This window comes from Sphingomonas sp. CFBP 13728 (genome assembly GCF_014841895.1).
Classification (GTDB): Bacteria; Pseudomonadota; Alphaproteobacteria; order Sphingomonadales; family Sphingomonadaceae; genus Sphingomonas.
The window spans coordinates 57672-173014 of the sequence record NZ_JACYUS010000001.1 but is presented as its reverse complement, the minus strand read 5'-3'; the positions used below and the strand labels follow the sequence as shown (position 1 = coordinate 173014).

Here is a 115343-nt window from a genome sequence, read left to right as displayed (position 1 = left end):
GGGGGCGTAGGACCAGAGCAGGCGGTCGAGCGTGACGCGTTGTTCTTCGGGTTCGGCGACGATGAGGAGGCGGCCGCCGGTTTGGACGACGCGCTCGGCTATGCGTGGGAGGACGCGGTCTAGGGGGCTGGTTAGGTGGTAGAAATCGACCTGCATTCTTACTCCCCTTTCGCTTGCGGGAGCGGTCGGGGGAGGGCTTTGCCTCGCTCGATACCGCTCGCGGTTGGCCCCTCCCCTAACCCCTCCCGCAAGCGGGAGGGGAATTCTTGCGTTCAGCCCTCAAAATTGTCCGCTACGAACTGGTCGAGCAGGCGTACGCCATAACCCGTAGCGCCCTTGTCGTGATTGGTGCCGGGCTTGTCGGACCAGACCATGCCGGCGATGTCGAGATGCGCCCACTTCACGCCTTCGTCGACGAAGCGCTTGATGAACTGCGCGGCAGTGATCGAGCCGGCACCGCGGGGGCCGACGTTCTTCATGTCGGCGATCGGCGAGTCGATCAGCTTGTCGTAGGCGGGCGACAGCGGGAAGCGCCACAGCGTGTCGCCGGTGGTCTTGCCCGCCGCGATCAGCTGGTCCGCGAGCGCATCGTCGTTCGCGAAGATGCCGCCATTCTCGGTACCGAGCGCGACGATCATCGCACCCGTGAGCGTCGCGAGATCGACGATTGTGGTCGGCTTGTGCGCCTGCTGCACCCAGGTCACGCAATCGCAGAGCACGAGGCGACCCTCGGCGTCGGTATTGAGCACTTCGATCGTCTGACCCGACATTGAGGTGATGACGTCGCTCGGACGCAGCGCGGCGCCGTCGGGCATGTTCTCGACCAGGCCCATCACGCCGACGACGTTCGCCTTGGCTTTGCGGCTGGCGAGCGCCTTCATCGCGCCGGCGACGGCACCTGCGCCGCCCATGTCCCACTTCATGTCTTCCATGCCCGCGCCGGGCTTGATCGAGATGCCGCCCGAATCGAACGTCACGCCCTTGCCGACGAACGCGAGCGTCGGCGCGTCGGCTCCTGCCCCGTTCCACTTGAGCGCTAGGATACGCGCTTCACGACGCGAACCCTGGCTGACGCCGAGCAAAGAACCCATGCCGAGTTCGGTCATCTGCGCCTCGTCGAGCACGGTGATCTCGAGCCCGAGACCCTCGACGTCCTTCGTCACCTTCTCGACGAAGCTCTCGGGATAGACGACGTTGGGCGGCGACGTGACGAGCCAGCGCGTCAGGTCGAGACCGCCGGTAACCGCGGCAGCCTCGTTCCAGGCTGCATCGGTGCCGTCCGGTGCGCCGGCAATGGTGATCTCGGTCAGCGTCGGCTTCGACTTCTCGGCGAGCTTGGTGCGGTACGTGTCGTAGCGCCATGCGCGCTGGGCGGCGGCAGCGGCGAAGTGTGCGGCGGCCTTGGCGGTCGGAATGGTACCAGCCGAGAGGTCGGCTACGACCGACGTTGCGCCCGAGGTCAGCAGGCGTGCGGTGATCGCACCGCCGGCCTTCTCCCAATCGGCGGTCTCGCCAGCGCCGACTCCGACGAGCAGGACCTGGCGAACCGCGCCGTCGACCGGCACGAACAGCTCGACCACCGATCCTGCTTCACCCGCAAAGCGGGCCGCTGCCGCTGCGCTGGTCGCCACCGCCTCGCCATCACCGCCGATCGCGCTCCACTTGATCTTGGCCACGCCGTCCTTCGCGACGGGCACGGCGAGGATCGGGGCGTTGGCGGGAACGGTCGGGCCGAAGACGATCTGCATGAAGAAACCTCGGGAAGCTTTGAACGGTAGGATGGGCGTGGCCCTAAGTTGATGCCGCGGGCTTGGCAAAGCAAGGTGGCGGCCGGTCATCTCACGGCGATTGCAGCGGAGCGCCGGTGGTGCGATAGGCGGGCCATATGGCGGCAAACGGCTGCCCAGTGCCAAAGGGGTTGGTTCGGATCGTGTTGCGTATCGACCTTTTGACGGGTTGCGCCCTTTCGCTCGCGCTGGCGACCGGACTCGCGGCTGCTCCTGCGCAGGCCCAGGATTTCCAGGACCGCCCGGTGGCGCCACCAGTGCCCGAAGCTCCGGTCGCCAACGCGTCGCCGACGACGCCGGCCGAAGACCAGGTGCAGTTCAGCTCCACTGCGCTGGAATACAACACCAACACCGATATCGTCACCGCGACCGGTGAAGTCCGGATGTTCCGCCAGGGCAGCCGGCTGCGCGCCGACAAGGTCGTGTGGAACCGCAAGACTGGCAAGGTCGTCGCGACCGGCAACATCGCGGTCACGAATCCCGAAGGCGACATCGCGTACGGCGACGAGATCAACCTGACCGATTCGCTGAAGGACGGCGTGGTCGACAACATGCTCGTCGTGCTCGAACAGGGCGGACGCCTGGCGGCCGAGCAGGGTACGCGCGAAACCGATGGTACGGTCAATCTGAAGACGGCGGCCTACACGCCGTGCAGCGTTACCAACACCGCCGGTTGCCCTAAGGAGCCGACGTGGAAGATCACCGCGGTCCGCGTCACCTATCGGCCCGAGCGCAAGCGCATCTTCTACAAGGGCGCGCGGCTTCACCTGTTCGGCCTGCCGAGCCTGCCGCTGCCCGAATTCTCGAACCCGGTCGGTGGCGGCAGCGATAGCGGCCTGCTCTCGCCGAACGGAGGCTATAGCCGCGTCAACGGCGTCGAAGTCAGCGTCCCCTATTACTGGAAGCTCGCCCCGAACCAGGGGCTGGTCATCACGCCGCATATCTACAGCAGCGTGCTGCCGATGGCGCAGGTCGATTATTCCGCGCTCAACTCCAAGGGCGCGTTCAAGATACGTGCCTATGCGACCGAAAGCCGCCGCAGCGACGATCTGACGACCGCCAACCCGACCGACACGAGCATGGCGTTCCGCGGCTATATCGACGGCATGGCGCGCTATCAGTTGACGCCGAACTGGACCGCGAGCGGGTCGCTCCGCCTGACGACCGACCGGACGTTCCTGCGCCGCTACGACATTTCGCGCGACGACCGACTGCGCACCACGGCGAGCCTGGAGCGGATCGACGACAGCAGCTATTTCTCACTGAGCGGCTGGTACGCGCAGACGTTGCGCGTCAACGACAAGCAGGGGGACCAGCCGATCGCGCTGCCCGAGATCGATTATCGCAAGCGGTTCGACGATGGCATCGTCGGCGGCCGGTTCCAGCTCCAGCTGAACACGCTGGCGTTGACCCGCACCGACGGTCAGGACACGCAACGCGCGTTCGCGAGCCTGCAATGGGACCTGCGCCGCTTCACGAACTGGGGCCAGGAGGTCACGTTCACGGCGTTCGCACGCGGCGATCTATATAACAGCAACGAGATCAATAAGACGCTCATCCCGACCTATCAGGGGTTCGGCGGCTTCCGCCAGCGCGCGATCGGTGCGGCTGCGGTCGATGTGAAATGGCCTTTCATCGGTACGTTCCTGGGCGGTACCCAGCGCTTTACGCCACGGGTGCAGTTCGTTGCAGCACCGAAGGTCGCCAACCTATCGCTGCCGAACGAGGATTCGCGTGCCGTCGATCTCGACGACACCAACCTGTTCTCGCTTAACCGCTTCGCCGGCTATGATCGGTTCGAGGATTCGTCTCGCGTCACCTATGGTGGCGAATGGGCGCTCGATTTGCCGGGCATCACCTTCACCACCAACGTCGGCCAGAGCTATCGGGTGGACAAGCGGCCGACGATCCTGCCCGACGGCACCGGGCTCAGCGACCGGTTCTCCGACATCGTCGGGCGCAGCGAGCTTCGGTTCCGCGACTTCGTGTCGATCGTCCATCGCTACCGGCTCGACAAGGACGGCTTCGCGATCCGCCGCAACGAGGTCGACGCGACGATCGGCTCGCGCGCGACCTATGTGCTGGTCGGGTATCTCAAGCTCAATCGCAACATCGATCCTACGATCGAGGATCTGCGCGACCGCGAGGAAGTCCGCGTTGCGGGGCGCGTGCAGTTCGCACGGTTCTGGTCGGCGTTCGGCTCTGGCGTGGTCGATCTGACCAACGCATCGGAGGATCCGCTGTCCCGCAGCGACGGCTTCACGCCGATCCGCCACCGTCTTGGCGTGCAGTATGAGGACGATTGCCTGCGTCTCGGCGCGACATGGCGGCGGACGTACAACGACACCGGCGACGCGCGTAAGGGCAACAGCTTCCTGTTGACGCTGGCCTTCACCAACCTCGGCCGCTAAGCCCGCGTTCAGCTACTATGGGGCAAACCGCGCCGGATATGTGCCGTCATGGCAATGACGGTGCGGATTACGGCTTGCGATGATGGGATACCGACACTTGAAGCATGATGTTCGACTGGCGGCGCGTGGCGGCCGTGTGATCGGTTCGGTGGTTCTGGCCGCACTGACGGCGAGCGCGATCGCGCAGGCCGTGCCACCCAAGGGCGCGCAGGGCAAACGTGGTGCACGACCTGCTCCAACCCAGCCGGCCCAGGCTCAGCCCACACCGACTCAATCCGCCCCGGCTCCCTCGGCTCCGGGCCAGACGGTTCAGGATCAGAGCGTGCCGGACAATACCGGGCTCGACATTCCGACCAACCTGCAGATCTTCGGCAAGGTCGATCCCAACGTCCGCAAGCCGACCGCGATCGTCAACGATACGGTCATCACCGGCACCGACGTCGACCAGCGCGTCGCCTTGGTTGCGATGGCGAACGAGGCGAAGCTCTCGCCGGAGGATCGCGAGCGGCTCAAGCTGCAGGTGCTCCGCCAGCTGATCGACGAGACGCTGCAAATCCAGGAAGCCAAGACCGCCGACATCACGATCACCCCCGCCGAGCTCACGCAGAGCTATGACGGCGTATCGAAGCGCTTCAATCGTACGCCGGTCGCGATGCGCGCCTATCTGCGCGAATCCGGATCGTCCGAGCGGTCGCTGAAGCGCCAGATCGAGGGCGAGCTCGCCTGGCAGCGCTATCTGCGTCGCCGCGTCGAGCCGTTCGTCAACGTCGGCGACGAGGAGGTGAAGTCGATCATCGACCGTCTCCAGGCGGCCAAGGGCACCGACGAGTTCAACCTCAAGGAAATCTATCTCGCGGCGACGCCGGCCAACAGCCAGCAGGTCTTTGCGAACGCCAAGCAGATCCTGCAGGAAATCCAGAAGGGCGCGCAGCCGTTCGAATATTTTGCACGCCAGTTCTCGGAAGCCTCGACGCGTGCGGTCGGCGGCGATCTCGGCTGGATTCGCGCGGCCACGCTGCCGGCGCAGCTGGCCGAAGCCGCGACGACGATGCAGGTCGGCCAGGTCGCGGGACCGATCGAAGTCTCCGGCGGCTATTCGATCCTGTATCTCACCGACAAGCGGCAGGTGCTGACCGCCGATCCGCGTGATGCGAAACTCAGCCTGAAGCAGCTGACGTTGCGTTTCCCGCCGAACACCAACCAGGCGCAGGCGGCGGCGCGGGCGCAGGCTTTCGCCAAGGCGACGCAGGAATTGCGCGGCTGCGGTACGGTCGAGAAGGTTGCGGCCGGGATCGGCGCGGACGTGGTCGACAACGACACGGTGCGTATCCGCGATTTGCCGCCGCAGCTTCAGGAAGTGATGCTGAAGCTTCAGGTCGGCGAGTCGAGCCCGCCGTTCGGGTCCGCGGAACAGGGCGTTCGCGCGCTGGTGCTGTGTGGTCGCGACGAGGCGGCTGGCGGTTCGGTGCCGAACTCCGAGCAGATCCAGGGGCAGCTTGAACAGCAGCGCGTCAATTTGCGCGCCCAGCAGAAGCTGCGCGATCTGCGGCGCGATGCCGTGGTCGAATATCGGTGATCGCGGCATGGTAATCCGGGCGTGAGCCGAATCCCGCCACTGGCCGTATCGATGGGCGATCCAGCCGGGATCGGGCCGGAGATCATCGCCAAGGCCTGGGCGGCGCGCGAGACGTCCGGCCTGCCGCCGTTCGTGGCAGTCGGGGATGCGCGCGCGATCGAGCGGGTCTGGGCTGGCCCGATCGCGCAGATCACGGATTTTAGCGCGGCGGCTGGGGTTTTCGGCGAAGCGTTGCCGGTGCTGACGGTGGGCGATGCGGGCGCGATCGTACCGGGTGAGCCCGATGCGGACGGCGCGCGCTGTGCACTGCATTCGCTGGAGCTGGCGGTCGGTCTCGTTCGGACGGGCGCGGCGCGTGCGCTGGTGACCGGTCCCGTATCGAAGTCGCAGTTGTACGCGATCGGCTTCAGCCATCCGGGGCAGACCGAGTTCGTCGCAGAGCGCTACGGGGTCGCGGGCGACAATGCGGTGATGATGCTCGCCGGGCCGTCGCTGAAGGTGGTGCCGATCACCACGCATGTGCCGTTGAAGGATGTATCGGCCTTGCTGACGGTCGACCTGATCGTCGCCAAGGCTCGCGCGACCGCCCGTGGCCTGTTGCGGAACTTCGGTATCGAGAACCCGCGGCTCGCCTTTGCCGGGTTCAATCCGCATGCTGGCGAGCAGGGCGCACTGGGACGCGAGGAGATCGACGTCCTCGCGCCGGCGATCGCGATCCTTCGCGATGAGGGTATCGATGCGACTGGGCCGTTCGCGGCGGACACGATGTTCCATCCAAGGGCGCGGGCGACCTATGACGTCGTGATGTGCTGCTACCACGATCAGGCGCTGGTGCCCTTGAAGACGATCCATTTCGATGAGGGCGTGAACATGACGCTGGGCCTGCCGATCGTGCGGACCTCGCCCGATCACGGCACGGCGTTTGCAATTGCCGGCAAGAACCTTGCCGAGCCAGGGGCGATGATCGCGGCGATCGTGATGGCGGGTGAAGCGGCGGACCGGCGCGCTCAGACCGCTGCCCAGTCGTGAGCGAGACTGCATTGACGGAGCTTCCCCCGCTGCGCGAGGTGATCGCGCGTTATGGGCTGAACGCGAGCAAGGCGCTTGGGCAGAACTTCCTGTTTGACGGGCAGTTGCTGAAGCGGATCGCGGCGGTGCCGGGTGACCTTCAGGATGCCGAGGTGCTCGAAGTGGGTCCCGGTCCCGGTGGCCTGACGCGCGCGCTGCTCGCGGCGGGTGCGCGGGTGACGGCGATCGAGCGTGACCGGCGGTGTATTCCAGCGCTGGCAGAGCTCGGCGAGGCGTATCCGGGGCGGCTGCGGGTCATCGAGGGCGATGCGATGGAGGTCGACGCGCCGGCGCTGTTCGAGGGCAAGCCGCATATCGTGTCGAACCTCCCTTATAATATCGGCACGGCGTTGCTGGTCGGGTGGCTGTCGACGTCGTGGCTGCCGTGGTGGCAATCGTGCACGCTGATGTTCCAGAAGGAAGTCGCCGAGCGCATCGTCGCGAAGACCAATGACGATCATTATGGGCGGCTCGCGGTGCTGGCGCAGTGGCGCTCGACCGCGCGGATCGCGATGCCGGTGCACCGATCTGCGTTCACGCCGCCGCCGAAGGTGATGTCCGCGGTGGTGCATCTCGTTCCGGTCGAGGCGCCGGAGGGGGTGAACTTCGCGGTTTTGGAGCGGCTGACGGGCGCGGCGTTCGGGCAGCGGCGGAAGATGCTGCGGCAGAGTTTGAAGGGCGTGCCGGGGGCGCTCGATGCGCTTGAGCGGATCGGGGTGGAGGCGACGCGTCGGGCGGAGACGCTTTCGGTGGCCGACTTCGTGGCGTTGGCGAAAGCCGTCGGCTCACCGGTACGCACCTGAGCGGACTGCTTTCGACGTAGGGCCATGGTGCACCACCCCGTCGTAGGCCGGGGCCCAATTGGAGAGGTGGCAGTAACCTCGCGCCGTCCACACTTAGCACCATTCCCCAATTGGACCCCGGCCTTCGCCGGGGTGGTGAAATCGGGATGGATCCGCTGGTATTTCAGTCCTTGGCGGCGATTGGTGTCTTCTCGACCTGCGCCGTCGCGATCGGCGGCCCCTTGGCGATCACCGCCGCAAGCTGCGTCGCCTCCGGGCACACCCCCTTGCAGAGCGTGCGGATCTTCACGAGGTTGTCCTTCGCGCGGACCACGGCGCCCTTGGCGACCAGTGCCTCGCCCTGCCCCTTCAACGCCGCGACGTCGTTCGGCTCCAGCAGCAGCGCCTCGCGGTACAGGCGGATCGCCTTGCCTGGCAGGTCACGCGTTTCCGCGACGCGTGCCAGCAGGAGGAACGCCGCACGATTGCGCGGATCGACCGCGACAGACGTTTCGAGCACATCCGTCGCGCCGTCGAGGTTGCCGGCCGTCATCAGCGAGCGGCCCTGCGCCAACAACTGCATCGAGCGGGCGTCGATCTGGGCGTCGGGGCGTTGCCCACTGAGCGACGTCGAGACACATACGACGGTCAGCGCGGCGGCAAGGGCAACGGACGAAAAACGCATCATCGTCTCCAGGCGGGATACAGGTTTGGCCGTGAGTTGAGCCATAGGTCGGCTGGCTAGCACGCAGCCCGGAGGCGCGCGACAAAAAAGCCGTCGGTGCCGTCGCGGCCGGGTTCGAGGCGGACGCCGTGGCCGTGCTTCGCGCCGGCGGGGAGCGAGAGGGCCTCAGTGGTCCAGCCGGGGTGCGCGTTCAGGAACCAGGTGACCTGGTCGGTGCCCTCGGCGTCGAGCAGCGAGCAGACGATGTAGACCAGCGCGCCGCCGGGCTTGACCAGCGTGGCGGCGACGGAGAGCACCTGCTGCTGTGTCGATTGCAGCCGCGACACACGGTCAGGGGTAAGCCGCCAGCGTGCCTCGGGGTTACGCCGCCAGGTGCCGGTGCCCGAGCAGGGGGCGTCGACCAGCACGCCATCGGCGCGACCGGCCCATTCGCTGAGCGCCTCGATCTCGCGCGTCGGGTTGAGCAGGCGGCTCTCGACGATCGTCGCGCCGGCGCGGGTCGCGCGGGGGGCGAGCCGCGAGAGGCGGTTGCGGTCGGTGTCGCAGGCGAGGATGACGCCTTCGTTCTTCATCGTCGCGGCCAACGCGAGCGTCTTGCCGCCGGCGCCTGCGCAGAGATCGACGATGCGTTCGCCGGGTTTGGCCTGCATCGCGAGGCCGACGAGCTGGCTGCCTTCGTCCTGCACCTCGAGCGCGCCTTCGTTGAAGAGCGGGAGCGCCTCGACGTTGGTGCCTGTTGGGAGGCGGATGCCGTCGGGGGCGTGCGGCGTGGCTTCGGCGTCGGGAAGCGCGGCGAGAACGGTCGCGCGGTCAGCGATCAGCGTGTTGACGCGGAGATCGAGCGTGGCGCGGCCGGCTAGGTCGGTGAGTGCGGCGCCGTCGAGACCTGAAGCGCGGAGGGCCTTGCTCAGCCACTGCGGCGCGACGCCGGCGCGAGCGCGCGGTTCGTCCTTGGCGATCGGCGCCGGCGCGTGGGTGGAGCCGTCGAAGGTTGCCGCCACTTCCGGATCGGCGTCGGCGACGAGCAGCATCGCGGTGCGGCCGTTCTCGGGACGGTCTCCGGCCTTGCGGATCGCGGCGTAGACAAGTTCGCGGACGGCGCGGCGGTCCTTCGAGCCGGCGTAGCGGCGGGTCGCGAAATAGCGGGCGATCAGTGTGTCGGCGGCGGCGCCGGACTCGCGGGCGGCGGCGATGATCTGGTTGAGGAGCTCGATCGCGGCCTGGGTGCGTGCGGGGGGAGTCATTTCTGGGCTCCCGACTTCGCGTGGGTTCGGGGGGAGGCTTGGTAGAGAGTGTTCGTCATCATCCCCTCCCCTAGCCCCTCCCGCTCGCGGGAGGGGAATAATTTCGGGGCTTGGGGTAGGTCGTGTGGTTAGCACCCTCCCCCTCCGTCATCCCGGCGGACGCCGGGACCCATGGTTGCGGTTTGGGTTGTGGTGGCGCGCTGTCGCTGGGTCCGCCGTGTCCATGGGTCCCGGCGTTCGCCGGGATGGCGTACGGGTGTGACCATTGCCGCATCGTTCTAGCTTTGGACTTAAACACCATCGCCATCCCCGCGCAGGCGGGGATCCAGATCCTCGAAGGTTTGCGATCACATCGTGAGGCCAGCCAGTATGGGTTCCCGCCTTCGCGGGAATGACGATGGTGAGTAGGTATTGTTCTCAGTCGCTTAACAGTAAGCGGGCGGAACTGACCCACCCCCGGCCCCTCTCTTTCCAGGGAAGGTGAAGTACCCTTACCGCGTCGGGTAGTTCGGCGCTTCCCGCGTGATGGTCACGTCGTGGACATGGCTCTCCATCAAGCCCGCGCCGGTGATCTGAACGAACTCCGCGCGCGCCTGAAGGTCAGGGATCGTCGCGGAGCCGGTATAGCCCATTGCCGCCTTGATCCCACCGACGAGCTGATGAACGACATCCCGCGCCGGGCCCTTGTACGCGACCTGCCCCTCGATCCCCTCGGGGACGAGCTTCAGCTGGTCCTTGATGTCGCCCTGGAAATAGCGATCCGCCGACCCGCGGCCCATTGCGCCGACGGAGCCCATGCCGCGGTACGACTTGTACGCCCGGCCCTGATACAGGAACGTCTCGCCGGGCGCCTCGTCGGTGCCCGCTAGCAGCGAGCCGATCATGACGGTCGAGGCGCCCGCCGCGAGTGCCTTTGCCATGTCGCCTGAGGTGCGGATCCCGCCGTCGGCGATCACGGGGACGCCAGCCTTGTGGCCTGCCTCAGCGCAATCCATCACCGCGGTCAGCTGTGGGACACCGACGCCTGCAACGACGCGGGTGGTGCAGATCGAGCCGGGGCCGATTCCGACCTTGATCCCGTCCGCGCCTGCGCCGATCAGCGCGCGCGTCGCTTCGCCGGTCGCGACGTTGCCCGCCACCACCTGTACCGAGTTGGACAGCTTCTTCACCCGCTCGACCGCGCGGCCGACGTCGCGGTTGTGGCCGTGGGCGGTGTCGATCACGATCAGGTCGCAGCCGGCATCGACCAGCTGTTCGGTCCGGTCGAAGCCCTTGTCGCCGACCGTCGTCGCCGCCGCGACGCGCAGGCGGCCCGCCTCGTCCTTGGTGGCATCGGGGAACATCACCGCCTTCTCGATGTCCTTGACGGTGATCAGACCGACGCAGCGATACTGCGCATCGACCACCAGCAGCTTCTCGATGCGGCGGGCGTGGAGCAGGCGGCGGGCCTCTTCCTTGCCGACTTCGGTCGAGACGGTGGCGAGGTTCTCGTGCGTCATCAGCTCGCTAACGGGCTGTTTTGGATCGCCCGCGAAACGCACGTCGCGGTTGGTGAGGATGCCGACGAGCTTGCCGTCCGCCTCGACGACCGGGATGCCGCTGATCCGGTGGCCCGACATGAGGGCCTGCGCCTCGCCGAGGGTCGCGGTCGGCTTGATCGTGATCGGGTTGACCACCATGCCCGACTCGAACCGCTTGACCTGACGGACCGCGATGACCTGTTCCTCGACGGTCAGGTTGCGGTGGAGCACGCCGATGCCGCCGAGCTGTGCCATTACAATGGCCATGTCGGCTTCGGTGACGGTGTCCATTGCAGAGGACAGGATCGGGATGTTGAGCGCGATGCCGCGCGTCAGCTGAGTTCGGGTATCGGCCTGGCTTGGCAGCACGTCCGATTCCCCCGGATACAGGAGGACGTCGTCGAAAGTGAGGCCGAGGCGGATATCCATGAGAGCTGCCGTTCCTGGGTGTGAGGTGGCGCGCCATGTAACCAAACGCGCGGCGTACGGCTAGGCCTGTCCTTCGCGCACGTGCTATAGCGGTGCGATACACGGATGGGGGATTGTTCGATGGGCCTGATCGTTGCCGCGCTCCTGCTGGCGCTGGTGCTGCTATACCTCTTCACCAGCATCAAGATCGTCCACCAGGGCTATCAATACACGATCGAGCATTTCGGCCGCTTCACCACGGTCGCGCGGCCCGGCTTCAATTTCTATCCCGCGTTCTTTTATCGCGTGGGGCGGAAGGTGAACATGATGGAGCAGGTGATCGACATCCCCGGCCAGGAGATCATCACCAAGGACAATGCGATGATCTCGACCGACGGGGTCGTGTTCTTCCAGGTGCTCGATTCGGCGAAGGCGGCGTACGAGGTGTCGGACCTGTACCAGGCGCTGTTGCAGCTTACGACGACCAACCTGCGCACGGTGATGGGGTCGATGGACCTCGACGAAACGCTATCGAAGCGTGACGAGATCAACGCGCGGCTGCTGAACGTGGTCGATCATGCGACGACGCCGTGGGGGGTTAAGATCACGCGCGTCGAAATCAAGGACATTCGCCCGCCGGCGGATATCGTCAACGCGATGGGCCGGCAGATGAAGGCGGAGCGCGAGAAGCGGGCGAACATTCTGGATGCGGAGGGTTCGCGGGCTTCGGAGATTCTCCGCGCCGAGGGGCAGAAGCAGGCGCGAATTCTCGAGTCCGAGGGGCGCAAGGAATCGGCGTTCCGCGATGCCGAGGCGCGCGAGCGGGCGGCTGTGGCTGAGGCTTCGGCGACGCGCGCGGTGTCGCAGGCGATCGAGGAGGGTGGCGCGCAGGCGATCAACTACTTCATCGCGCAGAAATACGTCGAGGCGATCGGCAAGTTCGCGACCTCGCCTAATGCCAAGACGATCCTGTTTCCGGTCGAGGCTACGCAGTTGATGGGGACGCTTGGGGGGATTGGCGAGCTGGCTAAGGATGCGCTGCGCGATGCGACCGCATCACCGCCGGCCAAGCCCGAGCCGCGGAAGGGTCCGTTCGAGTTGTCGAAGTCGACCGAGGTTCCGAAAAGCTGATGGACGCGATCGGGGCGGCTGGTGCTTGGTTGATCGCGGCGCTCGTGCTGGGGATCGCCGAACTGGCGGTGCCGGGCGTGTTCCTGGTGTTTCTCGCCATCGCTGCGGCGGTGACGGGGGTGGCGGTGTACGTGTTGCCGGACTTGCCGGTTGCGGCGCAACTGGCGGCGTTCGGGGTCTGGAGCGCGGTTGCGGTGCTGATCGGGAAGCGCTGGTACCGGGATTACCCGGTCGAGGGTGGGGATCCGATGTTGAACGATCGGTCTGCGCGGCTTGTGGGGCAGGTTGTCGTCGTAGAGACCGCTATCGTTGGCGGGCGTGGCCGGGTGCTGGTGGGCGACGGGAGTTGGCCAGCGCGAGGAGAAGATGCTGCAGTTGGCGCACGGGTCCGGGTTGCGGCGGTGGTCGACGGCGAAGTCGTGGTGGAGCCTCTCTAAACCCTCTCCCCTTGGGGGAGAGGGAAAGCCGCACAGCGGCGAGGGTGAGGGCATGCCAAGCAGGACCGTGCCCTCACCTTCCCCCCCCCCCCCCGACTTCGTCGTGCGGGCCCCTTCCTCTCCCTAAGGGGAGAGGAGTTTTACGCCGTCTCTTTCACCTTTGGCGCCGCCTGACGGACGCCTTCATCGACATGCTCGGCGAACTGGGCGAAGTTTTCCACGAACAGGTCGACCAGCTTGGCCGCGGTGGCGTCGTAGGCCTCTTTGTCCGCCCAGGTCGTGCGCGGGTCGAGGATCGCGCTGTCGACGCCCGGTACGCTCACCGGCACCTGGAACCCGAAGTTCGGATCCGTCCGGAACTTCGCATCATTGAGGCTCCCGTCGAGCGCCGCGTTCAGCAACGCCCGCGTCGCCTTGATCGGCATGCGGTTGCCGACGCCGTATTTGCCGCCGGTCCAGCCGGTGTTGACCAGCCAGCAATCGACGCCGCCCTTCGCGATCCGCTCCTTCAGCAGATTGCCGTAGACCGACGGATGCCGCGGCATGAACGGGGCGCCGAAGCAGGTCGAGAAGGTCGCGTCCGGCTCAGTCACGCCGATCTCGGTCCCGGCGACGCGCGCGGTATACCCGGATAGGAAGTGGTACATCGCCTGGTCGGGCGTGAGCTTGGCGATCGGCGGCAGCACGCCGTACGCGTCCGCGGTGAGCATCACGATGTTGCGCGGGACCGGCCCCATGTTCTCGGCCGACGCATTCGGGATGAAGTCGATCGGGTACGCGCCGCGGCTGTTCTCGGCGAGCGTATGATCGTCGAGATCGAGCAGCCGCGTCGCCGGGTCCATCACGACGTTCTCCAGCACCGTGCCAAAGCGCTTGGTGGTCGCGAAGATCTCCGGCTCGGCGTCGGCGGAGAGGCGGATCATCTTGGCGTAGCACCCGCCCTCGAAATTGAAGACGGCGGTGTCGGACCAGCCATGCTCATCGTCGCCGATCAGCGTGCGGCTCGCGTCGGCCGAGAGCGTGGTCTTGCCGGTGCCCGACAGGCCGAAGAACACCGCGGTGTCGCCGTTAGCGCCCATGTTCGCCGAGCAATGCATCGGCATCACGCCCGTCGGTGGCAGCAGGTAGTTGAGCAGGCCGAACACCGACTTCTTCATCTCGCCGGCGTATTTCGTGCCGCCGATCAGGATCAGCTTGTCGGTGAAGTTGACCGCGATCACCGTCTCGCTGCGGCAGCCGTGACGCGCGGGATCGGCGCGGAAGCTCGGCAGGTCGACGATCGTGTACTCGGCGACGAAGTATTTCAGCGCAGCCTGCTCGGGGCGGACAAGCATCGTCCGGATGAAGAGGTTATGCCAGGCCAGTTCGGTGACGACGCGGACGTTCACCCGGTGATCGGGCTGCGAACCGCCGTACAGGTCCTGCACGAACAGCTCGTCCTTGGCGGCGAGTGCGGCGAAGAAATCCTCCTTCAGTGCGGCGAAATGCGCAGGCTCCATCGCCTTGTTGCTCTTGCCCCACCAGACCGTCGTATCCGTCTCGGCATCGCGGACGATGAACTTGTCTTGCGCCGAGCGTCCGGTATGCGCGCCGGTCTCGACGACCAGCGGACCATCGGCGGACAACGTCCCCTCGCCGCGCGCCAGCGCCGCTTCGACAAGTTGGGCTGTGACCATGTTCCAGTGCAGGGTGGCGCGGGTGTCTATCCCCTGCACGGCTAGGCCGCCGGCCGGAATACGTTCGTTGGACAAGGCATCTCTCCAGATGGTTTCGCATACGTATGTATGTCGTTGCGCCGGGATGTAGGCGGCGGCCCCGCACCGGTCAAATGAGCTGCCCTGATGCAGTTCCGATACGGCTCCAGTTGAGTGCCACAGCGGATTGGCCTACGCCGACAAGCCAACGACCGAGGCAGACGACCCAGAAATGACGGCAACGATCGCGCTGGTCGACGACGACCGCAACATCCTGACCTCCGTGTCGATCGCTCTGCAGACCGAGGGCTTCGTCACGCGCGTCTATTCGGACGGCGAGACGGCACTGAAGGCGCTGACCGACAACCCTCCGGACCTCGCGGTGTTCGACATCAAAATGCCGCGGATGGACGGGCTCGAACTGCTCCGTCGGTTGCGCGAGAAGAGCCAGATCCCGGTGATCTTCCTGACCAGCAAGGACGACGAGCTCGACGAGGCGCTCGGCCTCGCGATGGGCGCGGACGACTATATCGCCAAGCCGTTCTCGCAGCGGCTGCTGATCGCACGCATCCGTGCGATCTTGCGGCGGACCGAACTGACGCAGTCGCCGGGCACCGAGACCGAGGCCGAAGCGGCAGGGCCCCTCGATCGCGGGCGGCTCAGCATGGACCCGGCGCGACATCGGACGCTGTGGGGCGGCGAACCAGTCACGCTGACGGTGACCGAGTTCATGATCCTCGAGACGCTCGCGCAGCGACCCGGCATCGTCAAGACGCGCAACCAGTTGATGGATGCGGCGTACCAGGACGATATCTATGTCGACGACCGGACCATCGACAGCCACATAAAGCGACTCCGCCGCAAGTTCCGGCAGGTCGACCCAGCCTTCGACGCGATCGAGACATTATATGGTGCCGGGTATCGATTTTCTGAGGAATGAGCTCGGCGTCGACGGCCGCGATCTCACGCTGCGGTGGTCGGGACAGATCTCGCTCACACGGCGTATCCTGGCGGTCAACATCTTCGCGCTGCTGCTGCTGGCGGGCGGGTTCTTTTACCTCGATTCGTATCGTAGCCGCGTCGTCGACAACCGCGTTGCGCAGACGGCGCGCGAAGCACGGCTGATCGGCGAGGCGATCGCCGCGGTCGACCCGACGTTGCGCGATCCGCTGGTGCTGAGGCTCGCGCGTGATACGGGCGCGCGGATCCGGTTGTTCGACGCGGCGGGGCGGACGATCGTCGACAGCCGCGCGCTGGGCCTGCGCAACTTCGTGCTGATGGACCCCGACAAGGAAGACTGGGACCAGACGATCGCCCGCTTCCTCGACGCGGTGATCGACGTCGTCGTGATGGCCCCCCGCCCACCTCTTTACCGGGAGCGCAGCGGCGCACAGCAATGGCCCGACGTCGCCGCGATCCGCGGACGCAGCACGGTGTCTACGACGGTCTGGCGTGCGCCGGATCGCACCCCCGTATTGACCGCCGCCGCCCCGCTTCGCGCTGGCGAGGTCGTGATGACGACGGTCAACGCGCGCGACATCACGAAGACCGTGCGGATCGAGCGGTTCCGGCTCAGCATGGTCCTGCTGGTCGTATTGATTGTCTCGATTTTGTTGTCGCTGTTTCTCGCGCGGACGATCGTGCGGCCGCTCCGTCGCCTTGCCCGGGCTGCGGTCCGTGTCCGCCTGGGCCGAGCACGCGAAGTCGTGGTGCCGCGTCTCCCCTCGCGTCGTGACGAACTCGGCATGCTCGCTCGCGCGCTGTCGGACATGAGCCTCGCGCTGAGGGCGCGCATCGACGCGACCGAGGCGTTCGCCGCGGACGTCACGCACGAGATGAAGAACCCCCTCGCCTCGCTCCGGTCCGCGGTCGAGGGACTGTCGCGCGTCAAGGATCCGGCGTTGCAGGCGCAGTTGCTCGCGATCGTCCGTGACGACGTGCACCGGCTCGATCGGCTCCTCTCGGACATTTCCGAAGCGTCGCGACTCGATGCGCAGCTCAGCCGCGCCAAGTTCGAACCGGTCGACATCGCCGCGATGATCGTCGGACTGGTCGCGCAGCGCGACGCACGCGGCGTGGAGCGCGGGATCCGCCTGCGCTTCGATCGCAATCCCGATGACCAGACGATCATAGTCGGCGAAGGCGCGAGGCTCGAACGCGTCTTCGAGAACCTGATCGACAACGCGCTGTCCTTCTCTCCGGACGGCGGCCTCATCGCGATCTCGGCAGTCCGACAGGACGACGAACTTGTCATCCGCGTCGAGGACGAAGGCCCTGGCGTTCCCGAAGAGGCGCGCGAAGACGTGTTCAAGCGCTTCCACTCGGTCCGCCCCGACAGCGAGACGTTCGGCCAGCATTCCGGGCTTGGCCTCGCGATCGCGCGGACCATCGTCGACGGCCATCAGGGCTCGATCGTCGTCGAATCGCGCGAGGACCGGCTCGGCGGCGCGCGCTTCGTGGTGCGGCTACCGCTCGCCGATATACCGTTGTAAGGAACGCACGTGGTCGAGATCTCCTCCGACAGGCTTCACGCCACGACGGTTTCGATCGATGGGATCGCAGTGATGATCGAGGGCGCGTCCGGATCGGGCAAGTCCGACCTCGCACTACGCCTGATCGACCGCGGTGCCACGCTCGTCAGCGACGACCAGACGCTCGTGGTCCGTTCGGGCAGGGTCTTGCTGGCGCGGGCACCCACCACGATCGCCGGACGGATCGAGGTCCGCGGCATCGGTATTCTCGCCTTGCCGCACGTCGAGGACGTAGCTGTCGGGCTGCTCGTTCGTGTCGATGGCGCGATCGAGCGGATGCCCGAGCGCCGTGTGCGAAAGATCGCGGGGATCGCCGTGCGCCAGTTCGCGGTCGCCCCCTTCGAAGCCTCCGCCCCGATCAAGGTCGAACTCGCATTGCGCAATCCGGAGCTCCTAGAATGACGCGATCAGCATGACACGGCCAAAGGACATATTGCTCGTCACCGGCATGTCGGGGGCGGGCAAGTCCACCGTCCTGAAGACGCTCGAGGATCTCGGCTGGGAGGTCGTCGACAACCTGCCGCTGCTGCTTCTCGACCGGCTGCTCGACGCACCGCTCCCCGAAGGATCGCCCAACGATTCGCAGCCGCTCGCGATCGGTATCGGTGCGCGGACGCGCGACTTCGATCCCGAACGGATCGTCAGCCGCATTCGGGACCTGCGCGACAGGCACGGGCTCGAGATCGGGATGTTGTTTCTCGATTGCTCGGGCGCCGAACTCGAACGCCGCTATTCCGAGACCCGCCGCCGCCATCCGCTCGCGCTCGATCGTCCGGCGAACGACGGTATCGGCCGCGAACGCGAGTTGCTTGCACCGCTTCGCGACTGGGCGAACCGCCTGATCGACACCACCGACATGGCCGCCAACGAACTCGCACAGCAGATTCGCATAAGTTTTGCGGGGGGAGATCTCGGAGAGCCGACGCTGTCGATTCGCTCGTTCGGCTTTGCCCGCGGCCTGCCTCGCAACGCCGACCTTGTTTTCGACATGCGCTTCCTGCGTAATCCGCATTGGGATCACGACCTGCGTCCCGGTACCGGCCTCGACGCCGACGTGTCCGCCTACATCATCGACGACCCCGCCTACGAGGCGGCGGTAAGCCGGATCGAGGAGCTGCTGGTGCTGTTGCTCCCGCGCTACCGGGCGGAAGGCAAGTCCTATGTCACGGTCGCGTTCGGGTGTACCGGAGGGAGACACCGGTCGGTCCACGTCGCCGACCGGGTGGCGCGACGGTTGCGCGACGCGGGATTTTCGCCCAGTATCGCACACCGCGACCTCGGGGCCGCACCGCAGGATGCGCTCGAAGGATCACCGGTCGTCTTATGAGTATGAAACGCTGACATGATCGGCCTTGTTCTGGTAACGCACGGTCGATTGGCCGAAGAATTCGTTCGCGCGATGATCCACGTCGTCGGCCCGCAGGAACGCGTAGCGACGATTGCGATCGGTCCCGACGACGACATGGAGAGCCGCCGAGCCGACATCGCCGCGGCCATTCAGGACGTCGATACGGGGCGCGGCGTGATCGTGCTGACCGACCTGTTCGGCGGCACCCCCTCCAATCTCGCCATTTCGCTGATGGAGCGTGGGCGGATCGAAGTGATCGCGGGGATGAACCTGCCGATGCTGATCCGGCTGGGCTCGGCGCGCAAGTCGATGACCGTCGTTGCGGCGGTTGCGGCGGCTCGTGAGGCTGGCCGCAAATACATTTCGGTAGCCTCCGAGGTTCTCGGCGAGGCCGCCGCGTGAGCCAGGTTTCACGCACCGTCCAGATCACCAATCGTCGTGGGCTGCATGCGCGCGCGAGTGCGAAGTTCGTGACTCTGGCGTCGTCGCATCCGGTCGAGGTCAGCGTGACCAAGGACGGATCGGATCACGTCACCGGCACGTCGATCATGGGGCTCATGATGCTCGGCGCGGCGATGGGCGACGCGATTACGATCAGCGCGAGCGGCGATGGCGCTGAGCATACGGTGGCGGCGCTTGCCGAACTGGTCGAAGCGAAGTTCGGCGAGGATTGACGTGACTGCTCCCCTCCCGCAGGCGGGAGGGGTTGGGGGTGGGCACGCGCTCACCATAATCGAATCATTTGCTGAGGCCGGGAGCCCACCCCCGGCCCCTCCCGCATACGGGAGGGGAGGACAAGAATGCCCCGCGAGATAACCGCCTTTTCGAACCCGCTGATCAAGTACGTCCGCGACCTGCGCGACAAACGGCATCGGCGCGCGGCCAAGCAGTTTCTCGCCGAGGGACTGCGCATCCTTACCGAGGCGCGCGAGACGGGACGCCTGCCCCGCACGCTGTTCTACGCGGCGGCCAGCGCGAACCATCCGCTCGTCCACGCGCTGTCGATGGACGTCGAGGATGCGGGCGGCGATTCGATCCAAACCACGCCCGACATTCTCTCGAAGCTGTCCGGCAAGGATAACCCGCAAGCGGTCGTCGGTGTGTTCGACGAGTTCGACGCGACGCTCGAAGACCTCGATCGCACCACGTCGGGCATCTGGCTGGTCGCCGAGCGGCTGCGCGATCCGGGCAATCTCGGCACGATCCTGCGCACCGGCGATGCGGTCGGCGCGGGCGGGCTGATTTTGATCGGCGAGTCGGTCGATCCCTTTTCAGTCGAAGCGGTGCGCGCCAGCATGGGCGCGCTGTTCACGATACCCGTCGTGAAGACCGAGTGGGAGCCGTTCCACACCTGGCTGCGCACCGGGCCCGGCCAGCTCGTCGGCCTGAGCCTCGACACCGACACCGATTACCGGGCAGCGACCTATACCGGCCCGACCTTCCTGCTCACGGGCAACGAGGCGCAGGGCATGCCGCCCGAGATGGCCGAGGCATGCGACGTACTCGTGAAGATCCCGATGCTCGGCAAGGCGGACAGCCTCAACGCCGCCGTCGCGACCGCGGTAATGGCCTATGAAGTGCTGGCCCGGCAGGAAAAATCCGCTCCTCTGGCCTGAACTGTTAATTTTGCCCGATTGGCGATGCTTAGCGAGTCCGGTTCAGCTAAGGGAGAGCTACGTCGTGCGAAAGCGTCGACGGAGTACGGTTAGACAGGACGAATATGGCCCGCGGTTTCAATGATGGACGAGTGACGAACGGCGCAATCCGGTCGGTGATGGCGATTGCCGCCACGCCGATGCTGATGGCGACCCCGCTGTTCGCGCAACAGGTTACGCCACCTCCGGTCGTACCGACGATGCCTTCTGCCATCCCGGCCACGACGTTGGCGCCGCCCGTCATCACCGTGCCGCCGCTGAGCGACACGCAGGCCGCGCTGCTCGACAGGTTGCTCAATGGCGACATCGTCGCGCAGGGCCTGAAGTCCGCCGCCACGGCGTCGACCAACGCGCCGAGCAAGGAAGAACTCGTCCGTGCCGCGCTAGATCATGCGCGCGCGGTCCATGCTGGCCGTCTCAGCGGTGCCGATTTCCAGAAGGATTGGGGCCTGCGCCCGCCCGCCTATGATCCGACCCCAGCGTTCGCCGACGCGGTTCGGCTCGATCGGATCGCGGCGTGGTTCGCGTCGCTGCCGCCGCCCTATGCCGGCTATGACGGCCTGCGTAAGGGCCTTCAGAATTATCGCTCGATCGCCGCCGCGGGTGGCTGGTCGCCGCTCACGTCCGGCCCGGATTTCACGATCGGTGCCAGCGGCCCACGCGTGATCGCGCTTCGCAAGCGGCTCGCGGTCGAGGACAAGGATGTCTCGACCAGCGGCGACAAGTTCGACTCCGCGCTGGTCGACGCGGTCCGTCGCGCGCAACGGCGCTATGGGCTGAACCCGAGCGGCATCGTCTCGACGCAGACGCTCGCTGCGCTCAACGTGTCGGCGACCGACCGCGTGCGTCAGATCATGGCGAACATGGAGCGCTGGCGCTGGCTGCCGCAGGACCTGCCGCGTGATCGGATCCAGGTGAACATCGCTGCTGCCGTGCTCACGGTGTTCGACGGCGACACCCCCGTGCAGTCGATGCGCGCGGTGACGGGACGCCCCGGCGACGAGACGCCGATGCTGTCGTCGACGATCCACAGCATCGTCATCAATCCGCCGTGGAACGTGCCGACGTCGATCGCGACCAAGGAACTGTGGCCGAAGGAAAAGGCCAACCCCGGCTATTTCAAGCGCAACGGCATCAAGGTGATCGACGGCACGCGGCTTCAGCAGCAGGCCGGTGACCAGAGCGCGCTGGGGCGATTCAAGTTCGATTTTGCCAATGATTATTCGGTGTACCTTCACGACACGCCCAGCCGTGCGAAGTTTGCGAGCTTCAGCCGGCTTGCGAGCCATGGCTGCGTACGCCTTGAAAAGCCTGCGGAACTTGCCGACCTGCTGCTCAAGGGTGATCCCAGCTGGACGCCCGAGATGGTCGACGCTGCCGTTGCCAAGGGCGACACGGTCCGTGCTCGCCTGATCAAGCCCGTGTCGGTATACCTGCTCTACTGGACCGCGTTTGCCAGCGGCAACGGCCAGATGAACTTCCGCGCCGATCCCTATGACTGGGACGGCATCCTCGCCTCCAAGATCGAGGCACGTACCGCGCGCCAGACGATCGCCGCTCGTTGAGAGGACAAGACATGACGATCTCCACCCGTACCCGAACCGCCATTGCCGGCGGTCTGCTCGCCGCCATGGCGCTGGCCGGCTGCTCGCGCTCCGAACCGGAGCAGCCGCCGACGGACACCAACATGGTCGAGGACACCGGCGTGACCGAGTCCGAGGCAGCGGCGCCGGCTCCGGTCGAAGCCGCTCCCGTCGAGGCTGCACCGCCTGCCCCGGCCGTGGTCGAGCCGCCGCGTGAAAAGCCGGTCGCGCCGGACGAGCAGATGCTCGACGACGCGGATGCCACCGGCATGACGTCACGCGTGACGCGCGACGAAGCGCCGACCGAGAACGAGGACGCGCCTCAGCAGTGAGGGGATCGGATCCGGTCGGCGGTCATCCCCCGATCTGATCCGCTACGCTAGGCGCGTGACGATCGACGAGCATCTCGCTCGCGCGGTTGAGCCCGATGACTTCGACGATCCTGCCGTTGCGGCGCAGCTTGGCGACCACGTCCTCCAGCGCGCCGACCGCCGTCACATCCCACAGATGCGCACCGGTCAGGTCGATCCGGATGACGCGCGCCGTATCGCGCAGGTCGAAGTGCTCGGTGAACATGTCGGCACTGGCGAAGAAGATCTGCCCACGAACCCGGTAGATACACGTGTCGCTTGCGACGTCGTGTTCGGTAGCGACATCCATCAGGCGCCCGACCTTCCACGCGAAGAACACGCCGCTGAGCAATACGCCTACGCCGACGCCCAGCGACAGGTCATGCGTCGCGACGGTGACGACGACCGTCGCGACCATCACCACGCTCGACACCTTGGGATGACGCACCACGTCGCGAAGCGAGCCCCAGGAGAAGGTGCTGATCGACACCATGATCATGATCGCGACCAGCGCCGCGACCGGCACCTGCGCAACCCATGGCCTGAGCGGCACCATGACGACCAGCAGGAACACGCCGGCGACGAACGTCGACAGCCGCCCTCTCCCGCCGTAGCGCACGTTGCCGACGGTCTGCCCGATCATGCCGCAACCGGCGATGCCCCCGAACGCGCCCGCGGCGATGTTGGCGAGGCCGAGCCCGGTGCACTCGCGCGCCTTCGAACTGGTCGTCTCGGTCAATTCGTCGACCACGCTCGCGGTCATCATCGATTCGAGCAACCCGACCGCGGCCATCGCCAGCGCATAGGGGGCGACGATCCGCAGCGTGTCCCAGGTGAAGGGCACGTCCGGCAGGCCAAACGACGGCAAGGTCGACGGCAACCGCCCGAGATCGCCGACCGTCTTCAGGGGCATCGGCACCCACATCGCGATCGCAGTGAGCACGACGATGCAGATCAGCGGCGACGGGATGGCGTTCGAGATGCGCGGCATGAGGTAGATGATCGCGAGACCGCCGGCGATCATCGCATAGGCCTGCCAACTGATGCCGACCATCTGCGGCACCTGCGCAGAGAAGATCAGGATCGCGAGCGCGTTGACGAACCCGGTGCGGACCGACTTCGAGACGAACCGCATCAGCACGTCGAGCTTGGCGAGCCCGAACGCAATCTGGAGCGCGCCTGCGAGCATCGTCGCGACCAGCAGGTATTGCAGGCCGTGGGCATGGACCAGCGCAGCCGCGACCAGCGCGACGGAACCGGCCGCGCCGGAGATCATCGCGGGGCGTCCGCCCGCAAAGGCGATGACGATTCCGATCACGAACGACGCGAACAGGCCGACTTCGGGGTCTATGCCCGCGACGAACGAGAAGGCGATGACCTCGGGGATCAGCGCGAAGGTGCCGACCATCCCGGCGAGGATGTCGCGGCGCGCGGCGGTTGCGCCGCTGAACCATTCGGCTCGGTAACGAGAAAAAGATAAGGATGTCATGGATGTATCCGCATAGGACGCACGAACCGCGGCGCTGTCTTGGCAGGCGGTTCACTTCAGAGGCGTCGTTGCGTTGTCCGGCGGATCGGCGGCCGGAATAGCCACCCGGAATTGCACCGGGTCCAGGGCGAATGGGTGCTGGTTAGCGGCGCGGGAGGCTCAATGCAACTTTCGGCTCAGTAGCCCTGCCCATCATCCTGACGAAAGTCAGGATGACGGAGCGTTTGCAGCGAGTTTGACCTCTCTTAAGTGAACAGATCCACCACTTCGGCCCCCTCGCCTACCGCCTGCAGCAGCAAGGTGCGGTGGCAATGGCACGGGTCCCGTTCGTAACAGAGCAGCGCGCTCGGCTTCTCGGCCGCTAGCCCGAGCATGATCGCTGCCGCCGCTTGAGCCTCGGGAAGCTCAAGCTGTTCGTCATACACCGCGGTCAACGTCGCAACGTCGCCCTTCTTGGCCGCATCGCGCCCGCGCTTCGGCGTCCCGAGCGCCTTCAGATGCACGTAATCGATCTCGACCTCGCGCAGCGACGCGGCAAGCGAGGTCTTCGAAAACCCTGGCCGCCGCGACAACGGAAGCGCCCGGACATCGATCACTCGCTCCACCCCCGCCGCCTTCAAGGCCGCGAGGAACTCGGCCATCGTCGTGGCCTCATAGCCGATCGTGAAGATCTTCGTCGGGTCTGTCATGCAGGCGAAGTGGTATTGCGGACCTGACACGGCAAGCGTCCGACGCTATCTGACCCGAATGACCCACGATATCCATGTCATCGGCGGCGGGCTCGCCGGTTCCGAAGCCGCCTGGCAACTCGCCGAAGCCGGCCTCAAGGTCCGCCTGTCCGAAATGCGCGGCAGCGGCGAAGAGACGCCCGCGCACCAGACCGACGGCCTCGCCGAACTCGTCTGCTCGAACAGTTTTCGGTCGGACGATGCCGAGGCCAACGCGGTCGGGCTGCTCCATCAGGAACTGCGCACGCTCGGCTCGCTGATCATGCGGCAGGCGGACATCCACCGCGTCCCCGCGGGCTCCGCGCTGGCCGTCGACCGCGACAATTTCTCGGCCAGCGTGACGGAGGCGATCGACCAGCATCCGAACATCACGCTGGTGCGCGAACGCATCGACGCATTGCCGGACGGTCCGACGATCATCGCCACCGGTCCGCTCACCGCCGCCTCGCTCGCCGCGGGGATCGGTGCCGAGACCGGCCGCGAGGCGCTCGCCTTCTTCGACGCGCTCGCGCCGATCGTCCACCGCGACTCGATCGACATGGACACCGCGTGGTTCGCGTCGCGCTGGGATAAGGGAGAGGGCAAGGACTACATCAACTGCCCGATGGACAAGGACCAGTATCTCGCCTTCCACCAGGGCCTGATCGATGGCGAGAAGACGCCGTTCAAGGAATGGGAGAAGGACACGCCCTATTTCGACGGCTGCATGCCGATCGAGGTGATGGCGGAGCGCGGCGTCGACACGCTGCGCTACGGCCCGATGAAGCCGGTCGGGCTCGACAACCCGAAGACGGGACGCTGGCCGCACGCCGTCGTCCAGCTTCGCCAGGACAATGCGCAGGGCACGCTATGGAACATCGTCGGCTTCCAGACCAAGATGAAGCATGCCGACCAGGTCCGCCTGTTCCGCACGATCCCCGGTCTTGAGAACGCCGAATTTGCGCGGTTGGGCGGTCTGCACCGCAACACCTTCATCCGCTCGCCCGAACTGCTCGACGAGACGCTGCGGTTGAAGTCGCGCCCGAACATCCGGTTCGCCGGCCAGATCACCGGGTGCGAGGGCTATATCGAAAGCTGCGGGATCGGCATGCTCGCCGGACTGTTCGCGGCCGCCGAGTTGACCGGCAAGACGCTGACGCCGCCGCCCTATGCGACCGCGCTCGGCGCACTACTCGGCCACATCACCGGTGGCGCAGAGGTCGAGACGTATCAGCCGATGAACGTCAACTTCGGGCTGTTCCCGCCGATCATGGGCCGCACCAAGAAGGCGGATCGCAAGCGGATGTATACCGATCGTGGCCGCGCGGCGCTCGCAGAGTGGCTCAACTCTCCTCGGCAGCAGGCTGAGCTGGCGGACAATTCACTCGAGCAGGCCCCTTCCGCTTGACCGCCGTCGTGGCAAATTCCGGGGCGGTCATCGCGCCGGATTTGTCACGGTCGGCGTCCGCGAACTTGGTGGTCGCCTTCACTGCCCATTCGTCGAACGACAGCTTGCCGTCGCCGTCCACGTCCAGCCGCGCGTAAGCCTTGCGCCGCTGGACCAGATATTCCTCACGCGTGATCTCCGCATCGCGATCCTTGTCGTAGCGATCGAACCGCTTCTGCTCGCGGGTCTTCTCCGTTGCTTCGGGCGCTGCATCGGGTAGCGGATCGCTGGCGACCGCCGCGCCGCCGACCTGCGATACCGGTTGCGCAGGCAGCAGCGGCCCAGGTCGTGCGTCGCCGTTGAAAAACATGAACCCCGCGACGATCAACGCGATCACCGCCGTCCCGCCTGCCAGATACCGCCACATCGCCGCCGCCCCCATTGTCCCGGCAGTACGCTAGGCCTCGCGGGCGGCGATCCCCATTTGATTGGTCAGTATCCGGTCAGTCTATGCCACGCCAACCGCCCGGCCCGCTTCGGGCTGCCCGGCGGCGCTGGCGAAACCGAAACGTCGAACCGCGCCGACAACGCCAGGGCGCCAAGCGCGCGCGCTTTGACGGTCCAACGACCACGCAACGCCGCGTCGAGCGCTTCGACCGCGCCCGCGCGCGCCAACATGCGGCTGGGCGCGTCTCTCAACCGCTGCGACAGGTCGGCCAGCGCCCAGCCCTCGCCCGCCAGCTCGATCCGCGGATCCGTCACCGACAGCACTGCACCGGCCAGTTCGAACAACCGCCGCCCCCGATCGCGCGCGAACCGGTCCACGGCGGCCGCATCGAGCACCGGACCCAGCAAAACCTCCCAGCCATCAGTCATCCCCGCCAGCGTCGCCCCCGACACGCCCGCCGGCAACACGCACGCCTGGAGTGCGGTCAACACCGGTTCGGCGGGCGCAGGGGCAGTATCGAGCCGCCCGAGCGCCTCGGACCACCACGTCAGCCGCATCTGCCCCACCAAAGGCTCGCGTGTCGTCCGTAGGATTGCGCCTAAGGTGTCGTCGAGCGCGAACAGCGCTTCCAGGGCTGGGCGTGTGGCTGGGGCGGCATAGGTGAGCGCCAATAAGCGATCGGGGTCGGGTCGGGACATCGGCTGGCAATAGCGTGCGACTTCTACTCTTACATCCCCGCTTCAATCCGCACGAAGTAAATACCACGGTAACCATATCTCTTGAGCCGGGCTTACGGGATCCGGGAGCAGGGTCACGCGAGAGTAATACCGCCCGGGTCAGGACCATAATGAACGCCAAGCACGGCCAAGAACGACAACGGCCGACGACCTTTCTCGGGCGGCTGCGCAAGGATGTGGCCGGCAATACGCTGATCATCGTCGCCTTCGCGATGATGCCGCTCATAGCGATGGTCGGGTCGGGCCTGGATATGGCGCGCGCCTATGTTGCCCGCGACCGGCTGCAACAGGCTTGCGACGCTGGGTCGCTGGCGGCGCGGCGGCTTCTCTCGGGCACGACGTTGACGACCGCAGTGGACACCGAAGCGAAGACTTATTTCAACTTCAACTTCCCGCAGACGTCGTTTGGCACGGCAGCGTTCACGCCGGTCGTCACCGTACCGGCGATCGGCACGGTAAAGATCACCGCAGCGACGACGATCCCAACGACGATTATGAAGCTGTTCGGCTTTTCGACAATGAACCTGTCGACCAGCTGCTCGGCGACGCAGGATTTCGTCGGTACCGACATCATGTTGGTGCTCGACATGTCGGGATCGATGAACTGTCCCCCAAGCAAGCCTAACGACGCGTGCAACGAAGTCGAAGAGTCCGGATCGAAGATGCAGGCGCTGCGCGACGCATCGGAATCGCTCTACGACACGCTCAGGTCTGCGCAGGATCAGTTGCATGCCAACAATCTGCGCCTGCGATATGGCTTCGTGCCGTATAACGCGACGGTGAACGTCGGCAAACTCGTCTATGCAGAAAACCCGAACTACATCCGAAGCAGCGCGCCTTATCAGTCCCGAACCATCACGACGGGTTGGTTTGGCGCCAGCGCGAGCTACGGTCAGATGACGCTCGACACCTCGTCGTTCAAGACGGGCGCGCTGGTCACGACGCCCGGCTCATATCCGAGCAGTAAATCGCGTTGGGCAGGATGCATCGAAGAACGTCAGACCGACAATGTCACGATCAACGGCGGGTCGGCGACGACGGCGCCCGCCAACGCGTGGGACCTCGACGTCAACATGCTGCCAACCGCAGACTCCAGTCGCTGGGCTCCCTGGTGGCCGGAAGCTGAATTCGATCCCGACACTCAAAAGCAGTATACCGATCCGAAATATTGCGCGAGTGCCGCAAGTCGCCTGAAGGAATACTATAACGACAAAACATCGTTCATGTCGTACATCAAGGACTTGAAGCCGTTAGGCGGAACATATCACGATATCGGAGTGATATGGGGCGCGCGCTTCATCTCGCCAGATGGTATCTTTGCATCGGCAACCCCAGAAACAAACGATCAGAACGACCCCGACAATCCCAAAAAATTGCGCGGGTTCAGCGTCCGCAAATACATGATATTCATGACCGATGGCGATATGTCGCCGTACCTTGACGTCTACACGACCTACGGCGCCGAAGAGCGCGACAAGCGCGTGTTGGGAACATCGACCGGAAACGCCAACCAGTTGGCGGCAGAGCAGTTGCAGCGGCACTTGCAGCGCTTCCGCATGGCGTGCAACGCGGCCAAGAGCCAGAATGTCCAACTCTACGTCATCGCCTTTTCGACCACGCTGACCACCGATATGCAGAACTGCGCGACCACTCCGGCGATGGCATCGGGCATCAGCACCGCGTCCGCGCTGATCGCGAAGTTTCAGGAAATCGGCAGCAAGATCGGATCGCTGAGGATCAATCAGTGATCGCGATCCCGCCCACGCGCCGGTCGCTCGGCTGCGACAAACGCGGCGCGACGATCGTCGAATTCGCGATGATCATTCCGGTCTTGGTCGGGCTGCTGCTCTCGATTCTCGAGGTCGGCTATCAGGGCTATGTCACCGCGGTGGTGCAGGGCGCGTTGTCGAAGGCGTCGCGGCAGGTGACCGTCGGCAACAAGACGGCGGCGGATGTCGTTGCGATCATCAAGTCCGAGGTGCAGTCCGTCGTTCCCGCGCAGTATGTTACTGTATCGACCCGTCGCTACTATAATTTCTCGAACGTCGGCAAACCCGAGAAGATAACTTCGGATACCGATCCCAGGGGTACGTATAATCTCGGCGATTGCTTCGAAGACGCGAACAACAACGGGATCTACGACGCAACACCGGGCGATACCGGCATCGGCAGTGCGGATGATATCGTGTATTATACCGTCAAAGTCGTATATCCGAACCTCACACCAGTCGGTACACTGTTGTCATGGAGCCCTACTCGTAGCGTTGCGGCAACAACCGTCCTCCGGAACCAGCCGTTCACGTCGCGTGCCGAGCCGACGATCGTTTGCACGAAGGCGCCATGACCTATTTTAACGATTTGAGCCGCCGATTTTGTTCGGATGTTCGCGGGCTCGCGCTCATCGAATTTGCGATTACGGCGCCTGTGCTAATTACGCTCGGGCTTGCTGGCGCGGAGGTCACTAACATGGCTGTCGCCGTGATGCGCGTGAACCAGATCTCGACCGCGATTTCCGACAACGTCGCGCGCGTCCGGGATTCGATCGACGAGGCTGACGTCAACGAAGCCTTGCTAAGTGCCAAGTTCATCGGCAGCGGGATCAACTTCGGCCCCAACGGTCGGGTCGTCGTTTCCAGTGTCGAACCCAATGGACAGGCCGGAACGAAGGCCGGCCGATATATTCGCTGGCAACGATGCACCGGAGCACTGAACGTCGCCGATTCGCAGCCGAGATATGGTGCCGAGGGTAAGGGACTCGCCGACGCCAGCTTGCAGTATATGGGTGCGGCCACACGCCAGATCGCCCCCGGCCCTGGCTCGGCGCTGATCTTCGTTGAAGTGAGCTATAAATATCAGCCGCTCGTATCGGCGCGTTTCTTCGGAACGCCGGTTCTGCGATCCGAATCCGTCTACAACGTCCAAGAGCGCAATTCGCAGGTTCTGGGTGCGGCTGCCGGCACAACCGCGAGCGTCTGCACGACCTACGCGGCATGACCGTACCGGCCGGGTTTCCCCGACCGGTACGAATAGTCTTACTTGTACGTGACCTTCTTCACCGCCGTGACGACCTTCGCGACGTCGACAAGCATCAGCTTTTCGAGGTTCGCCGCGTAGGGCATCGGCACGTCCTCGTTCGTGACCCGCAGCACCGGCGCGTCGAGGTCGTCGAAGCCGTGCTCCATCACCACCGACACGATCTCCGAGGCAATCGAGCAGGTTGCCCAATTTTCCTCGACGATGATCATGCGGTTGGTCTTCGCGAGGCTCTTCAGGACCGTCTCGGTGTCGAGCGGGCGCAGCGTGCGCAAGTCGATGACCTCCGCGTCGATGCCCTCTTCGGCAAGCTTCTCGGCGGCTTCGAGCGAGATGCCGACGCCGATCGAGTAGCTGACGATCGTCACGTCCTTGCCCTCGCGGACGATCCGCGCCTTGCCGATCGGCAGGACGTGGTTGTCGAGCTTGGGAACGTCGAAGCTGCGGCCGTACATCAGCTCGTTCTCGAGGAACACGACCGGATCCTCGGTGCGGATCGCGGCCTTGAGCAGGCCCTTCGCGTCCGCCGCGTCATACGGCGCGATCACGATTAGGCCGGGGACGCTGGCATACCACGCCGCGAAGTTGTGCGAATGCTGGGCACCCACGCGCGACGCCGCGCCGTTGGGACCACGGAACACGATCGGGCAGCGCATCTGGCCACCCGACATGTAGTTGGTCTTGGCGGCCGAGTTGATGATGTGGTCGATCGCCTGCAACGCGAAGTTGAAGGTCATGAACTCGACGATCGGGCGCAAGCCCCCCATCGCCGCGCCCGCGCCGATGCCGGCAAAGCCGTATTCGGTGATCGGCGTGTCGATCACGCGACGGTCGCCGAACTCGTCGAGCAGCCCCTGCGTGACCTTGTACGCGCCCTGATATTGCGCGACTTCCTCGCCCATCACGAAGACGCGGTCGTCCTCGCGCATTTCCTCGGCCATCGCATCGCGAAGCGCCTCGCGGACGGTCGTCTTGACCATCTCGGTGCCCTCGGGGATCGCCGGGTCGGAGATGCCGACCTTCTCGGCGGACGCGACGAGCTGCTGCGTGCCGCTCTCGGCCTTGGCGGGAGAAGCACCTTCGGGAACCGGTGGCGCCTTGTCGTCCGACGGCGTTTCCTTCGGCGCGGCGTTGGCCGCATCGCCGGAGCGTGCCTCGGTTGGCTTGCTGTCGCTCGCGCTCTCGCCCTCTTCGAGGATCGTCGCGATGACGGTGCCGACCTTCACGTTGTCGGTGCCCTCGGCGACGCCGATCGAGCCGATCGTGCCTTCGTCGATCGCTTCGAACTCCATCGTCGCCTTGTCGGTCTCGATCTCGGCGAGGATGTCGCCCGACTTGACGCTGTCGCCTTCCTTGACGAGCCACTTGGCCAGCGTGCCCTCTTCCATCGTCGGGGAGAGCGCGGGCATCTTGATCTCGATCGCCATCAGTACTTCTCCACCAGGACGTCGGTGTAGAGCTCGGCAGCATCCGGCTCCGGGGTCTGCTCGGCGAAATCGGCGGCTTCGTTCACGATTTTCCTGATTTCCTGTTCAAGCGATTTGAGGTCCGCCTCGGTCACGCCCTGAGCGTCGAGCAGCTTCTTCATGTGATCGATCGGATCCGACTTGTCGCGAACCGCCTGCACCTCGTCACGCGTGCGGTACTTGGCCGGATCGGACATCGAGTGACCACGATAGCGATAGGTCTTCATCTCGAGGATGACCGGGCCCTTGCCCGCGCGGACCCATGCCAGCGCTTCCTCGGCGGCACCGCGGCAGGCGAGCACGTCCATGCCGTCGACCTGGATGCCGGGGATGCGGAAGCTCTCGCCGCGGCGGTACAGCTGGTCCTCGGCGGAGGCGCGATTGACGCTCGTGCCCATCGCGTACTGGTTGTTCTCGATCACGAAGATGATCGGCAGCTTCCACAGCTCGGCCATGTTGAAGCTTTCGTACACCTGGCCCTGGTTCGCGGCGCCATCGCCGAAATAGGCCATGCAGATGCCGCCGTCGTTCGAGTATTTGTGCTTGAACGCGAGGCCGGTGCCGAGCGACACCTGCGCACCGACGATGCCGTGGCCGCCGTAGAACTTATGCTCGGTCGAGAACATGTGCATCGACCCGCCCTTGCCCTTCGAGATCCCCGAATTGCGGCCGGTCAGCTCGGCCATGATCACCTTCGGGTCGATCCCGTAGGCAAGCATGTGGCCGTGATCGCGGTAACCGGTGATCACCGAATCGGTCTCGCCGTTGAGCGCGGACTGCAGGCCGACAGCGACCGCTTCCTGACCGATGTAGAGATGGCAGAAGCCACCGATCAGGCCCAAGCCATAGAGCTGGCCCGCTTTTTCCTCGAAACGGCGGATCAGCAGCATCTGCCGATACATTTCGAGCAGTTCGTCCTTCGACGCTTCGTACGGCTTTGGTTCGGCCGGTCGTTCGCGGTTCGTAATCGGCGGTTCGGCGATTGCGCGTGCTGGTGGGGGGGTCTTGGCCACGATGTGGGAAACCTCGTTTTCCGTAGGGGAGTTGAGGGAGCCTATAGGCGCGGACGGGGCGGAACATCAATTCCCGTCTGGGGTATGTCGGTTTGGGGGCTTGGGGTTGGGGGTACGGTACTTCGCGCGAGCCCTACCGCACGAGCAAACCACCCCGGCGAAGGCCGGGGCCCAATTGGTAAGGTTGTAGTAACGACGCGCATCGCTCAGTTGGCGCCGTCCCCCAATTGGGCCCCGGCCTTCGCCGGGGTGGTGGTGTTGTGACGGGGGAACGGTAGCGACGAGCCGGTTGCTCAGATAGGACACCCCTGCCTCCTTGTTCTCCCGCGAAGGCGGGAGCCCAGTCTGGGCTCCCGCCTTCGCGGGAGAACAAGCTTACGTGCGACTGAGTCACTATCCCTACCCCAAGCAAAGCTCCGGTTGCCCTGCCCGTTCACCCAAGCCTAAAGCCAACCGCAATGGACTCCACCGCAGACCCCCACCAGCATCCCTTACGGATCGCCAATTTCCGCGCCTATTGGCTGTCCCGCTTCACCGGCACCATAGCCGTCAGCGCGATGTCGATCGTAATCGGGTGGCAGGTCTACAACATCGCCCGCGAGACGATGGACATCCGTCAGGCCGCCTTCATGCTCGGAATGATCGGGTTCGCGCAGTTCGTGCCGCTGTTCCTACTTACCCCAATCACCGGCCTCGTCGCGGACAGCTTCGACCGCCGCTGGATCGTCCGCGGCACGACCGCGCTGCTCGTGCTCACCGCCGCGACCCTGTGGTTGCTGACGTGGACCGGCCACCTCACGCTCGGCGTGCTGTTTGTGGCTGCGGTCGCGTTCGGCGTCGCCCGAGCCTTCTCCGGTCCGGCCTATTCAGCGCTCGCCCCCAACCTAGTCCCCCGCGCGGTTCTCCCGACCGCGATCGCGATCAGTTCGATCGCCTGGCAGGTCGGCACCATAGCGGGCCCGAGCGTCGGTGGTCTCCTCTACGCGATCCACCCGGAGGTCGCCTACGGCGTCGCGACGATCCTGTTCGTCGTCGCGCTCCTCTTCATGTTCCTGATCGGCCCGGTGCCTCAGCCTGCCGCGCAGACCGATCACCGCCCCCTCGCCCGCATCATCGAGGGCTTCACCTATGTCCGCCGTAACCGCCTCGTGCTGGCGACGATTACGCTCGATCTGTTCGCGGTGCTGCTCGCCGGCGCGACGTCGCTGCTCCCGGTCTATTCGCGCGACATCCTCCACGTCGGCTCGCAAGGGTTGGGCGTACTTGCCGCGGGCATGGGGATCGGCGCGGCGGTGACGGCGATCTGGTTCTCGGTCCAACCGATGAGCACCAACGTCGGCGTGAAAATGCTGATCGCCGTCGTTGTTTTCGGGCTCGCGATCCTGACCTTCGGCATCGCTACGCCGATCGTAAACCTGCTCGGAATTGCGCCCGGTACGATCGGCGGCATTCCCGTCCAGCCCGCCTTCGTCCTCAGCCTCGTCGCGCTGATCGTCGCGGGCGGCGCGGACATGATCTCGGTCTATGTCCGCCAGTCGCTGATCCAGCTCCACACGCCCGACGCGATGCGCGGCCGCGTCAGCGCGGTGTCGCAGCTCACTATTTCGGCCTCGAACGAACTCGGTGAATTCGAGAGCGGCGTGATGGCGTCGCTGCTCGGTCCGGTCGGTGCAGTGGTGTTCGGCGGCGTCGGTGCTATTGCGATCACGATCGGCTGGGCGCGACTGTTCCCGGAACTAGGCCGCGCGAAAACCTTTGATCCCCCAGAGATCCTAGAGACCGAACCCGAACACGGAGAAGCCAAGCCATGAAGGCCAACTCGATCCTCGATACGATCGGCAACACGCCGCACGTCCGCCTGTCGAAGCTGTTCCCCGAATCCGAAGTCTGGGTAAAGTCCGAGCGCTCGAATCCCGGCGGCTCGATCAAGGACCGCATCGCGCTCGCGATGATCGAGGCGGCCGAGAAGGATGGCCACCTCCAGCCCGGCGGCACGATCATCGAGCCGACCAGCGGCAACACTGGCATCGGCCTCGCGCTCGTTGCCGCGGTGAAGGGATACAAGATCGTCCTCGTCATGCCCGAGAGCATGTCGATCGAGCGCCGTCGCCTGATGCTCGCCTACGGCGCGACCTTCGACCTGACCCCGCGCGAGAAGGGCATGAAGGGCGCGATCGAGCGCGCGAAGGAACTGGTCGAGCAGACGCCCGGCTCGTGGATGCCGCAGCAGTTCGAGAACCCTGCGAACATCGCCGTGCATGTCGCTACGACCGCACAGGAAATCCTCGCCGACTTCCGTGACACGCCGATCGACGTGATCATCACTGGCGTCGGTACGGGTGGCCACATCACCGGCGTTGCCGAGGCGCTGAAGAAGGAATGGCCGTCGCTCAAGGTCTACGCGGTCGAGCCCGCCGCGTCGCCGGTGATCGCCGGTGGCCAGCCCGGCCCGCACCCGATCCAGGGCATCGGTGCGGGCTTCATCCCGGTGAACCTCCACACGCAGGCACTCGACGGCGTGATCGAGGTCGACGCCGCGGTGGCCAAGGACATGGCGCGGCGCTCGGCGACCGAAGAGGGCATGCTGGTCGGCATCAGCTCGGGCGCGACGCTCGCAGCGATCCTGCAGAAGCTCCCCGATCTGCCCGACAACGTTCGGGTTCTCGGGTTCAACTACGACACCGGCGAGCGCTATCTGTCGGTCCCGGACTTCCTGCCCGAACAGTGACGCCACCTCTCTCCGCGCGCGGCACCACGGTGCTGCGCGCCATCCTCGTCGGCATTTCCGCGCTGGCGATCGTCGGGCCTGCGCTGGTCGTCGCCAACCCGCCCACGATCGTCCACGCCTCGAAGCGGGTAAAGCTGCCCGCGGGCCGGGTCGTGCCGCAAGCCGAAGTGCCTGAGGTCGAGCCGGTCAAGTTCGTCGATCTCAGCCCCGAAGACGCGCGTGCGTTCAACGCGACCGTGCCGTTCTCGACCGATCCCAACCCGGCGGCGCGTCCGTTCCGCTTCGCCGGCGGTCCGGAGGATCTGGCGCGCGCAACGGACTGCATGGCGGCAGGTATCCTCTACGAGGCCGGCGACGACACGCTCGGCGAACGCGCGGTGGCGCAGGTCGTGCTCAACCGCCTGCGCCACCCGGCCTTTCCGAAGACCGTGTGCGGCGTGGTGTTCGAAGGGCAAGACCGTTCGACCGGCTGCCAGTTCAGCTTCAGCTGTGACGGTGCGCTCACGCGGTGGCACCCGACCGACGATGCCTGGCGTCGCGCGCGCGAAGTGGCTGCGGCGTCGCTATCTGGGGCGGTGTTCAAGCAGGTCGGCTACGCCACGCATTACCATACCGACTGGGTCGTGCCGTACTGGCAGTCCAGCCTCGACAAAATCACCGCGGTGAACACGCACCTGTTCTTCCGCTGGTCGGGCTGGTGGGGCACGCCGCCTGCGTTCGGCCGTCACCCGGAGACCGTCGAGCCGGTCATCGCGCAGCTCGCCGAGCTGTCGGATGCGCACAAAACCGGCGCTGCGTTGGCTGAGGCGGATGCCGCGCTGGCGGAGGCGTCGATCGCGATGGGGTTTGCACCCGTTACCGAGACGACACCTGCTCCCGCGGTGCCAGTCGATGGCGATACGATCCTCGTAGCTCTGCCCCGTAACCAGACCGCGGACGGACTTACTGCGCTCGCGGCACAGGCGTGCGGGGACAAGCCGTTCTGCCGATACATGGCGTGGACGGATGGCAGCAAGGCGGCGACATCGCTTCCGCTGGCACCCGCCCAGACCGGCGCGCTGGGTTTCAGTTATTTGCGTGATCGGTCGAGCAATTACGAAAAGTCGTTGTGGAACTGTTGCCAGTTCAAGCGCGCCGATCCGACGCAGTGCATGAAGGTTCAGGCGACGCTGACGGCTGTGCCGGTGCCTGCCGCCGTTGCGCCAACTGCTCCGGCGGGTGCCGAATTGAACGGGGTGCGGCGGAAGACGGTGGTTGTCACGCCTCTCCAAACAACACTACCGACACCTGCCGCAACGCCGAAGTAAGAGCGCAACCTGCCCCCCTCCCTGAAAGGGAGGGGTTGGGGGTGGGTCGGCCCGCCTGAGCCGCCACTGTTCGGATATACAGAAACCGACCCACCCCCTGCCCCTCCCTTCCAGGGAGGGGGGCAGAAGGCAGCCCCGTATCAGGACGCCATGAACATCTCGGGCGGCAGCGCCATCAGCGACTCCGCCCCGCCCTCGATCTTCCGACGCAGCGCGCCCGCATCCGGCAGAATCCGCTCAGCGTAGAAACGCGCGGTCACCAGCTTGGCGTCGAGGAACGCGGCTTCGCCCTCGCCCGCCGCCTTCAGCTTGGTCGCGGCGACCGCCATCCGCAGCCACATCGTGCCGACCGCGACGATCCCCATCAGGTGCATGTAGCTGACCGCGCCGGCGCCGACGTTCTCGGGGTTCTTCATGCCGTTCGCCATGAACCACATTGTCGCCGCCTGAAGCTGGCCGTTCGCCTTCTCCAGCGCCTCGGCAAACACCGCCGTCGCCGGATCGGTCTTCGCCGCGGCCACGTCGTCCGCGACCAGCTTGAAGAACGCCTGGATCCCGCGCCCGCCATTCTGCGCGAGCTTGCGGCCGACCAGATCCATCGCCTGGACACCGTTGGTGCCCTCGTAGATCATCGCGATCCGCGCATCGCGGACATATTGCTCCATGCCCCATTCGGCGATGTAGCCGTGGCCGCCATAGACCTGCTGCGCATTGGTCGCGATCGCATAGCCCATGTCGGTGCCGTATCCCTTGATGACCGGGGTCAGCAGGCTGATGATGTCGCCCGCAAGCTGGCGCTCCTCCTCGGTCTCGGCATGATGCTCGAGATCGGCCTGAAGCGCGGTCCACAGGATCAGCGCGCGCAGGCCTTCGGTCAGCGACTTGCCCTCCATCAGCATGCGGCGGATGTCGGGATGCACAAACAGCGTGTCCGCCTTCTCCTGCGGCTCCTTCGGCCCGGTCAGCGCGCGACCCTGGCGACGATCCTGCGCATACTGGACGGCGTTCTGGTAGGCGACTTCCGCCACGCCGAGACCCTGGAGACCGACGCCGAGACGCGCGGCGTTCATCATGATGAACATCGCGGCGAGGCCCTTCATCTCCTCGCCGACGAGCCAGCCGGTCGCCGAATCATAGTTCATCACGCAGGTCGAATTCGCGTGGATGCCCATTTTGTGCTCGATCGAGCCGCAGGTGACGCCGTTGCGCGCACCCAGCGAACCGTCCTCATTCACCAGGAACTTCGGCACCACGAACAGCGAGATGCCCTTCGAGCTGTCCGGCGCGCCCGGCGTCTTGGCCAAGACGAGGTGGATGATGTTCTCGGTCAGGTCATGCTCACCGCTCGAGATGAAGATCTTCGTGCCGGTGATCGCGTACGAACCGTCCGCCTGCGGCTCGGCCTTGGTACGGATCAGGCCGAGATCGGTGCCGCACTGCGGCTCGGTCAGGTTCATCGTCCCGCCCCATTCGCCCGACACCATCTTGGGCACGTACATCGCCTTCTGCGCGTCCGAGCCCTTGGCGATCAGCGCGGCGATCGCGCCGTGCGTGAGCCCGGGGTACATCGCGAACGCCATGTTCGACGAGATCATGTATTCCTGAAACGCGGTCGACACCACGTGCGGCATCCCCTGCCCGCCATATTCGGGCTGGTTGCCGAGCGTCGCCCAGCCGCTCTCGACATACTGCTTATACGCTTCCTTGAAGCCGTCGGGCGTCGTCACCGAGCCGTCCTCATGCCGTGTGCAACCCTGCTGGTCGCCCGACAGGTTGAGCGGGAACAGCACTTCGGCAACGAACTTGCCGCCTTCTTCGAGCACCGCGTCGACGACGTCGGGCGAGGCCGCATCGAAGCCGGGGAGGTTATTGTACCGATCGAGGCCGACGACATGCTCGAGGACGAAACGCGTGTCGCGAACGGGGGGCGTATACTGGGGCATGGTTTATCCTTGGTTGTCCTGGGCGCGGCTCACTTCGAGGAGGGCCACGAAACTGGTGAGTTCGTCGATGGCGAGATCGATGTCGCGCTTCTGCGCGGTCAGCAGCGCGATCCGCGCCTGGCTGCGCTCGATCACGACCTGCCGCTGCGCGCGGCGGCCATCGCCGAGATCGTAAAGGTCGATCATCTCGCGGATTTCGCCGAGGCTGAACCCGACGCGCTTGCCGCGCAGGATCCAGGCGAGACGCGCGCGGTCGCGGTGCGAATAGATGCGCTGAGTCCCACGACGCTCGGGCGCGATCAGGCCCTCGTCCTCGTAGAACCGGAGGGCCCGCGCGGTGACGTCGAACTCGGCGGAGAGGTCGGAGATCGTGAAGCTCTCGCGATCATGCCGCGGCTCGATCACCGCATAGGATTGCGGGGTCGCCTGCAATCGAGGGGATGCTTGTGTCGCCATCCCCGGGGAAATAACTCTCGTTTACGTCAACGTCAATTGCCGCAGAGCAACTTTCCCTTCGTCGACCGTAGCGTCGCGGCCTCCGATCGCGACTCGCTAAGCCGGTCGACGGTCAGTGCCGCGAGCGAGGCGCGGCCGGTGCAGAGCGTCTCGCAGGCTTCGGGGACTTCGGCGGGAAACACGATCCGATCGCCGTCGAAGCGTGCGTCGAATTTGCAGGCGCCGAACGCGAGCTTGAGCGCATCGCCTGCCCGCTCCACGGTTCCCGACGCGGCGCACGCCTGGTCCTCGCCATAGTCGACGCTGATCCCGATCCGAGCGGTCTTTTCCGTACCGACGACGCAGACCCGGTCCGTATCGCGCGCCCATGATCCTTGTAGCGGCGCGTTCGGGTCGGGCACGATCCCCGCCGTCTCCGCCGCAGCCTCGAGCCGAGCGCCCGCGCTGTTCGCCACCGCGGTCGCTGGCTCGCGCCCACACCCGCCGAGCATGAGCGCGAACAGCAGCACGCGCTTCATTCTGCCGGCACCAGCTTGCCCCCTTCGATCCGCCGGAAGAAGCAGGTACGTTCGCCGGTATGGCACGCCGGCCCCGCCGCATCGACGATCACCCATACCGCATCCTGATCGCAGTCGATCCGCAGCTCGGCGACACGCAGCACGTTCCCCGACGTCTCGCCCTTCTTCCAGAGCTTCTCCCGACTCCGCGACCAGAAATGCGCCTCGCCGGTCGCCTGCGTCTCCGCCAGCGCCTCCGCGTTCATGTGCGCGACCATCAGCACGTCGCCCGATACGCGATCGGTGACGACCGCGGTCAGGAGCCCGGCGGAATCGAATTTCGGATCGAGCGTCAGGCCCGTGTCGCGGCTGTGTGTCATGCCCCTGATATACCCGAAACCCGCCGCGATGCGACCAGCGGCGCGCAATGTTATTACAAACAGGCGACAAGCCGGCGATCCGCTCGTATAGGGCAGCTTCCGCACGACGTGAGAACCGGCATGCTGACGACAAACCCTTATGATGACGACAAACTCCGCGAAGAATGCGGGGTGTTCGGCGTTTCGGCCACCGATGGCGCGGCCGCGCTCGTAGCCCTGGGGCTGCACGCGTTGCAGCACCGCGGCCAGGAAGCCGCCGGCATCACGACCTTCGACGGCGCGCATTTCCACACGCACCGCGCAATGGGTCATGTCGCGGGCAATTTTGACCGAGACGACGTGATCCGGTCGCTGCCGGGCACCGTCGCCTGCGGCCATGTCCGCTATTCGACGACCGGCGAGACCGCGCTGCGCAACGTCCAGCCGCTCTATGCAGAGCTGTCGACCGGCGGCTTCGCGATCGCGCATAACGGCAACATCTCGAACGCGATGCGCCTGCGTCGCGAGCTCGTCCGCCGCGGCTCGATCTTCCAGTCGACCAGCGATACCGAGACGATCATCCACCTCGTCGCGACCTCGAACTACCGGACGTTGCTCGATCGCTTCATCGATGCGTTGAAGCAGATCGAAGGCGCGTATTCGCTGATCGTGATGACGCCGGAGGGCATGATCGCCTGCCGCGATCCGCTCGGCATCCGGCCGCTGGTGATGGGCAAGCTCGGCGACGCGGTGATCTTCGCCTCCGAGACGGTCGCGCTCGACGTCGTCGGTGCCACCTTCGTCCGCGCGATCGAGCCGGGCGAGCTGGTCATCGTCCAGGGCTCCGAAATCCGCTCGATCCGCCCGTTCGCGCCGATGGCGGCGCGGCCGTGCATCTTCGAATGGGTGTATTTCTCGCGCCCCGATTCGATCGTCGACGATCACTCGATCTATTCGGTCCGGAAGGCGATCGGCGCGCAGCTCGCGATCGAATCGCCGGTCGACGCCGACCTCGTCATCCCGGTTCCCGATTCGGGCACGCCGGCGGCGATCGGCTATGCACAGCAGTCGGGCATCCCGTTCGAGCTCGGGATCATCCGCTCGCATTATGTCGGCCGCACGTTCATCTCGCCCGGCGACAAGGTTCGCCATCTCGGCGTGAAGCTCAAGCACAACGCCAACCGCGCGCTGATCAAGGGCAAGCGAGTCATCCTCGTCGACGATTCAATCGTTCGCGGCACGACCTCGCTCAAGATCGTCGAGATGATGCGCGAGGCCGGTGCCGCCGAAGTCCATATGCGGATCGCCAGCCCGCCGACCCGGCATTCGTGCTTCTACGGCGTCGACACGCCCGAGCGCGAGAAGCTGCTCGCCGCCAAGCTCGATCTCGGTGGCATGACCGGCTTCATCCATGCCGACAGCCTCAACTTCATCTCGATCGACGGCCTGTACAAGGCGCTCGGCGAGGCGAAGCGCGCGGATGTCCGCCCGAAATATTGCGATGCGTGCTTCACCGGGGATTACCCGACGACGCTGACCGACCATGACGAAGGCTCGGAAGTCGATCAGTTCGCGATGCTCGCCGAACGCGTCATCTGATACTCGCGGAGCGTATATGACGGACAAGCCTCTCGAAGGCCGGCTGGCGCTGGTCACTGGTGCCAGCCGCGGAATCGGCGCTGCGACTGCGATCGCACTGGCGGCAAAGGGCGCGCACGTCGTCCTGACCGCGCGCACGCCGGGTGGTCTCGAAGAGGTCGAGGCGACGATCCACGCCGCTGGTGGTTCGGCGACGATTGCCCCGCTCGATCTGGCCGAGAGCGAAGCCATCGCGCGGCTGGCGACGGCGATCGGCGACCGCTGGGATGCACTGGACATCCTCGTGCTGAATGCCGGGATGCTCGGTTCTCTGTCGTCGGTGCCGGCGATCGATCCGAAGGAGATGGCGCAAGTCCTGACGCTCAACGTCAGTGCGCAGGCGGCGCTGATCGCGGCGTTCGACACGATGCTGAAGAAGGCCAAGTCGGCCAGAGTGATCGGCGTGACTTCCAGCGTAGGCCGCAAGCCTCGCGCGTACTGGGGCCTATACGGTGCTTCGAAGGCTGCGTTCGAAACGCTGCTCGGCGCGTACGGCGACGAGATGGCCGAGATTAGTGCGATCCGTACGGCGATCGTCGATCCCGGCGCGACGCGGACCAAGATGCGTGCGCGCGCTTACCCGGGCGAGGATCCGAATTCGGTGAAGGAGCCGGCGGTCGTGGCTGACCGCATCGTTGCGCTGGCGATCGAAGGCTTCGAGGCGGGGCATTTCGAGCGGGTGGCCTAACCGTTCTCCTGCGGACGCAGGAGCCCAGGGTCACAACCGCTACGGCCCGTTACCCTGGGTTCCGGCGTCCGCAGGAAAACGTCAGCGCTTTACCAGCGTAACCTGCGCGACATCGATCCCGCCGCCAAGAAACCCGCCCTCGCAATACATCAGATAGTAACGCCACAACGCCACGAACCGCGCATCGAACCGTGCCGGCAGCCGCCCCTCCGCAACCGCCGCGTCGAACGCCACCCGCCACCGCCGCAACGTCTCGGCATAGTGCAACCCGAACCCGCGCCGGTCTTCCCACGCGAGCCCGCGCGCCTCGGCCAGCGCGCGAAACCGCGGCTCGGACAACAGCATCCCGCCCGGAAACACATAACGCTGGATGAAGTCGACACTCCGTGAATAGGAGTCGAAGATCGCATCGTCGATCGAGATATACTGCAGCGCAGCACGCCCACCCGGCTTCAGCGCGCGCGCGATCGCGTCAAGATAGACCGGCCAATATTCCTCGCCGACCGCCTCGACCATCTCGATGCTTGCCACAGCGTCATAGGTCCCGGTGACGTCGCGGTAATCGGTCAGCGCCACGCGGACACCGTCGAGCCCCGCCGCCGTGATCCGATCGTCGACCTGCCGCTTCTGCTCGGTCGACAGCGTCAGCGCGTGCACGCCGACCCCCACACGCGCCGCCATCTCGGCGAACGATCCCCAGCCGCAGCCGATCTCCAGGATAGTGTCGCCAGCCCGCGCGCCGGTCCGGTCGAGGATCGCACGCAGCTTGGTCGCCTGTGCCGTCTCATGCGGTTCGGCATCTTCCATCGGCTCAGCGAAGATCGCGCTCGAATAGGTCAGGCTAGGATCGAGCCACGTCTCGTAGAAGTCGTTGCCGAGGTCGTAATGCGCGGCGATGTTCTTGCGCGATCCGGTCAGGTCGTTCCGCCGCATCCGGTGCCACGCGCGTGCTGCCAGCCGCGCCACGCCGCCCGACCGTGCCGAACTCCCGAGCGAGCGGCGGTTCCGCATGAACAGGTCGAACAGCGGCACCGCATCGGGGCTCGACCAGTCGCCTGCCGCCCAGCCTTCGTACCAGCCGACCGACCCCGCGGTTGCGAGCCGAACCAGCGCGCGCCAGCGGTGCACGGTCACGATGGGCAAAGGCCCCGGAGCCCGACCGCCGATCAGCCGACGGGTGCCGTCGGGCAAGTGCGCGTCTATGCCGCCGCTCTCAAGCCCCGCGTCGATCCGGTCGAGCAGGCGGTGGAACACCGGCGCGACGAGGCGCGCGACCGGGGAAACCTGCGCGGCGGGCACATCGTCGAAAGCGGGAACGGCAGTCATCGCGGCGCTCCATGCAACAGGGGCCGCGGCTAGGAAAGAGGCGTCGGCGCGGAAACGGCTGTAACGTAATTCAAGTCCACAACGCACTCCCCTCCCTGGAAGGGAGGGGCCGGGGGTGGGTTGGCGGGTTCAAGCCACGGACGGTCGACCAAGCGGAACCCGACCCACCCCCAACCCCTCCCTTTCAGGGAGAGGAGTCGCCCGACCCTAGCGGGCGTGTCGCCCGGCTTCGAGAGCTCGCTCGCGTCCTTCGCGGTGGCCGACGATTTTTGCCGGGTACACCTTTGGCCGGCAGCCGGACTCCTCCGGATCATGGATCGCTTCGCCGGTCACCTTCGCCAGTTCCGGCACCCACTCGCGGATATAGTTCCCTGCATCGAACTTCTCGGACTGCGACAGCGGAGCCATGATCCGACCGAACATGTTCGAATCCACTCCTGTCCCCGCCACCCACTGCCAGTTCACCGAATTATTCCCGTAATCGGCATCGACGAGGCAGTCCCAGAACCAGCGCTCGCCCTCGCGCCAGTCGATCAGCAGATGCTTCACCAGGAAGCTCGCCGTGATCATCCGCACGCGGTTGTGCATCCAGCCGGTCGCCCAAAGCTGGCGCATTCCGGCATCGACGATCGGATAGCCGGTCTTGCCCTCCTGCCACGCCTTCAGGTCCGCCTCGGCGTCCTTGCCCGACCGCCACGGCAGCTTTTCGAACTTCGGCCGCCCGTTCGTATCGCCGTAATCCGGCATCGTCAGCACGACGCCATCGGTGAAATCGCGCCACGCTAGTTCCTTGCGAAACGTGGTGGCATCGCCATGACCATCTACCGCGTGCCACACCGCACGCGGCGAGATCTCGCCGAAATGCAGGTGCGGCGACAGGCGCGATGTGCCCTCGATCGACGGCATGTTGCGATCGACGTCATAGGCTTCTACGATCGGCGCCATCGCCTTCGCGTTCTTCAACGCCTGCGCCTCGCCCGGCGTCCAGTCGCCGAATCCCGTCGACCAGTCCGGCTTGGTCGGCAGCAGGTCCCACTCCGCCAGCGTCTCGCTCTTCGGCCATTTCGACGGCGCCGGGATCGTCCGCGGCGTCGGCTCGGGATCGCCCGGCGGCATCATTTGGTTCAGCGCCTTCCAGAACGACGAATAGACCTTGAACTGCCCGCCCGACCCCGTCTTCACATCCTCGACGCGGGCAAGGTGGTTGCCGTCATGCAGGCACAGCCGATCGCCAAGCGCTGCTTCGGCCTTCCGCCACCAAGGCTCGTAATGCCGGATCGCATGCACCTGCTCGGCACCGGTTTCCTTCATCAATACCGTCAGCACCTCGACCGCATCACCGCGTCGCAGGACCAGCTTCAACCCCTTGTCCGCCAGCGACTTGTCGAACGAGTCGAGCGTGTGGTGCAGCCACCACCGCTGAGCGCCCCCCATCTTCCATTTCCCCGGCGCGTCGTCGTCAAGCACGTAGACCGGGATCACCGGCCCGGCATGCGCGGCGGCGATCAGCGCGGGGTGATCGTGAAGGCGGAGGTCCTGGCGAAGCCAGAGAAGAACAGGTGTCGTCATCGCATCCCCAACGCAGCAACCCGCGATCCAGCATCACGCCGCTGCGAAAGTTTCCCCCAGCGTCATGATCGCCGCCACGTGTCGTTCGGCGATCGCCAGCGCGTCCTCGCCGTACCCGCCGCCCACCGTGCTCGCGAGCGGCACGCCGCGCGCAATCGCGAGGCGAGCGACAAGCCGTTCTCGCCTTGCCAGACCGTGCAAGGTCAGCGCTAGTCGCCCGAGCCGATCGCCCTCGAACGGATCCACCCCAGCCTGATACAGGATCACCTCAGGCCGAAACTCATCGAGCAACGGCACCAGGGTCGCCTCCAGCGTCGCCAGATACGCCTCATCGCCGACCTTGTCCTGCAACGGCACGTCGACCGTCGAACGCGCCTTCCGCACCGGAAAATTCTTCTCCGCATGGATCGAATAGGTTGCGATCTCCGGCCGTCCCGCGAGCAGTGCAGCGGTCCCATCCCCCTGATGCACGTCGCAATCAACGACGAGCACACGCGCCACCCGCCCCTCGTCGATCAGCCGTGCCGCCGCCACCGCGAGATCGTTGAACACGCAAAACCCAGCGCCGGTGTTCGCCAGCGCATGATGGCTCCCGCCCGCCGTATTCGCCGCGAACCCGTGTTTCAGCGCGAGGCACGCCGCGAGCCACGTCCCGTGTGGAACGATCGCCGCGCGCGACGCCACCGCTGCAGTCACCGGAAAACCGATCCGCCGCTCCTTCTCCTTCGGCACGTCCGCGCGGAGCACCTCGGCGACGTAGTCCTCGTCATGCACCGCCTCCAGCCAAGCAGTCGGCGTAGTCTCGGCCCGGTGCCACGCCACTGCATCGCCCTTTTCGAGCAGCAGGTCGCGGATCAGCCCGTTCTTGTTCCAGCGATAGGTCGAGCGCGCCGGCGCCGGCGTGACATAGTCGGGATGGTGGACGACATGGATCATGCTCCGTAGGTAGGAGCGCGCCCGCCGACCCCCAAGTTGTCCGAGCCCCAAGCCCCTGCGTTGCGGAGATTATTTTGACCGACGTTTCGACCCTGCCCTACCGTCCCTGCGCGGGCATCATGCTCGTGAACGCGGAGGGGAAGATCTTCGTCGGTCAGCGCAACGATTCGCCGCTGGAGGCATGGCAGATGCCGCAGGGTGGGATCGACCCCGGCGAGGACGCCGAAGCCGCCGCGTTGCGCGAACTCGGCGAGGAGACCGGCGTCATGCCCGACAAGGTCGAACTGATCGCCGAAGCGCCCGGTGAATTTGTTTACGACCTCCCTCCAGAACTGCTCGGCAAGGTGTGGAAGGGCAAATGGCGCGGCCAGACGCAGCGCTGGTTCCTGTACCGATTCCTCGGCACCGACGCCGACGTGAACATCGCCACCGACCACGAGGAGTTCCGTGCATGGCGCTGGAGCGATCCCGCCGACCTGCCGCGGTTGATCGTGCCGTTCAAGAAGGCGCTCTACGAACAGGTACTCGCCGCCTTCGCGCCACATCTCGGCGCAATCTCGACACGCTGAGCAGTTCCCAATCCGTCACGCTGCCGTTACGGAACGGCTGTGCGCCGCTTAGCCCCTCTCCTGCTCGCCCCGTTGCTGCTGGCGAACGCGCCCGATCCGCAATCGGTGATGATCCCCGAGACGATCCGCGCAATGCTCGACGCGGCGCTGGAGGCGGGTAACGAGGCGGACGTCAACACGATCGCCAAATACGCGCGCGCTGCCGATCCGCTCAGCGGCGATGCGGTGCTGGCGATCGCCGAGAAGTGGAAGGCCGACCGCGCCGAACAACGGACGCAGGTCATTCGCCAAGCCAGTTTCCTCGATTTGTGGAGCGGCAGGGCGGAAGTCGGCGGCTATCTGACGACCGGCAATTCCGACACCGCCGGCGGCACCGCCGTGCTCGACCTCAACCGCGAAGGCCTTCGCTGGCGCCACAAATTCCATGCTCAGGCGGATTATCAGTCCAACCTGAACATCACGACGCGCGAGCACTACCTCGCCTCGTACGAACCCAACTACAAGGTCGACGACCGCGCCTATATCTACGGTGTCGCGCAATATGAGGGCGATCGGTTCCTCGGTTATTTCAATCGCTACTCCACGTCGGTCGGTGCGGGCTACAGCCTTATCAAGACCGCGGGGACCAAGCTCGATCTCGAACTCGGGCCGGCATACCGTCATACCGAGTTCACCGATGACACGACGCAGAGCAGCATCGCGGCACGCGGGACGGCCAATTTCAGCGTTCGTATCCTCAGCGGCCTTTCTGTCAGCCAGGTCGCGTCGGCCTATGTCCAGCGGTTCAACAGCACCCTCAGCGGCACGACTTCGGTCAACGCGAAACTGATCGGGCCGCTGTCCGCGTCGCTGTCGTACAGCGTGCAGTATGAAAGCGAGCCGCCGATCGGCTCGGTCTCGACCGATACCACGAGCCGCGCCTCGCTGGTCTACAGCTTCTGACGCTGTTCCCACACGCGCCCGGCCTCGCTAGGGTCGCGCGATGAGGGGACTTTCAACGATAGAGCGTGATGCCGTCGATACGGCGGGCGCCATACCGATGTTGGCGCAGGTCGAAGCGTGGGCGGCCGTCAACAGCGGCACGCGCAACCTTATCGGGCTGGCGACGATGACCGAATTGCTCAGCGACGCGTTCGCGGTCCTGCCGGGCGAGATCGCACTGGTCGAGCCGACTCCGGTCGACAATGTCGGTTCCGATGGCGTGGTTTCGGCGATCGAGCACGGCAAGCACCTGCACCTCGTCGTGCGCCCCGATGCGCCGGTCCGCATGCTGTTCACGGGCCATATGGACACCGTCTATCCGGTCGATCACGCGTTCCAGTCGCTGCAATGGCTCGACGACGGCCGGCTGAACGGCCCCGGCGTCGCCGACATGAAGGGCGGGTTGGCGGTGATGCTCGCAGCACTCCGGGCGGTCGAGGCCAGCCCCCTTGCAGCGCGGATCGGCTATGACGTCGTCATCAATTCGGACGAGGAAACCGGCTCCTTCTCGTCTGCCGCGTTGCTCGCCCGCGCCGCGCACGGCAAGGTCGCCGCGCTTACCTACGAACCTGCGCTGGCCGATGGCACGCTCGCTGGCGCACGGGGCGGTACGGGAAACTTCTCGATCATCGTCCATGGCCGCAGCGCGCATGCCGGCCGCAATCCCGAAGACGGCCGCAACGCACTCGTAGCAGCCGCCGATATTGCAGTACGGCTATCGAAGGTCCGCGGCCCTCGCCTCGCGGTGAACCCGGCACGGATCGAGGGCGGTGGCCCGAACAACGTCGTCCCCGACCTCGCTATCCTCCGCGTCAACTTCCGGCCCGCCACGCTCGACGACATCGCCCGCGCCCAGTCACACATCGACTCCGCGGTCGCGATGGTCGCGGCCGAGCACGACGTGCGCATCGAGGTCCATGGCAGCTTCAACCGCCCCCCAAAACCGATCGACGCGGGCGCCGCGCGCCTGTTCGATCTGGTCAAGGCATCCGGCGCGGACCTTGGCCTCGACATCGCATGGAAAGCCACCGGCGGCGTCTGCGACGGCAACAACATCGCCGCTGCCGGCGTGCCGGTGGTCGACACGATGGGCGTCCGCGGCGGCGCGATCCATTCGACCGACGAGTTCATGATCCCCGACAGCCTCGCCGAGCGCGCGGCGCTGTCGGCGGTCACCATATTGCGTATCGCGGAGGGCCGCTTGTGAGTTTCAGAATCCGGGCCGCGGTCGACGACGACCTTCAGCATCTCTACGAGATGGCCAAGCTGACCGGCGGTGGTTTCACCAATCTGCCGCCCGATCGCCGCGCGCTCACCGCGAAGCTCGAACGCAGCCACGCCGCCTTCGCGCGCACCGACGGCCCCCTGCAAGACGAGCTGTTCGTGCTGATCCTGGAGAACATCGAGACCCGCGAAGTCCGCGGCACCTGTCAGATCTTCACGCAAGTCGGCCAGAGCTACCCGTTCTACAGCTACCGGATCGGCCAACTCACGCAGCACAGCAAGGAGCTCAACCGCACCTTCCGCGCCGACATGCTGTCGCTCGCCACCGATCTCGAAGGCGCGAGCGAAGTCGGCGGGCTGTTCCTGCATCCTGGCGAACGTGCCGGCGGTCTCGGCCTGCTGCTCGCCCGCAGCCGCTACCTCTTCATCAAGATGCACCGCGCCCGCTTTGCCGACCGCATCCTCGCCGAGCTACGCGGCGTGATCGACGAGGCCGGCGGATCGCCGTTCTGGGATGGTCTCGCAGGACGCTTCTTCGGGATGAATTTCCAGGATGCGGATCAGTTCAATGCGATCAACGGGCATCAGTTCATCGCCGATCTGATGCCCAAGCACCCGATCTACACCGCGATGCTGACCGAGACCGCACGTGCCGCGATCGGCTTGCCGCATCCCTCGGGGCGCGCAGCGATGCGGATGCTCGAGAACGAAGGCTTCGCGTTCGAGAACTATGTCGACATCTTCGACGGCGGCCCGACGATGACCGCGCGCACCGACCGCGTCCGGTCGATCGCCGATGCGCGTGAGGACGCTATCGTCGGGATCGAAGGCGACGGTGGAACGCAATCACTGGTGGCAACCGGCCAACTCGCAAACTTCCGCGCTGCGTTCGGTTGCGTTCGGGAGACGAGCGACGGTGTAATTCTATCGGAAGATTGCGCGCGAGCACTACGCGTCGACAAAGACGACCGCGTGGTCCACGTCCCCCGACTCTGAACGCTCACCGTCGGGTTAATTTACAATTAACCATCTTACGTGACACGGAAAACGCCGGTTTCCGCCGTTGGTACGCATCTTGCTGAGTAACGGGAATGTGGAATCGTTTTGCTCGCCTTTTCATCATCAAGACGAAGTTCGAGGCCTTTCTCGTGATTTACGGCCTCGGTCTCGGCGCGGTCGAACGCGGCCGCCATTATCTCGATCTCTATCCGGGATATGGCGGCTGGCTGTTGTTCGCGGCATGTCCGGTTGCCGTCTTCATGGCCGGCGGGCGGATCATCGACTCGGTCGATCACGCCCGCAACGGCTAGCTCGCACACTAGTTCTTCTGCTGCGCCAGATGCAGATACCGGCTCGAGAAGTCGGCCAGTTCGCGCAGCGCATCCCATTGCGGAAACCCGATGCGGCGGCGGTTACGGCTGATCAACCCGTCGGCTTCCAGCGACTTGATCGTCCGGTTGACGTGAACCGCCGTCAAACCGAGCGCGTCACCGAGCTGTTCCTGGCTCATCGGCAATTCATAGCCGTGCTCCCCCGTAAGCCCCTGCATATCCAGCCGGATCGCAAATTCGCAGAGGAAATGCGCAAGCCGTGACCGTGCATCGCGTCGACCGATGTTGAGGATCCATTCGCGAAAGATCGAACCCTCGACCAGCGTATTGACGAATATCGCGTTGCCGATCGACGCGCGTTCGCGAGCCAGTTCACGCAGCGCGGTGCGTGGGATCGTCGCGACCTCGGCGCGCGTCAGGGTCTGAACATTGTGGTCGGCAACGTCGAGAAACAGATGCTGGAAATCCAGCGCTTCACCCGGAATATGGAGTGACACGATCTGTCGCATTCCTGCTCCGGTCAGCTTCTGACGATAGGCGAACCCCGACAACAGTACCGCGCATTGTTCGGGCGCATCTCCCTCTCGCACCAGATACGAAGAAGGCTCGAATGTTTTCAACGTGTAGGGAAGCGCGAACAATGCGGCGCGATCGTCAGCGTCCAGAACGGCATGCGTTTCCAGCTTTCGGACCATTAGCGCCAAGGGGCTCGGCAAGCCGGCCATTAGTGTTCTCCCGCGATTATCGGGGCGGGAGCACATGCATCTCTCGGCCGTCAGTGCCCAAAATATCGCCTGACGATAAATCGTTTTAACATACCCGTGGTGGTTTTGTTTCAATATTTGTTGCGAGAAGCCAACGAAACTCAATTAATTTCGTTCGTTCGGCAAATATAGGGGGATTAAGACGATCGCAGGGCTCTGAAAGCAGCAAACGCCCGGCTAACTATTTAGGTAGATTATACGAGTCCAACGAACAAATGTTCCATCTAGGTCGCGATGTACTCTTGATTTCTGGCTTCCGCGCGCGAGTTTCAGTTCTCTACGCATCCTCCTCAACCACGGAGTTAGGGCATGACGTGCGCGCGCAAGACCCTTCACGCCCGATGGCCTGGCTCGCTGGTCCGGTGGAAAATCGCGCTGCGGCCCGTCCTGGCCGGCAACGTCAAATAGACAGAGGCGTCAGGTCTGTTGGCAGTGGAGATGCGCTCGTGTCGGAAACCGAGGCGAAGTTCGCCCCGTCATCGAGCTCTGTCAGCGCCGCATGAACGCAATCGATACAGTCGCTTAGCTTGGCACCAAGCATGGCATTGTCGCCTTCATCGGCAATCCGCAACGCCTCTTCGATCAGAAACGCCATGGATTTCAACCGTGCGATCGTCTGCGCTTCGCTATGCATCACGCCCCTGTTTTCTGCGGTGACATCCTATGCTCGCCTACCACGCAAAAGCCAACCAGAACGGATGGGAAACGATCGCTTGCGTCCTTCCGGCTGGCGGTATCACTCCGGGCGCGCTCCCTTCCAGCGCTGTGCAAGACCCGCCATGACCATATCGACGGAGTCGACCTGAGCGGCGATGCGCTGATGCAGCAGCCCTGCCGCGTCGCGAAAGCGGCGGGCCAGCGCGTTGTCGGGGACGATCCCCTGCCCGACTTCGTTCGAGACGAGAATGACGCGCCCCTTCAACCCGGCGATCGCCTTCACCAGATCATCCGTTCGTGCCGCGATCGCCTCGTCTGCGAGCAGCAGGTTCGACACCCACAGCGTCAGGCAATCGACGAGCATGACCACCTCGGCACCGTCCTTCGTCGCCAACGTCGCGGCGAGGGCGATCGGTGCCTCGACCGTCTGCCAGCGCGCGTCGCGATCCGCGCGATGCCGGAGGATCCGATCTTCCATCTCGCCATCGAACGCCTGCGCGGTCGCGACATAGACGAGCCGAGCGCCGGCCTGATCCGCCGCCGCTTCTGCCACCGCCTGCGCATGGCGGCTCTTGCCGGACCGCGCGCCCCCCAGCACGAACAGGCTTTTCCCGAACGGGGCCCCAACCGATTGCATCCCGCCATCTCCTTCGTGCTTGCGGCTCGCGACCGGAATGACGATGACGCTTGCAAGATCAAGCGAAAGCGCCCGATCGAGTGAAAGACCCTATGAACGCGCTGCGCATCCACGGCGGACGGATCGATATCGCCGCCGCTCTCTATCCCGACGCGCCGCGCCCTTGGCTCGATCTGTCGACCGGGATCAATCCGTGCGCCTGGACCGCCGATCCCCTGCCCGCGGTCGATCTTCATAGCCTGCCCTCGCCCACCGACCTCCAGACACTGGAAGCAACCGCCGCCGCAGTGTTCGGCACCAGCGCAGACCGCGTCGTGGCGTTACCCGGCAGCGAGGTTGGTTTGCGGCTGCTGTCCCAGCTGGACCTGCCCACGCCCGTCCGGTTCGTTACGCCGAGCTACGCCACGCATGCCGATGCCATCCGCGGCGCGATACCGATCGCCCGCGCCGGAATCGATACGGTCGACGATGGTACGCTGTTGCTGGCCAACCCCAACAATCCGGACGGCCTGGTCGACGCGCCCGATCGGCTGGTGGCAGTTGCGCGCAAGGGCGTTTGGCTGGTGGTAGACGAAGCCTTTGCGGACGTTGCGCCGAATACGAGCATCGTCCCCCTGCTTTCGCGCGACGATCGCGCCATCGTGTTCCGGTCTTTCGGTAAGTTCTTCGGCCTGCCCGGCATCAGGCTGGGCTTCATGATCGCGCCACCGTTGCAGGCGGCCCAGATGCGCCGCCAGTTGGGGAGCTGGCCGGTATCCGCGCATGCCGTCGCCTATGGTATCGCCGCGTACCGCGACACCGACTGGATCGCGCAGGCCCGCAGGTTGATCCTGGACCGTGCTGCGCGGCTCGATGCCTTGCTGTCCGATCACGGTCTACGGGCCAGCGGTGGTTGCGCGCTGTTTCGCCTGATCGACACCGACGATGCAGAGGTGCTGTTCGTGCGGCTCGCACGCGCAGGCATCCTCACGCGAACCTTCGACCATTCGCCGCGCTGGCTCCGGATGGGCGTGCCGGGGGACGAAGCAGCGTTCGAGCGGCTGGGCCGAGCGCCTTCGCATGGCTGAACCCGTCGCAGCGCTTGCGATCATCGTCGACATTGCAATCGGCTGGCCTGCGGCGCTCTATGCCAAGGTCGGACACCCGGTCGGCGGGTTCGCACGGTTGATCGGCTGGGCCGAAACGCGCTGGAACCGTCCCGTTTCATCAAGTGCGACCCGCCGTGCTGCCGGCGTCCTGACGATCGCGTTGGTCATCACAGTGGCGGCAGGTGGCGCGTGGCTGGCCGCCGAGCTTGCCCGGATCGCGTTCGGCCACGCCGCATGGATAGCCATCGGCCTGATGGCCGCCCCCGGCCTCGCGATCCGTAGCCTCCACGACCATGTCGTCCCGATCGCGCGCGCATTGCAAGGCGGCGATCTCGAAACGGCGCGCGCGCGCGTCGCGATGATCGTGGGACGGGACGTCGCGACGCTCGACGAAGCTGGAGTCGCCCGCGCCGCAATCGAGAGCCTCGCGGAGAGTGTCTGCGACGGCGTGGTCGCACCGCTGTTCTGGCTGTTGGTCGCCGGCCTGCCCGGCCTCTGGGCGTACAAGGCGATCAACACCGCCGACAGCCTGATCGGGCACCGCGAGGACCGCTGGCGTGCGTTCGGCTGGGCGGCGGCACGCACCGACGATATCGCCAATCTGATCCCTGCACGGATCAGTGGCGCGCTGCTCTGCATCGCCGCCGGTGGCGGCTGGCGAACGATGCTGCGGGACGCCTCGAAGCATACCTCGCCCAATGCCGGCTGGCCCGAGGCAGCGATGGCCGGCGCGCTCGACCTGCGCCTGGCTGGGCCGATCGCCTATGATGGCCTCGTCGCCGACAAGCCCTATATCGGCAACGGCCGCGTCGACGTATCGGTGGCGGACCTCACTGACGCGCTCGGCATCTATCGCCGAGCCTGCATCCTTCTCCTCGTTATCGCCGGAGCGATCGCATGGCTGCTCTGATGTTGCAGGGAACCGGCTCGGACGTCGGCAAGTCGGTGCTGGTCGCGGGACTCTGCCGTGCGTTCGCCAATCGTGGGCTGTCGGTCCGCCCGTTCAAGCCGCAGAACATGTCGAACAACGCCGCCGTCACCGCCGATGGTGGCGAGATCGGGCGTGCGCAGGCGACTCAGGCGATCGCCTGCCGGGTAGAGCCCAGCGTCGACATGAACCCGGTGCTGCTGAAGCCGCAGGGCGACCGCACCTCGCAACTGATCGTCCGCGGGCGGGTCCGAGGCACGCTTGCCGCGGCGCGCTGGCGCGAGGGGCGCGCCGGCTTGCTGGTCGACGTCCTCGACAGCTTCGAGCGCCTGTCGGCAGGCTGCGATCTGGTCGTCGTCGAGGGCGCGGGCAGCCCCGCCGAGATCAACCTGCGCGACGGCGATATCGCCAATATGGGTTTCGCGCGCGCCGCCGACATCCCCGTCATCCTGGTCGGCGACATCGATCGTGGCGGCGTCATTGCGTCGCTGGTCGGTACGCGCGCGGTGATCGATCCAGCCGACGCGGCGATGATCCACGGCTTCCTGATCAACAAATTCCGCGGCGATCCTGCGCTCTTCGACGATGGCTATCGCGCGATCGAGGCGCGCAGTGGATGGCGCGGCTACGGCGTCGTGCCGTGGCTCGCCGACGCCGGCCGGTTGCCGAGCGAGGACGCGGTGATCCTCGAACGCTCCGCCATGTCGACGGGGCGCCGGGTGACGATCGCCTGCCCGATCACGCCACGGATCGCCAATTTCGACGATCTCGATCCGCTCCGGCTCGAACCCGGCGTATCGCTGCTGATGATACCGCCCGGCACCGCGATCCCCGATGTCGACATGATCATCCTCGCCGGATCGAAGGCGACGATCCCCGATCTCGCCTTCGTGCGCGCAGAAGGCTGGGACATCGACATCCGCGCGCATCATCGTCGCGGCAAGCCTGTGCTCGGGCTCTGCGGCGGCTATCAGATGCTCGGACGCAGCATCGCCGACCCGCACGGGATCGAGGGCCCGGCGGGCACCGTAGAAGGGCTGGGATTACTCGACATCGACACGATCCTAACCGCGACGAAGACGCTCGAACGCGTCGAGGGCATCGCGGGCGGTGCGCGGTTCGCAGGCTATGAGATGCACATGGGCGAAACCCATGGCGCCGGCTTGGCCCAGCCCGTTGGCCATCGCGCGGACGGCAGCCCGGAGGGTGCGATCAGCGCGGACGGGCTTGTCGCCGGCAGCTACGTCCACGGCCTGCTGGCGCTCGCCGAACAGCGCGCGGTCTGGCTCGCCAGGATCGGCGTCGATGCGGTCGGGCCCGATCACGGCGCCTCGATCGACGCGGCGCTCGACGCGATCGCAGCTACGCTCGAACGCCACCTCGATCTCGACGCGATGCTGGCGTTAGCGCAGCGTGCCGGTCATGCCGCCACCAATGGCTAGCGCGAGCAGCACCCCGGTCTCGACGATCTCGATCCCGGCGCCATAGGCATCGCCGGTTACGCCGCCGAGCGTCCGCCGCAACCACGCCGCGACGCCTAGCAACAGGAACGGAACGCTCACCAGCGCCGGAGCCATCACGGCCGCCAACGCCAGCACCAGTCCCCAGCCAATGAGGTCCTGCCGCCGCACCGCACCCGCGATCGCCGCCCCCAGGCCGCCCGCCCGGATCGGCGGCAACATCCTGGCCCAGGCGAGCGGCCCCATCCGCGCTGCACACGGCACCAGGATGACGACCCACCAGCCTGCCATCCCGACCGCATGCAGCAGCACCAGCTTGGCGATCATCTGGCTGACGATCGCGACGACGCCGAAGCTGCCGATATGCGGATCCGCCATCACGGCGAGCAACCGCGTCCGATCGCCGTGCGCCGCGCCCAAGCCGTCGGCGAGGTCGGCCAGTCCATCGAGATGCAGGGCGCCGGTGATCGCGACCCACGTCAGTAGCGCGGCGAAGGCGCCCGTCCACGGATCGATCAGCGCGCCAAGCCATCCGGCCACCGCGACCAGCACGCCAACCGCCAACCCGACAATCGGGTAGAAGCGTATCGCTTCGGCAAAACCGCTCGGCCCGACGGTCACGCGCGGCATCGGCAGGCGCGTCAGGAAACCGAACGCAACGATCAACCGCCTCATGTCGCGAGCCCGACGATCTGGACGGTCCGCTCGTCTTCAGGCCAAATCCGGAGCGACACGAGCGACGCGTAGGGCAGGTCGAACGCCCAAATCTGTCGTCGATCGAACCCGCACACATCCGCGAGCGCCGCGCGGATCGCGCCGCCATGCGTGACGACCAGCGTCGCCGCCGGGGGCACGTCGGCAAGCGCATCGTGCACGCGGCCTTGAAGCGCAGACCAGCACTCCCCGCCCGGTGGAGGCGCCGCGTCCGGATCGTCATAAAACTGCGCCAACGCCGTCGGGTCGACCTCCGCGGGCTCGAGCCCATCCCAGGCCCCGAAATCTAGTTCGCGCCACCGCGGGTCGACTTCGACCTCGATCGTCCGACAGGCCGCGATCGCCCGCGCACAGTCGCGAGTCCGGGCGAGGTCCGACGTCACGATGCGGGCGACGTCGAGCGTCGCCGCCCGTGCCAGACAGGCGGCAATGCCCTTATCCGTGACCGGTGCGTCGGTCCGGCCGAGCAGCAGCCCTTCTCGTGCCGGTGCGCCATGCCGCATCAGGTACAGCATGTGCGAGCCGGTCACGCGATCGAGACCCCCGCCTCGGCAAAGGTCGCCATTTCATCATGTGCCGCCAGCGCCGCGCGAACGAGCAAGGTCGCAGTCGCCGCGCCGCTTCCCTCGCCGAGCCGCATGCCCAGCGACAACAGGGGGTCGAGACCCAATGCCCGCAACAGGCGCGCATGACCCGGCTCGGCCGACACGTGGCCGGCAAGACAATGCGCGAGGATATCCGGGCACGCAGCGGCGATCGGCGCGACCGCGGCACAGCATATGAAGCCGTCCAGCATGACGGGTACGCCAGCGAGGCGCGCCGCGAGGACCGCGCCAGCGATCGCCGCAAGTTCACGACCGCCAAGCCTGCGTAGCGTCTCGAACGGGGTGGTCAGTGCGTCCCGGTGCAGCGCCAGCCCGGCCTCCACGGTCGCGATCTTGCGGGCCATGCCGTCGTCGTCGACTCCGGTACCGGGCCCGACCCAGTCGCGTGCCGAGCCATCGAAGCTGGCGAGGCACAGCGCGGCGGCCGAGGTCGAGTTGCCGATCCCCATTTCGCCGAGCACGATCAGATCGGGCGCGTCCGCAACGACGGCCGCGCCCGCGTTGATCGCGGCGAGACATTCCTCCTCCGACATCGCCGGGGCGACGGTGAAATCGATAGTCGGCCGGTCGAGGTCGAGCGGGACGACTCTGAGATCGAGCCCCGCCGCGCGCGACAGTGCGTTGATCGCCGCGCCGCCATGTTCGAAATTGGCCACCATCTGCGCGGTGACGGAGGCCGGAAACGCACTGACGCCGCGGTCAACGATGCCGTGATTACCCGCGAAGATCACCACCCGGCCGCGATCGAGCCGCGGGCGTTCGTGGCCCTGCCAGCCGGCCATGAAGACGGCAATATCTTCCAACCGCCCGAGCGAACCCGGCGGTTTGGTCAATTGCCCCTGACGCGACACCGCCGCCGATCGAGCGGCTTCGTCCGGCTGCGGCAACGCGCGCAAGGATGACAGAAATGCCCCGGCCGTCGGAAAAAACGTCATTCCACGACGAACCCGGCAGGCGGCGTGCGCGTGATGAAGTGGCCCTTCACCCCCTGCGGCCATTGCTTGAACGGCACCTGCCCGAACGCGCTCTCGCCGTAGAGCCGCGCGTAATCGAGGATCGCGCGCGCGGCGTCTTCGGTGGGCTCGAACCGGCCGAGCACATAGCCGACCTTAGCAGGTGCGCGCAGATGGATCGTGCAGAAATCCTGGCAGGCGAACAGACACGGCATCTCCTGCACAGCGACGTCGGCATAGGCCGGGTCGCTCGCCTGAACCGCCTTCAGTGCGCTGACGAGCCGTGCGCCGCCGCGCTGGCCCTGCTCGTCGTCGCGGGCATCGGTGGAATGGCGACACGTGTTGCACGCGACCACCGCGACGCCGTCTTCGACCGGCTTCAGCATGTCCGACCTCGGACGATCTCAAAATGATGTGAACTTGGCATAGAAACCCCTTCGGACAGTCGATCCCGCACCACGCGAAGGGCGAAGGCGCATGCCTCCAGCCTCCGCGCGACGCGAAGCGATGTCGTCGCTCGGGGTGTTACCCGTCCGTTCGGCGCACCCTGGCCGGACGAAAGACGACCGCGACGGGCAGGTCTCCTGGCTCGCGGGTCAACGCCGTCCGCACCGCCTTCTCGGGAACATCCCAATGGCATGAGGCACGATGGCTCGCCGCGTACAGTTGCAAGGGCAGCCGGGTGTTTCCCGTTCCCATTTTCATCCCCCTCCGCGCGAGCATCGGGGGAACCTGTCGCGGAGGGAGCGATAGGCGGGAGGAAGACACGGCGCAAGACACGGCTACGTCGGTTAGAAGTCCGCCAGCCGTCCCCACGCCCTCCCGTCATCCTGACGAAAGTCAGGACCCAGGGTAACGGGCGGTGGCCTTCGTGGCTCTGGATCCTGACTTTCGTCAGGATGACGGACGGTGGTTGTTTTGGGCCGCACAGTACGGAGCCGCCTAGAACTCCACCCCCGCCTGCGCCTTCACTCCCGACCGGAACGGATGCTTCACCTGCGTCATCTCGGTTACAAGGTCCGCCATCTCGATCAGCGCGTCCGGCGCGTTCCGCCCGGTCGCCACGACATGTGTCATCTCGGGCTTCGCGGCCAAAACCGCAAGAACCTCGTCGACCGGCAGATACTCATACCGCAACACGATGTTCAGCTCGTCCGCCACCACCATCGCATAGGACGGATCCGCAACCATCCGCTTCACCTCGTCCCAAGCCTCCCGCGCCACCGCGATATCGCGCGCGCGATCCTGCGTGTCCCAGGTGAACCCCTCCCCCATCGGCTTGAACTCGCACAGCGCGGGGAACGCGTCGAACACCGCCTTCTCACCGGTCGTCATCGCGCCCTTGACGAACTGCACCACGCCGACCTTCCGCCCATGCCCGATCATCCGCACCGCCATGCCGAACGCGGCGGTCGACTTGCCCTTGCCCTTGCCGGTGTGGACGATGATCAGCCCCTTTTCGATCGTCTTGCTGGCGACAATCTTATCGTGGACCTCCTTGCGCTTGGCGCTCTTGGCATTCTGTTCTTCGTCGGTCCGCATGATTAAGTCCTCTCGTGCACCCGATGGCGGATCGCGCCGCGCGGCGCTAGAGCGACCGACATGCTCCGCATCACCGACCTCAAGCTGCCGCTCAACCACGCTGACGAAGCGCTCCCCGCCGCAATCCGCGACCGCCTGCGCGTCACCCCGCGCGACCTGATCCGCTACACCATCGCGAGACGCGCGCACGATGCCCGCGACAAGATGGACATCCAGCTCGTCTATTCGGTCGACGTCACGCTGAAGAACGAGGACACCGTCCTCACGCGTTTCCGCAAGGATCGCCATGTCCAGCGTACCCCCGACACGGGATATCGCTTCGTCACCAAGGGCGGCCCGAGCTACACCGGCCCACGTCCGGTGGTGGTCGGCGCGGGCCCCTGCGGGCTGTTCGCCGGCCTGATCCTCGCGCAGATGGGCTTCCGCCCAATCATCCTCGACCGCGGCAAAGTCGTCCGCGAGCGCACCAAGGATACCTGGGGTCTCTGGCGCAAAAGCGTCCTCAACCCCGAATCGAACGTCCAGTTCGGCGAAGGCGGCGCCGGCACCTTCTCCGACGGCAAGCTCTGGAGCCAGATCAAGGACCCGCGCCACTTAGGCCGGAAGGTCCTGACCGAGTTCGTCAAAGCCGGCGCGCCGCCCGAAATCCTCACCGAAGCGCACCCGCATATCGGCACCTTTCGCCTCGTCACGATGGTCGAGAGCATGCGCGAGACGATAGAGGCGCTCGGCGGGGAATACCGCTTCTCGACCCGCGTCGACGGTCTCGACATCGTCGAGGAGGCCGGCACCCGCCAGCTCCGCGGTCTCCATCTCAGCACCGGCGACTATCTCGAAGCCGACCACGTCGTCTTCGCGGTCGGCCACAGCGCGCGCGACACGTTCGAGATGCTGCATGCCAAGGGCGTCCATGTCGAGGCCAAGCCGTTCTCGATCGGCGTCCGCATCGAGCACCCGCAATCTTGGATCGACGAAGCCCGGTTCGGGCCGTGCGCCGGCCACCCGGATCTCGGCGCGGCAGCGTACAGCCTGTCGCACCACTGCAAGAACGGGCGGACCGTCTACAGCTTCTGCATGTGCCCGGGCGGCACCGTCGTCGCCGCGACCTCCGAGGAAGGCCGCGTCGCGACCAACGGCATGAGCCAATATTCGCGCAACGAACGCAACGCGAACTCGGGGATCGTGATCGGCATCGACCCCGAGCGCGACTATCCCGGCCACCCGCTCGCCGGGATCGAGCTGCAACGCCATTGGGAATCGCGGGCGTATGTCGCCGGCGGCTCGAACTACAAGGCGCCTGCGCAACGCATCGGCGACCTGCTCGCAGGGCGCGCGTCGACCGCGCTCGGGTCGGTGATCCCGTCGTACAAGCCGGGCGTCCACATGACCGATCTTTCGGAGTGTCTGCCGGAGTTCGCGATCACGGCGTTGCGCGAGGCTTTGCCGGCGTTTGGGCGTGAGATTCCGGGCTACGACCATCCTGATGCGGTACTTACGGGTGTCGAGACGCGCACTTCGTCGCCGGTAAGGATCACGCGAGGCGACGATTTCGTCAGCCTCAACACCGCCGGCCTGTTCCCGGCGGGCGAAGGCGCAGGCTATGCGGGGGGGATCCTGTCCGCGGCGGTTGACGGGATCAAGGTCGCGGAAGCGGTTGCGTCGAGCCTTACGGCGTAACGGACTCTAGCTTGTTCCCCCGCGGAGGCGGGGGCCAAGAAGCAACGAATACCTGCGTTCGTTACCCGGGGCTCCCGCCTTCGCGGGAGAACAGAGGGTTGTGACAACTGATTTTAGGGGTCTGCGGGGACCAGTTTCTACACCACCACCCCGGCGGAGGCCGGGGCCCAGTTGGGGGACGCTGCTGACCTAAAGGCAAACCGCCGTAAGCTTGACCTTGCCAATTGCACCCCGGCCTTCGCCGGGGCGGTGCAGAAGTCGATGGCGACCACCTTGGCTCCAGAAGCGTATGAGGGAAACGCCACTCCACTGACCAAACTGACAAGCGTTCGGAACGACGTTAGTCGATGTGCAGCGCCGCGCCCACCCCTCACTTCCGCCTCTGCGGCCCCGTCTCGATCAACCACGCCCGCGGCAGTCCGGTCGGCTTAGCCACCCCATCCAACCGCCGCGCGCTCACCAGCGCGACCCGCTTTAGGATCATCTGGTCCTTGAACGCGTCCATCCCGCCACCAGTCGGCTTGGCAAGGATGCGCTTGACCACGTCCATCCCCGCGACGACATGCCCGAACGCCGCATAACCCGGATAGCCCGCGCGCGCGTCCATCGCTGGCGCCGGCCCGACCGTGATGAAGAAATTCCCGCCAGCCGATGCCGGCGTCATTCCCCGCGCCATCGAGATCGTCGCGTCGAGATGCTTGATACCCGTCATCGCGGTGGTCTCGAGCGGAAACGGCGGTAGTATCCGTCGCGCGTCGGTGCGTATGCCCGCCTGGATGAAGCCAAGCTTCGGCGCGGATTTCTGGCGGCTCGCGCGGTAGAAATCGGTGCCGTCGAACCGGCCGTCATCGACATAAGCGAGGAAATTCGCGGTCGTCTTCGGTGCGTGGCGGGCGTCGAGCGCCAGCAGGATCGGGCCCTCCGACGTGACTAGGCGCACGCGAACAAGGCCCGGCTTCGGTCCCGGTTCGGTGCGCTGTACCGACCGCCTTGCTGGCTGCGCCGTTCCTGCCGTGGCCAAGGCCGCAAGGGCTACGAAGCCCATCATCAAACGCCGCATTTCGATCACTCACGCCTTTACCGGTTGGGGCCGGCTACCTGTCCGTTTGCGGCGAGGCAAGCGCGGGGGGTATCTAGTGACGTGGAGTAAACCGGTGATCACCGTTGGTACCAACGTCAGTTTGCACCGCTCAGCATGCACCAGCGAGCGCTTCGGCTTAGTTCCATTCGTCCGAGTAGGCTCCTCCCCGGCGGAGGCCGGGGCCCAGTGGGAAACGTCGGTGATGTAGGTTTGCGCTTTGTCACTCAGGCCATGCCAACTGGGCCCCGACCTTCGCCGGGGTGGTGTACCTGTGGGCAGTTCGTCTTAAACTTTCTTGCGCGCAGGGTAGCTCGTAGAGCCGAATCACACCGCTACGACCACAATCGCCCCGCCCTCAAACATAGCGCGGAATCGGCCCCACCTGCGGCGTCTGGTCCGGCAGGTCCACCATCGTCTCGTCGACGAAGCACCAGCCCCAGCCCTCCGGCGGGTCATAGCCCTCGATGATCGGATGCCGCGTCGCGTGGAAGTGTGCGGTCGCGTGGCGGTGCGGGGAGTCGTCGCAACAGCCGACATGACCGCATTCCCGGCACAGCCGCAGATGCACCCATTCGCTGCCGATCCGGAGGCACTCCTCGCACCCCTTCGCGCTCGGCGTTACGTCCCGGATCGTCTCCATGTGCGTGCAGCCGTAGCTCATTCCGCGTGCCTTTCCGCCATGTCGGCCAAAACCGTGTGGATCTGCGCGACCACCGCCGCGCCTTCGCCAACCGCCGCCGCGACGCGCTTGGTCGATCCGGCGCGCACGTCGCCGATCGCGAACACGCCCGCGCGGCTCGTCTGCAACGGCAACGCAGCGGCGCCGGTGACGATGAACCCCTTCTCGTCCGTATCGACGCAGCCCTTCAGCCAACCCGCATTGGGGTCCGCGCCGATGAACAGGAACAGGTGTCGCATCGCGCACCGCGTCTCCACGCCGTCGCTGCGTTGGCGGAAGATTGCCCCGGTCAGCCCGGTCGCGCGCTCGCCCTCCAGCCCGACGATCTCGGTGCCGACGCGGATCGTCACGTTGGGCAGCGCCGCGATCCGGTCGATCAAATATTTCGACATCGTCGCGGCCAGCGGGCGGCGGACGATCAGGTGCAGATGCTTCACGCGCGGCGCAAGGAACACCACCGCCTGCCCGGCCGAGTTGCCGCCGCCAACCAGCGCGACCTCCTCGCCCTCGCACAACCGCGCCTCGATCGGCGATGCCCAATAGGATACGCCGGCGCCCTCAAACTCCGCCAAGTCCGGGATGTCGGGCCGCCGATACCGCGCGCCAGACGCGACGATTACCGTCCGCGACTGGACGCGCCGATCGCCCGGCAGTTCGAGCGCGAGCGGGTCGCCCGCGGGGCGATCCTCGTCGCAATCGAGATGCTCGACGGTCAACGGGATCGCGATCTCCGCCCCGAACTTGAGCGCCTGGTTGAAGGCACGCCCGGCCAGTGCCTGCCCCGAGATACCGGTCGGAAACCCCAGATAATTCTCGATCCTAGCCGACGCCCCCGCCTGCCCGCCGATCGCACGCTCGTCGAGCACGATCACCGACAGTCCCTCCGACGCCGCATACACCGCCGCCGCTAGCCCCGCCGGCCCTGCACCGACGATCGCGACGTCATACACGGTGTTTGGATCAAGCTCGGGCGTGATCCCGAGGCAGGCCGCGACCTCGATATCCGACGGTCTTTTGAGCACCGTACCGTTGGGACAAACCACGAGCGGCAGATCGCTCGACGCGACGCCGGTCCGCTCGACCAGTGCACGGCTTTCGTCGTCCGATGCCGCATCGAGAACGATGTTCGGATAGCCCGATCGCGTGAGAAACCCCTGTAGCCGGACGACGTCTGGACTGTCCGGCAGGCCGACGATCACCGTCCCCCCGCTGCCCTGCTCGATCAGGCCGACGCGGCGCAGGATCAGCGCGCGCATTACGATTTCGCCGACGTCCGCCGAGCCGACCATGAGCGCGCGCAGATGCGCCGGGTCGAACGGCAGCGCGGTGCAGCCTTCAGGGCCAGCGGTGCCGCCCGCGATCGTCGGCCGTCCGGCAAGCTGGTTGACCTCGCCCGTCAACTGCCCGGCGCCGTGCGTAGTGATCGGCGCCTCGTGACTCAATCCGTCGCGACGGACGACGTCGATCGTTCCTTCGAGCACGAGCCAGGCCGCGACGCCTTGGTCACCGATCGCATAGACCTGCTCGCCCGCGGCAAAGACGCGCGCCGGACCGCTTGCAAAGCGCTTTGCCGTCTGAAGCTGTTCCGCGTTGAGCACCGGGAACATCTGATGATCGCGCGCGCCGAGATCGCTCATGCCTGCACCACCGGTTCGAGCCCGAGCAACAGCGTCGGGATCAATTCGGACACGGTCGGATGGATCGGCACCGCCCAACGCAGCGCGGACACCGGCTGATCGGCGTTCATCATGTCGAGGATACCGTGGATCGCTTCGTCACCACCGGTGCCGAGGATCGCCGCCCCCAAAATACGTTGTGTATCCGCATCCGCCACGATCTTCATGAACCCCTTCGTCTCGCCTTTTTCGACGGCGCGCCCGACGCGGGTCATCGGCCGCTTCGAGATCAGGATCGGCCGCCCCGTCTTCTCCGCCTGCGCCTGCGTCATCCCGACCCGGCCGAGCGGCGGATCGGTATAGAGCGCATAGCCGACCAGCCGCTGGCTCAGCGTCCGGTCGTCATGATCGAGCAGGTTCGCCGCGACGATCTCGAAATCATTGTACGCGGTGTGCGTGAACGCACCGCGCCCGTTGCAATCGCCCAGCGCCCATACGCCCGGCACGTTGGTCTGCAGTATGTCGTCGACGGTGACATAACCCTTCGCATCGGTCTCGATCCCGGCGAGATCGAGCCCGAGGTCGTCGGTATTGGGGCGCCGGCCGACCGCGAGCAGCACGTGGCTGCCGACCACCTCGGGATCGCCCGCGTGGCAATCGACCGATACCGCGACGCCGTCCGCATGGCGCGAGAACGCGATGCAGTTCGCACCGGTTCGCACCGCGATTCCTTCGTCCTCCAATATGCCGCGCACCGCATCGGACACGTCGGCATCCTCGTGCCCGATCAGGCGTTCGCCGCGCTCGACCACGGTCACCGCGGCGCCGAACCTTCGGTACATTTGCGCGAACTCGAGCCCGACATAGCTTCCGCCGACGACGACGAGATGCGCAGGGATCCGTTCCAGCGCGACCATGTCGGTGTTGTCGAGATGCGGCACGTCGTCGACGCCGGCCATGTCCGGCACGCTCGCGCGCCCGCCGACATTCAGGAAGATGCGCGGCGCAGTCATCTCCTCGCCGTCGACGGCGATCGTCCGCGGTCCGGTGAAGCGGGCGTGGCCGCGCAGGAAGGTAAGGCCCGCCATCCCCTCCAGCCAGCGCTCGTTGCCCGATCGCGCATCCATCACGACCTTGTGCGCGCGGGCCGCGACGGCGGGCATGTCGACCGTGACGTCACCGGTGGCGATCCCGAAATCCGCTGAACGTCGTGCGAGGTGCGCGGTATAGGCGCTCGCCACCAGCGTCTTGGTCGGCATGCAGCCGGTGTTGACGCAGGTCCCGCCGACCAGCTTCCGCTCGATCAGCGCGACCGTCATGCCCGCAGCGGTCAGGCGGCCTGCCAGCGGTGGTCCGGCCTGCCCGGCGCCGACGATGATCGCGTCGAAATTCCGCATCAGATCGACAGCACCACCAGCACCGCCAAGAGGATCGCAATCGCATCCTCGATCAGCGCGGCCGGTCGGTCGTTACCGAACGCCGTCGCCAGTCGCGCGCGAAGCGCCGCTCCGCCATAGATCCCGACGACCGCCCCGACGATGCCGAGAACGATCCCCTGCAAGGGCACGCCGATGCCGTATCCGATCGCCGCGCCCGACAGGCCGCCGGTGATAAGGCGCGCGGCGAACTGCGGCGGCACCTTGCGGCTGGGCGTCGAAGGCAGCTGATCGGTGACGAGTTCGGTGGCAGCGAGCAGCGTGAAGATCCACGGCGTGAACCGGTAGCCGAGGAACGCCAGCCACGTCCCCTGCAACGGCAGCGCCCCCTTGCTCGCGGCCCAGGCTACCGCGGCGGGCGCCAGCATCGCGCGCAACCCCGCGACGATACCGATGACGAAGGCTAGGATCAGTCCATTGACGAGCGGGGGGACGAGCATGGCGGTCTCCGATCCGGTGTGTCCAACATCGTCCCACGCACCGCCTCGAGCGTCAATTCGTTACGCACCCGATCTGGCCTTGATCCCGTCGCGAGGCACCTTCAGCCAACCACCCGACAGGACCAAGCACCTGATATCGAAAGCGAACACGAGGTCGCCTTCGCCCGAATTTATTTCGCCGCCGTTGCCTCGATCTCGACCAGGAACGCCGGCCCCGCCAACGCTGCGACCTGAACGGTCGATCGCGCAACGGTGTTAGGATTCTCCGCCGTCCCGAAATACATCTTGAACGCGTCGTTCATGCCGGCAAAGTCCATCTTGCCGCCGAGCTTCGGATCGCCCGCGACGAACACGGTCAGCTTGATGATGTCGCTCATTGCATAGCCCTGCGCGGCCAGGATCGTCTTGATCTTGGTGAAGACGCTGATCGTCTGCGTCTTGGTATCGCCGAAATCGGCGATCGTCAGCTGCGCGGGCGGCGTCTTGTTTGCGGGATCGATCGGAGCCGCCAATTGCCCGCTGAGATACAGCATCTTCGCCTCCGCCGGTACCGTCACGCCCTGAAGGATAAGCCCCGGTGGCGTATTGGAATGACGGACGATGCCGGATTTGGGGGCCTGCGCACCGGCAACCGACGCGCCTGCCAGCGCCGCGAACAGGGCGAGCGATCGAACAAAAGTCTTCGTCATGGATATCCCCTCGTAGAAACCGGGCGCCGGATGTTTCCGGCGCCCGGCAGACATTAGAAACTGACGTTCATGCGCGCATAATAATAGCCGCCGTTGATGCCGTACGGGCTGAACGTCAGCGGTGCATCGAGCTGATTGCCGCCGCCCACCAAGGTCGCGTTGGTCGTACCCGGCACCAAGCCGAGCGTCGGCGACTTCTTGTTGAAGACGTTGTTCGCACCGATCGACAGTTCGAGGTCGTCGGTCGCCTTGAAGTTCAGTTCGACGTCGCCGATGAATGCGGTCCCGATCGTCTGCTTGTAGAAGGTGCCGCCGTCCGGACTGTAGCGGGCAGAGCTCTTGCCGTAGACCGTACCGCGCAGGGTCATCGAGAATTTCTCGATCGAATAGAAGGTCGATCCGATGACCTTCACGCGCGGCGATGCGGTCTCGATATTGGCGCGGGCGCCCTCGTCGAACAACGGCACCGTGGTCGTCTGCCCGAGCACGTTTACCAGCGGCGGTGCCGCCATCACCTTGGTGATCTTGGTCTGGTTGTAGTTGCCCGAAAGAGTCCAGGTCGCCTTGCCATACTCGCCGAAATCGCTCGCATAGCTGGCGACGAGATCGACGCCACGCGTCCGGGTATCCGCGCCGTTCGTGAAGATGTTGATACCGGTCTGAACCACCGTCGGATCAAGGACGTTGCCGTTCGCGCGGATCGCCGCCGTCACCGCGGGGAAGTTGACGTTGACCGGCAAGGTCGCGCCGCCGCCGCCGAACAGCGAGCCCGTCCCGAGAATGCGGTCTTCGATCTTCACTTGATACGCGTCGATCGTGATCGTCAGTCGCGGCACCGGCCGAATGACCGTACCCAGGCTGTAGTTGGTCGACTTTTCGGGCTTCAGATTGTTGAAGCCGATCAGCTTTGCTGCGGCGGAGTTGGCCGGCAGCTGCACGAACGCGGAGGTCGGCGAGACGTTCGTCGCGGAGTAGAACGACTCCGCCAGCGTCGGTGCGCGGAACCCTGTCGAGAAGGTGCCGCGCACCGCGAACGCATCCGAAAAGTCGTAACGGCTGGTACCCTTGTAGATGAACTTGCTGCCGAAATCGGAGTAATGCTCGTACCGGCCGGCGACGTCGACCTTGAGACCCTCGACCGGCATCAGCGCGACATCGACATAGGCCGCCTGGGCATTGCGCCCGTTGACGCCGGCATCCGAATTGCGGAAACCCGGATAGGACTGGCCGCCTTCCTTGTAGGTCGAGGCGGCATCGCCTGCGCCGATCTCGTAGACGTTCTTGCGATATTCGCCACCGAAGGCGAGGTTGATCGGGGCCGCCATGCCGGCCTCGATCTCGTGTGTGAAGTCGGCGTTGGCGGTGAACTCGCTCGACTTGAAGAAGCCGTTGTAGAAGGTGGTCGGCGTAAAGCCGGTATCCGCGTAGAGCGACGCGTTGGCGGAATTGACGGTGTAGATCTCGTTCTTGTCCTGACCGAACGTCGTCGACAGGTCGTAATGGAACCCGCTCACGTCGCCGCGCAGACCGCCGGTGAACGCCATGTCCTCCTCGCGGATCTTCTCGCGCGGGGAAAAGCCGTTGACCGGGCTGTCGCCTTCGGGATCGAAATAGGTCGTCACGCCGCCCACGGTGCGCGAGACGCGGGTCGGCACGCGGACATTCTCGTACGCGCTGGCGACACGCCGCGAAAACGTACCGAAGCTGTAGGCCTCGACTCCGCCGAAATCATAGGCCGAATTATATTGCAGATTGATCAGGCGCGATTGCGCGTCGCCGCTGATCTTGTTGACGTAGGGAAAATCCGACATCCCGGGATAGAGCGTTTGCTGAAGCGGCGTGATCGACGGCGTGGTCGTGCTGCTCAGCAGGTTGCCGTTGATGTCGGTGACGCGGCGATCGAGTCCACCGACCTGCGTGAAATCGTGATAGCGGTAGAAGCCCGTGACGTTGATGAAGCCCTGTTCGCCGAGCTTGGTCGCGAGATGCAACGTGCCCGCATAGGTGCGGCCGCCGGTGTCGTAATTCTCGCCTGCCGTGGCGTAGCCGTCACCGCCTTCCTTGTCGTCCTTGAGGATGATGTTGATGACGCCGGCGATCGCATCCGAGCCGTATTGCGCCGCGGCACCGTCTTCCAGCACCTCGATGCGCTTGATCGCGGAGGGCGAGATCAGGTCGAGATCGGCAGTTGCGGCGCCCTGGTACGGTCCGCCTAGGACGGCGAGGTTCGAGGTCCCGTGTCGTCGTTTGCCGTTGATCAGCACGAGCGTGTGGTTCGGGCTCAGCCCGCGAAGCCGCGCGGACAGCGTGAGATTGGCGGTGTCGCCACCGAACGCCTGCGCGGTGAACGACGGCACGAGCTGTGTCAGGACCTGATTCAAATTGGGCTGGCCGACATGGCTCATCAGGTCGGCATCGAGCACCTTGATCGGTGCCGCGCTCTCGGCGGCGGTTATCCCGGTAGCGCGCGTACCGGTGACGATGATGTCGTCGCCGGGCAGACTGGCCTGCGCGGACGCCTGGCCGGCAGCTTCGATGACTTGTGCATGTGCGGCAACGGTCGACAGGCTTGCAAGCGCCACGATCAGTGCGCCGCGTGAAATGCTGGTAACGGTCTTCATAAGGATTCCCCCCTTATTGATGATCGCCTCCAGCCATCCCCTCATTATCCACCGATGATCTAACGCCATCCTGACATGTATATCCCGTTCGCAAAACGTATGCTTTGCTGAATAGGTTTTCAGGCTGATGTCTTTATCAACTTGAACATGGTCGTTCGTATCGAGGTATTAAACAACCGATTCGGGTACTTCGCTTTCCCGACCGAGGACTATTCTTGAAGATGTAACTTATATGCAACGCCGTCGCACGGAACTCTGCCGTTATGCAGCTCGCTGCGATCTGTTCGACAGGGTTGCAGCCTGTGCCGAGACCCGCCTCGCCAGCGCCATCACCTGTCCTTGCGCAGACTGGATGCCACCCTCCTGCCAGCCCGGCGTCTGGCTGAGCGCGGCGGACGCGAAATAGACGCGGCCGTCGGGCTTTTGCAGCAGGCGGAATTCAGGCGTGTCGATATGCCCCTCCTGCCGGCCGTTCGCGCTACCCGCGTTCCAGTCCGGCCACGGGCCGAGGCTGTACGGAATCTTGTGCCAGTTGACCGCCAACCCGTTGACCAAATCGGCCCCATGCCCCGGATGCAGCCGATCGATCACCCCGCGCGAGAATGCGATCTGTTCGGCGATCGGTCGCTTGGCGAACTCCGCCGCGTTCGGTCCCGACGAATAGCAGCCGAGCAGCATACCACGCTCCGAATGCAACCCGGCCGACGGATACCAGATCAGCGTGGTCGGTCCGCCGACGAACGAGATCCCGCCATAGATCTGCTCGCGTTCCCAGAATCTCGGGCTCTCGAAGGCGACCTTGTTCGAATGATCGTACACCACGCCCGCGATCGTCTTCTTCAGCGCGGGCGAGAAATCGGTATCGATCGTCGCGAGAACCGGGAACGGGATCGTGCAGATGATATAATCCGCCTTCACCGTGTCGACGACGTCGCTCGCCTTGTCGCGGTACACCACGTCGACGCCGTGCGCGGTGTGACGGATGCGAGTTACCTCGGCACCGCGGATCGCCGGCCGGCGCAAATTGCGATCGAACCCTGCATGGATCCGGTCCATCCCGCCGACCGGTTCGAACATCGTCGCCTGCATGTAGAGATTGTCTTCGAACAGCGTCATCGGCAGCCGTTCGTTCGCCAGCAACTGGTCGAGCGGCACCGCGCTGCCCGCCGACGAGAAGGTGACGCCCGCGCCCGGCGCCGCGCCGAAGCCGGATCGTTCGGTACCCGCAAACGTGTAGTCGGTGCCGAGATCGCCGTAAGCCTTCAGGAACGGCATCAGTTTCTGTTTGTCCGCCGCCGTGACCGACTGATCGAGCGCACCCTGGTTGATCGCCTTCGCCAGCAGTTCGGCGATGTGGCCGCGCATGTCGTTGATCGCGGTGCGCATCCGGATCTTGCTGCCGTTCTCGCCCATGACATAGGCGGAGCGGCTCGAATTGACCTCGACCTCCAGCGGTACGTCGAACTTCTTCGCGTAGCCGATCAGGCCCTGGTGAAAGCTCGGAATGCGCGCCGGCCCCGCGTTGAAATAGATCCCGTCGGAGAATTTGGCGGTCTGGGTCTGCTCGCCGATCATCTCGATCTTGTCACCGTCGCGCACCGTCCAGGCGCGCCCGCCGACCCGCTCTCGCGCCTCGAGCAAGGTGACCTGGAACCCCGCCTGCTCGAGCTCGTAGGCCGCGGTCAGCCCGGCGATCCCTGCGCCCAGCACGACGACGTGAACGCCCTTACCCAGCGTCGGTGTGAGCGTCGCGAGCGCTTCGGCGTGCGACGTTCCGATCAATCCGCCCGTCAGCCCCAAGGCCTGCATCGCGCCGAGCGTCGCGCCCAGCCCTCCGATCAGACCAAGTCGTCCCAGTATCGTCCTGCGTGTAATCGCCGTCCCGCTGGTATCCGGTGTATCGCGTAAAATCATCGAGGCCCCCGAAAGCGGCACCCCTCCCCAGGGTTTGCCGAAGATCAGAAACACCGTCGGGCCTAACCCGTCAGTGGCCTCGCAGGATCATCATCCCCCGATCAGCCATGATGGACGACAGACTATGAGCGAAAAAGAACACATCGTTCCTTTCCACGCGACATCTCGACACGTTGCATCTTTTGACTAACCGATTCGGATTGAACATTGCTTCAGGGTGTAACGCAAATGAAATCTTTCTCGATCCATTGCGCGCAGGCCCGGTCGACCGTGCTATCGATCGTTGCCGAATGGCCGACACTTGAATTCAATCGTCCCTCCAGCCAACTCTTGCGTCGACCGTTCCTTCAAGAGACATGCCAGCGCTTATGACCACAGAAACCCCGCCCGCATCCGACGCTCATGCTTTCGACTCATCCGCGCCCGTGACGCCGACTTCCGAGACGCTTGCCGCTGAAACGCCCGCTGCTGAAACGCCGGGTGCCGAGACGCACGCCTTCGAGGCGGACGTTTCGCGGTTGCTGCACATGATGGTGCACTCGGTGTACTCGGATGAGACGGTGTTCCTGCGCGAGTTGATCTCGAACGCCGCCGATGCGTGCGAGAAGCTGCGTTACGAGGCGTTGAGCGCTCCCGAGCTTCTCGGCGACGAAACCCGCACGCAGATCGCGATTACGCTCGATCCCGATGCACGCACGCTGACGATCGAGGACAACGGCATCGGCATGACCGCCGACGACATGGGCGAGGCGCTCGGCACGATCGCGCGCTCTGGCACCAAGGCGTTCATGGACCGCATCGCCGCGGCGAACGGAAGCGATGGTGCGCAGCTGATCGGTCAGTTCGGCGTCGGCTTCTATTCCGCGTTCATGGTCGCATCGAAGGTCGACGTCATCTCGCGTCGCGCAGGCGCAGACTCCGCTTCGATCTGGTCGTCGGACGGCCTCGGCACCTACACGATCGCCGACATCGCCACCGCCGACGCACCCGCCCGCGGCACCCGCGTCGTACTTCACCTGCTGGAGGATGCGACTTCGTACACCGATCGCTTCACGGTCGAGCGCCTGATCAAGGATCAATCGGGTCACGTTCCCGTCCCGATCACGCTCCGCGAAAAGCCCGATGCCGAGCCCGTCGACATCGCCGATGGCGCCGCGCTTTGGACCAAGCCCAAGTCCGAGATCAGTACCGAAGACTATGCCGACTTCTACCGCGGCGTCTCCGGTCAGTTCGACGAGCCCGCGCTGACGCTCCATTACCGCGCGGAAGGGCTGCACGAATATTCGGTGCTCGCCTTCGTGCCCGGCGCCAAGCCGTTCGACCTGTTCGATCCCGATCGCAACGGCCGCATGAAGCTGTACGTCAAGCGCGTCTTCATCACCGACGATGCCGAGGTCCTGCCGCGTTACCTCCGCTTCATGCGGGGGCTGGTGGACTCGTCCGACCTGCCGCTGAACGTCTCGCGCGAGATGATCCAGGAGAGCCCGATGCTCGCCGCGATTCGCAGGGGCGTGACCGGGCGCGTGCTGTCCGAACTCGACAAGCTCGCGACGCGCGATCCTGCGGCCTATGCGAAGATCTGGGACAATTTCGGCGCGGTCTTGAAGGAGGGATTGTACGAGGATTTCGAGCGGCGCGAGGCGCTGCTGAAACTCGCACGGTTCAAGACCACGACGTCGGCCGGCGCATGGCGCTCGGTTGCCGACTATGTCGCGGCGATGAAGGACAACCAGACCGCGATCTATTACGCGGTCGGCACCGATCTCGATCGCCTCGAAGCGTCGCCGCAACTCGAAGGCTTCCGCGCGCGCGGGATCGAAGTGCTGTTGCTGCCGGACTCGGTCGACGGGTTCTGGGTGACGGCAGGCATCGATCACGACGGCAAGCCGTTCAAGTCGGTCACGCAGGGCGCGGCCGATCTCGGGCTGATCCCGTTGGTCGATGGTGCCGAACAGCCCAAGTCCGACGCGGCACCCGAGCTCGCCGACTTCATCGCGTTCGTGAAGGCGACGCTCGCCGATGCCGTGTCCGACGTGCGCGCCTCAGAGCGCCTGACCGACAGCGCGGTGTGCCTCGTCGCGGCGGACAGCGGCATGGATCGCCAGCTCGAGCGCATCCTCGCCATGAGCGGCCAGGCGCCCCCTGCGGCGAAGCCCGTACTGGAGATCAATCCGACCAACCCGCTGGTCGCCAAGCTGGCGGCGCTTGGTGACGCCAATGCGACGTTGCGCGAGGATGCGGCGCATCTGCTGTTCGACGAAGCCCAGATCGCCGACGGCGAACGCCCGGTCGACGCCCGCGCCTTCTCCGCGCGCCTCGCCCGCCTGTTCACGCGCGCGCTGGGATAAGCCACCACGACGGTTCCGCGCGATACACGTCGGTTTGCGGAACCGTGGGCTTGGGATGATCCTGCTCCCAAATAAGGGAGCACGCCCTGTCCTCAGCGAGGGCGCTACGTGCTGCAAAGCGCGAGGACCTGTCGCTTCCGGGATGACGACGATCGGGCCATCGAGCCTCCGATGTCCAGCCGGGGTCCCGATGGGCTCTGAATTCGTCGGAAACTTGTTCTCCCGCAACCCAGGAGCCGAGTATCTTTACATCCGTACGACGCGAGTTCCGATCCGCTCGGCCTCGGCCGGGTCGTGCGTGACCATCAGGATCGGCAAGCGCAGCACGTCGCGGACATGTTCGATCGCGACCATGATTTCTTCGCGCCGCGCTCGATCCAGCGACGACAGTGGCTCGTCGAGCAGCAGGAACCGCGGACGGCTCAGCAGTGCGCGTCCGATCGCGACCCGCTGCGCCTCGCCGCCCGACAGCGTTCGCGGCCAACGGTCGAGCAGATGACCGATGCCGAGAAAGCCCAGTATGTCCTCGAATCGCTCGGCCTCGCCGCGAACCCCGTAGAGGAGGTTCGCACGCACCCGCATATGCGGAAACAATCGTGCTTCCTGAAAGACATAGCCCGCGTTCCTGCGCTCGGGTGGCACGTTCACGCCGTCCCCGAACAGTATCTCCCCATGGACGGCGATGCGCCCGCGATCGGGGCGCATCAGCCCGGCCACCATGTTCAGCACGCTCGATTTGCCGACACCCGACGGACCGAACAAGACCGTCGCGCCTTCCCCGGCCTCTAGCGTCAGCGACACCCGTGTATCGCCGAGCCGCTTCTCGACATCGATTTCAAAGGACATGCAGCCCCCGTCCTGCGCGCCGCGTCAACAGTTCGGAAGCGATCAGAGCAATCAGCGATAACCCCACGGAAACGGCCGATAATCGCCAAACCAGCGCGTCTGCCCCCGGCTGCTGCAACGCCGAGTAGATCGCCAGCGGCAAGGTCTGCGTTTCGCCCGGCACGTTCGAAACGAACGTGATCGTCGCCCCGAACTCGCCGATCGACCGCGCGAACCCGAGAACCGCGCCGGCCAGTACGCCCGGCACGCTCAGCGGCAGGGTCAACGTCCAGAATACGCGCCAAGGCCCCGCCCCGAGCGTCCGCGCGGCGTTCTCCAGCCGTCGGTCGACCGCCTCGATCGAGATCCGCATGGCGCGCACCATCAAGGGCAGCGCCATGACGCCCGCCGCGATCGCCGCGCCGGTCCACCGGAACAATACCGTCACCCCGAACCAGTCCTGAAGCCAGCCGCCGATCGGGCCATTGGGTCCGAACGCGAGCAACAGCAGCCATCCCGTCACGACCGGCGGCACGACCAGGGGTAGATGGATGGCCGCATCGATGACGACCTTACCCGGAAAACGGACGCGCGCGAGCATCCATGCCAGCGCAAACGCGATGGGCAAGGTGACGGCCATCGCCACGCCGCCCACCTTCAGCGACAGCCCGACGATGGCCCATTCCGCAGCGTCGAGCATCTAGCGCGCTGAAAACCCGTATCGAACGAAGATCGCCTTGCCCGCCCGCGATACGAGGAACCGCCGGAACGCCTCCGCTTCGGGGTTGGTCGACGTCTTCAGACGGGCGATCGGATAGGTGATCGCCGGATGCGTGTTCTCGGGAAAAACGCCTGCAATCCGCACCTTGGCAGACGCCTTTGCGTCGGTGGCATAGACGATCCCCAGCGGCGCAGCGCCGCGCTCGACCAGCGCCAGCGTTGCGCGCACATTCTCCGCGCGCACGACCTTGGGTGAGACCTGAGCCCACACGCCGAGCTTCTCCAACGACGCCTGCCCGTATTTCCCCGCTGGCACCGCAGTGTCCGCCATGGCCAGAGGCCCTGCGGTCAGCACGCGTACCAGCGCCGCGGGCGGCCGAACGGGGATACGGACCTTGCTGCCTGCTGGCGCGGCGACCACGAGCCGGTTGCCGAGGAATGTCACGCGCGTCGACGCGACGATCAGGTTCTTCGCCGCGAGTTCGTTCATCCAGTCCTCGTCCGCGGAGACGAACAGGTCGGCGGGGGCGCCGGACTCGACCTGGCGCGCGAGGGCCGAAGATGCTGCGAACGAAATCGTCGGCTTCGCATGCCCCTGCCTGGCCCAGGCATCGGCTGCCGCGGTGAGCGATTCCTGCAACGATGCGGCGGCCAGCACCAGCGGTGCCCGCTGCTGGGCCTGCGCCGCGCCGGAACTGCCGAGCGCCGACAACGCCAAAACCAGCGGCAAAGAATGTTTCACTTTTGTGACTCCTCGAACCCGTAACCACCGCTATAGGGCGCGACGAAGACGTCGCGCTACCGCGAAACGGAGTTACGATCCTGCCCCCGAACTCGTTCCGGTGCGCCGCGTTGGTGCTGGGCGCTCTTGCCTCCCCCGCAATCGCGCAAGAGCAGGGGCTCGACGTGACCGGCAGCGTCCGGGTCCGCGGCGAGGCGCTCGACGGACAACCGCGCATCGGCATTACGAGCGACGACCATGCCGTCTTCATCAGGGTCAGGCTGGGCGCGACCTACACGAGCGGCCCGTTCGCGATCGGTGGCGAGGTGATCGACTCCCGCGCGTATCTCGAGCCCCGGGAATCGACCGTCAGCGCCAGCGAAGTCGACGCACTCGAACCCGTCCAGGCCTGGATCCAGATCGCGCCGACCAAGAACGCCAAGCTCCGCCTGGGCCGGTTCACGATGAACCTCGGTTCCGGACGGCTCATCGTCGATGAGAATTTCCGTAACACGACCAATGGCTTTACGGGCGCAAGGTTCGACTGGAGCAACACGGCCGGCGACGCGCTGACGGCATTCTGGACGATGCCGCAACAGCGCCTGCCCGACGACGATGCCGGGATCCGCGCGGACAGGCTCGTTCGCGACCGAGAACGCACCGCGCTGCAATTCTACGGTGCGATCGCCACCAAGGCCGGTGTATTCGGCGGCGAACTCGAGGGGTATGCGTTTCGCCTTCAGGAACGCGATGCGCCCGACTTCCTGACGCGCAACCGGCGCCTCTGGACGGTCGGCGGACGGCTTGCGAACACGGCTGCTACCGGTCGAACGGACTATGAGTTCGAAGCGGTGTGGCAATCGGGCACCGCCCGGCTCTCGTCCGCTGCCGCCGACACGACGGACCGGCGCGTCTCGGCGGTCTTCGTACACGGCGGGCTCGGCTACACACTGCCTGGCGGTTGGAAACCGCGACTGCGGTTCGCCGCCGATTACGCCAGCGGCAACGGCCGAGGCGACGACCATATCGGCCGGTTCGACACGCTCTACGGCGCACGCAGTTTCGAATTCGCGCCCAGCGGATTGTACGGCGAGGTCGCGCGTGCAAACCTGATCAGCGTCGAGACACGACTGGAGTTTGTCCCGACCAAGCGGACCGATGCCTATTTCGCGGTCCGTCCGCTCTGGCTCGCCGACGCGACCGACAGCTTCGGCCAGACCGGCGTGCGCGATCCCAGCGGCGCATCGGGTCGCACGGCGGGGACGCAGTTCGAAACCCGTGTACGCTGGTGGGCGGTTCCGGAACGCATCCGCATGGCCGCGGGCGGCGTCTATCTCGCCAAGGGCCGCTTCCTCCGCGTCGCGCCCAACGCACCCACGACCGGAGACACGCGCTACGCTTATGCGGAAGTGACCTACAGCTTCTAGTTCGCCGTCACCCGCCCGGTCCGCGCCAGCTTGCCCCAGCCGACCAAAGGCCCACGCAGCGCCTGCGCGATCGCCTTCAGCACGACGTAATACATGACCTGCCGATAGCCGATCCGCTGCGGGATCAGCAGCCAGAGCAATCGCCAGCGTTCCTTGCGCTCCAGCGCGAACGCGATCGTCGCGGCGAGAAGGTCGATCGCGGTGAAGATCAGCCAATAGGCGAGCATCGTATACACGTCGTGGCTGGTCTGCTCCCAGCCATGCGCCTGCACCGAGAGATAGGTCGAAGCGAAGCTGATCAGCAGCGCGAGATCGATGATCGGCGAGATCGACGCGAGGATGATCTGGAACACGATCGCCTGCGGCAACCCGACCCAGCCAAGCCCGCGCGGCTGCGACCGGCCGATCGCCGAGCGGTGCTTGTACAGGCATTGCAACGTCCCGAACGCCCAGCGGAACCGCTGTTTGGCGAGCGCGCGCATCGTCTCGGGCGCCTCGGTCCAGGCGATCGCGAACTGGTCGTACTGGACGGTCCACCCATGCCGTTGGATCGCGATCGTCAGGTCCTGGTCCTCGGCGAGCGTGTCGTCGGGATAGCCGCCGACGCTGCGGATCGCCTCCAGCCGCCACGCACCGACCGCCCCCGGCACGACGGTCATCGCGTTCAGTCGGGCAAGCGCGCGACGTTCGAGATTTTGCGCGGTGATGTATTCGAGCGCCTGCCATTTGGTGATCAAGTTGACGCGGTTGCCGACCTTCGCATTGCCCGCGACCGCCCCGAGCTTCGGATCGACGAACCACCGTGCAAGACGGGCGATCGTCATCGGTTCGAACTGCGTATCGGCGTCGAGCGCGATCACGATCTCGCCACGCGCCAGCTCGAGCCCGCGGTTGAGCGCGCGCGCCTTGCCGCCATTCTCCAGCGTCAACAGGCGAACGCGGTCGTCGCCGGCGAACGCCTCGGCGACGACGCGGCTAGTGCCGTCGCTCGATCCGTCGTCGATCACGATGACCTCGATCGCGACGTCGTTCGACGCCAGCACGCCCTCCACAGCGCGGACGATCACGCGCTCCTCGTTGAACGCGGGGATCATCACGGTGACGAAGCGCGACGGGTCGATCGCCGGGAACACCGTCTTCAGCTCGCGCCGTGCCTGGATCAGTGCAAGCGCCGACAGGGCCAGCGCGCGGATGATGCCGATCGTGATCGCGATCCCGAAGATCCAGCGGAGCGCGACGACGATGCCGCCCAGCGTGCTGAACAGCGCGAGATCGGCGACCGCGGCGACGCGGTCGCTCGACGAGATTACCGGCATCGACTGGTTTCGCGACAGCCCGGCAAGCGTCGAGACGGGGACGAAACTGTAGCCCTCCGCGCGCAGCCGCTCGATGATGACCGGGAGTGCGGCGACCGTTTGAGCACGGTTGCCGCCCGCGTCGTGGAGCAGGATGACGTTGCCGCTGCGCTCGGGGTTGCCTGCCTCGACGCCGGCGATGGTGCGGTCGATGATCGCCTGTACACCCGGCCGTTTCCAGTCATCCGGATCGACGTGGAGGCCGACCGAGATATAGCCGCGCTGCTGCGCTTCGAGCGCCGGCAGGATCTCGTCCGCGGTGCTCGGCTCGGCATCGCCAAAATAGGGCGCGCGGAACAGCCGAAGCGAGCGCCCGGTGAACGCCTGGAATAGCCGCTGCGTGGTGTTGAGCTCGTACTTCACCTGCCGCGTCGACACGTTGGCGAGGTTCGGGTGCGTGTAGGTGTGGCTGCCGATCTCATGGCCTTCGTCGACCATCCGCTGGAGCAGGGGCCGCTCGGTCAGCGCGTTCTCGCCGATCACGAAGAATGTCGCCGGTGCATGCTCGCGCTTGAGGATGTCGAGGATCTGCGGCGTCCATTCGGGATCGGGACCGTCGTCGAACGTGAGCGCGAGCTGCTTCGGGCGATAGCCGGTCCGTGCCACGACATAGGGCGACGGCATCCGTTTGAAGACGACGTCGGCGATCGTGCCGTCCTTGGCAGGTACCGCGTTGCGAATGCCAGTGACGGGCTCGGCGGCGATCTTCAGGATCTCGCCGCTGCCCTCGATATCGACGTTGGTACCGGCCGGCATCGCGTCGATCGCGGCTGGCGGGGGCAGCTTGCGGTGGTTGCGGCCCCAGATCGACCAGAGGCCCGGATCCTCGGAGCCGAGACGCCACAGCGCGACGCTGCCGAGACCCGCCTTTTGCAGGAACGCGATCTGGTTGTAGGCCGATGCCGCGTCGAGCAGCCAGACCTGATGCTGCGTACCGCCTTCCGAATAGGCGAAGCTGCTGTTGCCGCTGGTCTTGTCGAAGGTCGGGACGGTGCCCGAGTCGGCCGCCGCCTGCCACGCTTCCTCGACGTCGAGCGCATCGCCGTTGCCGCTGTCCGCGCCCGCGTGCCAGTCATAGGCATAGGAGCCGATCGCGACGACCAGCTTCGACGGAGGAATGCCGCGCGCCGCGTCGGCGACCATGTGCGCGAACCAGCGCTGTGACGCGATCGGCCCCGCCGCGCCGCTGGTCTCGTGCTCGTCATATGCCATCAGGAAGATCTTGTCGGTCACCTTGGCATAGGTGGGCAGGTCCCAGTCGGGGTTGGCGACCGGTGCCGCGATCGCGACGACCCAGCCGCGGGACGCGAACCGCGCGCGCGTTTCTGCGAGGAAGGCGCGATAATTCGGTTGCGCCGATGCGGGCAGGTCCTCGAAATCGTAGAACACGCCGCCGGCATGGTTCGCGCCGAGGAACGGGACGAGCTTGTCGAGGAAAGCCGCGCGGGCCTTCGGATCGGCGAACAGAGCTGCGCTGCCCGCGCCATCCCAATTCCCCTCGACCGCGTTCTGCACCATCGGCAGGATCACCGGGCGATGCACCGCCTTGTTGAGGATGTCGCGCCCGGCCTGGTCGCGGAACACGGTGATGTGATGATCCTTGCCGGTGATCGAGACCCAGCCGGGGATCAGCCAGTCGAGTTGTTCGACGTGCCGCGCGAGGCTGGCCGTGCTCGCGTCGTCCCACGGCGCGTGGAAGGCGATCGCGAGCGGTGGACTGGCGCCATTGCCGACACCGGGCTTGGCTGCGCTCGTCCCGAACAGCTGCTTGGCGTAGTAATCGAGGTCGCGCCGGGTCTCGCGAAGGATGCCGCCACGCGGCGCCGGCAGCTTGTGGAGCGCAGGGTGCTCGGGCTCGATCGGCAGCAGCGGCGCGGTCGGCACCGCGCCGATCGAGACGGCGAACACCGCGATCGACAACAGCAGCAACGCGATGAACGCGGCAACGCCAAAGGTGAACCGCCGACGCCGGCGTCCGCTTGCATCATAGAATACGGGATTGAGCGACATGAGGAGGGTATCAACCGGCGGAAGGAAAACGGCAAATTGCTATTTCACGTCGCTACAGCGCGTTACCGGGGGACGCTGCTGAAAAATGCGTCACGCGTGGTTTAGGGATGCACCCGTCGTTCTTTCCGCATCCCCTCCCGCATGCGGGAGGGGACCGAGGGGTGGGCGCCCGGCCCGGACGCACGCTGCGCTTGGCGATAGCGCGAGCCCACCCCTAACCCCTCCCGCCTGCGGGAGGGGAAGAAATCAACGGAACTTGCCGCTGAGCGATACACCGATGATCCGCGGTTCGTTGAACACCGCCGCCATGTAGTTCTCGATCACACCCTTGAGGTTCTTCTCGCCGGTGATGTTGCGGGCGAATACCGCCAGCTCATAGGCATCGTCCGGCGCCGCGTAACCGATCTTCAGGCCGCCTTCGAAGTTGCCGTTCGCGGTGAACTCCTTGGTCTTGTACAGCACGAACTGCGTATAGCCTTGGATGTTGAAGTCGCCCGCGATGAACGCGCGACCGCCATTGCCGAGCGGCTGGTCGTAGCGCGCGGTGAGGTCGACGTTATACTCCGGTGCGTTCGGCAGCGGCTCGCCGTCGATCTTGACCAGATACGTCGTCCCGAACGCGCCGGGCACTGCGCGGGGCACGCGCGACGGCGTGCAGACCACGACGTTGTTGAGCGCGCAGACCTGCACCTCGGTCGTCTTGTCGCGGATCGCGCTGTGCAGCAGGCTCAGGCCTGCACCCAGGGTAAGGTTCGGGACCGGCTTCCAGTTCGCCTCGGCTTCCATGCCGTACGCCTCGGCCTTGTTGCCGTTGAACAGGATGCCGTTGCCGTTGAGATCGTTGCCGTTGAGCTGGATGTCGTTGACGCGGTAGCCGAACACCGTCGCGTTGAGGCTCAGCGTGTTGTCGAGCAGACGCGTCTTGATCCCCGTCTCCCACGACAGGATCGTCTCCGAGTTCGCCGTCGAGAAGTCGGAGTTGAACACCGCCGAACGCCCCTGGATCGTCGGTCCGCGGAAGCCTTGGGCGATGCGCGAATACAGGCTGACGTCGGGGTTCGCCTGATACAGGATGCTCGCATCCCAGCTCGGCTTGGTCGACTTCAGCGTGACGTCGCGACGACCGCGATACGTTACGGCACCATTGGCTTGGTCCGCCGTCTTCAGCAGTTCGGTACGCTTCTTATCCTCGGTGATCCGGCCGCCAAGCGTCACGGTCAGCTTGTCCATCAGCTCATAGCTGACCTGGCCGAAGCCCGCCCATGAGGTGTTCACATCATGCAGCCGCACCCAGTTGTTCGGGTTGCGCGCCGTGCCCGTGAGGAAAAACGCGCGCTGGTAGAAATCGGTGATGTCACGATTGTCGAAATACAAGCCACCGATCTGCCAGTTGAACCGCCCACCGGGGGTGCCCGCGACGCGCAGTTCTTGCGACCACTGATCGAGATCACGGATCTGGCCCTGCGACTGACCAAAGCCGTTGGCGACACCGCGGACTGGGAAGTTCGCAGCAGCCCCGCCGTCGGTGTCGCCGCGGCTGAACCCGGACGTGGTCTCGTACGCGGTGATCGAGGTCAGCGTGGCCGGACCGAAGTCGTAGGACGCGCGCGCCGAGCCGCCATAGGTGTTGTAGCTCTGCGGGTTGTCGTTCCCCTCGTCGAGCGACACGGTGTTGCGCGGCTCGGCCGACACGTCGTTCGAACCCTTCTTCAGCGCGCCGCGGTGGAACAGCGTCGAGGTACCGTCATACCAGCGGGCATGGCCCGACAGGTCGAGCGTAAAGCGCTCGCCCGGCGTCAGCGCGAGCTGCACGCGGACGTTGCGATCGTCGAAGCCGCCCATCGCGTCCTTGCGCGGCGTCGCGGTATTGTCGGCACTGACGCCGGCAAAGGCGTTATCGACGTAGTTCTCGCGGTGCTGGATCAGCGTCGACAAGCGGATCGACAACAGGTCCTTGATCAGCGGACCGCCGACACCGGCGTCCAGGCTGACGCTGTTGTACGAGCCGACCGAGACCGAGGCGCGGCTCTCGAAATCGTTGGTCGGTTTGTTGGTGTCGAACTTGATGATGCCGGCGGTGGTGTTGCGCCCGAACAGCGAGCCTTGCGGACCGCGCAGCACTTCGACTTGGCGGACGTCGAACACCGGGTTCGACTTCAGCACGACATGCTCGAGGATCACGTCGTCTTGGATGATCGTGACCGGCTGCGACGCGCCAAGGTAGAAATCGATGTTGCCGAGGCCGCGGATGTAGAAACGCGGGAAGATGCGGCCAGTGGTCGATTCGACGTACAGGCCGGGGACGCGGCCCGACAATGCGAGCAGCGTGTCGTCGCCGCCTGCGGTGTAGGCGCGCAGTGCATCGCCCGACGCGACGCCGACCGACAGCGGCACCTTCTGGAGGTTTTCCGAACGACGCTCCGCGGTGACGACGATATCGCCGAGACCTTCCGCCGGAGCAGCCTGCTCCTGGACGGGCGCTGCGTCTTGCGCGAGCGCCGCCGACCCGATCAGCACCGAACCACACGCGACGCCGAGCATCAGCGCCGACTTAACGACCGAAATCTTCACGATGATATTCCCCAATCGTGCGGCGCCGTCCCTGACGACCGGCCGCACATCCCAATACGCAACGCCGCTACGCGCCATCGACCGCCCTCCCCGGACGGCACGACGACGCCTCGCGACGCTCACTCCCCGATCGGGCGGTTAGGCCGGGATTGTGTTAGGATGATGACAGTTGGTTGCAGCGTTTTGGGGCTGGCGCCGGTTTGCAACACGATGCGATATTTTTGCCGATGGCGACGGAGCGAAACCCTTCTCCGTCATGCCAGCGAAAGCTGGTATCTCCCGGTTCGAGCCGGACGCGCACCCCGGGGATACCCCAGCGTTCGCTGGGGTGACGGCGATTGGCGATTGTCTATCCAGCGGAAGCAAAAGCATGTTTCCCCGCGAAGGCGGGGACCCAGACTGGGCTCCCGCCTTCGCGGGAGAACACGGAAGAGCGGATTGTCGTTCGAACGCTCTCATAGTCGTGCCGCGGCAAAGCCGCGTAGTCGGAGGACACGACCAAGGTCGAGCTCGACCGGTCGCCGTCCGGCTTGGCACTATCATCGGCCAAGCGCCTACGGCGCTTAGCCTCACGCGCCTACGCGTCGTCGCCCATTCTCAGCGCCGCGATGAACGCCTCCTGCGGGATGCTGACCGAGCCATACTCGCGCATCTTCAGCTTGCCCTTCTTCTGCTTTTCCAGAAGTTTCTTCTTGCGGCTCGCATCGCCGCCATAGCATTTCGCGGTCACGTCCTTGCGCATCGCGCTGATCGTCTCGCGCGCAATGACCTTGCCGCCGATCGCCGCCTGGATCGGGATCTTGAACAGATGGCGCGGGATCAGCTCCTTCAAGCGCTCGACCATGCCACGGCCGCGCACTTCGGCGGTGCCGCGGTGGACGATCATGCTCAGCGCGTCGACCGGCTCCTCGTTGACGAGGATGCCCATCTTGACGAGATCGCCCTCGCGGTAGCCGATCTGGTGATAGTCGAAGCTCGCATAGCCCTTCGACATCGACTTCAGCCGATCGTAGAAATCGAACACGACTTCGTTCAGCGGCAGTTCGTAGGTCGCCTGCGCGCGGCCGCCGACATAGGTGAGGTTCTTCTGGATGCCGCGGCGATCCTGGCAGAGCTTGAGGACGCTGCCGAGATACTCGTCGGGGACGTAGATCGTCGCCTCAATCCACGGTTCGCTGATCGTCGCGATCTTGTTCGGCTCGGGCATGTCGGCGGGATTATGCAGCTCGATATGCGTCGTGCCGGACGGATCGGGGTGGGTCAGCTCGATCTCATATACGACGGACGGCGCGGTGGTGATCAGGTCCAGATCATATTCGCGCGTCAGCCGCTCCTGAATGATCTCCAAATGCAGCAGCCCGAGGAACCCGCAACGGAAGCCGAAGCCCAGCGCCGCCGACGTCTCCATCTCGAACGAGAAGCTCGCATCGTTCAGCCGCAGCTTCGAGATGCTCTCGCGCAGCTTCTCGAACTCGGCGGCATCGACCGGGAACATCCCGCAGAACACGACCGGCTGGACTTCCTTGAAGCCCGCGAGCGCTTCGAGCGCAGGCCGCTTCGCGTCGGTGATCGTGTCGCCGACGCGCGTCTGCGCGACCTCTTTGATCTGTGCCGTGATGAAGCCCATCTCGCCCGTGCCGAGCTCGGTGAGCTGCTCGATCTTCGGACGGAAACAGCCGACCCGGTCGACCAGATGCATCGTGCCGGTCTGCATGAACTTGATCTGCTGGCCCTTTTTCAGGACACCGTCGATCACGCGGACCAGGATGACGACGCCGAGATACGGATCGTACCAGCTGTCGACGAGCATCGCCTTGAGCGGCGCCTCCGGGTCGCCGCTGGGCGGCGGGATCTTGGTGACGATCGCCTCGAGGATCTCGACGATGCCGATCCCTGACTTCGCCGACGCGAGCACCGCCTCGGATGCATCGATGCCGATCACGTCCTCGATTTCCTTGCGCACCTTCTCGGGCTCGGCGGCGGGAAGGTCGATCTTGTTGATCACCGGCACGATCTCGTGGTCATGCTCGATCGACTGGTAGACGTTGGCGAGCGTCTGCGCCTCGACGCCCTGCGCGGCATCGACCACCAGCAGCGCGCCTTCGCACGCGGCGAGGCTGCGGCTTACCTCATAGGCGAAGTCGACATGCCCCGGCGTGTCCATCAGGTTGAGGACGTAATCGAGACCGTCCTTCGCGTGATACGCAAGGCGCACGGTCTGCGCCTTGATCGTGATCCCGCGCTCCTTCTCGATGTCCATGTTGTCGAGCACCTGCTCGGACATTTCGCGCGCGGTGAGGCCGCCAGTCTCCTGGATCAGCCGGTCGGCGAGCGTCGACTTGCCATGGTCGATATGGGCGATGATGGAAAAATTGCGGATGCGGTCGAGCGGAGTCATGGCGCGCTCCTAGCAGCGACGCCGCGCGGGGGATAGATCGCCGACACACTCGATAATTGTCTTGAACGTTCGAGATGGCGCGGCTAGGGCGCTCACCGGCAATGTTGTCGGGGCGTGGCGCAGTCTGGTAGCGCACTGGTCTCGGGGTCCAGGGGTCGTAGGTTCGAATCCTATCGCCCCGACCATTGCCGATTTCACGGTACTTACTGTGTTTTCCCCGAATTCGAGATGCGAGGCGATCGGCTCCCCGATCGCAGCTTCGCCTGGCAGCGCGATTACGCGTCGGCTAGAATGCGCCGGCAATCCGCCTCTGCAGCGATAGAGCCGGGCTGGCGATCGTCTCCGGCATGCCCTGCGCAGTATCCAGTAACGCTACTCGGCGATGGAGGTCGGCGCTCGACTCGATCAGTCCGCGCGCGCCCCCCGGCAGCAGATCAAGCAGGATGTCGTCGGTGACCGGTGCGTCGCCCAGTCGCCGCATCGGATCGAGCGCGTCGGATGCGCGAAGCTCGCCGCTCTGGACCGCACGCTGGGTGAGCAACCATGCGATGATGTGCATCAGCCGGGTCGTCACCTTCAATGATTCGCAGCTGAAACTCACGCGGATCAATGGATCGAGTGCCTCGCGCTCCATCCTCCCCACCTCGTCGAAATACGCGCGAGCCTCGTCGGCCAGCAACATCGCCTCGCTGTAAAGCGTGTCGGTCAAGCGGCGCTGCATCCGCAATTCGTGTCCGGCCTGGGTCATCGATCGACCAGATGCCATACCGCCTTATGCTCGCCCAGTAGGGTAAACACGCTGGTAACCACGATCTGTCCCGAAACGGGCAAATCGATCGAATTTCGTGCTAATCCAGCGAGTTCAGGCGATGATGTCCGGGATCAGTAGGTCCTCCAGCGACGCGATCTCGTCACGCAGACGAAGTTTGCGCTTCTTGAGGCGAGCCATCAGCAACTGGTCATGCGTCGGTACCATCGCGAGCGCGGCGATCGCGTCATCAAGATCGCGATGCTCGATCCGCATCCCGTCGAGTCGAACTCTGGTTTGTGCGTCTTCCACTCGTCCCCCGGTTCAAGCCGCCGTATTCGGCGTCCTTAGCAAATGCGGCGCGGTGCGCGAGCAAGAAACCGACACACGAACCTGCCAAGGGCCGGTCCGCGTGCGTCCGGCGGGAACACCATCGGTCCGTCGCGCCAAATCGCTCATTCAATCGATTTGGTCGGTTTCCGATGAAGACATTTTCGTGACGGAGTGGTTTACTCAGTCCCCCAACCCGAATGCAGGAGGTATCCCACCGTGCAGACGACGCATCAGACAGCTCTGGAAACCAAGCACGCCGTGCTCGATCGGCGGATCGCCGACGAGACTCACCGGCCCATGCCCGATGCGACCATTCTCGCCGGGCTGAAGAAACAGAAGCTGCGACTGAAAGAAGAGATCGTCAGCCTGTAACGACGGCGTACCGCTCCCCGGATCCAGTCCGGGGGGCCACTGCCTGTCGGTGGCAGCCCTACCCACTTCGCCCTGCCCCGATGTATTCCAGCGCTCCGCCTTCGCTCCGAGCGAGGCGATACGATGCGACAGTTCAGAAAATTACCGGTCTAAGCGCCACTTACCGGTTTGCGCGCCAGTTTCGGATCGATCGGCGAATCGAGCGCGATGCCGATCCTGCCCGCGGTGCACCAGGCTACTTTGCCCGTCACATCACCGATACCGCGCAGTTCGAGGGCCACCGGCGTGCCGACCTCGGCCACCTTTGCCAGTTCGACCATGAGCCCGCCCTCGGACAGGTTCCTCACCCGCACCTCGCGAAGCCGCGTTTCGCTACCCAGGCGCATGAGCGCGGTAAGGAACAGGCTGTCGCGCGTTCCCGCCCGCTTGCTCGGCGCGTCTTCGGTCACTGTACCGCCCCGTCCGATTGCATCGAAACTGATCGTCGCATGATTGGCGCCTATCCACGACCCTGAAGCGCAGCCCTTCGCTGCACCACGTTGGCCGTTCGTCCGGTCCATAGCCTGGAAAGCCGGCGCCTGAACAGCGCCCGACGTCAGTCCTCGCGCGAGACCTTTTCGTTACGCTCGTGGCGTTCCTGCGCCTCGACCGTCATGGTCGCGATCGGCCGCGCCTCCAGCCGTGCCAAGCTGATCGGCTCGCCGGTCACTTCGCAATAGCCGTATTCACCCTCGTCGATCCGGCGAATCGCCGCCTCGATCTTCGACACCAGCTTGCGTTGACGATCACGGGTGCGCAGTTCAATCGACCAGTCGGTCTCGCTCGACGCGCGATCGGTCAGATCGGCCTCGCGCAAGGAGTCCATCTGCAACTGCGACAGTGTTTCCAGCGACTCCCGCAGGATCGCTTCCTTCCAGGCCTGAAGCTTGCGCCGGAAATACGCCTGCTGCCTCAAGCTCATAAAGGGTTCGTCGGCATCGGGCCGATAGCCTTCGTCGTCGCTGTCGTTAGCGGCGTTTCGATTGGTAGTCCCGGTATCGTCCATACGATTCATTACGGTCGCCATACCACTCTCCCTCTGGCTCCGTCGTATCAGCCTCGCTGATTTCCGGGAGCCGCCCCCAAATGGTGAATGCGCCTATAGTCACACGCGATGGCAACCACAAGCGACAGGACTTGCGCATTCGATTGCGGATCTGACATTTAGTTGCGGAGAGCGCCGAAACGATTTCGCGGGCTTCGACCGAACCGGATTCGTCGACTGGCCCGGCCGCGGCCAACATTGTGTCCCAGCCCGGCACGTTAAGGCTAAGCCGACTGCCCGCGGCTCGGTAAATCGTCTTTTAACCATGCCGAATGTGGTTAACACACTTGCACTTAACGGTTTGTTTTGCAGTTAGTCGGATAGCGGTAATCCAATGCTGCAGACGGGGATCCGGCAACACGAGGGTGCCGGCAACGAGAAAGAAACGATATGTCGGTGCGGATGGCCTTGGCCAAATTGTGCGCGTGCGCATGCGGGGGTGCCCTGATCGGTGGTGGCGCCGTGCATGTCGCCGAACGCCCGGCGCGAACCGCGAATGCCAAGCGCGTTCTCGTCAAGCGAATCGCCCGTCCCCAGATCGCCGCCGTATCGCGACCACGCGTCCGCCGGGTCACCACGACCACGCGGACGACCTGCGCGCCAACCGTCGTGACCGTCGCCAATGCGGCACCGCCGGTGCCAGTCGGTGACGGCTATCTCGGTGGCGGCGGCGCCGGTCCGTTCGGCGGCAGTAGCGGTGGCGGCGTTCCCGTCGTGGTCGGCGGCAGCGGCGGCTTCTTCGGAGGCGGTTTCGGCGGGGGCTTTGGTGGTGGCTTCGGCGGCAGCGGCGGCTCGGGCGGCAGCGTCGTGATTTCGTCGACGTCGAGCGGCGGATCGACGTCGACCGGCGGCTCGTCTACGAGCACCGGCGGGTCTTCGACCAGCGCCGGCGGATCGTCGACCAGCACGGGTGGCTCCTCCACGAGCACGGGCGGCGCCGAGATCTCGAGCACGTCATCGTCGAGCGGGAACATATCGTCCGCGTCGAGCAGCGCGTCATCGGCCTCCTCCGCCTCGTCGGCATCGTCGGCCAGCAGCGGCAGTTCGTCGGGCTATGGATCGAGCAGCAAGGGATGGGGATCGAACGGCGGCTGGAACTCGACCGGCGGCTGGAGCTCCAACGGATCTTCGGGAAGCTCGGCCTCGTCGGGCAGCAGCGCCTCGTCGGCCAGTTCCAGCGGGTCGAGCGCCAGCAGCGCGAGTAGTGCCAGCAGCGCTAGCAGCGCGAGTTCAAGCGGCAGCACGGGATCGAGCGGCGGTCCGCCTGCCCCCGTTCCCGCACCGCCGATGGTGTTGCTGTTCGGTGCAGCGGCGGCGGCGCTGGTCGCACGCAAGCGCTTCGCAAAGCCGAAGGCGATTGCCGCCTAAGCAGTCGAATACCGTATCGAAAAGGCCCCGCCGGAAACCTCCGACGGGGCCTTTTTCGTTAATGCGGTTCAGGCGTTCATGAGCGCCTTCTCGATGTCCTTGATTGGATGCCCGGTCAGGTCCTTGTCGAGCTCGCCCTTGAGTCGGCTGCTCACTTCCTTGTGATAATGCTTGCGCAGTTCGCCGAGCGTCTTGGGCGGTGCGATGACGATCAGCGAGTCATAATCGTTCGTCAGCGCACCGATCTTCAGGAAGTCGGCCGCGTCGGCGGCGAAGCGGTCTTCCTCGATCTGATGGAAATCGGTCGGCTCCACCGAACTCTGCACGCCGCCCTGTGGCGACAAGGCGCGGCCTGCGGAATCGGTCGCTTGGTCGCGCGTTGCCGGGTTTGCCTGCTCCTGCGCCTTCTCGACGACGAGATTGGGGAATTCGGCGTCGCCCTCGTTGCGCAGGAACAGCATTTTCCGGCCGTCGGCGACGAGCACGACGGAGTTGTGAGGAAGATGCATGCAGGTTTCTCCTTTTCGCTATGCGTATGGTTGAAGAACGCGCCGCGAACGCGAGAGGTTGCGAACCCTCGGTCCTCTCCCGCCAAGGGGGAGGTTTCAGAGGGCCTGCCTTGCGTACGCTCGCGGCCCTCGGCATAGCCCGGGCATGCACGACATACGCCTGATCCGCGACGATCCCGCCGCCTTCGACGCCGCCCTCGCCAAGCGGGGTGTCGCACCGCAGTCAGCCTCGCTGGTGACGCTCGACGAGCAGCGCCGGGCGACGATCGCGGACTCGCAGAGCGCGCAGACCCGCCGCAACGAACTGTCGAAGGCGATCGGCCAGGCCAAGGCGCAGAAGGACGAGGCCAAGTCACAGGCTTTGATGGCTGAAGTCGCGAGCCTGAAGGAGGCGCTGCCCGCTCTGGAAGCCGACGAAGCGCGGCTTGGTAGCGAACTCCAGGCCATGCTTGCCGCGATCCCCAACCTTCCCGCGACCGACGTGCCCGAGGGGGGCGGCGAGGACGACAACGCGCTCGTCCACACGCGTGGCACGCCGACGACCTTTGCTTTCACGGCGCGCGAGCATGACGCGATCGGTCCTGCGATCGGCCTCGATTTCGAGACCGGTGCGGCGATGTCGGGCGCGCGCTTCACGCTGGTCCGCGGGCCGGCCGCCAAGCTGCAACGCGCGCTCGGCCAGTTCATGCTCGATCATGTCGCCGACGCTGGCTTCGAACAGGTCTCGCCGCCGCTTCTCGTCCGCGACGAGGCCGTATTCGGTACCGGCCAGCTCCCCAAGTTCTCGGAAGATCTTTTCCGGACGACCGACGGCCGTTGGCTGATCCCGACCGCGGAAGTGAGCCTGACCAACATCGTCCGCGAACAGATCCTCAGCGAAGCCGAACTGCCGCTGCGCTTCACCGCGCTGACGCCGTGCTTCCGCTCCGAGGCGGGCGCTGCGGGTCGCGACACGCGCGGCTACATCCGCCAGCATCAGTTCGACAAGGTCGAGATGGTCTCGATCGTTACCCCCGACATGTCCGAGGCCGAGCATGAGCGCATGACGGCGTGCGCGGAGGGCGTGCTCGACGCGTTGCAGCTACCGTTCAGGCGGATGCTCCTATGCACCGGCGATATGGGTTTCACCGCGGCACGCACCTACGATCTCGAAGTCTGGCTGCCGGGCCAGGCGCGCTATCGCGAAATCAGCAGCGTCTCGACCTGCACCGATTTCCAGGCGCGGCGGATGAATGCGCGATACCGGCCCGAGGGCGAGAAAGGCACGCGGTTCGTCCACACGCTCAACGGCTCCGCGCTCGCGGTCGGGCGGACGCTCGTTGCGGTGCTGGAAAACTACCAGCAGGAAGATGGCTCGGTCGCGGTACCGACGGTGCTCCAGCCGTATCTCGGCGGGCTGACCATATTGGAGCCCAAGCGCTGATGCGGATCCTGCTGACAAACGACGACGGTTATCATGCGCCCGGCCTGAAGGTGCTGGAGACGATCGCCCGGACCTTGTCCGACGATGTCTGGCTCGTTGCACCCGCCGAGGAACAATCGGGCGCCGGCCATTCGCTCACGCTCTCGCGGCCGATCCGGGTGCGGAAGCACGGCGAGAAGCGGTATGCCGTCGCGGGCACACCGACCGACGCGGTGATGATGGCGCTCGCCAAGATCATGAAGGATTGCCCGCCCGACCTGATCCTGTCGGGAGTCAATCGGGGCGCGAATCTTGCCGAGGACGTGACCTATTCGGGGACCGTCTCGGCGGCGATGGAGGGCGCGCTGGGCGGCATCCGGTCGATCGCGCTGAGCCAGATCTACAGCCGCGAGGGCATGGGCGACAGCGTGCCGTTCGAGGCCGCCGCTGCCTGGGGCGAGCGCGTCCTGCGGCCGCTGGTCGACGCACCACTGACCCCGCGCACGCTGGTCAACGTCAACTTTCCCGCTGTCCCCGCCGATGCGGTGAAGGGCGTGCGCGTCGTCGGCCAGGGTTTCCGCGACTATGGCCGGTTGCAGATCGTCAGCAACACCGATCCGCGCGGCTACGAGTATCATTGGTTCGCGCTTGGCCGCACCGTCGAAACGCCAGCGCACGCGACCGACCTGGAGGCCACGGCGGACGGGTATGTATCGGTCACGCCGCTCCACCTCGACCTCACGCATTTCGAGTCGATGGACATGCTGACGCAGGCCTATCGTTGATGCGGCGTGCGGGCGTCCTGGTTCCACTGGCGACGCTCGCGCTGACCGCGTGCATTCCGCACGTCGATCGCCCCGCCGGCTACGGTAACCCGCCACAGCGTCCGTACCGTTCCCCGCCCCGCCGCGACGATCCGCCCCGCCCCCGTGAGGATATGCCGCGAGAGGATACGCCGCGGGACGACAGGCCGCCGCAGGACATTCCCGGACGCGATACCGGCGAGGTCACCACCCTGCCCGCCCCGCGCCCCGCCTGGGAGGCACGCCCCGTCAGCGCCGATGCGAAGACGATTCCCGACACGACCTATGTCGTCCGGCCCGGCGATACGCTGAGCCGCGTGGTCGATCGCAGTGGTGCGAGCCTCGAAGCGATCGCGCGCGCGAACGCCCTCGAATCGCCCTATTCGATCCGCGCTGGCCAGCGGTTGCAGATCCCTGGTGGCCGCTATCACCAGGTCCGCCGCGGCGAGACCGGCATCGCGATCGCGCGCGCGTACGGCGTCGAATGGTCGCGGATCGTCGCGGCCAACGCGTTGGTCGAGCCGTACGTTTTGCGCGCCGACCAGCGGATCCAGATCCCTGGTGAGCCTAGCGGCGGCACTGCAAGCGCATCGGAACGCGCGCGCGCTTTCACACTCGACATCGACGACATCCTGACCGGCGGCGAACCGGCGCTCGCCAGCAATCAGGCGCCCGCACGACCGATCGCGACACCGCGCCGCGTGCTGCCTTCGAATGCCGTCGTCACCGCACCCGCGCGTCTCGCGAGCGGCGGGTTCCTGTGGCCGGTCGACGGCAAGGTCGTGAAACGCTTCGGCCACGGTGCGAGCGGCGAACGCAACGACGGCATCAAGATCGCGGTACCGGTCTCGACGCCGATCCATGCGGCCGCGGACGGCGTCGTCGCCTATGTCGGCGACGGCATCGCTGCGCTGGGCGGGCTGGTCATCATCAAGCACGGCGGCGGCTGGACGAGCGTCTATGGCCACGCGTCGAAGCTGCTCGTGCAACGCGGGCAAAGCGTCAAGCGGGGCCAGACGATCGCGCTGTCGGGCGACACCGGGTTTGCGGATCGCCCCGAACTACACTTTGAACTTCGCAAGGGGCGGACTCCCGTCGACCCAACGTCGCAACTGCCTCGAACTTAGCAACGCGCTGACACCGTCGTCCCAGTGAAAGGTGGGATATCCCGGATCGAGCCGCAGCACCCGCCCCATAAAGATCCCAGCTTTCGCTGGGATGACGGCGGTGGGAGCGCATGCTAGTCGCGCTCCCATGACCTACCAGTCCGACCTGCTCACCACGCTGACCTCGCGCGGCTATGTCCACCAGATGACCGATGCCGCCGCGCTCGATGCGCTCGCCGGCAAACAAGTGGTGCCCGGCTATATCGGCTTCGATCCGACCGCGCCGTCGCTCCACGTCGGTAGCCTCGTCCAGATCATGCTGCTCCGCCGGCTTCAGCAGACCGGGCACAAGCCGATCGTCCTGATGGGCGGCGGCACCGGCAAGATCGGCGACCCGAGCTTCAAGGACGAAGCGCGCAAGCTGCTCGGCGAAGACGGGATCAAGGCAAACGTCGCTTCGATCCGCCGCATCTTCGAACGCTTCCTGACCTTCGGCGACGGCCCGACCGACGCGGTGATGCTCGACAATGCGGAGTGGCTCGACGCGCTCGAATACATCCCGTTCCTGCGCGATGTCGGCCAGCATTTCTCGGTCAACCGGATGCTCGCGTTCGATTCGGTCAAGCTCCGCCTCGACCGTGAACAGTCGCTGAGCTTCCTCGAATTCAACTACATGATCCTCCAGGCGTACGACTTCCTCGAGCTGTCGCGCCGCGCCGACTGCCGGTTGCAGATGGGCGGCTCGGATCAGTGGGGCAACATCGTCAACGGCATCGAACTCGCACGCCGGATGGACTCGACCGAGGTCTACGGCGTCACCACCCCGCTGATCACCACGGCGGATGGCGGCAAGATGGGCAAGACGATGTCGGGTGCGGTCTGGCTGCACGAGGACCAGCTACCGCACTTCGATTACTGGCAGTTCTGGCGCAACACCGACGATCGCGACGTCGGCCGCTTCCTGAAGCTGTTCACCGACCTCCCGCTGGACGAGATCGCACGCCTCGAGGCGCTCGAAGGCGCGGAGATCAATGCCGCCAAGATCGTGCTCGCCAACGAAGCGACCGCGATGTGCCGCGGTCGCGATGCTGCCGAACAGGCCGCCGAGACTGCGCGGAAGACGTTCGAGGAAGGCGCGTCGGGCGACTCGCTCCCGACCTTTGCGGTCAGCGGCGGCACGATCGGCATCGTCGAGGCACTCGTCGGATTGGGCTTCGTAGCGTCGAACGGCGAGGCCCGCAGAAAGATCGCGGAGGGCGCGGTTCGCGTCGATGGAGAGGCCGTCCGCGAAACGACGTCAACCATCGACGTCAGCTCGCCCGTTCGCCTCAGCCTCGGCAAAAAACGGCACGGGATGCTAACCCCTTCGTAATAGACGCATTCTCATTTCGAAGAACGCCGCGTTAAGCATGACCGTTCGCACCCGGTTCACGCCATCCGTCATAAGTTAACGTTGATGGTCACAACCGGGGAACGATCGATGCCAGGCTCTGCAACGGCCGTTCGCGACGCACGGGGCGCTCCCCGCGACGAGGTAATGCATCGCACGCGGGCGATCGACGCGGCGGGGAACAGCATCAAGCTGGTGCTGGTCAACATGTCGGCGAACGGCCTGATGGCGCGATGCGAAGGCAATGCCGTTGCGGGCGATGTCTTGCAAATCCATCTGCCGATCCTCGGTAGCGTCGACGCGGTAGTACGCTGGTCGCTGGGCGGCCGGATTGGCTGCGAACTGGACCGGACGATCCCGCTTTCCGAGTATTACGGCATGCTGGCTGTGATGACCCGCAACAGCTGACGGATCAGCCGGCGCGGACCAGCACCACGCCTCCTATCACCAGCGCAACCCCCGCCAACCGCGCCACGCTGATCGGCTGCTGGCTGAGCCCGAGCAATCCGAACCGGTCGAGGATCAGCGCTGTGACGAGCTGGCTCGCAACCGCCAGCGTCAGAGCCGATGCGAGGCCAAGCCGCGGTGTCGCATAGGCGAGCGCGGCAACGAAACACGCACCGTACAGGCCGCCCAGCCATGCCCAGCCCGGCGCGCCCTTCAATGCCGCCGGCATCGTCCGATCGGTAGCCGCCCAGACGCCCAACAGCGCGATCGTCCCGACCGCGAACGACACCAGCGACCCGAGCCACAGCGAGCCGGACGCCTTAACCAGTGCGGCGTTGGTCGGCGGCTGGATCGCAAGCCCGATACCCGCGAGAAGTACGACGAGAATGGGAAGCAAGGCAGCCATGGCGGGTCCGTGAGCGCTTGCCCCGTACAGGTCAACCCGAGCGCAGCAGCGCCACACCCGCGTCTCGATCGAACAGGTACAGCGCGGTGCGCGCCGCCTGCCCTCTCGGTCCTTCCAACCCACCGTCGCGGTCGATCAGCAGGCGCGCGTCGTCGTGCGCGCATTGTAGGAGGTCGGCCATCATGTCGGGGGTCGCGAGCCGGAACGCCATTTCGCCGGACTGCTTGGTGCCGAGCAGTTCGCCGGCTCCGCGGAGGCGGAGATCCTCCTCGGCGATACGAAAGCCATCGTTGGTCTCGCGCATCAGCGCGAGGCGCGCGCGGGATGTCTCGCTGAGCGACGACCCGCGCATCAGCAGGCAAGTCGATCGCCCGGTGCCGCGCCCAACCCGCCCGCGGAGCTGGTGGAGCTGGGCTAGGCCGAAACGGTCCGCGTGCTCGATCACGATCAGCGTCGCGTTGGGGACGTCGACGCCGACCTCGATCACCGTCGTCGCGACGAGGACCGACGTGCGCGCGGCGGAGAACTCGGCCATCACCGCGTCCTTCTCCGCCGGCTTCATGCGGCCATGAACCAGTGCGACCTTCTCGCCGAAGCGGGCGCGGAGCGTTTCCGCGCGCATCTCGGCGGCGGCGAGGTCGCTCTTCTCGCTTTCCTCCACCAGCGGGCACACCCAATAGGCCTGCCCGCCGTCCGCCAGATGCCGGCCGAGCGCGTTGACCACGTCATCGAGGCGATCCTCGGAGATCACGCGCGTCTCGATCGGCTGACGGCCCGGCGGCATCTCGTCGAGGCGGCTCACGTCCATCTCGCCGTATTGCGCGAGCGTCAGCGTCCGCGGGATCGGCGTCGCGGTCATCGCCAGCAGATGCGGCGGGGCGACACCCTTGGCCTGCAACGTCATGCGTTGCGCGACACCGAAGCGGTGCTGCTCGTCGACCACCACCAGACCCAGGTCCTTGTAGCCGACCGCATCCTGGAAGATCGCGTGCGTGCCGACGAGGATATCGATCTCGCCGCTCGCCAGCGCCATCAGCGTCGCCTCGCGCACGCGGCCCTTGTCGCGACCAGTCAGCACGCCGATCTCGATCGGCAGGCCGGCGAGCGTTTTCCGCAGCGTCTCGTAATGCTGGCGCGCGAGGATCTCGGTCGGCGCGAGCATCGCCGCCTGGGCGCCGGCCTCGACCGCGATCAGCATCGCCATCGCCGCGACCAGCGTCTTGCCCGAACCGACATCGCCTTGCAGCAGCCGCAGCATCGGCGCGGTCTGTGCGAGATCGCCCTCGATCTCGCCGACCGTCCGGGATTGTGCGCCGGTCAGCGTGTAGGGCAGCTTCAGCATCTCGCGCAGCCGCCCGTCGCCTTGCAACGCGCGGCCTCGGCGCTTGCGGGTATCTGCGCGAACGATGGTCATCGCGAGCTGGTTTGCGAACACCTCGTCATACGCCAGCCGCTCGCGCGCCTTCGCGTCCGACGGGTCGGCGTGGATGCGCTCAAGCGATTCGTGCCAGCCCGGCCACTCGCGTTTCGCCTTCAGCCCAGGTTCGATCCACTCGGGCAGATCCGGCGCGCGCGCGACCGCCTGCGTGGTCAACGCCGCCAGTCGCCGCGACGTCAGGCCTTCCGACAGCGGATAGATCGGCTCGCGCTCGCGCAACTCCTCGTCCGGCTCGACGATGTCGGGATGGACGATCTGCAATTCCTGGCCGTATTCGTCGAGCCGGCCCGAGACGCGCTTTGCTTCGCCGATCGGCAGCAGCTTCTTCGCCCAACCCGAACTGCCGCCGAAGAATACGAGGCTGACGTAGTTGCCCAGCTCGTCGGTCGCCTGCACCCGCGTCGGACCACGACCGGCGCTGATCTTGTAGTCGCGCGGGGTCAACGTGATCGTGATGATCCGCCCGGCATCGCTCGACATCAGCTCGGTGCGCGGCAGGCGATCGACGTAGCCAGTCGGCAGATGGAAGGCCACGTCGACGACGCGCGCGAGCCCGAGCCGGTCGAGCGGCTTGGCGAGCGCGGGCCCTACCCCCTTCAGGACGAGGGTTTCGGCGAACAGCGGATTGAGGATTTCGGGTCGCATGACTATCTGGCCTCTATAGCCTAGCCGACGGCCGCCGCCAGCGGTCGCCGGCTGTTCGTGTTTGGAGTTCGAAATGGACCACGAGACCCGCCTCAAGCGCCTGGGCTTTCGCAGCTCGCACCGCGGCACGCGCGAAGCCGACATGATGATCGGCGGCTTCTTCGCGACCTATGGAAGAACGTGGACGCCGGAAGAGCTCGACTGGTTTGAGGCGCTGCTGGAGGAACAGGACGTCGACATCATGGGCTGGGCGATCGGCTCGATCGTCTGCCCGCCCGAGTGGGACGGGCCGATGATGCAGGCGATGCGCGACATTAATTACGTGACCGTCGTGAAATAACGCACTCCCTCTCCCCTCCGGGGAGAGGGCTTTAGGAAACCGATGCAAGACCTCAAGACGATCCTTTCCGCGACTAGCCCGCTGATCCTCTCCGGCGTGCCGTCCGGCTTTCAGCCGTCGCTGCTCGCCGATCTCGCGCGCGCCGCGAAGACGCGCGCGGTGTTCATCGCGCCGGACGATGCGGCGATGCGCGCGGTCGCCTCGACCGCGGCGTATTTCGCGCCCGATCTCGAAGTGCTGAGCTTCCCCGCCTGGGACTGCCTCCCCTACGACCGCGCCTCGCCGACGCTCCGCATCATGGCCGAGCGTGTCGCCGCTCTCCAGCGATTGCAAGGCAAGCCCAAGGGGCCGCAGCTCCTCCTCACCACTGCCAACGCAGCGACGCAGCGCGTCCTCACCCCGTTTCGCATCCGCCAGCTCGTCGCGCGGCTAGCCCCTGGCGAACGGATCGGCCGCGACAAGCTGGCCATGCTGCTCCAGGCGAACGGCTATGTCCGCACCGATACCGTCCACGACCAGGGCGAGTATGCGGTGCGCGGCGGGATCGTCGATCTCTACCCGTCCGGCGAAGACCACGCGCTCCGCCTCGATTTCTTCGGCGACGAGATCGAAAGCGTCCGCACCTTCGACGCGGCGGATCAGCGCACGACTGGCCGGATCGACGGCTTCGTCCTGCTCCCCGCCTCCGAAGCGCTGCTCGACGAGGACTCGATCAAGCGCTTCCGCACCCGCTACCGCGACGCTTTCGGCGCGACCGCGACCGGCGATCCGATGTACCAAGCGATCTCCGAAGGCCGCCGCATCGCGGGCATGGAGCATTGGCTGCCGCTGTTCGAGGAGAAGATGGCGACGCTGTTCGACCATCTCGGCGCCGACGACGTCGTGGTCCGCGACAACGGCGTCGCCGCAGCGGTCGAAAGCCGCCTCGAATCGATTGCCGACTATTACGAGAACCGAAAGCGCGCCGAGGCCGCCCAGCCCGGCAGCTACCGCCCGCTCACCGCCAAGGCGCTGTACCTCGACGCGCAGGAATGGTCCGGCGGCGTCGAGGCGTTTGCGGCGCACATCACCTCGCCGTTCCACGAACCGCCGAGCGTCACCGTCCTCGACTTTGACGTAGACGGCCCGCGCGATTTCGGCCCCGAGCGGGCGGCGCAGACGAATATCTACGAAGCCGTCGCGGATCACGTCGAGAAACTGCGCAAACAGGGCCGGAAACCTATTCTCGCCAGCTACTCGATCGGCGCGCGCGAACGCCTGGGGAGCCTGCTCGCCGACCACGGCATGAAGGGGGGCAAGCACGCCGAGACGTGGCAGGAAGCGCTCGGCATCGCCGACACCGCGCGCAGCTTCGGCGTCGCGCTGATCGTCCTGCCGCTCGACCACGGCTTCACCGCGCCGGGGATCGCAGTGCTGACCGAGCAGGACATGCTCGGCGACCGCCTCGTCCACCGCAAGAAGCGCAAGAAGTCCGCCGACGCGTTCCTAGCCGAACTCGCGACGCTGACGCCCGGCGACCTCGTCGTTCACACCGAGCACGGCATCGGCCGCTACGAGGGCCTGACCTCGATCCCGGTCGGCCAGAGCCCGCACGACTGCGTCGCGCTAAGCTATGCGGGCGGCGACAAGCTGTACGTCCCGGTCGAGAATATCGACGTCCTCTCGCGCTACGGTTCGTCCGAGGAAGGCGCGACGCTCGACCGTCTTGGCGGCGAGGGCTGGCAGCGCCGCAAGTCGAAGATGAAAGAGCGGATCCGCGAGATCGCCGGCGAACTCATCGCGACCGCCGCCGAACGCGCGCTGCATCCGGGCGACGTGCTCGAACCCGATGCGAGCGGCTACCCGAGCTTCGTCGATCGCTTCCCGTACGAGGAAACCGAGGACCAGGACCGCGCGATCGAGGACGTGCTCGGCGATCTCGCCGCGGGCAAACCGATGGATCGGTTGGTCGTCGGCGACGTCGGCTTCGGCAAGACCGAGGTCGCGCTGCGGGCAGCGTTCGTCGCGGCGATGGGGGGCAAGCAGGTCGCGATCGTCTGCCCGACGACGTTGCTCGCGCGCCAGCATTACAACAATTTCGTCGCCCGCTTCGAAGGCTTCCCGATGAACATGGGCCGGCTGTCGCGGCTCGTCACCGCCAGCGAGGCGAAGGCGACCAAGGAGGGGCTGGCGAACGGCACGATCGACGTCGTCATCGGCACGCATGCGCTGCTTGCGAAGAATATCGACTTCAAGCGGCTCGGGCTGGTCGTGGTCGACGAGGAGCAGCGCTTCGGCGTCACACACAAGGAGCGGTTGAAGGCGCTGCGGGCAGACGTCCACATGCTGACGCTGACCGCGACGCCGATCCCGCGCACGCTGCAGATGGCGATGTCGGGAATCCGCGAGCTGTCGGTGATCCAGACCCCGCCGGTCGATCGCCTCGCCGTGCGGACGTACATCATGCCGTTCGACCCGGTCGTGCTGCGTGAGGCGTTGCTGCGTGAGCATTACCGTGGGGGGCAGAGTTTCGTCGTCACGCCGCGCGTTGCCGACCTGCCCGAGATCGAAGATTTCTTGCGCGAACAGGTGCCGGAGATCCGCTTCGTCGTCGCGCACGGTCAGATGTCGCCGACCGAGGTCGAGGAGCAGATGTCGGCGTTCTACGACAAGAAGTTCGAGGTGCTCGTCTCGACCACGATCATCGAGAGCGGGATCGACATCGCGTCCGCCAACACGATGATCGTCCACCGCGCCGACCGCTTCGGCCTTGCGCAATTGTATCAGCTGCGTGGTCGCGTGGGTCGGTCGAAGACGCGGGCGTACGCGTATCTGGTGACGCCGCCCGAGCGGCAGATGACGGTGACCGCGGAGAAGCGCCTGAAGGTGCTGTCCGATCTCGATTCGCTGGGCGCTGGCTTCCAGTTGGCGAGCCATGATCTCGATATCCGCGGCGCGGGCAACATGCTCGGCGACGAGCAGACCGGGCATATCAAGGAGGTCGGCTTCGAGCTCTACCAGGCGATGCTGGAGGAGGCGATCATGGACGCCAAGGCTGGCGGCATGACCTCGTCGCGGCCGCGCGATTTCTCGCCGCAGATCACGGTGGATGCGCCGATCCTCATTCCCGAGGATTACGTACCCGATCTCGACCTGCGGATGGGGCTGTATCGTCGCCTCAACGATCTCGACGAGGGCCAGGAGATCGAGGCGTTCGCCGCCGAGATGATCGATCGCTTCGGCCCGCTGCCGGATGCGACCGAGAATCTGATCAAGGTCATCGAGATCAAGCTGAACGCGAAACGCGCGTGCGTGTCGAAGATCGACGTCGGGCCGAAGGGCGTGCTGGTGTCGTTCCACGACGACAAGCCGCCGAACATCGACAAGCTGCTGGCATATGTCGAGCGCTTGAACGGGGTTGCGCGGTTGCGGCCGGACAGCAAGCTGGTGTTGCAGCGGGCCTGGGGTGACCCTAAGGCGCGGCTGCACGGCGCGCTGCAGCTGTCGAAGGGGCTGGCGAAGGCTGCGGGGTAGGTTCTTAGCCATCTCCCCTCCGGGGAGAGGGTTGGGTGAGGGGCGCCGCGAGCACTCCCAACTGCCCCTCACCCCGGCCCTCTCCCCGAAGGGGAGAGGGAGTAGCGCTACGAAAAAGGCCGGACTACCCTGGAGTAGCCCGGCCTCTTTACCGTCTCGAAATCGACAGCTTACTTCGGCAACACGACACTCGGTCCAATGCTGTCCACAACCTTCCGCGCATCGAACGCGCGGATGTTGTCGCGCGGGATTGGTCCCTTGCGCATCACGATCTCGGCCGTTGCCTCATAGCGATCGATCGTACGGATATCGAAGTCGTTGCCCCATGGGCCACCGCCGAAACCGCCATAGCCGCCGCCGAAACCACCACCGAAGCCGCCATAGGGGCTCCAGTTGCGCCAGCCGAAGCCGCGGCCGTAATAGCGCCACGACGGCCCCCAATAGCCGCCGAAGCCGCCATAGCCGAACCCGCCGCCGATGCCCGGCGTCGAGTAGGTCCGCGACTGGAGATTCGTGTCGCGGTCGGCCATCAAGTAATAGTCGTAGCCGTTCTGCAACGTCAGTTCGGCAGCGCGGAAGAACAGGTAACGCTCGACGGTATCGCGCGACGTGACGCTGTTGCCGGCGAAGCTGACGAGGAAGCGGCCGGGCTCGACCTGGCGGTCGCTATAGCCGGTGCGGTTGAACCCCTGCCCCGTCGCGGGGCGATAAGCGGTCTCGGTCGCGCATCCGGCCAGCAGCAGCGCGCCCGTTGCGAGCGCTGCGAATGCGACCTTGCGACCCGGTGTCTTGAACATGGTGTCGTCTCCGTTCGCGGCGAATGCGGCGAAACGCCGCTTATTAGCCGTCAATGGTGGAACGGTTGATGAACGGGATCGCTCCAATACGCCACCATACTGACTCATTTTTCATGATCTGGTTCAGTCGCCGATGACGTGAAGCGCGAGTGTACGGCGATGCGGGCGGCGGCGGTGCTCGAACAGGTAGATGCCCTGCCATGTGCCGAGCGCGAGTCGGCCGTCGATCAGCGGGATCGAGAGCTGGACCTGGGTGAGCGCGGTGCGGAGATGCGCGGGCATGTCGTCGGGGCCTTCGTCGTCGTGGAGATACTCACGCGATTGGGGGGCTATGCGGGCGAAATAGGCTTCGAGGTCGGTGCGGACTTCGGGCGCTGCGTTTTCCTGGATGAGGAGAGAGGCGGAGGTGTGGCGGCAGAAGATCGTCAGGACGCCTTCGGTGAGGCGTTGGTCGCGGGTCCAGCGGGAGATCTGGTCTGTAACGTCGATCAGGCCTTGGCGGGTGGTGTCGATCGTGAGGATCGTGGTGGCTTGGCGCATGGGGTACTAACGATCGGTCGGCGGAGTGGCTCCGAAAGTCCGTTCCTCGCGAACAACCGTTCCCCCGCGAGGGCGGAGATCCAGGAGTCCCATCCGCCATCGCCGATGGCCTGGGCTCCCACCTTCGCGGGAGAACGGGTGAAGGCGACCCGCGTCCGATCACACCACCCCGGCGGAGGCCGGGGCCCAATTGGGAACCGTCGCTCACGACGGACTCGCTTCGTTACTTCGACCTCACCAATTGGGCCCCGGCCTCCGCCGGGGTGGTGAAGCCTTGAAAGCTCAGTCCCTCAAACAGCCCCGTGGCACTGCTTGTACTTGCGCCCCGACCCGCAAGGGCAAGGCGCATTGCGGCTGACCACGCCTTCCCAGTTCGCCGGATCTTCGCCGATATCGGCCTCCTGCGGCTGAGGGATCTGCAGCGGCGGCATCGTCGAGGTGATGTGGCCGCGTGTGCCAGCATCGAAATCGTTCGAGTTATCCTCCCCCGTGAACGGGTCGAAATGCGTCGTGATGAAGTCCGGCAGCTCGGGCAGCCCGACAGGCGCCTGCATCTGGAACTGCGCATGCGCGATCGTCTTGGTCACGTCCTCGCGGATCGTCTCGAGCATCCGCTGGAACAGCGAGAACGCCTCCTGCTTATACTCGTTGATCGGCGTCTTCTGAGCGTATGCGCGAAGATGGACGACCTGACGCAGCGCGTCGAGCGTCGCGAGATGCTCCTTCCAGTGATGGTCGAGGTTCTGCAACAGGATCGACTTCTCGACCGAGGTCCACGTCTCCGCATCGAGATCCGCCGACTTCTGCGCGATCGCCTCGTCCGCCATCGCGCGGACGCGCTCCTCGATCACCTCGGGGTCGACCGACTCCTCCAGCAACCATGCGTCGATCTGCGGCTCGAGGTTCATCACCTCGGCAAGCCGCGTCTTCATCCCCGCGACGTCCCACTGCTCGGGATACGAGTTGGGCGGGCACGCATCGCCGACGATCACGTTGACCGTCTCCGCGCGCATGTCGGTGACCACGTCGCCGACCGTATCGGCATCCATGATGTCCGCGCGCTGCTCGTAGATGACCTTGCGCTGCTCGTTCATCACGTCATCGTACTCGACGACCTGCTTGCGGATGTCGTAGTTGCGCGCCTCGACCTTCTTCTGCGCGGTCTCGATCGCCTTCGACAACCACTTGCTGCCGATCGCCTCGCCGTCCTCGATATTGTTGCGCATCATCTTGGCAAACAGCGTGTCCGGGCCGAAGATACGCAGCAGATCGTCGTCGAGGCTGAGATAGAAGCGCGACAGACCTGGATCGCCCTGACGACCCGAGCGCCCGCGCAGCTGGTTGTCGATACGCCGGCTCTCGTGCCGCTCGGTTCCGAGCACGAACAGACCGCCCGCGGCGAGCACCGCCTGCTTCTCCGCCTCGATCTCGATCGTGATTCGCGCCGCCGCCTCGTCATACTCGGGCGTGCCCTCGACCAGCTCGGGATGCTCGTCGAGCATGCGGAATTCGAGGTTGCCGCCGAGTTTGATGTCGGTGCCGCGGCCCGCCATGTTGGTCGCGATCGTCACCGCGGACTTGCGCCCGGCCTGCGCGACGATGTGCGCCTCCATCTCGTGGAAGCGCGCGTTGAGCACCTTGTGATCGACGTTCTCGCCGACCAGGAACTCGCTCAGCATCTCGGACTTCTCGATCGACACCGTGCCGACCAGCACCGGCTGACCCAGGTCCGCGTGATGCTTGATCTTCTTGGCGATCGCCGCGAACTTGTCCTTGGTGTCCTTGTAGAACTCGTCTTCCTCGTCGACGCGCTTCACCTCGACGTTGGTCGGGATGCTGACGACGTTGATCTTGTAGATGTCGTAGAATTCGGCCGCCTCGGTCGCCGCGGTGCCGGTCATGCCGCCGATCTTGGGGTACATGCGGAAATAGTTCTGGAACGTGATCGAGGCCATCGTCTGGTTCTCGGGCTCGATCTGGACGCCCTCCTTCGCCTCGACCGCCTGGTGCAGGCCGTCCGACCAGCGCCGGCCGTCCATCATGCGACCGGTAAACTCGTCGATGATGATAACCTTGCCGTCCTTGACGATGTAGTCGATGTCCGACTTGAACATCACGATCGCGCGCAACGCCTGGTTGAGGTGATGGACAACCTGCGTGTTCTCGAAATCGTACAGGTTCTGCCCCTCAAGCAGTCCGGCCGCCTCGAGCATCCGCTCGACCTTCTCGGTACCGTCCTCGGTGAGGATGATCGTCTTCTGCTTCTCGTCCTTGTCGTAGTCGATCGGCTCGAGCTGCTTCACGACCGCGTCGACCTGCATGTACAGCTCGGACTTGTCGTCGGTCGGGCCGGAGATGATCAGCGGCGTGCGCGCCTCGTCGATCAGCACCGAATCGACCTCGTCGACCACCGCGAAGTTGAACGCGCGCTGCGTCATCGCGCTGCGCTCGTACTTCATGTTGTCGCGCAGATAGTCGAAACCGAACTCGTTGTTCGTGCCATAGGTGATGTCCGCGGCATAGGCAGCGCGGCGTTCCTCGTCGGACAGGTTCGGGATGATGACGCCGATCGTCATGCCGAGGAAGGTGTAGACCTGCCCCATCCACTCCGCGTCGCGCGCCGCGAGGTAGTCGTTGACGGTGACGACGTGGACGCCATCGCCGGGCAGCGCGTTGAGGTAGGTCGCGAGCGTCGCGACGAGCGTCTTGCCCTCGCCGGTGCGCATCTCGGCGATCTCGCCGCGGTGAAGGACGATGCCGCCGACCATCTGCACATCGTAATGGCGCTGGCCGAGCACGCGGTGCGCGGCCTCACGGACCGTCGCGAACGCCTCGGGGAGCAGGTCGTCGAGCTTCTCGCCCTCTGCGAGCCGCGCGCGGAACTTGACGGTCTGCGCAGAGAGTTCCTCGTCCGACATCGCCTGGAGCGACGGCTCGAACGAGGCGATCTTGGCGAGGATCGGGTTGAGCGACTTGACGTAGCGGTCGTTGGACGAACCGAACAAGGATTTGGCGAGGCCACCGAACATGGGCTGATTTCCTGAATTTGAGACGCGGCGGCACACGGTGGCACGCACGCGGAAAATGAGGGGCGGCCTTGGGGCCGGAGAGATCAAGTGCGCGACGCTATTCGCGCCGACGGCTCGCCCAGATCGGGGTCATGCTGACCGCGATGACCTGCACTGCCGCGAAGACAGCGACGTCCTCTAGCGAGGCCAGCGCGGCGACCGGCCGCTCTCCAATTTTCGCGACGGCAACCTTGGCAGCCTGCGCGCAAACGCTGCCCTGCGCTACGGCCTGCGCGGACTGACCACGCACACCCGGTACCGCGCCGGTCAGCGCGGACAGGAGGGCGGAGAGGAGAAGCAGCAGGTTCATGCGGTACCGGCTGTATGCGAGCGCGTGCCATAAATCTACCGTTCGTCTCGCGGCAGCGCCCATCGAACGCGCGGCATGTCGACACGCGAGGCGATGGCACGATCTTTCGCGTCGCGCGCGGGGGTGAATTCGCCGTGCCGGACCGCCGCGCGGCACGTTCCGCTATCGAGTGAGTTGGTCCCACTTCCCGTTACGACCTCGCACGCCTCTACCGATCCGTCCGAGGCCACCAGCAATGCGACCTTCACGGCGCCTTCCCTGCCGTGTTGCATAGCGGACCTGGGGTAGTCATCGGGACCGAACCAGTCCGCATAACGCCCGACCGGCCGCGCTGGCGTGGCGACAACGGGTAGGTCGCGCGCGATCGTGGTCGGGATCGGCGCCCGCCACAAGCGATAGCCGCTACTGGCAATCAGCACGACGCATGCTGCGAAAGCGAAGCCGAGCGCGGCTATCACCGCGACGACGACAATCATCACGCGGGTGCTGCTGCCGTCAAACCGCGCACCAGGTGCCGCGCTCATGTCCTGGTCGATCATCCTGCGTCCGCCTCTCCACCACCTTGGACACCGACGGACGTCAGCGGGTCAAGCGCAACCGGCGATCTTGCCGACCGGAACGCAGAGACTATGAAGGCGGCATGCAGACCTCGCCCCTCGCCTTGCCCTTCCCCGCCGCCCCTTCGATCGACGGAGTCGCGCTGCATGTCGCGCGCGCGCAGTACAAGACGTGGGATCGGTGCGACCTTACGTTCGTAACGCTTGATCCCGGCACTGTGGTTGCGGGCGTGCTCACGACCAGCAAATGCCCTTCGCCCGAAGTGGAATGGTGCCGCGCAGCGCTAACGCTAGGTCAGGCACGTGCGCTGGTCGTGAACGCGGGGAATTCTAACGCCTTCACCGGCTCGCGCGGCCGGGCGGCGGTCGAAGCGATCGCGGCGCGAACGGCGGCACATCTCGGGTGCCAGCCTTCGGACGTGTTCGTGTCCTCGACGGGCGTGATCGGCGTGCCGTTGCCGATCGACAAGGCCGAGGCCGGATTGGACGCCGCGTTCGCCGCGGAACCCTGCGGCTGGGAGGATGCCGCCGCGACGATCATGACGACCGACACCTTCACCAAGGGCGCGGTGACGACCGCGGTGATCGGCGATCGCACTGTCTCGCTGGTGGGGATCATCAAGGGCTCGGGGATGATCGCGCCGGACATGGCGACGATGCTCGGCTTCATCTTCACCGACGCCGCGGTCGAGCCGGAATTCCTGCAGGCCGCGCTGTCGAAGGCGAACGCGCCGAGCTTCTCGTGCATCACCGTCGACAGCGATACATCGACCAGCGACACGGTGCTTGCCTTCGCAACGAGCAAGGCTGGTAACGTCGCGTTAGCTGACAACGACAGCGTAGGCGCGGATGCGTTCCGTGCGGCATTGGCGGACCTGTGCCACCAACTCGCGATGCTTGTCGTCCGCGACGGCGAAGGCGCGCAGAAGCTGATCGAGATCCAGGTGACCGGTGCCGACAGCGACCGCAGCGCACACCGCATCGCGATGAGCATCGCCAACTCGCCGTTGGTGAAGACCGCGATCGCCGGCGAGGACGCCAACTGGGGCCGCGTGGTCATGGCGGTCGGCAAGGCCGGCGAGCCCGCAGATCGGGACACACTCTCGATCCGCTTCGGAAATACTCAGGTTGCCGAGGGTGGCTTGGCTCTAAGCGGCTATGACGAAGCACCGGTAGCTGCGCACCTGAAAGGCCACGAGATCGAAATAGGCGTCGATCTTGCGCTCGGCGAGGGCAAAGCCACGGTGTGGACCTGCGACCTTACGCACGGCTACATTTCGATCAACGCCGACTATCGGTCGTGATCACGACAGCAAACTAGAGCGCGTCGATCGCGAGAATCCTCTCGACCACTACCATGCCGGGAAAGGCGCCTTCGTGCCCAAAGCATGACGACCGTCCGAAGGAGTCGCGATCATTGCAATTCATGTTCAGCGTCTCGGCCTCCACGAACCGGACGCGATAGGCATGCGGCGTCATAACCTCGGCAATGCGGTCCGCTAAATTGGCGCGGACGAGAGCTTCCCTCCGGTTTATCTCCAGCCAGACACTCGAACGCGAAGCGGGAATGACCGCCAACGTCGTGGCACGGTCAAAAAATTGCTGCCCTTCGAACGTGTCGTACCAAACGCCTTCGTACATCCGAGTCGGCTTCAGCGGAATACATGCCCGGATCATGGCAGTGTGGTCTTGGCGTCGACGCGCTGCCTCACACGCGTCTGACTTATATAGGTCAGACGATGACGGCGCTGCCGCCAAAAGCAGCGGCGCCGTCATTAACATCAGGCCAGTTCGCCTTCGAGCCAAGCCTTCAGCCGGCCCTTGGGCTCTGCGCCGACCTTGGTCGCTGCCGGTGCGCCGCCCTTGAACAGGATCATCGTCGGAATGCCGCGGACGCCGTACTTGCCGGGCGCGTCGGGGTTCTCGTCGATGTTGAGCTTGGCGATCGTCACCTTCTCGCCGAGTTCTTCCGAAATCTCCTCAAGCGACGGCCCGATCATCTTGCACGGGCCGCACCATTCCGCCCAGAAATCGACGAGCACGGGGCCGTCGGCGTTCAGTACGTCCGCATCGAAGCTGGCATCGGTGATCTGCTTGGTCGCCATCGTGAATTCTCCTTGGTTGAGTCGTATCTAAGGTCGCTCGCGTGTACGCTCAACCACCGGGGGGCTAGCTTTGCTCCGTGGGCCGATAGTGCGGCTTGTTCGCGGCCAGCGTCTCGTCGTTCAGCACGATCAACCGCGGTCCGGCCGTGTACAGCAAGGCGGCCTCGACCGACCGCCCCGGGAAGATCACGCTCAAGGCTTCGGCATAGGCCGCCATCTGCTTCAGATGATATTCCGGCACGTCGTCGAGCCCGCGCGGTGCGCGACGGCCGGTCTTGAAGTCGACGACGCGGATGCGGTCGGGCTCGATCAGCAGGCGATCGACCGTCCCCGACACGACCATGCCGTTCGCGAGGGTCGCGGCGATCGGCGCTTCGGCCAACGTATCCGCGCTGAAAAGCTCGGCGAAGCGCGGGTCGTCGAGCACTGCGACCACGCTCCGCACGATTTCGGACCGTGCTGCGGCATCATCGACGCCGCCTGCTTTCGCCAGCCAGCGATCGGCTGCCGTCGCGCGGTCGGTGACGGCAACCGCCGGCAGCCGCTCGAACAGCGCATGGATCAACCGGCCTCGCTCCGCTGCAACGCGCATCGCTGGCGTCGGCGGTGGATCGGACACCGCGTCGTCACCCAGCGCAGACGGTGACAGCGGACGAGGCGGACGCGCTTCTTGCGGTGCGGGTTCATGCGCCCATCCCGGTAGCTGCGCATTTGGCGCACTCTCGACCGATGCCGAAGCCTTGGCGATCACCGCAGGCTGAGGCTCGACCCCGGCAAACGTCCTGGCGCCCTCGCCCACTTGGACCTCAAGCGCTGTCAGGGCCCGATCGGACGCGGCGTACCAGCTGTTCTCCGGCGGCACCCCCTTCGCGCGCGGCCCGAGCGCACCGGCGATCACCAGCCGCTCTTCGGCGCGCGTGGCGGCGACGTAGAACAGCCGCCAATGCTCCTCCAGTTCGCGCTGTTCGGCCGCCGATACGACCGCATCGAGCGGTCCGCCGCGCTCGCTCGACCGCGGGCGGAACACCGGGATCGGCGCGGCCCCAGGCTCGGGCGCCCATTTAAGGATCGAGCGCGGCGCCGCCGACGGGTCTGCGGTCGCGTCCGCCAGAATGACGAGCGGCGCCTGCAACCCCTTCGCGCCGTGTGCGGTCATCACCCGGACCGCATCGAGCGGCGCCGACGGATCGCGGACGATCTCGACGTCGCCGCGGTCGAACCAGTCGAGGAAACGCTGCAACGACGGTGTCGTCGTGCTCTCGAACGTCAGCGCGGCGTTGAGCAATTCCTCGATCGGATCGCGTGCCTCAGTTCCCAGTCGGCGGATCAGTTTGCGGCGACCGTCGAGCGGGCCCGACAGCAGCTCCTCCAGAAACTGGTACGGCGTGGCGATATCCGCGCGCGCCAGCATCGCCAGCAATGGCGCGAGCCGCGTCGCGGGTTGCGTGCGTTGCAGGTGGCGCCAGAGCGGCCCGGCCTCGCGCGGTGCCGCTGCCATCAATTCGTCCTGCGTCCAGCCGATCAGCGGGGACACGAGCAACGCGGCGACGCTGAGATCGTCCTCCGGCTGCAACACGAAGCGGATCGTCGCGAGCAAATCCTGCACCGCGAGCGGCGCGTTCAGCCGCAGGCGATCGACGCCCGCCACCGGTACGCCCTCGGCATACAGCCGCGCGACGATCAGCGAGGCGAGATCGCCGCGGCGCTTGACCAGGATCATGACGTCCTCGGGCCGCAACCGCCGCCCCTTGCTCTCCAGCATGCGCCCGGTGTCAGGGGCGAGCCAGCCCTTCACCGCGCGCGCGATATCGCTGGCGAGTTTGCGGACCGCATCGTCGACCCAGCCCTCTTCGTCGTCCTCGCTGCCGCCAGCCGACACCGGCGGCCACAAGGTCACGGTGCCCGGCCCGGCGACCTCGCTGGCGTGCGGTTCCGTAGTCTCGATACCAAGCCCCGGTTCGCCGATTGCCTCAATAGCTGCGTCAACAAACTCTAGAACGGGCAGCGTCGACCGAAACGAATGCGTCAGCGACAGTGCCGATAAAGGTAAGCCCCGCTCGTTCTCGGGCCAGTCGTCGTGACCAAACGCCTCTTCGGCGCGCCGGGAGAAAGATATCTGCGCGGCTTCGAACTGTCGCGGGTCGGTGCCCTGGAAGCCGAAGATCGCTTGCTTGTAATCACCGACCGTAAACAGCGTCCGCGTCGATGGCGCATAGATACCGCGGCCGACGAAGAACTCGTCGGCCAGCGCGCGGACGATCCGCCACTGGTGGCCGTTGGTATCCTGCGCCTCGTCGATCAGCAGATGCTCGGTCGCCTGGTCGAGCTTGTAACGCACCCACTCGCCGATCCCCGGCTGGTCGAGCAGCGCCACCGTCGTCGCGATCAGGTCGTCGAAATCGACCGCCCCCGCGCGTCGCTTGGCCAGCGCGTACCCCCGCGCGTAATCACGCCCGACCTCCAGCCCGTCGGCGAGCAGGTCGCAATAGGTGGCGCGCTGGACCATCGACAGCACGTCGGTGCACGCCTCGCCCAGATCGCGCGCGAGGATTTCGTAGTCGGGCTCGGCATCGATCAGTTTCTTCGAGGCTTTGCGCTGCGTGCCCGTGCCGGTGAGCACGACGCTGGCGAGCTCGTCCAACGTCGCCGCGCGATCCTCGGAGTCGAGCCAGCGTTGGACGGTTGCCGCTGCGGCCTGCCCGGTGGCGGTCCCCCAGGCGCGGTTGGCCGCAGCAATGCGCGCGATTGCGTCGAGGTCGAGTGCGTCGCACCACTCCGTGATCGCTTCGTCGATGTCGCCCGACGGCAATCCGAGTTCGCGACGGAGCCATGGCTGGATCCCGACTGGCAACGCCTCCAACGCTGGCAGCGCACGCGCGCAGGCGAGCAGGAACGCCTCCGCCCCGCCCTCGCCCATCCGCAGCGACAGGCGGCCGACGATCTCGACCGGGCGTTCGCGGCCTTCGCGCTCTGCGTCCGACAGCATCGACGCCAGCGCCTCGCGTGCCAAGCCGGCTTCCTCGCGTGCCTCCAGCGGTCGAAAGCCCGGCGTCAGCCCGGCTTCGACCGGAAACGCCGCCAGCAACCCTTGGCAGAACCCGTGGATCGTCTGGATACGCAGGCCCCCGCCCGGCGCGTCGAGCACCTTGGCGAACAGGGTGCGGGCGCGGCCTCGCAATGCTTCGGACGTGCTCTCGCCCAGCGCGTCGAGATCCTTCGCCAGAATGGGGTCCGGCATCCGCACCCATGCGGCGAGCCGGCCGTTAATGCGCTGGGCCATCTCGGCCGCGCCCGCCTTGGTGAAGGTCAGGCACAGGATCGCGCCGGGATCGACACCGCGCAACAGCAGCCGGAACACGCGGGCGGCCAGCACCTGTGTCTTGCCGGTGCCGGCCGACGCGGATAGCCACACGTGCGAGGCCGGGTTGCTCGCATCGGCCTGCGCGCCCCGCAGTCGGGGCAGCGTGGCGAGCGCGTCACCGCTCACGGCCATACCATTCGTCGCGTCGCATCAGCTGGTCATACTCGGCATAGGGGGCGTATTCGGGCACCAGTTTCGCGGTGAACGCGGCGCTGCCGGTCAGCCATTCGCCGACGACTTCGGTGAAGTTGTGCGCGGCGATTGCCGTGAATTCGGCGGTCGGGATCTTGTCGCGCTTGCCCTCGGGATCGACCGGGCTCTCGATATAGCCGAACGCGTCGCGCTTCTTGCCGAGCGACCAATATTCGAACGCGCCGGCGGTGCCGCGCACGTCTTCGAACCCGCCGCGTTCGGCGATCAGGCCGAGCAGCCCGAGTTGCAGGCTGTAGCCGGCGCGCACCGCGGTCGGTGAAGGCGGCTTGCCGGTCTTGTAGTCGATCACCGCGAGGCGTCCGTCGGGGAGCTTGTCGATGCGGTCATAGCGACCCGACAGCGTCACGCCGGCGATCTCGATCTTGCCCTTGCCCTCGGCACTGGCAACCGTCCGGCCGTCCTCGCCTTGCGCGACGATCGCGCCCGCGATCCAGTCGATCGCCTCGAGCAACCGCGGTTGCCAGAGCGCACGCATCATCGGATGGGTGCGCTCGTCGTCGAGCATCGCCTTCGCGCGCATCCGCAGCGTGTCGACGGTGCAGTTGTCCTGCTTCCACCATTGCTCGAGGATGTCGTGCACCGCCGTCCCGCGCCACGCAGCGCTGGGGTCCGCGTCGACCGGATCGAGCGGCATCAACCCGAGCACACGGCGCGCGTAGAAGGCGTAGGGGTCGGCCTTGAGCCGATCCACCTCGGTGACGGAGATGGCTTTCGGACGCAGCAGCGCAGGCGGCGACGGCGCGGGGCGATCGGCCGGCAAATGTTCGCCCGGATCGTCTAGCGCGCGCGTCCAGCCTTCCAGCGCGGACGCCCTCTCGAACCGATCGCCCGCGAGCGCCTGCAACCGCAACCAGAGCCGCGAGGCCAGAGCGGGTGACTTCGCATCCCTGCGTGCCCGCGTGACGACCGCGCGAGGTGCGCCTAACGCCTGCGCAAAATCATGCGCCGCCGTGCCGACACGCCGCTCCAGGCCGGGCAGACCCAGCTCCATGCGGATGCGCGGCGCCAGCCAAGGATCAGGCGCAGGCCGGCCGGGCCACACGCCTTCGTTCAGCCCGCCGAGCACCATGACGTCCGCGGTCTGCAACCGCGCTTCGATCAGGCCGTAGATCGCAAGTCGCGGGTGGCCGCCCGGTGCCGGCCGCACCGCCACTTCGTCGAGCAACGTTCGCAACAGTTGTGGCAGCTCGCGCGGATCGATCCGCGGCGGCCCGGCCGGCGCTTCGGCTTCCAGATCGGCGAGGAACTCCGCCGCCGCACGCCCTGCGAGGCCGGACCAGAGATTGTCGCCGCACAGGCTCTGCGCCGTCTCGCGCAGGCAGGCGAGCACCGATGCCAAGGGTTGCGGCCCCTGATCGAACGCGTTCGCCAGCGGCGTCAGCAACGGCTGGACGTCGGCCCACCATGTCGCCGCCGTGCCCTTCCGCTCCTCAAGATGCCCGGCGATCCCCCCGAGTCCCGCTGCCGGTCGTGGGCCGCGCAACCGTCGGTCGAGCGCGCGTGCGCCGTCGAGCCATAGCAAGCGATCCTCGCCTGCACGGACCAGCGGGTGCTTCAGCAACGCCAGCAATGCGAGCGGCGAGAAGCGCTGCGCCGCCGCTTCGGCCAGCGCGAGCAGGAGCGTGCCCGGTGGCAGGATCGACAAGGGCCGCCCTGCGCTGTCGTCGATGCCGATGCCCCAGCGTCCGAGATGCGCTGCCACGCGCCGTGCGAGCGCGCGATCCGGCGTGACGAGCGCGGCGGTCCGCTCGGGCACTTCCAACGCCTCGCGGAGGACCAGCGCTATCGCCTGCGCTTCCTCTGCTGGCGTTGCGAGTTCGGCGGCGGTCACGCCCTTTAGCCGGCGATCCTCCGCCGCGATCTGTGTCCATTTGCCGGTGAAGTCCGCGGGTGCGAGGGCGTTGGCGATCGCCCGGCCGCGCGCGGGGTCGGCGTCATGTCCGCCACCTTCGCGCCATGTCTGTACCTCGCCACGGGCGACGCCCATGCGCAGGAGCATCAGCTTGGCGTCGAACTGCGGATGCGTTTCGATCGAGCGGCGCGTGAGGCCGGTGACCGGGTTCGGATCATGCGGGCCGAGCGCGTCCCATTCCTCGTCCGGCAGCGCCAGGTCGAGGCCGGCGAATACTACCATGCCCTGCGGCATGTCGGCGATGCAGCGGAGCAAACGCGCGACTGCTGGCGCGGAATCGGTCACGCCCGCCGCACAGACGATCCCGGTCGGCGGCGCATTCCGCCAGCGCTGGGCGAGCCGGTCGAGCAACGCCGAGCGCCGCGTCGCCGCATCGACCCGCTCCAGCCGCGCGAGTTCGCCGGGCCAGCGTTGCAGCACGATCTCGAACGTTGCCAGCGCACGCCGCCAATGCTCGGTGAGTTCGGGGCCAAGCTCGATATCGCGTAACTTGGTCGGCGGTACCTCCTCGACGAGCAACTGATCAAGCGTCCGTGCGAGTTCGCCTGCGAGGCGCACCGCTTCGGCGGCATCGACCGGATGGCCTTCGCGCGCGCGCTCTTCCGACACCAGCCGCGCGAGGATCATGCGGCGCTGATAGGGGGGCACGGCAGGCAGC

103 protein-coding genes, 1 tRNA gene, 1 riboswitch and 1 other annotated feature (2 of these 106 cut by a window edge) are annotated in these 115343 nt (G+C 65.8%); of the genes, 45 read left to right on the top strand and 59 right to left on the bottom strand.

From position 1 onward, the window contains the following. Together IFT67_RS00740 and IFT67_RS00735 are read right to left on the bottom strand one after the other, a co-directional pair. On the bottom strand, positions 1 to 156 hold the 5' end (the start) of the coding sequence (locus IFT67_RS00740; RefSeq protein WP_192144660.1) for a DNA polymerase III subunit chi. It extends 291 nt beyond the left edge of the window; only the first 156 of its 447 coding nucleotides appear in the window; its start codon is at positions 154 to 156; its stop codon lies beyond the left edge, outside the window. Positions 157 to 272: 116 nt separating this feature from the next. Then, positions 273 to 1748, bottom strand: coding sequence for a leucyl aminopeptidase (locus IFT67_RS00735; RefSeq protein WP_192144659.1), 1476 nt, complete (start codon positions 1746 to 1748; stop codon positions 273 to 275). 182 nt (positions 1749 to 1930) lie between these two features. Between IFT67_RS00735 and lptD the strand changes: the two genes are divergently transcribed. The 4 genes from lptD to rsmA all read left to right on the top strand — a co-directional run bounded on the left by lptD (position 1931) and on the right by rsmA (position 7645). Continuing rightward, positions 1931 to 4198 (top strand): LPS-assembly protein LptD, encoded by a 2268-nt coding sequence (lptD, locus tag IFT67_RS00730; RefSeq protein WP_342450524.1) that lies wholly within the window; start codon positions 1931 to 1933, stop codon positions 4196 to 4198. A gap of 97 nt (positions 4199 to 4295) precedes the next feature. Next, entirely contained in the window at positions 4296 to 5774 is a 1479-nt protein-coding gene (locus tag IFT67_RS00725) for a peptidylprolyl isomerase (protein ID WP_244647113.1), read from the top strand. 21 nt (positions 5775 to 5795) lie between these two features. Continuing rightward, complete coding sequence (pdxA, locus tag IFT67_RS00720; RefSeq protein WP_192144657.1) at positions 5796 to 6803, top strand: 4-hydroxythreonine-4-phosphate dehydrogenase PdxA; 1008 nt, start codon at positions 5796 to 5798, stop codon at positions 6801 to 6803. A gap of 11 nt (positions 6804 to 6814) precedes the next feature. Further along, complete coding sequence (gene rsmA / locus IFT67_RS00715; RefSeq protein ID WP_192144656.1) at positions 6815 to 7645, top strand: 16S rRNA (adenine(1518)-N(6)/adenine(1519)-N(6))-dimethyltransferase RsmA; 831 nt, start codon at positions 6815 to 6817, stop codon at positions 7643 to 7645. A 163-nt stretch (positions 7646 to 7808) separates the two neighbouring features. Here rsmA and IFT67_RS00710 read toward each other — a convergent pair whose 3' ends face one another. The 3 genes from IFT67_RS00710 to guaB all read right to left on the bottom strand — a co-directional run bounded on the left by IFT67_RS00710 (position 7809) and on the right by guaB (position 11502). Beyond that, complete coding sequence (locus IFT67_RS00710; protein WP_244647112.1) at positions 7809 to 8354, bottom strand: tetratricopeptide repeat protein; 546 nt, start codon at positions 8352 to 8354, stop codon at positions 7809 to 7811. A gap of 11 nt (positions 8355 to 8365) precedes the next feature. Continuing rightward, positions 8366 to 9553, bottom strand: a complete 1188-nt coding sequence (locus IFT67_RS00705; RefSeq protein WP_192144655.1) for an RsmB/NOP family class I SAM-dependent RNA methyltransferase — start codon at positions 9551 to 9553, stop codon at positions 8366 to 8368. 491 nt (positions 9554 to 10044) lie between these two features. Beyond that, complete coding sequence (gene guaB, locus IFT67_RS00700) at positions 10045 to 11502, bottom strand: IMP dehydrogenase (protein WP_056048837.1); 1458 nt, start codon at positions 11500 to 11502, stop codon at positions 10045 to 10047. A 120-nt stretch (positions 11503 to 11622) separates the two neighbouring features. Between guaB and IFT67_RS00695 the strand changes: the two genes are divergently transcribed. After that, a complete protein-coding gene (locus IFT67_RS00695; protein WP_192144654.1) occupies positions 11623 to 12612 on the top strand; it encodes an SPFH domain-containing protein in 990 nt (329 codons plus the stop codon). After that, positions 12612 to 13049 (top strand): NfeD family protein, encoded by a 438-nt coding sequence (locus IFT67_RS00690; RefSeq protein WP_192144653.1) that lies wholly within the window; start codon positions 12612 to 12614, stop codon positions 13047 to 13049. The genes IFT67_RS00695 and IFT67_RS00690 overlap by 1 nt, the downstream gene beginning before the upstream one ends. A 140-nt stretch (positions 13050 to 13189) precedes the next feature. Here IFT67_RS00690 and IFT67_RS00685 read toward each other — a convergent pair whose 3' ends face one another. Next, positions 13190 to 14800 (bottom strand): phosphoenolpyruvate carboxykinase, encoded by a 1611-nt coding sequence (locus tag IFT67_RS00685; RefSeq protein WP_192144652.1) that lies wholly within the window; start codon positions 14798 to 14800, stop codon positions 13190 to 13192. A 175-nt stretch (positions 14801 to 14975) separates the two neighbouring features. On the opposite strand from IFT67_RS00685, the gene IFT67_RS00680 reads away from it, so the two are divergent. The 9 genes from IFT67_RS00680 to IFT67_RS00640 all read left to right on the top strand — a co-directional run bounded on the left by IFT67_RS00680 (position 14976) and on the right by IFT67_RS00640 (position 22192). Then, entirely contained in the window at positions 14976 to 15683 is a 708-nt protein-coding gene (locus IFT67_RS00680) for a response regulator transcription factor (RefSeq protein WP_056058673.1), read from the top strand. Continuing rightward, the gene (locus tag IFT67_RS00675) at positions 15652 to 17235 is read left to right on the top strand and encodes a sensor histidine kinase (protein WP_192144651.1); all 1584 of its coding nucleotides are present in this window, start codon (positions 15652 to 15654) and stop codon (positions 17233 to 17235) included. Before IFT67_RS00680 ends, IFT67_RS00675 begins: the two co-directional genes overlap by 32 nt. Positions 17236 to 17244: 9 nt before the next feature. Then, on the top strand, positions 17245 to 17676 hold the full coding sequence (locus tag IFT67_RS00670; RefSeq protein ID WP_446740782.1) for an HPr kinase/phosphorylase: 432 nt from the start codon (positions 17245 to 17247) through the stop codon (positions 17674 to 17676). Between the two features lie 10 nt (positions 17677 to 17686). Continuing rightward, positions 17687 to 18601 carry an RNase adapter RapZ gene (gene rapZ, locus IFT67_RS00665; RefSeq protein WP_192144650.1) on the top strand — a complete coding sequence of 305 codons (915 nt, stop codon included), beginning with the start codon at positions 17687 to 17689 and terminating at the stop codon, positions 18599 to 18601. Positions 18602 to 18616: 15 nt separating this feature from the next. Further along, entirely contained in the window at positions 18617 to 19024 is a 408-nt protein-coding gene (locus IFT67_RS00660; RefSeq protein WP_107962440.1) for a PTS sugar transporter subunit IIA, read from the top strand. Then, positions 19021 to 19296, top strand: a complete 276-nt coding sequence (locus IFT67_RS00655) for an HPr family phosphocarrier protein (RefSeq protein WP_132733989.1) — start codon at positions 19021 to 19023, stop codon at positions 19294 to 19296. The genes IFT67_RS00660 and IFT67_RS00655 overlap by 4 nt, the downstream gene beginning before the upstream one ends. A 126-nt stretch (positions 19297 to 19422) precedes the next feature. Beyond that, a complete protein-coding gene (locus IFT67_RS00650; protein WP_192144649.1) occupies positions 19423 to 20238 on the top strand; it encodes a TrmH family RNA methyltransferase in 816 nt (271 codons plus the stop codon). A gap of 158 nt (positions 20239 to 20396) precedes the next feature. Continuing rightward, the gene (locus IFT67_RS00645; RefSeq protein WP_192146291.1) at positions 20397 to 21842 is read left to right on the top strand and encodes a L,D-transpeptidase family protein; all 1446 of its coding nucleotides are present in this window, start codon (positions 20397 to 20399) and stop codon (positions 21840 to 21842) included. Positions 21843 to 21853: 11 nt separating this feature from the next. Continuing rightward, positions 21854 to 22192 carry a hypothetical protein gene (locus IFT67_RS00640; RefSeq protein WP_107962443.1) on the top strand — a complete coding sequence of 113 codons (339 nt, stop codon included), beginning with the start codon at positions 21854 to 21856 and terminating at the stop codon, positions 22190 to 22192. 22 nt (positions 22193 to 22214) lie between these two features. On the opposite strand, the gene IFT67_RS00635 is transcribed toward IFT67_RS00640, so the two are convergent. Further along, entirely contained in the window at positions 22215 to 23699 is a 1485-nt protein-coding gene (locus IFT67_RS00635) for a SulP family inorganic anion transporter (RefSeq protein ID WP_192144648.1), read from the bottom strand. A gap of 71 nt (positions 23700 to 23770) precedes the next feature. After that, positions 23771 to 23826, bottom strand: a sequence feature (sul1 is cis-regulatory element that is thought to sense ions involved in sulfur or methionine metabolism; They are found in Alphaproteobacteria). Between the two features lie 118 nt (positions 23827 to 23944). After that, positions 23945 to 24388: a DUF488 domain-containing protein gene (locus IFT67_RS00630; protein ID WP_192144647.1), complete on the bottom strand. Its 444-nt coding sequence runs from the start codon at positions 24386 to 24388 to the stop codon at positions 23945 to 23947. A gap of 58 nt (positions 24389 to 24446) precedes the next feature. On the opposite strand from IFT67_RS00630, the gene trmFO reads away from it, so the two are divergent. Continuing rightward, complete coding sequence (trmFO, locus tag IFT67_RS00625) at positions 24447 to 25814, top strand: methylenetetrahydrofolate--tRNA-(uracil(54)-C(5))-methyltransferase (FADH(2)-oxidizing) TrmFO (protein WP_192144646.1); 1368 nt, start codon at positions 24447 to 24449, stop codon at positions 25812 to 25814. Here trmFO and IFT67_RS00620 read toward each other — a convergent pair. Both IFT67_RS00620 and IFT67_RS00615 read right to left on the bottom strand, forming a co-directional pair. Continuing rightward, complete coding sequence (locus IFT67_RS00620; RefSeq protein ID WP_192144645.1) at positions 25750 to 26220, bottom strand: EF-hand domain-containing protein; 471 nt, start codon at positions 26218 to 26220, stop codon at positions 25750 to 25752. The two genes, trmFO and IFT67_RS00620, sit on opposite strands and share 65 nt — an antisense overlap. A 65-nt stretch (positions 26221 to 26285) precedes the next feature. Continuing rightward, a complete protein-coding gene (locus tag IFT67_RS00615) occupies positions 26286 to 26939 on the bottom strand; it encodes a squalene/phytoene synthase family protein (RefSeq protein ID WP_192144644.1) in 654 nt (217 codons plus the stop codon). A 149-nt stretch (positions 26940 to 27088) separates the two neighbouring features. Between IFT67_RS00615 and IFT67_RS00610 the strand changes: the two genes are divergently transcribed. From IFT67_RS00610 to IFT67_RS00600, 3 genes are read left to right on the top strand one after another with little or no spacing between them, the layout of a single operon-like run. Then, the gene (locus tag IFT67_RS00610) at positions 27089 to 28726 is read left to right on the top strand and encodes a TadE/TadG family type IV pilus assembly protein (protein ID WP_192144643.1); all 1638 of its coding nucleotides are present in this window, start codon (positions 27089 to 27091) and stop codon (positions 28724 to 28726) included. Further along, complete coding sequence (locus IFT67_RS00605) at positions 28723 to 29322, top strand: TadE/TadG family type IV pilus assembly protein (protein WP_192144642.1); 600 nt, start codon at positions 28723 to 28725, stop codon at positions 29320 to 29322. The genes IFT67_RS00610 and IFT67_RS00605 overlap by 4 nt, the downstream gene beginning before the upstream one ends. Beyond that, positions 29304 to 29972 (top strand): TadE/TadG family type IV pilus assembly protein, encoded by a 669-nt coding sequence (locus tag IFT67_RS00600; RefSeq protein ID WP_206757925.1) that lies wholly within the window; start codon positions 29304 to 29306, stop codon positions 29970 to 29972. The genes IFT67_RS00605 and IFT67_RS00600 overlap by 19 nt, the downstream gene beginning before the upstream one ends. Positions 29973 to 30010: 38 nt before the next feature. Here the strand turns inward: IFT67_RS00600 and IFT67_RS00595 are convergent, their stop codons facing one another. Next, positions 30011 to 31438 (bottom strand): pyruvate dehydrogenase complex E1 component subunit beta, encoded by a 1428-nt coding sequence (locus IFT67_RS00595; RefSeq protein WP_192144640.1) that lies wholly within the window; start codon positions 31436 to 31438, stop codon positions 30011 to 30013. Further along, complete coding sequence (gene pdhA, locus IFT67_RS00590) at positions 31438 to 32490, bottom strand: pyruvate dehydrogenase (acetyl-transferring) E1 component subunit alpha (RefSeq protein WP_056048766.1); 1053 nt, start codon at positions 32488 to 32490, stop codon at positions 31438 to 31440. Before pdhA ends, IFT67_RS00595 begins: the two co-directional genes overlap by 1 nt. Positions 32491 to 32948: 458 nt before the next feature. On the opposite strand from pdhA, the gene IFT67_RS00585 reads away from it, so the two are divergent. From IFT67_RS00585 to IFT67_RS00575, 3 genes are read left to right on the top strand one after another with little or no spacing between them, the layout of a single operon-like run. After that, positions 32949 to 34301 (top strand): MFS transporter, encoded by a 1353-nt coding sequence (locus IFT67_RS00585; protein ID WP_192144639.1) that lies wholly within the window; start codon positions 32949 to 32951, stop codon positions 34299 to 34301. Then, complete coding sequence (gene cysK / locus IFT67_RS00580) at positions 34298 to 35218, top strand: cysteine synthase A (RefSeq protein ID WP_056048760.1); 921 nt, start codon at positions 34298 to 34300, stop codon at positions 35216 to 35218. Before IFT67_RS00585 ends, cysK begins: the two co-directional genes overlap by 4 nt. Then, positions 35215 to 36525 (top strand): cell wall hydrolase, encoded by a 1311-nt coding sequence (locus IFT67_RS00575; protein WP_342450522.1) that lies wholly within the window; start codon positions 35215 to 35217, stop codon positions 36523 to 36525. Before cysK ends, IFT67_RS00575 begins: the two co-directional genes overlap by 4 nt. A gap of 140 nt (positions 36526 to 36665) precedes the next feature. Here the strand turns inward: IFT67_RS00575 and IFT67_RS00570 are convergent, their stop codons facing one another. From IFT67_RS00570 to hisI, 4 genes are read right to left on the bottom strand one after another with little or no spacing between them, the layout of a single operon-like run. Beyond that, positions 36666 to 38468 (bottom strand): acyl-CoA dehydrogenase C-terminal domain-containing protein, encoded by a 1803-nt coding sequence (locus IFT67_RS00570; RefSeq protein WP_192144638.1) that lies wholly within the window; start codon positions 38466 to 38468, stop codon positions 36666 to 36668. Between the two features lie 3 nt (positions 38469 to 38471). After that, positions 38472 to 38924 (bottom strand): MerR family transcriptional regulator, encoded by a 453-nt coding sequence (locus IFT67_RS00565; protein WP_056049049.1) that lies wholly within the window; start codon positions 38922 to 38924, stop codon positions 38472 to 38474. A 32-nt stretch (positions 38925 to 38956) separates the two neighbouring features. Then, entirely contained in the window at positions 38957 to 39442 is a 486-nt protein-coding gene (locus IFT67_RS00560; RefSeq protein WP_192144637.1) for a hypothetical protein, read from the bottom strand. After that, positions 39439 to 39801, bottom strand: coding sequence for a phosphoribosyl-AMP cyclohydrolase (gene hisI / locus IFT67_RS00555; protein WP_192144636.1), 363 nt, complete (start codon positions 39799 to 39801; stop codon positions 39439 to 39441). The genes IFT67_RS00560 and hisI overlap by 4 nt, the downstream gene beginning before the upstream one ends. 120 nt (positions 39802 to 39921) lie before the next feature. Between hisI and purF the strand changes: the two genes are divergently transcribed. Both purF and IFT67_RS00545 read left to right on the top strand, forming a co-directional pair. Beyond that, a complete protein-coding gene (gene purF / locus IFT67_RS00550; protein ID WP_056058607.1) occupies positions 39922 to 41379 on the top strand; it encodes an amidophosphoribosyltransferase in 1458 nt (485 codons plus the stop codon). 16 nt (positions 41380 to 41395) lie between these two features. Beyond that, complete coding sequence (locus IFT67_RS00545) at positions 41396 to 42106, top strand: SDR family NAD(P)-dependent oxidoreductase (RefSeq protein ID WP_192144635.1); 711 nt, start codon at positions 41396 to 41398, stop codon at positions 42104 to 42106. Between the two features lie 81 nt (positions 42107 to 42187). Here IFT67_RS00545 and IFT67_RS00540 read toward each other — a convergent pair whose 3' ends face one another. From IFT67_RS00540 to IFT67_RS00530, 3 genes are all read right to left on the bottom strand, one after another. Next, the gene (locus IFT67_RS00540; protein WP_192144634.1) at positions 42188 to 43432 is read right to left on the bottom strand and encodes an SAM-dependent methyltransferase; all 1245 of its coding nucleotides are present in this window, start codon (positions 43430 to 43432) and stop codon (positions 42188 to 42190) included. A gap of 207 nt (positions 43433 to 43639) precedes the next feature. Next, positions 43640 to 45001 (bottom strand): cryptochrome/photolyase family protein, encoded by a 1362-nt coding sequence (locus IFT67_RS00535; protein WP_192144633.1) that lies wholly within the window; start codon positions 44999 to 45001, stop codon positions 43640 to 43642. A gap of 33 nt (positions 45002 to 45034) precedes the next feature. Beyond that, positions 45035 to 45937, bottom strand: a complete 903-nt coding sequence (locus tag IFT67_RS00530) for a histone deacetylase family protein (RefSeq protein ID WP_192144632.1) — start codon at positions 45935 to 45937, stop codon at positions 45035 to 45037. 74 nt (positions 45938 to 46011) lie between these two features. Between IFT67_RS00530 and IFT67_RS00525 the strand changes: the two genes are divergently transcribed. The 5 genes from IFT67_RS00525 (at position 46012) to IFT67_RS00505 (ending at position 50021) form a co-directional block, all read left to right on the top strand. Beyond that, entirely contained in the window at positions 46012 to 46506 is a 495-nt protein-coding gene (locus IFT67_RS00525) for an RNA pyrophosphohydrolase (RefSeq protein WP_192144631.1), read from the top strand. A 39-nt stretch (positions 46507 to 46545) separates the two neighbouring features. Beyond that, entirely contained in the window at positions 46546 to 47448 is a 903-nt protein-coding gene (locus IFT67_RS00520) for a DUF481 domain-containing protein (protein ID WP_342450521.1), read from the top strand. A 40-nt stretch (positions 47449 to 47488) separates the two neighbouring features. Further along, positions 47489 to 48694 (top strand): hydrolase, encoded by a 1206-nt coding sequence (locus tag IFT67_RS00515; protein WP_192144630.1) that lies wholly within the window; start codon positions 47489 to 47491, stop codon positions 48692 to 48694. Next, positions 48691 to 49707, top strand: coding sequence for an arginine N-succinyltransferase (gene astA / locus IFT67_RS00510; protein WP_192144629.1), 1017 nt, complete (start codon positions 48691 to 48693; stop codon positions 49705 to 49707). Before IFT67_RS00515 ends, astA begins: the two co-directional genes overlap by 4 nt. A gap of 95 nt (positions 49708 to 49802) precedes the next feature. Continuing rightward, on the top strand, positions 49803 to 50021 hold the full coding sequence (locus tag IFT67_RS00505) for a hypothetical protein (protein ID WP_192144628.1): 219 nt from the start codon (positions 49803 to 49805) through the stop codon (positions 50019 to 50021). Between the two features lie 8 nt (positions 50022 to 50029). On the opposite strand, the gene IFT67_RS00500 is transcribed toward IFT67_RS00505, so the two are convergent. The 3 genes from IFT67_RS00500 to cobU form a co-directional block, all read right to left on the bottom strand. Then, a complete protein-coding gene (locus IFT67_RS00500) occupies positions 50030 to 50911 on the bottom strand; it encodes a Crp/Fnr family transcriptional regulator (protein ID WP_244647111.1) in 882 nt (293 codons plus the stop codon). A gap of 295 nt (positions 50912 to 51206) precedes the next feature. Next, positions 51207 to 51440, bottom strand: coding sequence for a hypothetical protein (locus tag IFT67_RS00495; protein WP_192144627.1), 234 nt, complete (start codon positions 51438 to 51440; stop codon positions 51207 to 51209). A gap of 102 nt (positions 51441 to 51542) precedes the next feature. Continuing rightward, a complete protein-coding gene (gene cobU, locus IFT67_RS00490; RefSeq protein WP_192144626.1) occupies positions 51543 to 52100 on the bottom strand; it encodes a bifunctional adenosylcobinamide kinase/adenosylcobinamide-phosphate guanylyltransferase in 558 nt (185 codons plus the stop codon). 92 nt (positions 52101 to 52192) lie between these two features. On the opposite strand from cobU, the gene IFT67_RS00485 reads away from it, so the two are divergent. From IFT67_RS00485 to IFT67_RS00475, 3 genes are read left to right on the top strand one after another with little or no spacing between them, the layout of a single operon-like run. After that, positions 52193 to 53167, top strand: coding sequence for a threonine-phosphate decarboxylase (locus tag IFT67_RS00485; protein ID WP_192144625.1), 975 nt, complete (start codon positions 52193 to 52195; stop codon positions 53165 to 53167). Continuing rightward, the gene (gene cbiB / locus IFT67_RS00480) at positions 53160 to 54098 is read left to right on the top strand and encodes an adenosylcobinamide-phosphate synthase CbiB (protein WP_192144624.1); all 939 of its coding nucleotides are present in this window, start codon (positions 53160 to 53162) and stop codon (positions 54096 to 54098) included. Before IFT67_RS00485 ends, cbiB begins: the two co-directional genes overlap by 8 nt. Then, a complete protein-coding gene (locus IFT67_RS00475; RefSeq protein ID WP_192144623.1) occupies positions 54086 to 55558 on the top strand; it encodes a cobyric acid synthase in 1473 nt (490 codons plus the stop codon). The genes cbiB and IFT67_RS00475 overlap by 13 nt, the downstream gene beginning before the upstream one ends. Here IFT67_RS00475 and cobS read toward each other — a convergent pair. From cobS to cobO, 5 genes are all read right to left on the bottom strand, one after another. Beyond that, positions 55520 to 56251, bottom strand: coding sequence for an adenosylcobinamide-GDP ribazoletransferase (cobS, locus tag IFT67_RS00470; RefSeq protein ID WP_192144622.1), 732 nt, complete (start codon positions 56249 to 56251; stop codon positions 55520 to 55522). The genes IFT67_RS00475 and cobS overlap by 39 nt on opposite strands. After that, entirely contained in the window at positions 56248 to 56820 is a 573-nt protein-coding gene (locus IFT67_RS00465; protein WP_446740781.1) for a histidine phosphatase family protein, read from the bottom strand. Before IFT67_RS00465 ends, cobS begins: the two co-directional genes overlap by 4 nt. After that, positions 56817 to 57830 (bottom strand): nicotinate-nucleotide--dimethylbenzimidazole phosphoribosyltransferase, encoded by a 1014-nt coding sequence (gene cobT, locus IFT67_RS00460; protein WP_192144621.1) that lies wholly within the window; start codon positions 57828 to 57830, stop codon positions 56817 to 56819. The genes IFT67_RS00465 and cobT overlap by 4 nt, the downstream gene beginning before the upstream one ends. Continuing rightward, complete coding sequence (locus IFT67_RS00455; RefSeq protein WP_192144620.1) at positions 57827 to 58234, bottom strand: DUF1636 domain-containing protein; 408 nt, start codon at positions 58232 to 58234, stop codon at positions 57827 to 57829. The genes cobT and IFT67_RS00455 overlap by 4 nt, the downstream gene beginning before the upstream one ends. 171 nt (positions 58235 to 58405) lie before the next feature. Then, positions 58406 to 58599: riboswitch (cobalamin riboswitch) on the bottom strand. 191 nt (positions 58600 to 58790) lie between these two features. Beyond that, entirely contained in the window at positions 58791 to 59390 is a 600-nt protein-coding gene (cobO, locus tag IFT67_RS00450) for a cob(I)yrinic acid a,c-diamide adenosyltransferase (protein WP_192144619.1), read from the bottom strand. A gap of 60 nt (positions 59391 to 59450) precedes the next feature. On the opposite strand from cobO, the gene IFT67_RS00445 reads away from it, so the two are divergent. Next, positions 59451 to 61067 carry an NAD(P)/FAD-dependent oxidoreductase gene (locus IFT67_RS00445; protein WP_192144618.1) on the top strand — a complete coding sequence of 539 codons (1617 nt, stop codon included), beginning with the start codon at positions 59451 to 59453 and terminating at the stop codon, positions 61065 to 61067. A gap of 370 nt (positions 61068 to 61437) precedes the next feature. On the opposite strand, the gene IFT67_RS00440 is transcribed toward IFT67_RS00445, so the two are convergent. The 8 genes from IFT67_RS00440 to IFT67_RS00405 all read right to left on the bottom strand — a co-directional run bounded on the left by IFT67_RS00440 (position 61438) and on the right by IFT67_RS00405 (position 71543). After that, on the bottom strand, positions 61438 to 62127 hold the full coding sequence (locus tag IFT67_RS00440; RefSeq protein WP_192144617.1) for a peptidylprolyl isomerase: 690 nt from the start codon (positions 62125 to 62127) through the stop codon (positions 61438 to 61440). Positions 62128 to 62503: 376 nt separating this feature from the next. Beyond that, positions 62504 to 62809 carry a UBP-type zinc finger domain-containing protein gene (locus IFT67_RS00435; protein WP_120300145.1) on the bottom strand — a complete coding sequence of 102 codons (306 nt, stop codon included), beginning with the start codon at positions 62807 to 62809 and terminating at the stop codon, positions 62504 to 62506. Continuing rightward, positions 62806 to 64464 carry an FAD-dependent oxidoreductase gene (locus IFT67_RS00430; protein ID WP_192144616.1) on the bottom strand — a complete coding sequence of 553 codons (1659 nt, stop codon included), beginning with the start codon at positions 64462 to 64464 and terminating at the stop codon, positions 62806 to 62808. Before IFT67_RS00430 ends, IFT67_RS00435 begins: the two co-directional genes overlap by 4 nt. Beyond that, positions 64461 to 65843 (bottom strand): FAD-containing oxidoreductase, encoded by a 1383-nt coding sequence (locus IFT67_RS00425; RefSeq protein ID WP_192146284.1) that lies wholly within the window; start codon positions 65841 to 65843, stop codon positions 64461 to 64463. Before IFT67_RS00425 ends, IFT67_RS00430 begins: the two co-directional genes overlap by 4 nt. After that, positions 65840 to 66319 carry a DUF4126 domain-containing protein gene (locus IFT67_RS00420; RefSeq protein ID WP_192144615.1) on the bottom strand — a complete coding sequence of 160 codons (480 nt, stop codon included), beginning with the start codon at positions 66317 to 66319 and terminating at the stop codon, positions 65840 to 65842. The genes IFT67_RS00425 and IFT67_RS00420 overlap by 4 nt, the downstream gene beginning before the upstream one ends. Before the next feature lie 170 nt (positions 66320 to 66489). After that, positions 66490 to 67008: a RidA family protein gene (locus IFT67_RS00415; RefSeq protein ID WP_192144614.1), complete on the bottom strand. Its 519-nt coding sequence runs from the start codon at positions 67006 to 67008 to the stop codon at positions 66490 to 66492. Positions 67009 to 67061: 53 nt separating this feature from the next. Next, positions 67062 to 69629 (bottom strand): TonB-dependent receptor plug domain-containing protein, encoded by a 2568-nt coding sequence (locus IFT67_RS00410; RefSeq protein WP_192144613.1) that lies wholly within the window; start codon positions 69627 to 69629, stop codon positions 67062 to 67064. Between the two features lie 261 nt (positions 69630 to 69890). After that, entirely contained in the window at positions 69891 to 71543 is a 1653-nt protein-coding gene (locus IFT67_RS00405; protein WP_192144612.1) for a flavin monoamine oxidase family protein, read from the bottom strand. A 425-nt stretch (positions 71544 to 71968) separates the two neighbouring features. Between IFT67_RS00405 and htpG the strand changes: the two genes are divergently transcribed. Continuing rightward, positions 71969 to 73891, top strand: coding sequence for a molecular chaperone HtpG (htpG, locus tag IFT67_RS00400; protein ID WP_342450520.1), 1923 nt, complete (start codon positions 71969 to 71971; stop codon positions 73889 to 73891). 246 nt (positions 73892 to 74137) lie between these two features. Here the strand turns inward: htpG and IFT67_RS00395 are convergent, their stop codons facing one another. Genes IFT67_RS00395 through modA form a run of 3 tightly spaced genes read right to left on the bottom strand, consistent with a single transcriptional unit; the run spans position 74138 to position 76178 of the window. Then, a complete protein-coding gene (locus IFT67_RS00395) occupies positions 74138 to 74737 on the bottom strand; it encodes an ATP-binding cassette domain-containing protein (protein WP_192144610.1) in 600 nt (199 codons plus the stop codon). Beyond that, positions 74727 to 75416 (bottom strand): molybdate ABC transporter permease subunit, encoded by a 690-nt coding sequence (modB, locus tag IFT67_RS00390; protein WP_107962493.1) that lies wholly within the window; start codon positions 75414 to 75416, stop codon positions 74727 to 74729. The genes IFT67_RS00395 and modB overlap by 11 nt, the downstream gene beginning before the upstream one ends. Continuing rightward, positions 75417 to 76178, bottom strand: coding sequence for a molybdate ABC transporter substrate-binding protein (gene modA / locus IFT67_RS00385; RefSeq protein ID WP_107962494.1), 762 nt, complete (start codon positions 76176 to 76178; stop codon positions 75417 to 75419). It lies immediately after the preceding gene. A 164-nt stretch (positions 76179 to 76342) separates the two neighbouring features. Between modA and IFT67_RS00380 the strand changes: the two genes are divergently transcribed. Continuing rightward, positions 76343 to 77584 (top strand): alginate export family protein, encoded by a 1242-nt coding sequence (locus IFT67_RS00380; protein ID WP_342450519.1) that lies wholly within the window; start codon positions 76343 to 76345, stop codon positions 77582 to 77584. On the opposite strand, the gene IFT67_RS00375 is transcribed toward IFT67_RS00380, so the two are convergent. From IFT67_RS00375 to lepA, 3 genes are all read right to left on the bottom strand, one after another. Continuing rightward, a complete protein-coding gene (locus IFT67_RS00375; RefSeq protein ID WP_192144608.1) occupies positions 77581 to 80949 on the bottom strand; it encodes a polysaccharide deacetylase family protein in 3369 nt (1122 codons plus the stop codon). The genes IFT67_RS00380 and IFT67_RS00375 overlap by 4 nt on opposite strands. Before the next feature lie 246 nt (positions 80950 to 81195). After that, a complete protein-coding gene (locus tag IFT67_RS00370) occupies positions 81196 to 83490 on the bottom strand; it encodes a TonB-dependent receptor (protein ID WP_192146282.1) in 2295 nt (764 codons plus the stop codon). Positions 83491 to 84097: 607 nt separating this feature from the next. Beyond that, positions 84098 to 85918, bottom strand: coding sequence for a translation elongation factor 4 (gene lepA / locus IFT67_RS00365; protein WP_056049136.1), 1821 nt, complete (start codon positions 85916 to 85918; stop codon positions 84098 to 84100). Between the two features lie 108 nt (positions 85919 to 86026). Here lepA and IFT67_RS00360 point away from each other — a divergent pair. Then, positions 86027 to 86103: transfer RNA gene (locus tag IFT67_RS00360), tRNA-Pro, on the top strand. A gap of 101 nt (positions 86104 to 86204) precedes the next feature. On the opposite strand, the gene IFT67_RS00355 is transcribed toward IFT67_RS00360, so the two are convergent. Together IFT67_RS00355 and IFT67_RS00350 are read right to left on the bottom strand one after the other, a co-directional pair. Continuing rightward, positions 86205 to 86627 (bottom strand): DUF1465 family protein, encoded by a 423-nt coding sequence (locus tag IFT67_RS00355; RefSeq protein WP_446740780.1) that lies wholly within the window; start codon positions 86625 to 86627, stop codon positions 86205 to 86207. 153 nt (positions 86628 to 86780) lie between these two features. Continuing rightward, entirely contained in the window at positions 86781 to 86942 is a 162-nt protein-coding gene (locus IFT67_RS00350) for a YdcH family protein (RefSeq protein ID WP_192144606.1), read from the bottom strand. A gap of 273 nt (positions 86943 to 87215) precedes the next feature. On the opposite strand from IFT67_RS00350, the gene IFT67_RS00345 reads away from it, so the two are divergent. After that, entirely contained in the window at positions 87216 to 87371 is a 156-nt protein-coding gene (locus IFT67_RS00345) for a YdcH family protein (protein WP_107962500.1), read from the top strand. A 149-nt stretch (positions 87372 to 87520) separates the two neighbouring features. Here the strand turns inward: IFT67_RS00345 and IFT67_RS20515 are convergent, their stop codons facing one another. The 5 genes from IFT67_RS20515 to IFT67_RS00320 form a co-directional block, all read right to left on the bottom strand. Then, the gene (locus IFT67_RS20515; RefSeq protein WP_342450518.1) at positions 87521 to 87820 is read right to left on the bottom strand and encodes a PilZ domain-containing protein; all 300 of its coding nucleotides are present in this window, start codon (positions 87818 to 87820) and stop codon (positions 87521 to 87523) included. Between the two features lie 146 nt (positions 87821 to 87966). Further along, on the bottom strand, positions 87967 to 88437 hold the full coding sequence (gene dksA / locus IFT67_RS00335; protein ID WP_107962502.1) for an RNA polymerase-binding protein DksA: 471 nt from the start codon (positions 88435 to 88437) through the stop codon (positions 87967 to 87969). Positions 88438 to 89108: 671 nt separating this feature from the next. Continuing rightward, entirely contained in the window at positions 89109 to 89429 is a 321-nt protein-coding gene (locus tag IFT67_RS00330; protein ID WP_192144604.1) for a hypothetical protein, read from the bottom strand. A 78-nt stretch (positions 89430 to 89507) separates the two neighbouring features. Further along, positions 89508 to 89789 (bottom strand): hypothetical protein, encoded by a 282-nt coding sequence (locus IFT67_RS00325; RefSeq protein ID WP_181321135.1) that lies wholly within the window; start codon positions 89787 to 89789, stop codon positions 89508 to 89510. Positions 89790 to 89891: 102 nt separating this feature from the next. After that, positions 89892 to 90332: a host attachment family protein gene (locus IFT67_RS00320; RefSeq protein WP_192144603.1), complete on the bottom strand. Its 441-nt coding sequence runs from the start codon at positions 90330 to 90332 to the stop codon at positions 89892 to 89894. 145 nt (positions 90333 to 90477) lie between these two features. On the opposite strand from IFT67_RS00320, the gene serS reads away from it, so the two are divergent. The 5 genes from serS (at position 90478) to IFT67_RS00295 (ending at position 95441) form a co-directional block, all read left to right on the top strand. Then, positions 90478 to 91755, top strand: a complete 1278-nt coding sequence (gene serS / locus IFT67_RS00315; protein ID WP_192144602.1) for a serine--tRNA ligase — start codon at positions 90478 to 90480, stop codon at positions 91753 to 91755. Next, the gene (gene surE / locus IFT67_RS00310; RefSeq protein WP_192144601.1) at positions 91755 to 92519 is read left to right on the top strand and encodes a 5'/3'-nucleotidase SurE; all 765 of its coding nucleotides are present in this window, start codon (positions 91755 to 91757) and stop codon (positions 92517 to 92519) included. Before serS ends, surE begins: the two co-directional genes overlap by 1 nt. Further along, positions 92519 to 93664, top strand: coding sequence for a M23 family metallopeptidase (locus IFT67_RS00305; RefSeq protein WP_192144600.1), 1146 nt, complete (start codon positions 92519 to 92521; stop codon positions 93662 to 93664). The genes surE and IFT67_RS00305 overlap by 1 nt, the downstream gene beginning before the upstream one ends. 127 nt (positions 93665 to 93791) lie before the next feature. After that, the gene (gene tyrS / locus IFT67_RS00300) at positions 93792 to 95015 is read left to right on the top strand and encodes a tyrosine--tRNA ligase (protein WP_192144599.1); all 1224 of its coding nucleotides are present in this window, start codon (positions 93792 to 93794) and stop codon (positions 95013 to 95015) included. A 108-nt stretch (positions 95016 to 95123) separates the two neighbouring features. Then, positions 95124 to 95441: a PilZ domain-containing protein gene (locus tag IFT67_RS00295; RefSeq protein WP_192144598.1), complete on the top strand. Its 318-nt coding sequence runs from the start codon at positions 95124 to 95126 to the stop codon at positions 95439 to 95441. 4 nt (positions 95442 to 95445) lie between these two features. On the opposite strand, the gene IFT67_RS00290 is transcribed toward IFT67_RS00295, so the two are convergent. Both IFT67_RS00290 and recG read right to left on the bottom strand, forming a co-directional pair. Continuing rightward, positions 95446 to 95886 carry a DMT family transporter gene (locus IFT67_RS00290; RefSeq protein WP_192144597.1) on the bottom strand — a complete coding sequence of 147 codons (441 nt, stop codon included), beginning with the start codon at positions 95884 to 95886 and terminating at the stop codon, positions 95446 to 95448. A gap of 31 nt (positions 95887 to 95917) precedes the next feature. After that, complete coding sequence (recG, locus tag IFT67_RS00285) at positions 95918 to 97969, bottom strand: ATP-dependent DNA helicase RecG (protein ID WP_192144596.1); 2052 nt, start codon at positions 97967 to 97969, stop codon at positions 95918 to 95920. Between the two features lie 73 nt (positions 97970 to 98042). Between recG and IFT67_RS00280 the strand changes: the two genes are divergently transcribed. Both IFT67_RS00280 and mfd read left to right on the top strand, forming a co-directional pair. After that, entirely contained in the window at positions 98043 to 98309 is a 267-nt protein-coding gene (locus tag IFT67_RS00280) for an FAD assembly factor SdhE (RefSeq protein WP_056048683.1), read from the top strand. Between the two features lie 42 nt (positions 98310 to 98351). Next, a complete protein-coding gene (mfd, locus tag IFT67_RS00275) occupies positions 98352 to 101822 on the top strand; it encodes a transcription-repair coupling factor (protein WP_192144595.1) in 3471 nt (1156 codons plus the stop codon). 170 nt (positions 101823 to 101992) lie between these two features. Here the strand turns inward: mfd and IFT67_RS00270 are convergent, their stop codons facing one another. The 5 genes from IFT67_RS00270 to IFT67_RS00250 all read right to left on the bottom strand — a co-directional run bounded on the left by IFT67_RS00270 (position 101993) and on the right by IFT67_RS00250 (position 107061). Further along, positions 101993 to 102619, bottom strand: a complete 627-nt coding sequence (locus IFT67_RS00270; protein WP_192144594.1) for a CC0125/CC1285 family lipoprotein — start codon at positions 102617 to 102619, stop codon at positions 101993 to 101995. 123 nt (positions 102620 to 102742) lie between these two features. Beyond that, entirely contained in the window at positions 102743 to 103159 is a 417-nt protein-coding gene (locus tag IFT67_RS00265) for a secondary thiamine-phosphate synthase enzyme YjbQ (RefSeq protein ID WP_192144593.1), read from the bottom strand. 290 nt (positions 103160 to 103449) lie between these two features. Continuing rightward, the gene (gene secA, locus IFT67_RS00260) at positions 103450 to 106188 is read right to left on the bottom strand and encodes a preprotein translocase subunit SecA (RefSeq protein WP_192144592.1); all 2739 of its coding nucleotides are present in this window, start codon (positions 106186 to 106188) and stop codon (positions 103450 to 103452) included. A gap of 97 nt (positions 106189 to 106285) precedes the next feature. After that, the gene (locus IFT67_RS00255) at positions 106286 to 106537 is read right to left on the bottom strand and encodes a hypothetical protein (protein ID WP_192144591.1); all 252 of its coding nucleotides are present in this window, start codon (positions 106535 to 106537) and stop codon (positions 106286 to 106288) included. 35 nt (positions 106538 to 106572) lie between these two features. After that, positions 106573 to 107061, bottom strand: coding sequence for an energy transducer TonB (locus IFT67_RS00250; protein ID WP_192144590.1), 489 nt, complete (start codon positions 107059 to 107061; stop codon positions 106573 to 106575). 116 nt (positions 107062 to 107177) lie between these two features. Between IFT67_RS00250 and argJ the strand changes: the two genes are divergently transcribed. Further along, positions 107178 to 108398: a bifunctional glutamate N-acetyltransferase/amino-acid acetyltransferase ArgJ gene (gene argJ / locus IFT67_RS00245; RefSeq protein ID WP_192144589.1), complete on the top strand. Its 1221-nt coding sequence runs from the start codon at positions 107178 to 107180 to the stop codon at positions 108396 to 108398. A gap of 13 nt (positions 108399 to 108411) precedes the next feature. Here the strand turns inward: argJ and IFT67_RS00240 are convergent, their stop codons facing one another. From IFT67_RS00240 to addB, 4 genes are all read right to left on the bottom strand, one after another. After that, positions 108412 to 108735: a hypothetical protein gene (locus tag IFT67_RS00240; protein WP_192144588.1), complete on the bottom strand. Its 324-nt coding sequence runs from the start codon at positions 108733 to 108735 to the stop codon at positions 108412 to 108414. Positions 108736 to 108875: 140 nt separating this feature from the next. Then, positions 108876 to 109199 (bottom strand): thioredoxin TrxA, encoded by a 324-nt coding sequence (trxA, locus tag IFT67_RS00235; RefSeq protein WP_055877560.1) that lies wholly within the window; start codon positions 109197 to 109199, stop codon positions 108876 to 108878. Between the two features lie 64 nt (positions 109200 to 109263). Further along, a complete protein-coding gene (addA, locus tag IFT67_RS00230; protein ID WP_192144587.1) occupies positions 109264 to 112692 on the bottom strand; it encodes a double-strand break repair helicase AddA in 3429 nt (1142 codons plus the stop codon). Further along, positions 112676 to 115343, bottom strand: partial view of a double-strand break repair protein AddB gene (gene addB, locus IFT67_RS00225; RefSeq protein ID WP_192144586.1) — the 3' portion only. It continues 293 nt past the right edge of the window; 2668 of the gene's 2961 nt are visible here — the last part of the coding sequence; its start codon lies beyond the right edge, outside the window; its stop codon occupies positions 112676 to 112678. The genes addA and addB overlap by 17 nt, the downstream gene beginning before the upstream one ends.

Excerpts from the sequence above, each read along its gene's own strand:
- IFT67_RS00735 (WP_192144659.1), bottom strand. The coding sequence starts at position 1,748 with ATGCAGATCGTCTTCGGCCCGACCGTTCCCGCCAACGCCCCGATCCTC.
- IFT67_RS00710 (WP_244647112.1), bottom strand. The coding sequence starts at position 8,354 with ATGGCTCAACTCACGGCCAAACCTGTATCCCGCCTGGAGACGATGATG.
- IFT67_RS00705 (WP_192144655.1), bottom strand. The coding sequence starts at position 9,553 with ATGACTCCCCCCGCACGCACCCAGGCCGCGATCGAGCTCCTCAACCAG.
- guaB (WP_056048837.1), bottom strand. The coding sequence starts at position 11,502 with ATGGATATCCGCCTCGGCCTCACTTTCGACGACGTCCTCCTGTATCCG.
- IFT67_RS00695 (WP_192144654.1), top strand. The coding sequence starts at position 11,623 with ATGGGCCTGATCGTTGCCGCGCTCCTGCTGGCGCTGGTGCTGCTATAC.
- IFT67_RS00690 (WP_192144653.1), top strand. The coding sequence starts at position 12,612 with ATGGACGCGATCGGGGCGGCTGGTGCTTGGTTGATCGCGGCGCTCGTG.
- IFT67_RS00680 (WP_056058673.1), top strand. The coding sequence starts at position 14,976 with ATGACGGCAACGATCGCGCTGGTCGACGACGACCGCAACATCCTGACC.
- IFT67_RS00675 (WP_192144651.1), top strand. The coding sequence starts at position 15,652 with ATGGTGCCGGGTATCGATTTTCTGAGGAATGAGCTCGGCGTCGACGGC.
- rapZ (WP_192144650.1), top strand. The coding sequence starts at position 17,687 with ATGACACGGCCAAAGGACATATTGCTCGTCACCGGCATGTCGGGGGCG.
- IFT67_RS00660 (WP_107962440.1), top strand. The coding sequence starts at position 18,617 with ATGATCGGCCTTGTTCTGGTAACGCACGGTCGATTGGCCGAAGAATTC.
- IFT67_RS00650 (WP_192144649.1), top strand. The coding sequence starts at position 19,423 with ATGCCCCGCGAGATAACCGCCTTTTCGAACCCGCTGATCAAGTACGTC.
- IFT67_RS00645 (WP_192146291.1), top strand. The coding sequence starts at position 20,397 with ATGGCGATTGCCGCCACGCCGATGCTGATGGCGACCCCGCTGTTCGCG.
- IFT67_RS00640 (WP_107962443.1), top strand. The coding sequence starts at position 21,854 with ATGACGATCTCCACCCGTACCCGAACCGCCATTGCCGGCGGTCTGCTC.
- IFT67_RS00635 (WP_192144648.1), bottom strand. The coding sequence starts at position 23,699 with ATGACATCCTTATCTTTTTCTCGTTACCGAGCCGAATGGTTCAGCGGC.
- IFT67_RS00630 (WP_192144647.1), bottom strand. The coding sequence starts at position 24,388 with ATGACAGACCCGACGAAGATCTTCACGATCGGCTATGAGGCCACGACG.
- trmFO (WP_192144646.1), top strand. The coding sequence starts at position 24,447 with ATGACCCACGATATCCATGTCATCGGCGGCGGGCTCGCCGGTTCCGAA.
- IFT67_RS00620 (WP_192144645.1), bottom strand. The coding sequence starts at position 26,220 with ATGTGGCGGTATCTGGCAGGCGGGACGGCGGTGATCGCGTTGATCGTC.
- IFT67_RS00615 (WP_192144644.1), bottom strand. The coding sequence starts at position 26,939 with ATGTCCCGACCCGACCCCGATCGCTTATTGGCGCTCACCTATGCCGCC.
- IFT67_RS00610 (WP_192144643.1), top strand. The coding sequence starts at position 27,089 with ATGAACGCCAAGCACGGCCAAGAACGACAACGGCCGACGACCTTTCTC.
- IFT67_RS00595 (WP_192144640.1), bottom strand. The coding sequence starts at position 31,438 with ATGGCGATCGAGATCAAGATGCCCGCGCTCTCCCCGACGATGGAAGAG.
- IFT67_RS00585 (WP_192144639.1), top strand. The coding sequence starts at position 32,949 with ATGGACTCCACCGCAGACCCCCACCAGCATCCCTTACGGATCGCCAAT.
- cysK (WP_056048760.1), top strand. The coding sequence starts at position 34,298 with ATGAAGGCCAACTCGATCCTCGATACGATCGGCAACACGCCGCACGTC.
- IFT67_RS00570 (WP_192144638.1), bottom strand. The coding sequence starts at position 38,468 with ATGCCCCAGTATACGCCCCCCGTTCGCGACACGCGTTTCGTCCTCGAG.
- IFT67_RS00565 (WP_056049049.1), bottom strand. The coding sequence starts at position 38,924 with ATGGCGACACAAGCATCCCCTCGATTGCAGGCGACCCCGCAATCCTAT.
- IFT67_RS00560 (WP_192144637.1), bottom strand. The coding sequence starts at position 39,442 with ATGAAGCGCGTGCTGCTGTTCGCGCTCATGCTCGGCGGGTGTGGGCGC.
- hisI (WP_192144636.1), bottom strand. The coding sequence starts at position 39,801 with ATGACACACAGCCGCGACACGGGCCTGACGCTCGATCCGAAATTCGAT.
- purF (WP_056058607.1), top strand. The coding sequence starts at position 39,922 with ATGCTGACGACAAACCCTTATGATGACGACAAACTCCGCGAAGAATGC.
- IFT67_RS00545 (WP_192144635.1), top strand. The coding sequence starts at position 41,396 with ATGACGGACAAGCCTCTCGAAGGCCGGCTGGCGCTGGTCACTGGTGCC.
- IFT67_RS00540 (WP_192144634.1), bottom strand. The coding sequence starts at position 43,432 with ATGACTGCCGTTCCCGCTTTCGACGATGTGCCCGCCGCGCAGGTTTCC.
- IFT67_RS00535 (WP_192144633.1), bottom strand. The coding sequence starts at position 45,001 with ATGACGACACCTGTTCTTCTCTGGCTTCGCCAGGACCTCCGCCTTCAC.
- IFT67_RS00530 (WP_192144632.1), bottom strand. The coding sequence starts at position 45,937 with ATGATCCATGTCGTCCACCATCCCGACTATGTCACGCCGGCGCCGGCG.
- IFT67_RS00515 (WP_192144630.1), top strand. The coding sequence starts at position 47,489 with ATGAGGGGACTTTCAACGATAGAGCGTGATGCCGTCGATACGGCGGGC.
- IFT67_RS00505 (WP_192144628.1), top strand. The coding sequence starts at position 49,803 with ATGTGGAATCGTTTTGCTCGCCTTTTCATCATCAAGACGAAGTTCGAG.
- IFT67_RS00495 (WP_192144627.1), bottom strand. The coding sequence starts at position 51,440 with ATGCATAGCGAAGCGCAGACGATCGCACGGTTGAAATCCATGGCGTTT.
- cobU (WP_192144626.1), bottom strand. The coding sequence starts at position 52,100 with ATGCAATCGGTTGGGGCCCCGTTCGGGAAAAGCCTGTTCGTGCTGGGG.
- IFT67_RS00485 (WP_192144625.1), top strand. The coding sequence starts at position 52,193 with ATGAACGCGCTGCGCATCCACGGCGGACGGATCGATATCGCCGCCGCT.
- cbiB (WP_192144624.1), top strand. The coding sequence starts at position 53,160 with ATGGCTGAACCCGTCGCAGCGCTTGCGATCATCGTCGACATTGCAATC.
- IFT67_RS00475 (WP_192144623.1), top strand. The coding sequence starts at position 54,086 with ATGGCTGCTCTGATGTTGCAGGGAACCGGCTCGGACGTCGGCAAGTCG.
- cobS (WP_192144622.1), bottom strand. The coding sequence starts at position 56,251 with ATGAGGCGGTTGATCGTTGCGTTCGGTTTCCTGACGCGCCTGCCGATG.
- cobT (WP_192144621.1), bottom strand. The coding sequence starts at position 57,830 with ATGACGTTTTTTCCGACGGCCGGGGCATTTCTGTCATCCTTGCGCGCG.
- IFT67_RS00455 (WP_192144620.1), bottom strand. The coding sequence starts at position 58,234 with ATGCTGAAGCCGGTCGAAGACGGCGTCGCGGTGGTCGCGTGCAACACG.
- cobO (WP_192144619.1), bottom strand. The coding sequence starts at position 59,390 with ATGCGGACCGACGAAGAACAGAATGCCAAGAGCGCCAAGCGCAAGGAG.
- IFT67_RS00445 (WP_192144618.1), top strand. The coding sequence starts at position 59,451 with ATGCTCCGCATCACCGACCTCAAGCTGCCGCTCAACCACGCTGACGAA.
- IFT67_RS00440 (WP_192144617.1), bottom strand. The coding sequence starts at position 62,127 with ATGCGGCGTTTGATGATGGGCTTCGTAGCCCTTGCGGCCTTGGCCACG.
- IFT67_RS00435 (WP_120300145.1), bottom strand. The coding sequence starts at position 62,809 with ATGAGCTACGGCTGCACGCACATGGAGACGATCCGGGACGTAACGCCG.
- IFT67_RS00430 (WP_192144616.1), bottom strand. The coding sequence starts at position 64,464 with ATGAGCGATCTCGGCGCGCGCGATCATCAGATGTTCCCGGTGCTCAAC.
- IFT67_RS00420 (WP_192144615.1), bottom strand. The coding sequence starts at position 66,319 with ATGCTCGTCCCCCCGCTCGTCAATGGACTGATCCTAGCCTTCGTCATC.
- IFT67_RS00415 (WP_192144614.1), bottom strand. The coding sequence starts at position 67,008 with ATGACGAAGACTTTTGTTCGATCGCTCGCCCTGTTCGCGGCGCTGGCA.
- IFT67_RS00410 (WP_192144613.1), bottom strand. The coding sequence starts at position 69,629 with ATGAAGACCGTTACCAGCATTTCACGCGGCGCACTGATCGTGGCGCTT.
- IFT67_RS00405 (WP_192144612.1), bottom strand. The coding sequence starts at position 71,543 with ATGATTTTACGCGATACACCGGATACCAGCGGGACGGCGATTACACGC.
- IFT67_RS00395 (WP_192144610.1), bottom strand. The coding sequence starts at position 74,737 with ATGTCCTTTGAAATCGATGTCGAGAAGCGGCTCGGCGATACACGGGTG.
- modB (WP_107962493.1), bottom strand. The coding sequence starts at position 75,416 with ATGCTCGACGCTGCGGAATGGGCCATCGTCGGGCTGTCGCTGAAGGTG.
- IFT67_RS00375 (WP_192144608.1), bottom strand. The coding sequence starts at position 80,949 with ATGTCGCTCAATCCCGTATTCTATGATGCAAGCGGACGCCGGCGTCGG.
- IFT67_RS00370 (WP_192146282.1), bottom strand. The coding sequence starts at position 83,490 with ATGCTCGGCGTCGCGTGTGGTTCGGTGCTGATCGGGTCGGCGGCGCTC.
- lepA (WP_056049136.1), bottom strand. The coding sequence starts at position 85,918 with ATGACTCCGCTCGACCGCATCCGCAATTTTTCCATCATCGCCCATATC.
- IFT67_RS00350 (WP_192144606.1), bottom strand. The coding sequence starts at position 86,942 with ATGCGGATCGAGCATCGCGATCTTGATGACGCGATCGCCGCGCTCGCG.
- dksA (WP_107962502.1), bottom strand. The coding sequence starts at position 88,437 with ATGGCGACCGTAATGAATCGTATGGACGATACCGGGACTACCAATCGA.
- IFT67_RS00330 (WP_192144604.1), bottom strand. The coding sequence starts at position 89,429 with ATGTTCCCGCTCGACGATGACGTGCTCGAGATCTCGGCGCCGCCCGTG.
- IFT67_RS00320 (WP_192144603.1), bottom strand. The coding sequence starts at position 90,332 with ATGCATCTTCCTCACAACTCCGTCGTGCTCGTCGCCGACGGCCGGAAA.
- serS (WP_192144602.1), top strand. The coding sequence starts at position 90,478 with ATGCACGACATACGCCTGATCCGCGACGATCCCGCCGCCTTCGACGCC.
- surE (WP_192144601.1), top strand. The coding sequence starts at position 91,755 with ATGCGGATCCTGCTGACAAACGACGACGGTTATCATGCGCCCGGCCTG.
- IFT67_RS00305 (WP_192144600.1), top strand. The coding sequence starts at position 92,519 with ATGCGGCGTGCGGGCGTCCTGGTTCCACTGGCGACGCTCGCGCTGACC.
- tyrS (WP_192144599.1), top strand. The coding sequence starts at position 93,792 with ATGACCTACCAGTCCGACCTGCTCACCACGCTGACCTCGCGCGGCTAT.
- IFT67_RS00295 (WP_192144598.1), top strand. The coding sequence starts at position 95,124 with ATGCCAGGCTCTGCAACGGCCGTTCGCGACGCACGGGGCGCTCCCCGC.
- IFT67_RS00290 (WP_192144597.1), bottom strand. The coding sequence starts at position 95,886 with ATGGCTGCCTTGCTTCCCATTCTCGTCGTACTTCTCGCGGGTATCGGG.
- recG (WP_192144596.1), bottom strand. The coding sequence starts at position 97,969 with ATGCGACCCGAAATCCTCAATCCGCTGTTCGCCGAAACCCTCGTCCTG.
- IFT67_RS00280 (WP_056048683.1), top strand. The coding sequence starts at position 98,043 with ATGGACCACGAGACCCGCCTCAAGCGCCTGGGCTTTCGCAGCTCGCAC.
- mfd (WP_192144595.1), top strand. The coding sequence starts at position 98,352 with ATGCAAGACCTCAAGACGATCCTTTCCGCGACTAGCCCGCTGATCCTC.
- IFT67_RS00270 (WP_192144594.1), bottom strand. The coding sequence starts at position 102,619 with ATGTTCAAGACACCGGGTCGCAAGGTCGCATTCGCAGCGCTCGCAACG.
- IFT67_RS00265 (WP_192144593.1), bottom strand. The coding sequence starts at position 103,159 with ATGCGCCAAGCCACCACGATCCTCACGATCGACACCACCCGCCAAGGC.
- secA (WP_192144592.1), bottom strand. The coding sequence starts at position 106,188 with ATGTTCGGTGGCCTCGCCAAATCCTTGTTCGGTTCGTCCAACGACCGC.
- IFT67_RS00255 (WP_192144591.1), bottom strand. The coding sequence starts at position 106,537 with ATGAACCTGCTGCTTCTCCTCTCCGCCCTCCTGTCCGCGCTGACCGGC.
- IFT67_RS00250 (WP_192144590.1), bottom strand. The coding sequence starts at position 107,061 with ATGAGCGCGGCACCTGGTGCGCGGTTTGACGGCAGCAGCACCCGCGTG.
- argJ (WP_192144589.1), top strand. The coding sequence starts at position 107,178 with ATGCAGACCTCGCCCCTCGCCTTGCCCTTCCCCGCCGCCCCTTCGATC.
- IFT67_RS00240 (WP_192144588.1), bottom strand. The coding sequence starts at position 108,735 with ATGTACGAAGGCGTTTGGTACGACACGTTCGAAGGGCAGCAATTTTTT.
- trxA (WP_055877560.1), bottom strand. The coding sequence starts at position 109,199 with ATGGCGACCAAGCAGATCACCGATGCCAGCTTCGATGCGGACGTACTG.
- addA (WP_192144587.1), bottom strand. The coding sequence starts at position 112,692 with ATGGCCGTGAGCGGTGACGCGCTCGCCACGCTGCCCCGACTGCGGGGC.